The sequence below is a fragment of the Photobacterium sp. 270122K genome (assembly GCF_059941365.1).
The window spans coordinates 115344-230686 of record NZ_JBPOEN010000003.1 but is presented as its reverse complement, the minus strand read 5'-3'; the positions used below and the strand labels follow the sequence as shown (position 1 = coordinate 230686).

At 48.0% G+C, this 115343-nt stretch carries 109 protein-coding genes and 1 riboswitch (1 of these 110 only partly in view); of the genes, 50 read left to right on the top strand and 59 right to left on the bottom strand.

The window, feature by feature from the left end; translation table 11 throughout:
* A protein-coding gene (locus ACSF8W_RS07130) for an RluA family pseudouridine synthase (RefSeq protein ID WP_500846261.1) crosses the window boundary here: on the top strand, positions 1-834 show its 3' end. Its footprint begins 846 nt before the window's first position; only the last 834 of its 1680 coding nucleotides appear in the window; its start codon lies beyond the left edge, outside the window; the stop codon is at positions 832-834.
* A 119-nt stretch (positions 835-953) separates the two neighbouring features.
* On the opposite strand, the gene ACSF8W_RS07125 is transcribed toward ACSF8W_RS07130, so the two are convergent.
* Both ACSF8W_RS07125 and ACSF8W_RS07120 read right to left on the bottom strand, forming a co-directional pair.
* The gene (locus ACSF8W_RS07125) at positions 954-1493 is read right to left on the bottom strand and encodes a hypothetical protein (RefSeq protein ID WP_500846259.1); all 540 of its coding nucleotides are present in this window, start codon (positions 1491-1493) and stop codon (positions 954-956) included.
* A gap of 289 nt (positions 1494-1782) precedes the next feature.
* The gene (locus ACSF8W_RS07120) at positions 1783-2091 is read right to left on the bottom strand and encodes a hypothetical protein (protein WP_500846258.1); all 309 of its coding nucleotides are present in this window, start codon (positions 2089-2091) and stop codon (positions 1783-1785) included.
* Positions 2092-2282: 191 nt separating this feature from the next.
* On the opposite strand from ACSF8W_RS07120, the gene ACSF8W_RS07115 reads away from it, so the two are divergent.
* Positions 2283-3164 (top strand): patatin-like phospholipase family protein, encoded by an 882-nt coding sequence (locus ACSF8W_RS07115; protein ID WP_500846256.1) that lies wholly within the window; start codon positions 2283-2285, stop codon positions 3162-3164.
* A 160-nt stretch (positions 3165-3324) separates the two neighbouring features.
* On the opposite strand, the gene ACSF8W_RS07110 is transcribed toward ACSF8W_RS07115, so the two are convergent.
* Both ACSF8W_RS07110 and ACSF8W_RS07105 read right to left on the bottom strand, forming a co-directional pair.
* Positions 3325-3786 carry a dCMP deaminase family protein gene (locus ACSF8W_RS07110; protein WP_500846254.1) on the bottom strand — a complete coding sequence of 154 codons (462 nt, stop codon included), beginning with the start codon at positions 3784-3786 and terminating at the stop codon, positions 3325-3327.
* A gap of 202 nt (positions 3787-3988) precedes the next feature.
* Positions 3989-5176, bottom strand: a complete 1188-nt coding sequence (locus ACSF8W_RS07105; protein ID WP_500846252.1) for an MFS transporter — start codon at positions 5174-5176, stop codon at positions 3989-3991.
* Between the two features lie 228 nt (positions 5177-5404).
* On the opposite strand from ACSF8W_RS07105, the gene ACSF8W_RS07100 reads away from it, so the two are divergent.
* The 3 genes from ACSF8W_RS07100 to ACSF8W_RS07090 all read left to right on the top strand — a co-directional run bounded on the left by ACSF8W_RS07100 (position 5405) and on the right by ACSF8W_RS07090 (position 8139).
* Positions 5405-5821, top strand: a complete 417-nt coding sequence (locus ACSF8W_RS07100; RefSeq protein ID WP_500846250.1) for a hypothetical protein — start codon at positions 5405-5407, stop codon at positions 5819-5821.
* 126 nt (positions 5822-5947) lie between these two features.
* On the top strand, positions 5948-6184 hold the full coding sequence (locus ACSF8W_RS07095; RefSeq protein ID WP_428479263.1) for an RNA recognition motif domain-containing protein: 237 nt from the start codon (positions 5948-5950) through the stop codon (positions 6182-6184).
* A 170-nt stretch (positions 6185-6354) separates the two neighbouring features.
* Positions 6355-8139 carry a glycoside hydrolase family 36 protein gene (locus ACSF8W_RS07090; RefSeq protein ID WP_500846249.1) on the top strand — a complete coding sequence of 595 codons (1785 nt, stop codon included), beginning with the start codon at positions 6355-6357 and terminating at the stop codon, positions 8137-8139.
* A gap of 121 nt (positions 8140-8260) precedes the next feature.
* On the opposite strand, the gene ACSF8W_RS07085 is transcribed toward ACSF8W_RS07090, so the two are convergent.
* On the bottom strand, positions 8261-8473 hold the full coding sequence (locus ACSF8W_RS07085) for a cold-shock protein (RefSeq protein WP_500846247.1): 213 nt from the start codon (positions 8471-8473) through the stop codon (positions 8261-8263).
* Between the two features lie 596 nt (positions 8474-9069).
* On the opposite strand from ACSF8W_RS07085, the gene ACSF8W_RS07080 reads away from it, so the two are divergent.
* The 4 genes from ACSF8W_RS07080 (at position 9070) to ACSF8W_RS07065 (ending at position 12272) form a co-directional block, all read left to right on the top strand.
* Positions 9070-10374, top strand: a complete 1305-nt coding sequence (locus tag ACSF8W_RS07080) for an AAA family ATPase (RefSeq protein ID WP_500846245.1) — start codon at positions 9070-9072, stop codon at positions 10372-10374.
* Positions 10371-10988 carry an HNH endonuclease gene (locus ACSF8W_RS07075; RefSeq protein WP_500846243.1) on the top strand — a complete coding sequence of 206 codons (618 nt, stop codon included), beginning with the start codon at positions 10371-10373 and terminating at the stop codon, positions 10986-10988. Before ACSF8W_RS07080 ends, ACSF8W_RS07075 begins: the two co-directional genes overlap by 4 nt.
* Before the next feature lie 104 nt (positions 10989-11092).
* Positions 11093-11773 (top strand): type 1 glutamine amidotransferase domain-containing protein, encoded by a 681-nt coding sequence (locus tag ACSF8W_RS07070; protein WP_500846241.1) that lies wholly within the window; start codon positions 11093-11095, stop codon positions 11771-11773.
* Between the two features lie 58 nt (positions 11774-11831).
* A complete protein-coding gene (locus ACSF8W_RS07065) occupies positions 11832-12272 on the top strand; it encodes a VOC family protein (RefSeq protein ID WP_500846240.1) in 441 nt (146 codons plus the stop codon).
* Between the two features lie 198 nt (positions 12273-12470).
* On the opposite strand, the gene ACSF8W_RS07060 is transcribed toward ACSF8W_RS07065, so the two are convergent.
* The 5 genes from ACSF8W_RS07060 to ACSF8W_RS07040 form a co-directional block, all read right to left on the bottom strand.
* Positions 12471-13760 carry a hypothetical protein gene (locus ACSF8W_RS07060; RefSeq protein WP_500846239.1) on the bottom strand — a complete coding sequence of 430 codons (1290 nt, stop codon included), beginning with the start codon at positions 13758-13760 and terminating at the stop codon, positions 12471-12473.
* 10 nt (positions 13761-13770) lie between these two features.
* Complete coding sequence (locus tag ACSF8W_RS07055) at positions 13771-14616, bottom strand: outer membrane lipoprotein-sorting protein (protein ID WP_500846237.1); 846 nt, start codon at positions 14614-14616, stop codon at positions 13771-13773.
* Between the two features lie 28 nt (positions 14617-14644).
* A complete protein-coding gene (locus tag ACSF8W_RS07050) occupies positions 14645-17032 on the bottom strand; it encodes an efflux RND transporter permease subunit (protein ID WP_500846235.1) in 2388 nt (795 codons plus the stop codon).
* A 508-nt stretch (positions 17033-17540) separates the two neighbouring features.
* A complete protein-coding gene (locus ACSF8W_RS07045; protein WP_500846233.1) occupies positions 17541-18332 on the bottom strand; it encodes a TetR/AcrR family transcriptional regulator in 792 nt (263 codons plus the stop codon).
* Between the two features lie 164 nt (positions 18333-18496).
* On the bottom strand, positions 18497-19405 hold the full coding sequence (locus ACSF8W_RS07040) for an aldo/keto reductase (protein ID WP_500846693.1): 909 nt from the start codon (positions 19403-19405) through the stop codon (positions 18497-18499).
* 360 nt (positions 19406-19765) lie between these two features.
* On the opposite strand from ACSF8W_RS07040, the gene ACSF8W_RS07035 reads away from it, so the two are divergent.
* A complete protein-coding gene (locus tag ACSF8W_RS07035; RefSeq protein ID WP_500846231.1) occupies positions 19766-21025 on the top strand; it encodes a hydroxymethylglutaryl-CoA reductase in 1260 nt (419 codons plus the stop codon).
* 514 nt (positions 21026-21539) lie between these two features.
* Here ACSF8W_RS07035 and ACSF8W_RS07030 read toward each other — a convergent pair.
* Positions 21540-23912: a Lon protease family protein gene (locus tag ACSF8W_RS07030; protein ID WP_500846229.1), complete on the bottom strand. Its 2373-nt coding sequence runs from the start codon at positions 23910-23912 to the stop codon at positions 21540-21542.
* A gap of 556 nt (positions 23913-24468) precedes the next feature.
* Between ACSF8W_RS07030 and ACSF8W_RS07025 the strand changes: the two genes are divergently transcribed.
* Complete coding sequence (locus ACSF8W_RS07025) at positions 24469-24996, top strand: hypothetical protein (protein WP_500846227.1); 528 nt, start codon at positions 24469-24471, stop codon at positions 24994-24996.
* Positions 24997-25141: 145 nt separating this feature from the next.
* On the opposite strand, the gene ACSF8W_RS07020 is transcribed toward ACSF8W_RS07025, so the two are convergent.
* Entirely contained in the window at positions 25142-25528 is a 387-nt protein-coding gene (locus ACSF8W_RS07020) for a hypothetical protein (protein ID WP_500846226.1), read from the bottom strand.
* A 324-nt stretch (positions 25529-25852) separates the two neighbouring features.
* Positions 25853-25918, top strand: a riboswitch (Fluoride riboswitch).
* Positions 25919-26057: 139 nt separating this feature from the next.
* Here ACSF8W_RS07020 and ACSF8W_RS07015 point away from each other — a divergent pair.
* Both ACSF8W_RS07015 and ACSF8W_RS07010 read left to right on the top strand, forming a co-directional pair.
* The gene (locus ACSF8W_RS07015; protein WP_500846225.1) at positions 26058-26750 is read left to right on the top strand and encodes an iron-sulfur cluster assembly scaffold protein; all 693 of its coding nucleotides are present in this window, start codon (positions 26058-26060) and stop codon (positions 26748-26750) included.
* A 132-nt stretch (positions 26751-26882) separates the two neighbouring features.
* Positions 26883-27884 (top strand): GGGtGRT protein, encoded by a 1002-nt coding sequence (locus ACSF8W_RS07010; RefSeq protein WP_500846224.1) that lies wholly within the window; start codon positions 26883-26885, stop codon positions 27882-27884.
* A 222-nt stretch (positions 27885-28106) separates the two neighbouring features.
* Here the strand turns inward: ACSF8W_RS07010 and ACSF8W_RS07005 are convergent, their stop codons facing one another.
* From ACSF8W_RS07005 to ACSF8W_RS06955, 11 genes are all read right to left on the bottom strand, one after another.
* Entirely contained in the window at positions 28107-28958 is an 852-nt protein-coding gene (locus tag ACSF8W_RS07005; protein WP_500846222.1) for a GNAT family N-acetyltransferase, read from the bottom strand.
* Positions 28959-29084: 126 nt separating this feature from the next.
* Complete coding sequence (locus tag ACSF8W_RS07000; protein ID WP_500846221.1) at positions 29085-29534, bottom strand: hypothetical protein; 450 nt, start codon at positions 29532-29534, stop codon at positions 29085-29087.
* 187 nt (positions 29535-29721) lie between these two features.
* On the bottom strand, positions 29722-30087 hold the full coding sequence (locus ACSF8W_RS06995) for a hypothetical protein (RefSeq protein ID WP_500846219.1): 366 nt from the start codon (positions 30085-30087) through the stop codon (positions 29722-29724).
* A 26-nt stretch (positions 30088-30113) separates the two neighbouring features.
* Entirely contained in the window at positions 30114-30374 is a 261-nt protein-coding gene (locus ACSF8W_RS06990; RefSeq protein ID WP_500846218.1) for a hypothetical protein, read from the bottom strand.
* Positions 30375-30551: 177 nt separating this feature from the next.
* Positions 30552-31067: a hypothetical protein gene (locus tag ACSF8W_RS06985; protein ID WP_500846216.1), complete on the bottom strand. Its 516-nt coding sequence runs from the start codon at positions 31065-31067 to the stop codon at positions 30552-30554.
* A gap of 218 nt (positions 31068-31285) precedes the next feature.
* A complete protein-coding gene (locus ACSF8W_RS06980; RefSeq protein WP_500846214.1) occupies positions 31286-31645 on the bottom strand; it encodes a hypothetical protein in 360 nt (119 codons plus the stop codon).
* Positions 31646-31770: 125 nt separating this feature from the next.
* Complete coding sequence (locus ACSF8W_RS06975) at positions 31771-32217, bottom strand: hypothetical protein (protein WP_500846213.1); 447 nt, start codon at positions 32215-32217, stop codon at positions 31771-31773.
* Positions 32218-32307: 90 nt separating this feature from the next.
* The gene (locus ACSF8W_RS06970) at positions 32308-32682 is read right to left on the bottom strand and encodes a hypothetical protein (protein WP_500846211.1); all 375 of its coding nucleotides are present in this window, start codon (positions 32680-32682) and stop codon (positions 32308-32310) included.
* A 46-nt stretch (positions 32683-32728) separates the two neighbouring features.
* Positions 32729-33103 (bottom strand): hypothetical protein, encoded by a 375-nt coding sequence (locus ACSF8W_RS06965; RefSeq protein ID WP_500846209.1) that lies wholly within the window; start codon positions 33101-33103, stop codon positions 32729-32731.
* A gap of 9 nt (positions 33104-33112) precedes the next feature.
* Positions 33113-34120 carry a hypothetical protein gene (locus ACSF8W_RS06960; protein WP_500846208.1) on the bottom strand — a complete coding sequence of 336 codons (1008 nt, stop codon included), beginning with the start codon at positions 34118-34120 and terminating at the stop codon, positions 33113-33115.
* A 172-nt stretch (positions 34121-34292) separates the two neighbouring features.
* Positions 34293-34652, bottom strand: a complete 360-nt coding sequence (locus ACSF8W_RS06955; protein ID WP_500846207.1) for a hypothetical protein — start codon at positions 34650-34652, stop codon at positions 34293-34295.
* Between the two features lie 271 nt (positions 34653-34923).
* Here ACSF8W_RS06955 and ACSF8W_RS06950 point away from each other — a divergent pair, with 271 nt between their 5' ends.
* The gene (locus tag ACSF8W_RS06950; RefSeq protein ID WP_500846205.1) at positions 34924-36018 is read left to right on the top strand and encodes an NADH:flavin oxidoreductase; all 1095 of its coding nucleotides are present in this window, start codon (positions 34924-34926) and stop codon (positions 36016-36018) included.
* Between the two features lie 120 nt (positions 36019-36138).
* Here the strand turns inward: ACSF8W_RS06950 and ACSF8W_RS06945 are convergent, their stop codons facing one another.
* Positions 36139-37770, bottom strand: a complete 1632-nt coding sequence (locus tag ACSF8W_RS06945) for a methyl-accepting chemotaxis protein (protein WP_500846692.1) — start codon at positions 37768-37770, stop codon at positions 36139-36141.
* Positions 37771-38287: 517 nt separating this feature from the next.
* Complete coding sequence (locus tag ACSF8W_RS06940) at positions 38288-39418, bottom strand: MCP four helix bundle domain-containing protein (RefSeq protein WP_500846204.1); 1131 nt, start codon at positions 39416-39418, stop codon at positions 38288-38290.
* A gap of 429 nt (positions 39419-39847) precedes the next feature.
* Between ACSF8W_RS06940 and ACSF8W_RS06935 the strand changes: the two genes are divergently transcribed.
* Positions 39848-41395 carry a GNAT family N-acetyltransferase gene (locus tag ACSF8W_RS06935; protein ID WP_500846690.1) on the top strand — a complete coding sequence of 516 codons (1548 nt, stop codon included), beginning with the start codon at positions 39848-39850 and terminating at the stop codon, positions 41393-41395.
* Positions 41396-41472: 77 nt separating this feature from the next.
* On the opposite strand, the gene ACSF8W_RS06930 is transcribed toward ACSF8W_RS06935, so the two are convergent.
* A complete protein-coding gene (locus tag ACSF8W_RS06930; RefSeq protein WP_500846202.1) occupies positions 41473-42060 on the bottom strand; it encodes a GNAT family N-acetyltransferase in 588 nt (195 codons plus the stop codon).
* A 171-nt stretch (positions 42061-42231) separates the two neighbouring features.
* Positions 42232-42447: a TIGR02450 family Trp-rich protein gene (locus tag ACSF8W_RS06925; protein WP_500846201.1), complete on the bottom strand. Its 216-nt coding sequence runs from the start codon at positions 42445-42447 to the stop codon at positions 42232-42234.
* A gap of 244 nt (positions 42448-42691) precedes the next feature.
* Between ACSF8W_RS06925 and ACSF8W_RS06920 the strand changes: the two genes are divergently transcribed.
* From ACSF8W_RS06920 to ACSF8W_RS06905, 4 genes are all read left to right on the top strand, one after another.
* Positions 42692-43375 (top strand): spondin domain-containing protein, encoded by a 684-nt coding sequence (locus ACSF8W_RS06920; RefSeq protein ID WP_500846200.1) that lies wholly within the window; start codon positions 42692-42694, stop codon positions 43373-43375.
* 33 nt (positions 43376-43408) lie between these two features.
* Complete coding sequence (locus ACSF8W_RS06915; RefSeq protein ID WP_500846688.1) at positions 43409-44131, top strand: spondin domain-containing protein; 723 nt, start codon at positions 43409-43411, stop codon at positions 44129-44131.
* A 284-nt stretch (positions 44132-44415) separates the two neighbouring features.
* A complete protein-coding gene (locus ACSF8W_RS06910) occupies positions 44416-45225 on the top strand; it encodes a response regulator transcription factor (protein ID WP_500846686.1) in 810 nt (269 codons plus the stop codon).
* A gap of 103 nt (positions 45226-45328) precedes the next feature.
* Positions 45329-46723 (top strand): sensor histidine kinase, encoded by a 1395-nt coding sequence (locus ACSF8W_RS06905; protein ID WP_500846198.1) that lies wholly within the window; start codon positions 45329-45331, stop codon positions 46721-46723.
* A gap of 110 nt (positions 46724-46833) precedes the next feature.
* On the opposite strand, the gene ACSF8W_RS06900 is transcribed toward ACSF8W_RS06905, so the two are convergent.
* Positions 46834-47124 carry a DUF3303 domain-containing protein gene (locus ACSF8W_RS06900; protein WP_500846197.1) on the bottom strand — a complete coding sequence of 97 codons (291 nt, stop codon included), beginning with the start codon at positions 47122-47124 and terminating at the stop codon, positions 46834-46836.
* A 410-nt stretch (positions 47125-47534) separates the two neighbouring features.
* On the opposite strand from ACSF8W_RS06900, the gene ACSF8W_RS06895 reads away from it, so the two are divergent.
* From ACSF8W_RS06895 to ACSF8W_RS06880, 4 genes are read left to right on the top strand one after another with little or no spacing between them, the layout of a single operon-like run.
* Positions 47535-48467 (top strand): siderophore ABC transporter substrate-binding protein, encoded by a 933-nt coding sequence (locus tag ACSF8W_RS06895; protein ID WP_428479627.1) that lies wholly within the window; start codon positions 47535-47537, stop codon positions 48465-48467.
* Between the two features lie 41 nt (positions 48468-48508).
* Positions 48509-49468: an ABC transporter permease gene (locus tag ACSF8W_RS06890; protein ID WP_500846195.1), complete on the top strand. Its 960-nt coding sequence runs from the start codon at positions 48509-48511 to the stop codon at positions 49466-49468.
* On the top strand, positions 49461-50411 hold the full coding sequence (locus ACSF8W_RS06885; protein ID WP_500846193.1) for an iron chelate uptake ABC transporter family permease subunit: 951 nt from the start codon (positions 49461-49463) through the stop codon (positions 50409-50411). Before ACSF8W_RS06890 ends, ACSF8W_RS06885 begins: the two co-directional genes overlap by 8 nt.
* 2 nt (positions 50412-50413) lie before the next feature.
* On the top strand, positions 50414-51175 hold the full coding sequence (locus ACSF8W_RS06880; RefSeq protein ID WP_500846191.1) for an iron ABC transporter ATP-binding protein: 762 nt from the start codon (positions 50414-50416) through the stop codon (positions 51173-51175).
* A 78-nt stretch (positions 51176-51253) separates the two neighbouring features.
* Here the strand turns inward: ACSF8W_RS06880 and ACSF8W_RS06875 are convergent, their stop codons facing one another.
* Positions 51254-52081 carry a siderophore-interacting protein gene (locus ACSF8W_RS06875; protein WP_500846189.1) on the bottom strand — a complete coding sequence of 276 codons (828 nt, stop codon included), beginning with the start codon at positions 52079-52081 and terminating at the stop codon, positions 51254-51256.
* A gap of 175 nt (positions 52082-52256) precedes the next feature.
* Between ACSF8W_RS06875 and ACSF8W_RS06870 the strand changes: the two genes are divergently transcribed.
* Positions 52257-53078, top strand: coding sequence for a DUF4344 domain-containing metallopeptidase (locus ACSF8W_RS06870; RefSeq protein ID WP_500846187.1), 822 nt, complete (start codon positions 52257-52259; stop codon positions 53076-53078).
* A 59-nt stretch (positions 53079-53137) separates the two neighbouring features.
* On the opposite strand, the gene ACSF8W_RS06865 is transcribed toward ACSF8W_RS06870, so the two are convergent.
* The 3 genes from ACSF8W_RS06865 to ACSF8W_RS06855 are packed head-to-tail and all read right to left on the bottom strand — an operon-like array spanning position 53138 to position 54529.
* Positions 53138-53542, bottom strand: coding sequence for an NUDIX hydrolase (locus ACSF8W_RS06865; protein ID WP_500846185.1), 405 nt, complete (start codon positions 53540-53542; stop codon positions 53138-53140).
* Between the two features lie 49 nt (positions 53543-53591).
* Complete coding sequence (locus ACSF8W_RS06860) at positions 53592-53987, bottom strand: ACT domain-containing protein (protein WP_428479620.1); 396 nt, start codon at positions 53985-53987, stop codon at positions 53592-53594.
* A 47-nt stretch (positions 53988-54034) separates the two neighbouring features.
* Positions 54035-54529 carry a NanQ anomerase/TabA/YiaL family protein gene (locus ACSF8W_RS06855; RefSeq protein WP_428479631.1) on the bottom strand — a complete coding sequence of 165 codons (495 nt, stop codon included), beginning with the start codon at positions 54527-54529 and terminating at the stop codon, positions 54035-54037.
* Positions 54530-54703: 174 nt separating this feature from the next.
* Here ACSF8W_RS06855 and ACSF8W_RS06850 point away from each other — a divergent pair, with 174 nt between their 5' ends.
* A complete protein-coding gene (locus ACSF8W_RS06850; RefSeq protein WP_500846183.1) occupies positions 54704-55240 on the top strand; it encodes a GNAT family N-acetyltransferase in 537 nt (178 codons plus the stop codon).
* Here ACSF8W_RS06850 and ACSF8W_RS06845 read toward each other — a convergent pair.
* From ACSF8W_RS06845 to ACSF8W_RS06830, 4 genes are all read right to left on the bottom strand, one after another.
* Positions 55224-55652 (bottom strand): universal stress protein, encoded by a 429-nt coding sequence (locus tag ACSF8W_RS06845; RefSeq protein ID WP_428479618.1) that lies wholly within the window; start codon positions 55650-55652, stop codon positions 55224-55226. The genes ACSF8W_RS06850 and ACSF8W_RS06845 overlap by 17 nt on opposite strands.
* 227 nt (positions 55653-55879) lie before the next feature.
* Positions 55880-57064: a mannonate dehydratase gene (gene uxuA, locus ACSF8W_RS06840; RefSeq protein WP_500846180.1), complete on the bottom strand. Its 1185-nt coding sequence runs from the start codon at positions 57062-57064 to the stop codon at positions 55880-55882.
* 144 nt (positions 57065-57208) lie between these two features.
* Positions 57209-57997 (bottom strand): FCD domain-containing protein, encoded by a 789-nt coding sequence (locus ACSF8W_RS06835; RefSeq protein ID WP_428479616.1) that lies wholly within the window; start codon positions 57995-57997, stop codon positions 57209-57211.
* 97 nt (positions 57998-58094) lie between these two features.
* Positions 58095-59078, bottom strand: a complete 984-nt coding sequence (locus ACSF8W_RS06830; protein ID WP_428479615.1) for a TRAP transporter substrate-binding protein — start codon at positions 59076-59078, stop codon at positions 58095-58097.
* A gap of 314 nt (positions 59079-59392) precedes the next feature.
* Between ACSF8W_RS06830 and ACSF8W_RS06825 the strand changes: the two genes are divergently transcribed.
* From ACSF8W_RS06825 to ACSF8W_RS06795, 7 genes are all read left to right on the top strand, one after another.
* Entirely contained in the window at positions 59393-59905 is a 513-nt protein-coding gene (locus ACSF8W_RS06825) for a TRAP transporter small permease (RefSeq protein WP_428479614.1), read from the top strand.
* Positions 59906-59923: 18 nt separating this feature from the next.
* Positions 59924-61225, top strand: a complete 1302-nt coding sequence (locus ACSF8W_RS06820) for a TRAP transporter large permease (RefSeq protein WP_500846178.1) — start codon at positions 59924-59926, stop codon at positions 61223-61225.
* Between the two features lie 137 nt (positions 61226-61362).
* A complete protein-coding gene (locus ACSF8W_RS06815; RefSeq protein ID WP_500846176.1) occupies positions 61363-62826 on the top strand; it encodes a fructuronate reductase in 1464 nt (487 codons plus the stop codon).
* A gap of 55 nt (positions 62827-62881) precedes the next feature.
* On the top strand, positions 62882-64306 hold the full coding sequence (gene uxaC / locus ACSF8W_RS06810) for a glucuronate isomerase (protein ID WP_500846174.1): 1425 nt from the start codon (positions 62882-62884) through the stop codon (positions 64304-64306).
* Positions 64303-65262 (top strand): sugar kinase, encoded by a 960-nt coding sequence (locus ACSF8W_RS06805; protein ID WP_500846172.1) that lies wholly within the window; start codon positions 64303-64305, stop codon positions 65260-65262. Before uxaC ends, ACSF8W_RS06805 begins: the two co-directional genes overlap by 4 nt.
* A complete protein-coding gene (locus tag ACSF8W_RS06800; protein WP_500846170.1) occupies positions 65262-65888 on the top strand; it encodes a bifunctional 4-hydroxy-2-oxoglutarate aldolase/2-dehydro-3-deoxy-phosphogluconate aldolase in 627 nt (208 codons plus the stop codon). Before ACSF8W_RS06805 ends, ACSF8W_RS06800 begins: the two co-directional genes overlap by 1 nt.
* Positions 65889-66092: 204 nt before the next feature.
* Positions 66093-66596 (top strand): YgjV family protein, encoded by a 504-nt coding sequence (locus ACSF8W_RS06795; protein WP_500846168.1) that lies wholly within the window; start codon positions 66093-66095, stop codon positions 66594-66596.
* A gap of 119 nt (positions 66597-66715) precedes the next feature.
* Here the strand turns inward: ACSF8W_RS06795 and ACSF8W_RS06790 are convergent, their stop codons facing one another.
* Together ACSF8W_RS06790 and ACSF8W_RS06785 are read right to left on the bottom strand one after the other, a co-directional pair.
* Positions 66716-67096 (bottom strand): hypothetical protein, encoded by a 381-nt coding sequence (locus ACSF8W_RS06790; protein WP_500846166.1) that lies wholly within the window; start codon positions 67094-67096, stop codon positions 66716-66718.
* Between the two features lie 216 nt (positions 67097-67312).
* Positions 67313-69373 (bottom strand): glycoside hydrolase family 3 protein, encoded by a 2061-nt coding sequence (locus ACSF8W_RS06785; protein ID WP_500846164.1) that lies wholly within the window; start codon positions 69371-69373, stop codon positions 67313-67315.
* 441 nt (positions 69374-69814) lie between these two features.
* Between ACSF8W_RS06785 and ACSF8W_RS06780 the strand changes: the two genes are divergently transcribed.
* On the top strand, positions 69815-70651 hold the full coding sequence (locus ACSF8W_RS06780) for a bestrophin-like domain (RefSeq protein WP_500846162.1): 837 nt from the start codon (positions 69815-69817) through the stop codon (positions 70649-70651).
* Here ACSF8W_RS06780 and ACSF8W_RS06775 read toward each other — a convergent pair.
* From ACSF8W_RS06775 to ACSF8W_RS06745, 7 genes are all read right to left on the bottom strand, one after another.
* Positions 70648-71484, bottom strand: coding sequence for a (2Fe-2S)-binding protein (locus ACSF8W_RS06775; RefSeq protein WP_500846160.1), 837 nt, complete (start codon positions 71482-71484; stop codon positions 70648-70650). The two genes, ACSF8W_RS06780 and ACSF8W_RS06775, sit on opposite strands and share 4 nt — an antisense overlap.
* Before the next feature lie 579 nt (positions 71485-72063).
* Positions 72064-73515: a bifunctional 2-methylcitrate dehydratase/aconitate hydratase gene (locus ACSF8W_RS06770; RefSeq protein ID WP_500846159.1), complete on the bottom strand. Its 1452-nt coding sequence runs from the start codon at positions 73513-73515 to the stop codon at positions 72064-72066.
* The gene (prpB, locus tag ACSF8W_RS06765) at positions 73512-74396 is read right to left on the bottom strand and encodes a methylisocitrate lyase (RefSeq protein ID WP_500846157.1); all 885 of its coding nucleotides are present in this window, start codon (positions 74394-74396) and stop codon (positions 73512-73514) included. The genes ACSF8W_RS06770 and prpB overlap by 4 nt, the downstream gene beginning before the upstream one ends.
* Before the next feature lie 179 nt (positions 74397-74575).
* Positions 74576-75529: a DMT family transporter gene (locus tag ACSF8W_RS06760; protein ID WP_500846156.1), complete on the bottom strand. Its 954-nt coding sequence runs from the start codon at positions 75527-75529 to the stop codon at positions 74576-74578.
* 309 nt (positions 75530-75838) lie between these two features.
* Positions 75839-76285, bottom strand: a complete 447-nt coding sequence (locus ACSF8W_RS06755; protein WP_500846154.1) for a hypothetical protein — start codon at positions 76283-76285, stop codon at positions 75839-75841.
* 310 nt (positions 76286-76595) lie between these two features.
* The gene (locus tag ACSF8W_RS06750) at positions 76596-77135 is read right to left on the bottom strand and encodes a 3'-5' exonuclease (protein WP_500846152.1); all 540 of its coding nucleotides are present in this window, start codon (positions 77133-77135) and stop codon (positions 76596-76598) included.
* Positions 77136-77251: 116 nt separating this feature from the next.
* A complete protein-coding gene (locus tag ACSF8W_RS06745) occupies positions 77252-78145 on the bottom strand; it encodes a LysR family transcriptional regulator (protein ID WP_500846150.1) in 894 nt (297 codons plus the stop codon).
* 103 nt (positions 78146-78248) lie between these two features.
* Here ACSF8W_RS06745 and ACSF8W_RS06740 point away from each other — a divergent pair, with 103 nt between their 5' ends.
* The gene (locus ACSF8W_RS06740) at positions 78249-79241 is read left to right on the top strand and encodes a zinc-dependent alcohol dehydrogenase family protein (RefSeq protein ID WP_500846148.1); all 993 of its coding nucleotides are present in this window, start codon (positions 78249-78251) and stop codon (positions 79239-79241) included.
* A 23-nt stretch (positions 79242-79264) separates the two neighbouring features.
* Here the strand turns inward: ACSF8W_RS06740 and ACSF8W_RS06735 are convergent, their stop codons facing one another.
* Positions 79265-79570, bottom strand: a complete 306-nt coding sequence (locus ACSF8W_RS06735; RefSeq protein WP_500846146.1) for a DUF1330 domain-containing protein — start codon at positions 79568-79570, stop codon at positions 79265-79267.
* Positions 79571-79701: 131 nt separating this feature from the next.
* Here ACSF8W_RS06735 and ACSF8W_RS06730 point away from each other — a divergent pair, with 131 nt between their 5' ends.
* The gene (locus ACSF8W_RS06730) at positions 79702-80367 is read left to right on the top strand and encodes a CatA-like O-acetyltransferase (RefSeq protein ID WP_500846144.1); all 666 of its coding nucleotides are present in this window, start codon (positions 79702-79704) and stop codon (positions 80365-80367) included.
* A gap of 60 nt (positions 80368-80427) precedes the next feature.
* Here ACSF8W_RS06730 and ACSF8W_RS06725 read toward each other — a convergent pair whose 3' ends face one another.
* Entirely contained in the window at positions 80428-81291 is an 864-nt protein-coding gene (locus tag ACSF8W_RS06725; protein WP_500846684.1) for a mechanosensitive ion channel family protein, read from the bottom strand.
* A 292-nt stretch (positions 81292-81583) separates the two neighbouring features.
* Between ACSF8W_RS06725 and ACSF8W_RS06720 the strand changes: the two genes are divergently transcribed.
* Complete coding sequence (locus ACSF8W_RS06720; protein ID WP_500846682.1) at positions 81584-82396, top strand: AraC family transcriptional regulator; 813 nt, start codon at positions 81584-81586, stop codon at positions 82394-82396.
* 32 nt (positions 82397-82428) lie between these two features.
* Here ACSF8W_RS06720 and ACSF8W_RS06715 read toward each other — a convergent pair whose 3' ends face one another.
* A complete protein-coding gene (locus ACSF8W_RS06715) occupies positions 82429-83019 on the bottom strand; it encodes a sugar O-acetyltransferase (RefSeq protein ID WP_500846142.1) in 591 nt (196 codons plus the stop codon).
* 543 nt (positions 83020-83562) lie between these two features.
* On the opposite strand from ACSF8W_RS06715, the gene ACSF8W_RS06710 reads away from it, so the two are divergent.
* Together ACSF8W_RS06710 and ACSF8W_RS06705 are read left to right on the top strand one after the other, a co-directional pair.
* Complete coding sequence (locus ACSF8W_RS06710) at positions 83563-84882, top strand: SLC5/6 family protein (protein WP_428477257.1); 1320 nt, start codon at positions 83563-83565, stop codon at positions 84880-84882.
* A gap of 768 nt (positions 84883-85650) precedes the next feature.
* A complete protein-coding gene (locus tag ACSF8W_RS06705) occupies positions 85651-87390 on the top strand; it encodes a chitinase (RefSeq protein WP_500846140.1) in 1740 nt (579 codons plus the stop codon).
* Positions 87391-87443: 53 nt separating this feature from the next.
* Here ACSF8W_RS06705 and ACSF8W_RS06700 read toward each other — a convergent pair whose 3' ends face one another.
* Positions 87444-88379: a LysR family transcriptional regulator gene (locus ACSF8W_RS06700; RefSeq protein ID WP_500846138.1), complete on the bottom strand. Its 936-nt coding sequence runs from the start codon at positions 88377-88379 to the stop codon at positions 87444-87446.
* Positions 88380-88529: 150 nt separating this feature from the next.
* On the opposite strand from ACSF8W_RS06700, the gene ACSF8W_RS06695 reads away from it, so the two are divergent.
* Complete coding sequence (locus ACSF8W_RS06695) at positions 88530-89444, top strand: DMT family transporter (protein WP_500846137.1); 915 nt, start codon at positions 88530-88532, stop codon at positions 89442-89444.
* 127 nt (positions 89445-89571) lie between these two features.
* Here the strand turns inward: ACSF8W_RS06695 and ACSF8W_RS06690 are convergent, their stop codons facing one another.
* On the bottom strand, positions 89572-94497 hold the full coding sequence (locus tag ACSF8W_RS06690; protein ID WP_500846135.1) for an SslE/AcfD family lipoprotein zinc metalloprotease: 4926 nt from the start codon (positions 94495-94497) through the stop codon (positions 89572-89574).
* 543 nt (positions 94498-95040) lie between these two features.
* Here ACSF8W_RS06690 and ACSF8W_RS06685 point away from each other — a divergent pair.
* Entirely contained in the window at positions 95041-95274 is a 234-nt protein-coding gene (locus tag ACSF8W_RS06685) for a glutaredoxin family protein (RefSeq protein WP_047876350.1), read from the top strand.
* A 154-nt stretch (positions 95275-95428) separates the two neighbouring features.
* On the opposite strand, the gene mngB is transcribed toward ACSF8W_RS06685, so the two are convergent.
* Together mngB and mngA are read right to left on the bottom strand one after the other, a co-directional pair.
* Positions 95429-98071, bottom strand: coding sequence for a mannosylglycerate hydrolase (gene mngB, locus ACSF8W_RS06680; protein ID WP_500846133.1), 2643 nt, complete (start codon positions 98069-98071; stop codon positions 95429-95431).
* A gap of 182 nt (positions 98072-98253) precedes the next feature.
* Positions 98254-100188 carry a PTS 2-O-a-mannosyl-D-glycerate transporter subunit IIABC gene (mngA, locus tag ACSF8W_RS06675; protein WP_500846131.1) on the bottom strand — a complete coding sequence of 645 codons (1935 nt, stop codon included), beginning with the start codon at positions 100186-100188 and terminating at the stop codon, positions 98254-98256.
* 270 nt (positions 100189-100458) lie between these two features.
* On the opposite strand from mngA, the gene ACSF8W_RS06670 reads away from it, so the two are divergent.
* The 3 genes from ACSF8W_RS06670 (at position 100459) to ACSF8W_RS06660 (ending at position 103339) form a co-directional block, all read left to right on the top strand.
* Entirely contained in the window at positions 100459-101181 is a 723-nt protein-coding gene (locus ACSF8W_RS06670; RefSeq protein ID WP_500846129.1) for a GntR family transcriptional regulator, read from the top strand.
* Between the two features lie 105 nt (positions 101182-101286).
* Entirely contained in the window at positions 101287-101862 is a 576-nt protein-coding gene (locus tag ACSF8W_RS06665) for a sugar O-acetyltransferase (RefSeq protein WP_500846128.1), read from the top strand.
* A gap of 166 nt (positions 101863-102028) precedes the next feature.
* Positions 102029-103339 (top strand): DASH family cryptochrome, encoded by a 1311-nt coding sequence (locus ACSF8W_RS06660; RefSeq protein WP_500846127.1) that lies wholly within the window; start codon positions 102029-102031, stop codon positions 103337-103339.
* 362 nt (positions 103340-103701) lie between these two features.
* On the opposite strand, the gene ACSF8W_RS06655 is transcribed toward ACSF8W_RS06660, so the two are convergent.
* Positions 103702-104751, bottom strand: a complete 1050-nt coding sequence (locus ACSF8W_RS06655; protein WP_500846125.1) for a GlxA family transcriptional regulator — start codon at positions 104749-104751, stop codon at positions 103702-103704.
* 135 nt (positions 104752-104886) lie between these two features.
* Here ACSF8W_RS06655 and ACSF8W_RS06650 point away from each other — a divergent pair, with 135 nt between their 5' ends.
* Positions 104887-105498 carry a LysE family translocator gene (locus ACSF8W_RS06650; protein ID WP_500846123.1) on the top strand — a complete coding sequence of 204 codons (612 nt, stop codon included), beginning with the start codon at positions 104887-104889 and terminating at the stop codon, positions 105496-105498.
* A gap of 365 nt (positions 105499-105863) precedes the next feature.
* Positions 105864-106721, top strand: a complete 858-nt coding sequence (locus ACSF8W_RS06645; protein WP_500846121.1) for a hypothetical protein — start codon at positions 105864-105866, stop codon at positions 106719-106721.
* Positions 106722-106792: 71 nt separating this feature from the next.
* On the opposite strand, the gene ACSF8W_RS06640 is transcribed toward ACSF8W_RS06645, so the two are convergent.
* Positions 106793-107575: a TerC family protein gene (locus ACSF8W_RS06640; protein WP_500846119.1), complete on the bottom strand. Its 783-nt coding sequence runs from the start codon at positions 107573-107575 to the stop codon at positions 106793-106795.
* A 580-nt stretch (positions 107576-108155) separates the two neighbouring features.
* Here ACSF8W_RS06640 and ACSF8W_RS06635 point away from each other — a divergent pair.
* From ACSF8W_RS06635 to ACSF8W_RS06615, 5 genes are all read left to right on the top strand, one after another.
* Positions 108156-110591 (top strand): DMSO/selenate family reductase complex A subunit, encoded by a 2436-nt coding sequence (locus tag ACSF8W_RS06635; protein ID WP_500846117.1) that lies wholly within the window; start codon positions 108156-108158, stop codon positions 110589-110591.
* 12 nt (positions 110592-110603) lie between these two features.
* The gene (locus ACSF8W_RS06630) at positions 110604-111230 is read left to right on the top strand and encodes a DMSO/selenate family reductase complex B subunit (RefSeq protein ID WP_500846116.1); all 627 of its coding nucleotides are present in this window, start codon (positions 110604-110606) and stop codon (positions 111228-111230) included.
* On the top strand, positions 111227-112072 hold the full coding sequence (locus ACSF8W_RS06625; RefSeq protein WP_500846114.1) for a dimethyl sulfoxide reductase anchor subunit family protein: 846 nt from the start codon (positions 111227-111229) through the stop codon (positions 112070-112072). The genes ACSF8W_RS06630 and ACSF8W_RS06625 overlap by 4 nt, the downstream gene beginning before the upstream one ends.
* A 99-nt stretch (positions 112073-112171) precedes the next feature.
* Positions 112172-112825, top strand: coding sequence for a TorD/DmsD family molecular chaperone (locus tag ACSF8W_RS06620; RefSeq protein WP_500846113.1), 654 nt, complete (start codon positions 112172-112174; stop codon positions 112823-112825).
* Between the two features lie 77 nt (positions 112826-112902).
* The gene (locus ACSF8W_RS06615) at positions 112903-113481 is read left to right on the top strand and encodes a 4Fe-4S binding protein (protein ID WP_500846111.1); all 579 of its coding nucleotides are present in this window, start codon (positions 112903-112905) and stop codon (positions 113479-113481) included.
* Between the two features lie 170 nt (positions 113482-113651).
* Here ACSF8W_RS06615 and ACSF8W_RS06610 read toward each other — a convergent pair whose 3' ends face one another.
* The 5 genes from ACSF8W_RS06610 to ACSF8W_RS06590 are packed head-to-tail and all read right to left on the bottom strand — an operon-like array spanning position 113652 to position 115326.
* Complete coding sequence (locus tag ACSF8W_RS06610) at positions 113652-114062, bottom strand: hypothetical protein (RefSeq protein WP_500846110.1); 411 nt, start codon at positions 114060-114062, stop codon at positions 113652-113654.
* A gap of 38 nt (positions 114063-114100) precedes the next feature.
* On the bottom strand, positions 114101-114460 hold the full coding sequence (locus ACSF8W_RS06605; RefSeq protein ID WP_500846108.1) for a hypothetical protein: 360 nt from the start codon (positions 114458-114460) through the stop codon (positions 114101-114103).
* Between the two features lie 19 nt (positions 114461-114479).
* Complete coding sequence (locus ACSF8W_RS06600; protein WP_500846106.1) at positions 114480-114884, bottom strand: TM2 domain-containing protein; 405 nt, start codon at positions 114882-114884, stop codon at positions 114480-114482.
* On the bottom strand, positions 114884-115108 hold the full coding sequence (yidD, locus tag ACSF8W_RS06595) for a membrane protein insertion efficiency factor YidD (RefSeq protein WP_500846105.1): 225 nt from the start codon (positions 115106-115108) through the stop codon (positions 114884-114886). The genes ACSF8W_RS06600 and yidD overlap by 1 nt, the downstream gene beginning before the upstream one ends.
* 2 nt (positions 115109-115110) lie before the next feature.
* Positions 115111-115326, bottom strand: coding sequence for a DUF4177 domain-containing protein (locus ACSF8W_RS06590; protein WP_500846103.1), 216 nt, complete (start codon positions 115324-115326; stop codon positions 115111-115113).
* Positions 115327-115343 lie beyond the last annotated feature (17 nt).

Here is a 115343-nt window from a genome sequence, read left to right as displayed (position 1 = left end):
GCCGCGCCAAAACTGTTACAGTATGCGTTCAAGTGGGGATTCACCCCATTAGCGATGGCGGAATTTTGGTGGGGCACCTCACCCAAATCCGAAATTCGTCGACACAAGAATTTCTACCCTGCGTGTCAGGGCAAATGCCAGCCAATCTTGACCCACATGCTCTCTGGTATGGATGTGGATGCAAACCCGTTGCAACAAAACCCGGCAGAAGGCAAAACTATTGAGATCCTCTACCAAGATGAGGACATGGCGGTAGTGAATAAGCCGGCTGAGTTTTTATCGGTGCCGGGCAAAATGGTGGAAGACTCGGTGTTCCTGCGCATGAAGCAGCAGTTTCCCGATGCGACAGGCCCTTTGATTGTGCACCGTCTGGACATGTCAACGTCAGGCTTAATGGTGATCGCTATCAGTAAGCGTGCCAATAAGAACCTGCAAAAACAGTTCATTCAACGCACCGTCAAAAAGTGCTACACCGCAATGATCGATGGTGTACTGGCCCAAGACAGCGGCATGATCACCCTGCCGATGCGTGGTGATTTGCATGACCGTCCTCGTCAACTGGTGTGTTATGAACACGGTAAACCGGCAGAAACCACCTATGAAGTACTCAGTCGTACGGATAAGTACACCAAAGTTCGCTTGTACCCAAAAACCGGCCGTACTCACCAACTGCGTGTGCACTGTGCCCACAGCTTGGGTCTGAACATGCCGATTATCGGCGATGACTTGTACGGCGTAAAAGCCGATCGTCTGCATTTGCATGCGGAAACGTTGGAGCTGGTTCATCCGATCACAAACGAGCCGATGTCATTCCACGTGGATGCTGAGTTTTAAGCGCGAGCAGCGAAGGCCAGCCTCCCCCGCTCTGGCCATCCATCCACATTGTGCTCAAACAAAAATACCCCATCACGGTTAACCCGTGATGGGGTATTTTTTTATCGGTATCGTGCGTATTACGCGGCAGCCGCCACGGGCTCGTCTTCTTTCTGTGTGATTAGCTTATAAGACATAATGCCGATCACCATCGCTTTGATGATCATCATCTGCGGGTTACCGTAATAACCAACCATGCCCACCACACCAGAGATCAGCATCAATACGCGGTATTTACGCAGGCTGGTCATGTAAATCGCCGCCAGGATCACCCCCAAATCAGCAAACTGGAATGCCACCGCCAGCGTAGGCTCCGCAATGAACGATGACACGGCAAAATACAGGATAGTCGCAATGCCGACACCCATCACCGCCCCCAATGCCATAATCAACTTATGGGAAACCGTGGTGAAGTCTTTCGCGTAACGGTAGGTGTTGATGCTTGCCACTGACAGGTTAAGGATCACCTTCGCATGCCAACCCATCAAGAAAGCCCAAATAATATCATTGGCCGCAGAGCCAAAAGCCGCAAAGCGGGTCGCTTTCATGCTGTTAAACACGGTTAAAGAGATATAAAAAGCAACACTCGTCCAGCCTAATACGTCAACAACAAAATCCATTACAGTTCCCCGAGGGTCATCAATCTTAGGGCTAGATAGTAATGGGGAAATGCCACGTAAACAAGCAAGTTTTCGCTACAAAACAGGCATAAACACTACTTAATGCTTTATGGGTGGCATTTTTTACTGACGCAACAATTGATTACAAAATAACCAATTTGGTATTTTTGATACCATCTCCTTGCTTGTATCACGTAATATCCCCCACAGAGGTAAGGTTATCCACAATTTCTGGGGATAGACTGTGGTTATTCCTGTCTATAAACTCGGCTTTCACCTACGCATTTACCTACGCATGGGGCAAGAAAGCCAGTACATATAAGCACAATGCATTGGAGCCACAAACCACCGCCAGCCAAAACAGTCCTTTGCTGCCCATACTTTTGTCTTGCCGACGTTGTCGCCAGCGGCGTATCAGTTCGCATACACAAGCCAGCACTAAGGCCGCCCCCCCGGCCATGCCTGCATAAAACGCGCATTGCAGCATCAACTGGGTAAACCCGCTGACGCCCTGAGACATAAAGTGGCTCCAGTAATAGAAGGCCCATCCCAATACAATCAGGCTTGGCCCAGTGCCCCACACCACATGCTGTCGCATCCTCACACTCCTTTGTTTAGATTGCCTTTACGTGCATTTAATCACATTAACGGGTTTCCTCAAGCCCGTTTCAAACGCCTTTTTCGTATGATGCATGTTCGGTATTTCCGATTACAGTGATTGCTGAAATGGAATATCCTTCTCATAAAAAGAGGCGTAGTCTTGTCCGGCAACCAGATCCAGAGGTAAGTATGTATTTTGAAAATGGTCGAGCCTTAATTGTTGAAGGCGGCGCAATGCGAGGGATTTTTGCCAGCGGAGTCCTGGATGCTTTCATGGCAGAACAATTCCAACCTTATGACTTTGCCATTGGTGTTTCAGCCGGTGCCTCCAATTTATTGGGATACCTTTCTCAAGCACCGCAACGCAGTTATCGCGTCATTACCGAACTTGCCACCAGCAAAACGTTCTATAATCCACGCCGCTTTTTGCAAGGGGGCGATTTAGTCGATATCGAGTGGTTATGGGAGGCAGCCGATCTGCATTTCCCTATCGATAAAGCCACCCTGTTAGGTAACATTCCGCTATGGGCGACCGTCACCAATGTGCAAAACGGGCGTGCGGACTACTACCGCATTAACAGCGACAACATGAGAAATGCCATGATCGCCACCGCTGCTCTACCCTTCGCGGTAAAAACACCACCGTGCTTTTCTGGCGGCTGTTATACCGATGGGGGCGTGGCCGATTCTATTCCGGTGAAAGAAGCCTATCGCCGTGGGGCGCGTGACATTACGGTAATTTTATCGCACCCGCTCAGTTACCATATGAACCCGGCGAAACACCCGTGGATGATGAAAAAGATGCTGTTCCGTTATCCCGGTATTGCAGATGCACTCATCCACCGTTCCGAGCATTACAACGCAGCACTCGACTTTATCCGTAACCCGCCTGCGGATACCACAGTAAAAGTGCTGGCGCCGCCGGAAGATTTCGACATTAAGCGCTTAACTATGAACAAAGCGCATTTAGATAAAGGTTACCAAATGGGTGTTGAGGCCGGCCAACACCATATGCGTAATTTGCAAGGTTTACATGGTCTTGATGATGAGAACTGCCATTTCTGTTCCTAGTGCCATCTCTGCTCCTAGTAACACTTCTCTTTAATCGTGCCACTTGCGTTTATAGCGGCGTATGTAAACGCGGATAACACAAACAAAAAAAGGAGGCTTTCTCAGCCTCCTTTTTGTTTTTCTCGTTGAACCGTCGATAACGAAACCGTCACCCGCACGATTACTCTTTGCTGTTACTTGGCACCAATTCATCTAACGGCAACCAATTCACCGCCACGCCAGATTGCGCGAACATCTCTTGGCTAACGCGAATTTTATCGCCCCAACGCGAAAGGAAATCTTCCGACTGTTCTGGACAATGCACGGTTGAAATCCCCGTTTGGATAATTTTCGCCGCACAGTTCGGGCAAGGGAAATGGGTCACCCAAATCTCGCACCCCGCCAAATCACGCTTAGCAAACAGAATCGCATTCTCTTCTGCGTGTAGCGTTTTCAACAATTTCATTTCGCGGTCATCCGTATCCGCGCTGTCTGACACACCGTGTGGGTAGCCATTGAAGCCCACAGAGACAATGCGATTACCCTGTGTGATCACCGCACCGACTTGCGTTGAGGGATCTTTACTCCATGACGCGACCAATTCAGCCATCTGAAAAAAGCGCACAGCCCATTTTGAAATCATGTTCTTTACCTTTTTTATTCATCATTAGCGACGCACTGTCGCCCAATCGCCACCGTCCCCCCATGTCAACGGAAAAGACGCACCGGTTAAGCAACAAGAATGGCTACATTTTGCAAAACTTACGCCACAGGCTCAAGTCTTACCACGGAATCACGCACTGAACCGACCTGTTCGGGCAAAAAGTGCTGACGTTATCGCCAACTTAGCGCCAGATCAGGACACGCACTTCGTTGCCTTCTTCCGGATTAGTCGGAATATTCATCGACAACAAGAACGAAATTACCGCCATGCCGGCACCCGCCAAGAATACCGTCGCAGGCGACGTTAGCCACAACACACCAAACGTTACAGGGATCACCACCGCCGCAATATGGTTAATGGTAAATGACACCCCCGCCGTAGAGGCCATGTCTGCTGGATCCGCGATTTTCTGGAAGTAGGTTTTCATGGCCAATGCCAACGCAAAGAACAAGTGGTCAATCACATACAGCGCAGCACCCATTTCAGCGGTTTCCACAAATGCATAACCCACAAACACAAACACCAGACCTACATATTCAAACATCAATGCATTGCGTTCACCCACACGGCCAATGAAACGGCCGATCTTCTTCGCAAATAACCAGTTAAAGAAGTAGTTGGCCAAGAATAGCAGCGTGATATCGGCAGCAGAATAACCAAACTTTTCGACCATCAAGAAGCCAGCGAAGACCATAAAGATCTGGCGACGCGCACCGCTCATGAACGTCAATGCGTAGTACAACCAGTAACGCTTACGCACAACCAGTTTCTTCGTTTGCGGTGTACCCTCTGGAAAACTTGGGAACGCAATCGCCACGAAAATCAACAACAGGAACGCGATTGAGCCCGTGATCAAGTACACCCACTTGTACTCCATCTGAAACTGTTCCAGCATCACCCACAACGCACCGTAGGTACACAACGACGCGAGCGCCCCAACAGAAATCAGCTTACCCAATACTTCCGGCGCTTCATCCTTGTTCAACCACTGTAATGACAACGACTGTTTCAACGTTTCAAAGTAATGAAAACCGATGGACATAATCATGGTGGTTGCAAGCAGGCCAGTCACCGACGGGAAGAACCCCGTAATCGCGACACCCAACGTCAGCATCGCCAACGACACAATAATAAACCGTTGTTCACGGACAAACAGCAGCACAAAGACCGCCGTAAACGCCAAGAAGCCCGGAATTTCGCGTACACTTTGCAGCAAACCGATATCCGCACCAGTAAACGCGGCTTTTTCAATCACGAAGTTGTTCAACAGTGCTTGCCAGCTTGAAAAGGCAACCGGAACGATAATAGAAATAAGAATGAGAAAGTTTTGAGGCGTTCGCCATCCATCGGAGAAACGGTTTGCTAGCATGAGCTGTCCATCTGAAAAGGGGGTAAAAAAGGATTAGCTCGCCAGATTATCAGCATTACATTTAAAGAAAAGAAAATTTACATTTGCAGACAAACACGACTTCTCGACTCTCTTGCATCACATGCACCGCCTATCGGCGGCTTTAATTTACATCCTAATTAGACAATAATATGCGGCTATACGTTGCCAATTCAGCAAGTACAGCTTGATGAAACAGAGTGATCCTACATGTCTAATATCGTTCAATTTTCTGCGTTTAGTGGCAATAAGCAGGCCAGCAACACCGCCTCTTCAACCTCACACAAGCAATCGCCCAAACAAGCACCCGCACCCAGCCCGAAAGCGTTAAGGGAACAGGCCGCCTTGCAGCAAGACAACCGCTGTTATTTTTGTGGTGAGCAGAAAGCACCGAAAGCACTTAACTGGCTGGATAAGACGGGCTTTAAAGCCAAAACACATGTTGTGTGCGGTACGTGCAGCACCGCCGCAAAGTCACGCCCCATGGATGAACTGCGAATAATCCTCGCGCTGAAAGCAATGGATTTCAGAACGGTTAAACTTCAACAGTACCTTGAACTAAGAGAAAAAGGCGTACAGATAGACGGTGTACGTGGCTACAAGTTCTACTTTGAAACCGTTGAGTAATTGGCCGCCTCACGTGCTACTTTAGGCTAATTTCAAGGCTATCAGGCCTTGGTTTCAGTAATTCCTTGGTTTGGGCAGACTAACCTGAGACAATCGTACGGTAACTTTTATATCAAATGGTTCTCTATGAAACTTTTAGTTCGTAATCTTGCTCGCACAACAACTGAACATGAAATCCGTGATCTGTTTTCTGCCCACGGTGCTGTTGCTGAATGCACCCTTGTTTTAAACCAAGACACGGGGAAATCAAAAGGATTCGCTTTTGTTGAAATGCCGGACGAGGCAGAAGCCCAAGCAGCGATTGCTAGCCTGAACCTAACTGCTGTAGCGAAAAGCAAAATTCGCGTCAAGCAAGCAGACTAACCACGTCATTAAGCATGATGAAAGCCAGCCACTCTGTGCGCTGGCTTTTTTATTGCGTAAAAAACGTGACACAAAGTGAAGAAATAAACGCCGACTCACAGATGGTGTAAACGATTCCATGATTTAATCCAGCCGACGCAACAGGCGTCTGCTTTTGAATGAGTCATGTTATGATCCAAACAGTCATGTTAGAAAATGGCTGCACTGTAGAGTGCCTGCAGCCGAATGTGTCCTATGACATCAACCACAATGAATTAGCCCTGCGTTTTCATGGTAAAGACCACAGTAGCGATAGCCCGTTTCTTCCTGCAGGTTACCTTATTGCTTCCATTCCCTATACGGTAGACCCCAATGCCAAACTGATTGGCGACGGCTTCCAGATGCTGGCTCAGACCGCAGGCACGGTCAGTCAACAGATTGATATCGGTCGCTGCCCCGACAATAACGACAGCTACCGTCTCTATCCACACGATGCCCCAAAGCGCTTCTACAACACCTTGGTGTTTGAACAAGCCAGCGGCTACACCTTGTTTGGTTTCACAACGTGCCATCGCTTTGCGGGGTACTTTGAAATTGCCACCACTGCCGCAGGTACGGCCATTCATGCTTACCTTGATGGTGAAAATAGCCCGATACCATGCTGGGAAACCGATCAGCTTGAAAACGTTTGCATTCTAACCGGTGATTCACTGGCCACGCTTTATGGTCAGTATGCCGCACTGATCCAAGCCCACCACCCTCGCCGTTCTGGCGTCACACAAAACGCACCGGTTGGCTGGTGTTCATGGTATGCCTACTACGCCGATGTGACTGCACAGAACATCCAGCAAAATGTCGCGGAGATGCACGGTGATCTGGATGATATTGAATGGGTGCTGCTCGATGACGGCTATCAAGCCTTCATGGGGGACTGGCTCACCCCGTCAGACAAATTCGCCGGTGGCGTTAAAGCGTTAATTCACGCCATTAAAGCACAAGGCAAAAAGCCTGCTATTTGGATGGCGCCTTTCATCGCTCAACCCGAATCTGAGTTATTTCAAAAGCATCCCGACTGGTTTGTGAAACACCGTGATGGCACCTTACTGAAAGCGGAAGACATCACCTATGGCGGTTGGCGCTGTACCCCGTGGTATATTTTGGATACCTCCCACCCTGAGGTACAGGCGCACCTGACCCATCTGGTAAAAACCATGCGTGAAGACTGGGGCGTCGAACTCTTCAAACTGGATGCCAACTACTGGGGTACCCTTAAAGGCGTGCGTTATCAGTCGGGCGTGACTGGCGTACAGGCCTATCGCATGGGCATGGAAGCCATTGCGGCAGGTGCAGGCGATGCATGGCTGCTGGGCTGTAATGCACCGATGTGGCCGTCACTGGGTTTAGTGGATGCCATGCGAGTCTCAGATGATGTTGAGCGCCACCCACACCGCTTTGAACAAATCGCCAAAGAGACCTTTTATCGCGCCTGGCAACATCGCCAGCTGTGGCAAATTGACCCTGATTGCGTCACGCTGACTTCGCTACCTGATCAAGCGACCGATGCCACCAGCTACCATTTCCACCGTACCGCCATGCTGGCCTGTGGGGGTATGTTGCTATCGGGCGATCCTTTACCTACGATCACCTCGTTTGCCAAAACCAGCTTCACCCAGCTCATTGCTCGACAAAAACTGAGCCAGCAAACCGCGACCTTTAGCTCGCTCGATCTGTCCCATGCCCAGCTGCCCTTGCCGGAAAACCGTGTACTCCACTGCTTGTTTCACTTCAATCGCGATCATCAAACATTCACGCTAACAGCACCGCAGCCTGCACACTGGTATGACTATTGGAGCGGTGAACAACTGAGCCAAAGCCCATGCACGCATTTTGATGTAGTGTTTGAATCTGTTTGCGAGACCGCTTCTGAGATTGACCGAGCGCCAAGCGCTCGTGCGATTCTCTGCCGCGCCGAATAAGCGGCATTAAAAACACAAAGGGCGACCACATTACGGTGGTCGCCCTCTGTCATCGTCAATGTGTCATGGCCTAAAAAAGCAGGCCATCGCCAGCATTTTCTTATTTATCATCTTGGATAAATTATAAAACGACAACATTCACAGCTTGAAGACCTTTTGGTCCTTGCTCTACGTCGTAAGACACTTTTTGGCCTTCAGAAAGAGCCTTAACATCGTCAGAAGCGATGGCACTGACGTGAACGAAGACATTCGCAAAACCGGTGTCTTGCGTTAGAAAGCCAAAGCCTTTCTCTTCGTTAAACCACTTCACTAAACCCGTTGCTTTGTGAGACATAGGTATCCCTTAACGTTAAATTGATGAACATGAGCATTGATACAATGCGATGTGCTAAGAGTTTGAATTATTGAATGTGACGATGAAGCGAAGGGAAACACTGAGGATTACAACAAAAATGCAGCTATTCAAAGAGTTTTACTTTTACTTGATGGTTCATTAATAACCCTGAACAGCAGAGCGGCGGTATTATTCATCTAAAACGAATGGTTGTAAACAAGTGGATTTAACACGCTGAATATAAAGGATTTAACAACAAAAACAGATTCACATCAGAATCACGGGGATGACTATTGGAGCGGAGAGCCGCTGACCCAAAGCCCTATCACACATTTCTATGGGAGTGTGTAAGCCCATTTGCGAAGTCGCTCCTGAGGCAGGCCTTGCCGCCAAGCGTATATGTGATTCTCTGCCGTGCCGAATAAGCGACGTTAAATAGATAAACAGAGAGCAACCATATGTAAAAGGCAAGTGGAGCCAAAAAGACAACGAATATTCGTCCTGATGCCCCCCCCCCATATCAAAAGTATCTTACTGTTAAACCTTACCCTCAGCATGTTAAACTATCGCCAGATCAAACAAATTGGTATCCATCAGTGAAAATAGAGACACTAAAACTAACCAACTACCGCGCCTTTGAAGAGCTTGAACTAATATTCGATCCTAAGCTCACCGTGCTCATTGCTCGTAATGGCCAAGGTAAGTCCAGTGTTCTCGATGCTATAAGTACGAATTTAGCCGCATTTCTTACTCGCTTACCGGGAGTATCTGGTAGCAATTTCAAAGAAGCTGATTTTAGAGTTAACGAAAAGGGCGATAAGCCCCCGTATATGCGTATCTACTGCCGAACAGTAGAGGGCATTGAGTGGGATCGCACAGAAAAAAGAGATAAAACAAAAAAAACTCAATCACAAATCCCTAATAGCATCGGTTTAAAGCACCTAAACGAATTTGTCGATACCTTTATCGATGCTCAGAATGAAGGTGAAAAGTACCAATTACCATTATTTATACACTACGGCACAGGTCGTGGTGTATTTGATATTCCACAACGAAAACGTTCGTTTGGTAAAAGCTTTCCTCGTTTTGAAGCACTTTCAGGCGCGTTGGAAAGCAGGACTAACTTCAAGCGCTTTGTCGAGTATTTCTACTTTCTTGAAGATGAGGAAAATAGACTTCACAAAGAACACCGCTCATTCGATATCGAATTACCAGAGCTAAAAGCGATCCGAAACGCAATCGGACGTATTTTACCTCAATTCAGTAATCCTCGCACAATCGCACCCGCAGGTTTGATGTTCGACTGGTTACAGGGTGATATTGTTAAACCTCTAAAAATTGAACAACTCAGCGATGGTTATCGTACGACTCTTGCCATGGTTATGGATATCGCAGCAAGAATGACAGAAGCCAACCCCGAAATGAATGATCCGCTAAATACAAGTGGAATTATCCTCATCGATGAAGTTGACTTGCATCTTCACCCTGAATGGCAGCGTGACTTTCTACCTAAGTTAGTTAATGCTTTCCCGAATATTCAGTTTATCGTTACAACTCACTCCCCATTTATTATCCAATCCGTTGATGATGGAAAACTTGTGGATCTTGATCACTGTACAACTGAATCACGCTATCAACCCGGTAAACCTCTCAGCGTCGAGGACATCACGGAAGAAGTCATGGGCGTTGAAGGTGTACAGCGCAGCGCCAAATACAATCAACGCATGAAGTTAGCGGAAGAATATTATCGTTTGTTAGATAGTGGTCACAATCCTAATTCTGAAAAAGTAAAACAGATTGAATCCCGCCTAGATGAGATAGAAGAACAATTTGGCGATAACCCTGCTGAAACTGCATTGCTAAAATCCGAGCGTCGAGCCAAAAACAAGGGGGATAAATGAGACCAGTAATACGTCCCCCCTTCAATGGCATCAAATATAAAGAATACAAAAGCTTCCTAACGACACTATTAGAAAGCTTTGGCAACTATTGCTCCTACTGCGAACGACAGGATAAACTCGATGTTGAACACGTAGCGCCAAAATCCAAAAATCCAGATTTAGAAACTGAATGGAGTAACTTGCTGCTCGGTTGCCCGCGTTGTAACCGCGATTTCAAAAAATCTCACAACGACAATCGTAATGGCTATGTATGGCCTGATACGCAAAACACCTTTACTCTTCTCTCCTATTATGAAGATGGAAGAGTAAAAGCAGCTACAGGCTTAGCTCAAAATATCAAGAAAGCGACTGAAAATACTATTAAATTAGTTTGTCTAGATGACGGCGCACAGCCACAACAAACGCTTAATTTGGCAAGAAAACGGAAATTCAAAGTCGCAAAAATGGCTAAGATCAAATATCTTGAAGGTCACCAAAGCCTACAAGAAGTGTTAGATCAAGCAGAAGAAGGCCTCTGGTCTGTTTGGTTTACCGTTTTCTATGATATAGAAGATGTAAAGCAGGCACTATTAGCGATCGATGCCTATCCGAATACATACATTGATCATCGTTAAGCACTAGACTATTGTGGTTTAATGATCTCGCCCCCTCCCTCCTTCTTCTCCCAACTATACTTTCCCTGACTTGCACGTTATGCGCATAAAGAGGAAGGAATACGATGGCAAAAGCACTGATGGTTCTCACCAGCCACGCGGCAATGGGCAATACTGGTACACAAACGGGGTTTTGGCTGTCTGAACTCACCCACCCTTATTATGCGCTTGTCGATCAGGGTATTGAGGTTGATATTGTCTCGGTGGCGGGCGGTGAAACCCCTGTCGACCCAAAAAGTTGGGATGAAGAAGACGAATACAATGCCCGCTTTCTGGCCACACCTGAATTGGTGGAATGCCTCAAGCAAAGCGCATCCATCAACAGCGTGATGCCTTCCCATTACGATGCGGTAATTTATGCAGGTGGTCACGGCACCATGTGGGATTTTCCGGATGACGAACACATTCAACGCGTCACGTTAGCCATTTATGAAAAAGGGGGAATTGTCGCGGCCATTTGTCATGGCCCCGCAGCGTTAGTGAACCTGCGCCATCCCAATGGTGACCACCTAATTGCCAACAAACAGGTGACGGGGTTTACCAATGACGAAGAAGATGCGGTGGGGTTAACAGGCGTGGTGCCCTTTTTATTGGAAGATGCGCTCAAAGCTGCCAATGCGAACTTTTCACAAACTGCCATGTGGGGAGAACATGTGGTGGTGGATGGTCAACTGGTCACGGGACAAAACCCACAGTCGGCCATTGCCGTCGGACATGCGGTCGCCCGTTTACTGGTAAGCAATTGATGGTAATATCTCTACCTAACAGATACTTTGCGATAATCACTCTCTCACAGGATGTATAATGGAATATCTACATACCATGGTACGCGTTAGCGACCTTGATGCCTCTTTAGATTTTTACTGCAACCAACTGGGCTTGGTAGAAACCCACCGTAAAGAGAGCGAGAAAGGCCGCTTTACGCTGGTTTTTCTGGCTGCCCCTGGCGATGAAGCACATGCTCGCACCCACAATGCGCCGTTGATTGAGTTAACGTACAACTGGGATCCTGAAGCATACACCGGCGGCCGTAACTTTGGTCACCTTGCGTTCCGTGTTGATGACATTTATGCCCTGTGCGAAAAAATGCAAGCGGGCGGCGTGACCATTAACCGTCCACCGCGCGACGGCTATATGGCCTTTGTTCGCTCACCCGATGGTATCTCTGTTGAGCTGCTACAAAAAGGCGAAGCCTTAGCACCAGCAGAACCGTGGGCATCCATGGTGAATACCGGCGAATGGTGATACCACAACCACAGTGACACCGCTTTTAGTGACACTGCTTTTAATGACACAGTTTTCAGTGCGCCATCACAGGCGCACTGTTGTTTTTGGACACACTTCAGCCCTGCTTCTTACTTTCCTCGCCTCTGATTTTCTTGCCCTTCCTCGAAACGCGTTCCTAGCCCTCGAAAACTCGCCCTTAGAAACTCGCTGCTATCTTTAAAAATAATACGTTAACCGTGCGGTCACCATATCATCACGGCGGAAAACATACGTTGGGTCGGTGACCTCATCGGCCTCAAAGAACCACGCATTAATGTGCCATTTCCACGCATCATTGAAACGGCTTGATGCTTCAATCCGGCCTGTGCGCGATCCGCTGTCCTCCAAATCCTGACTGATGCCCATCAACACTTCCGTGCCCGCCATGTCATTGAACACCCAGCGCATGCCGACAAACAGATCGTTTTGTCCCACCACAGGCGCCTCACTGCCACGACTGTCATACAAGTATTCCCCTAACACGCCCACGTCCCATGCTGTGTCACCCATCCCGATATCGACGCCAATGAAGGTATATTCAAACCCGCCGGTAAAAGCGGTGTGGTCATCCTCACTCCAGCGCCGCAGGGCTTCGGCTTTCCACAGCCATTCCCCCCACAACACTTGCAAATCCATGCCCACTTGATCCATTTGCGCGTAGAACGGCACTAAGGAATAAATGGGATTATCCCCCTCTGAAGGCGAATCAAGGAAATACGGATCGCGATTGGTGCCATGAAAATAGCTTAATCCCAGATCCCAGATCGATCCGCTTTGGCTGTAACGCAGTGCCGTATCCACATGCTTTTCTTCACGGCTGGACGCATAGCGCGCATGGTCTTGATCAACCCCAGGTACGGTGAGTCGCCCGTCGTTGCCTGCAAAGGTGCGCTCCCGAAAATACGGTAAAACAAAGCCTTCAAACGCGCCCCATTCACTGAAATAGCTGAGTTGTAACAGCGGCTGTCCTAGCTTTTCTTCCCCATCGACAGATTCCACAGCATCGGTTTGGTTGATCACATCCACCAGATGTTGAGATTCTGTCACGCCCCAGAACACCTTGCCGATCCCGGCACGAAACTCCCAGTTACCGTTGTAATACAGGTACAGCGCTTCTCGAATGTCAGCGTGGGTACGTTCGTCATCCATCCCATCCCAGCGAACGAAGGGCGTAAAGGCAAAGCTGGATTCTCCGCCTTGACCGGCCCCTGATTCAGACGCTGCCCATGGCAAAACGCCCTGCCAATCCCAATACCATTGGGGCTCTACCACCAGCGAGGGCTGAGCGGTATCTTGCCCTTCAGTGCCCGTCTGGAAAAATTGCCGATACTCAACCGCCACACTGCCACGCAATTCAGTGGCCTGCACACTCGGTGTACAGGCCAACAGCGTGAGCAGCAGCGACACGTTACTCCGCCACGTTACCCACGGTATTTCGCTACGTTTATCTCTTCTGCTTGTCATCATCGACGCCTGCCTACCTTGCTCGCTTTAAACTCTGCTGGCTAAAATCTCGGTCAGACAGCCCGGTTTGGAACTGTAAGTCTTCGGTCGTCAGCGTGGTTTTCTTGCCCGTCTGATGGTTAGTCATCACCATTTTGTGGGCGCGCCAATATTTGCCCAGATACTGCTGGTATTCAGAGAACGCCAAGGTTTTTAGCAAGGCTTGGCGGCGATCATAAAAGTCCATTTTCAACGGACGTAAATGGGTTTTATCCAACCACACCACTTGACGGGTATAACCGGAGTAATCGTCTGTTGGGATCTGCTCCAGCACGTAACTGGCTTCGCCGTTGATCGTTGCGTCGTTAAGGTAGGTAAACGTGTATTTTTCCAACTCAAACGAACTGAGATCTTCATACGCAAACTCACTGCCCATGAAGGGGCCGGATTTGTTGCGTGAAGCAATGCGCTTCACGCGCTTGAGCGCAGGCAGATAGAGCCATTGATCATCCGGTTTTGCTGTGTGGGAGAAGTTTAAGAACGCGGTACCTTTTACATCACGCGGTTGGTCAAACACGGTTAAACCTTTGTCGCCATCGTCAGCTACTTCCAAGCTTTTGATCCGCAATTTGCGCTCACTGGTTTCGCCGTGGGCGTTTTCTAACACCATACTCAGGGTAGCGACAGAATCCTGCCAACCGGTATCCAGTGCTTTACGTTCTTTGGCGATGGTGAGACCACGGGTGGATGCAGAGGCTGTCGCGGCGATTTCAACAGCCGTTTGGGGCTGCTCGGCATGTGTGATAGCCGGCCATGCCAATACGGTACCGAACAGTCCTAACAGAGCAATGTTTGTCGTTGTTTTGGTTCTTGTTTTCATCCGTACTTTCAATATTGCTTTCATCGGTTCATCCTTGTTTGATGGTGACAGAAGACGCGGCAGCGGCGGCAACAGTCTCTCTGTCATCAGACTCTATTTCAGCAAGCGCTTCGTTCTGGGTGGCATAATGTTTGCGATCAAACATCAAGAGCACAGCAGGCAGCACGATAAAATCCACCACCAACGCAATGCTGATCACCAAGGCACTGAGCAAGCCCAAGTCTGCATTGAGGCGGAAGCTCGACATTGCCAACACCAAGAAGCCGGACACCAATACGGCCGTGGTCACCCACAGCGCTTTGCCGACCGTGCGGAAGGCGTAACGGATCCCCGCTTCTACGTCTTTCCCTTGGCGGCGGGCATGCTGGTATTTGGTCAGGAAGTGCACGCAGTCGTCCACCACAATGCCGAGTGTCAGGGTCACGACCACCGACAAGCCCAAGTTTATTTCCCCTGATATCAACGCCCATGCGCCAAAGCCCAATACCGCTGGCACCAAGTTCGGGATCAAACTGATCGCCCCTAAATGCCATGAACGCAAGGCGCCAATGAGTAGCAGCGAGATAAACACCAAGGTCACGGGCAAGGTCTGCAACATGCTGGTCATGTTCACTTCCCCAATGTGGGAAAACATCAGGTTCGGGCTAGACGCTAACACGGTGTACTGCGGGGCGTGATCATCAAACCACTGATAGATCCGTTGCTCTAACGCCACCATGTCTTTACTGCCGAGGTTTTCGGTGGTGAGCAGGAGCTTGACCGACGACTTATCAATGTTGATTTCGTTATTCAAATCCAAGCCATAAGGCAGGGACATTTCATACAGCAGCAGATATTGGGCTGCGAGGGCTTGGTTTTCCGGTAAACGATAGAAGTTGGGGTCATCACCGTGCATGTTCATGTTCAAACGGGCATACGTATCGGCCAGCGTGGTGACATGATCGGTTTCTGGCTGTAGGCGTAACCAGTCGGTGAATGCGCCCAATGTACGAATAAACGCAGGATCATTGATGCCCTGCGACACACCGGATTTCACCGCAATGCTGATATTGGTCATACCGCTGATGTTGTCTTCCATAAAATCCGCCGCTTGACGGAAGGCATACGACGAATCGAAATATTCAATACTGTCATCGTTCACGCTGTTTTGGGTTAACAGCACGGTACTGATACTCACCAACACCACGGCACACATTAAAATCCCGCGATAACGCACAATCACCCAATCGGCTAACCAGCCAAAACTGCTGAATGCGTTTTGCTCTTCCGCATCCGGCTGGGGCTTCACTCGCAATGGCAGCACTGCTAACATCGCGGGTAGCATGGTAATTGCCAGCACAAACGCAATCACGACCCCGACCGCCGACAAATTCCCCATGTCACGTAAAACGGGGGAATCTGACGCATTCATCATCAAGAACCCAACCGCCGTAGTGAGCGAGGTGATCAACAGCGCCATGCCGTTGGTACGCAAACTGTGTTTAATGGCATCGGTTTTACTCATGCCTCGGCGCATTGACTGCAGCACTAAGGTGATCACATGCACGCAATCAGCCACCGCCAATGTCATGATCAAGGTCGGGACATTGACCGTGCCGTTATTCAAAAACTTACCTGCCCACCCCAGCAAACCCAGTGTGGCCGCCACTGTCGCAATGATCACCACCAAGGTGGCCACCACCCCATTCACCGAGCGCAACATCACGCCCAGTAACACCAGTACCACCAAAAACATCAACGGCACCAAGGTACTGCCATCAGCCATCGCGGCTTCGGCAAACGCATAATTCAACGCAATAATCCCACCAAGGTGAAAGAGTACCTCTGGGTGCGCGTGCTGATAGTCGGCGGTCAGATCTTTCACGAACTGGTGGATCTCTGCGACCAAGACGGTTTGGTCACCGGCTGGCAGTTGCAACGTCACATTGATCACCGCCACATCGCCTTTTTCTGATACCAGCAGGTTTTTCAGCCGCGGTTCATTCGTGGCAATCGCTTTGACTTGTGCGATCCGCAACGGGGTTAATGCCCGCCCTTCAAACAACAAATCTTCCACCAGCAAGTCGTCCCCATCGGCAGAAGTATGCTGATAGTTCGCGATAGAATCGACCCGGCTGGAATACGGCGTTTGCCACGCCGTCTCCGTGATATCGCGGATCATGGCCAAATACGTCGGCGTAAATACCGTGCCGCTTTCTGGGGCAACGACGATAGAAATGGTATCGGTTTTATTGAAGGTTGCTTCAATTTCCTGAAAGGCTTGAAGCTGAGGGTTATCGGCATCAAAGAAAATTTGATAGTCACCGCGAAAGTAGAGGTTTTTCATGCCTAATGTGGCGAGGATGATCGCCAGCAAGGTCAACAACAGCACGGTTTTGGGGTAATCGACGGGAATGTCGGGTATTTTTAACTTCATCACGCTCTCCATTTGTGACGTTTCGTCAAATACCTTGCGATAAAAACCGGATTTCTCCGGCTACAGCTCCTTTGCAAAGCATATTCTCCACGAAAGAGCCCCATCATTGCGGCTCTTCCGTCTTGTATTCATCGTCATCATTGCGAGGTTACCCTTCGGTGCATCGCATTTTATGACGATTTGTCAAAAGTGACAGATCGTCATAATAGAGGATAAAAACGACAGATCAAGCACAATTTCGCTGTCAAAATCATCAATAAGCATGCATGTTGCGCGTTAATGACATTTAGAGGAGGGAGAAAATAAGCGACTGACTGGCACCACCATGCCGAGTCAATACGTGCCAAGGCGCGAGATGCGAGATGCGAGATGCGAGATGCGAGATGCGAGAAAAGCTAAGGCATCAAATAGGAAGGACAAACAAACACGTCAGCCATTACGCAACGTTACCTAATGGCAGAACAAAGCGCTCTCTAAATAAATGGGTAAATAAAGGGCTAGAAAACGGTTACTCCGCGCGATCAAATTGTGCGTTGAGCAACGCCACTTCTGTCGCAAACGCTTCTTCTTCGATCCGCTTCCATGATTGGAAGTAGTCAAAATCTGCCGACATCGGCTGCCAACGTAAGCCATCTAGCAATAAACTGGCATTTTGTAGAATGGAATCATTCTGCGCGATACGTGACACACAGCAGCTTTTGCTGGCGTTATTCATTAAGGCATTTGAGCCAAACGCCATCGACCAGTTGGCGAACACCACACTGTCACGGTTAAACCCTTTCGGGAGGACCAAGGCGCCGGATTCTAATCCGTTCGCTAAAAATTGATCGCTGATCCCCACCAGTTCCTCTTCTAACGCAGCGAACTGTGCCAACCGCTCTTGAGAGCTTTTTTCGATGACAAACGGGGTACGACTGGTTAACACACACAGGGATAAGACGGGCTCTAAGCGAGTAAATAACGAGTAGCCCACATGCATGGCAATCACTTTTTCACGGCTGTTACCGTCAAAGGCTAATGCACGGCGAAAGAGTTGAATTTCTTGCTTAAAGGCCTGCGCAGCCAGTGCGGTCACCAAATCTTCTTTGCTGATAAAGTGATTGTAAATCGTCCCTTTCGAATAGGCACTGGCGGCAGCAACCTTGTCCATCGTGAGGTGGGCAAAGCCTTCTCGAATGACGATGGCTTTCGCTATTTCCAACAACTCGGCTTCCCGATCAATAATCGCTTGCTGCTTTTTGCTCAACGCCTGCACAGCGTGTAATCCGTTATCCGCTGCATTCCCTGCTTGCCTCGCCATGGCGATCACTCCTCGATAGATACCCCCGCGTTATAGCATGAAATGCCGATAAAAACACGCTTGGTCAATAGCATAAAGGGGGTGATGAGACCACCACATCAACGCACAAAAAACAAAAAAGGCCTCATCAGAGGCCCTTCAAAATTGATGGCTATGCGTACCGACTACGGCACACCGTGACCTTTTGAAGCCACCCACACGCGATACCACTGTTCGCGCGTCAGTGTAATATTCAGCGCATCGACTGCAGCTTGTACACGCCCAATCTTACCAGAACCGATAATCGGTAACGGCTGAGCAGGTAAACGGCGTACCCACGCATAAATCACCTGATCAATACTCGCTGCACCGACTTCTTCACGGATAGCTTCCAGTTCATTGCGTACGTGCACGGCTTGTTCACTTTGACCCGAGAAAATCTCCCCACCCGCCAGACATGACCATGCCATCGGCTTAGTGCGTTTCATCTGCAAGTGATCCAAGGTGCCATCGTGTGCGACCTCGATATTCAGCGGATTAATTTCCACTTGGTTGGTCACCAACGGCGCATCAAGGCGTGATTGCAGTAAGTCGAACTGTGACGGTGTGAAATTAGACACACCAAAATGGTTAACCTTACCCTGCTGTTTCAGCTCGGCAAAGGCTTCTGCCACTTCGTCGGCATCCATTAGCGCATCAGGACGGTGGATTAACAACACATCAATATTCTCTACGTGCAGACGAGACAGTGAGTTATTCACCGACTCGATGATGTGCGCTTTGCCCGTATCGTAATGATTAATTTTGCGGTCAGCAAACTGGCTGGAGCACAACTTAATGTCGCATTTGGTGACGATTTCAATCTGATCACGCATGCTTGGCTCTAGCGCCAATGCTTCACCAAACAGTTGCTCGCACGAATAGTCGCCGTAGATATCGGCGTGATCGACCGTGCTGATCCCTAATTCAATATGCTGCTTCAGGAACGTTAATCGCGCTTGCGGGGTCATGTCCCACACACCTAAACGCCAATATCCTTGCACCAGTTCAGAAAACTGCGGCCCATTCGGGGTCAGGGCTACTTTTGCCACCATCGGGATCTTGCTCCATATTCGTATTAACAACAGGCATCCATCCTAGGTATATCCTCCGCAGACTTCAAGGGGCAGTATGTAGAGTGACGATTGGCTCACAATTGATGCACTGTTAACGTCACGCTTCTCCACGTATTCAGACCATCGTTTCCCCTCAAACTGTTACAGTGTGTGACAAAAAAGACGCTTAGAGCCGGTAACAAAACAAACCTTTTCCTTTACTTTCAATCAATTAGAATCAACCCCATCCAGTAAGCCCCATTCAACCGCGGTCAGCCTACAGCAAGGCGGATCTGGCAGGATCAGTGTTTTCCGTCCTGACAGGTAGAATCCCGTCATCGTTGTTAAAGAAAGACTGCTATGCCTAAGCTTAACCAACACCGCAGAAACACCATGACCGCGCTCGTGAGCGATCTCTCCTGTACCGAGTTAGCCCAACGACTGGGCCCCGATCACACCCCGGTCATCAAACGACAGCCGCGCACCCCTTACCTCACGCCAAAAGCGGTAGAAAAACGCTGGCAGATGTTGGATCACCCTGACGCGCAGGCGCAATTGTTAGATCCTCACACCCACGAGCAGATGGCGCAGTACAGCAAAAACATCGAAAACTTCATTGGTACGGTGAAGCTCCCCGTCGGCATCGCCGGCCCTTTACGGGTGAATGGCTTGTTTGCCAGTGATGATTACCATGTGCCGCTTGCCACCACCGAAGCGGCGCTGGTCGCCTCTTACAACCGAGGCTCACAATTGATCACCCAAGCCGGTGGTGCCAGCGTGATGTTGCTTAACGAGGGCGTGACACGCACCCCATGCTTTGCCTTCTACAGCTTGGCGGAAGCCGGCCAATTTGTGGCGTGGGTTGTCACCCAATACGACACTTTCCGCGCCATTGCCGAATCCACGACCCGCTTTGGTAAGCTAACCGACATTAGCGTCAACATTGAAGGCAACCATGTGTATTTGGTGTTTGAATACCTCACCGGTGATGCATCAGGCCAGAACATGGTGACCATTTCCACCAATGCGGTGTTTGAGCACATTCTCCACCACTCGCCCATTCCTCCCCTACAAGCGTTTTTGGATGGCAACTTGTCGGGTGACAAAAAAGCCACGGCACAAACGTTGCGCAGCGTACGTGGGAAAAAAGTGACCGCAGAAGTAAACATTGAGCGGAATTTGATTGAAAAAATGCTGTTCACCACGCCGGAAAAAATGGCGGACTTTACCCGTATGACGACGGTGGGCGGCACGTTAAGTGGCAGTATCGGTATTAACGCCCATTACGCCAATGCGCTCGCGGCGTTCTATATTGCCTGCGGCCAAGATGCAGCCTGCGTGGCGGAATCCGCCGTGGGAATGACTCGCATTGAAGTCAACCAACATGGTGGCCTGTATGCGTCTGTCACCTTGCCCAATTTGATGATCGGCACCGTAGGCGGCGGCACCTCATTGCCGAGCCAAAAAGCCTGCCTGGATTTATTGGGGTTACACGGTCACGGAAAGTCCCAAGCTTTAGCGGAAGTTTGCGCCGCCCTGTGTCTAGCAGGAGAGCTGTCTATCGTTGGCGCCTTCTGTGCGGGGCACTTTTCACGGGCGCATCATAAGTTAGCGCGGTGAGGGAAGGAGCGCTTATTTTAAGCGCGAGGGACTAGTTTTTAGGGACGGGGAACGAGGAAAAGCAAAACCAAGAGCAAATAACGCAAACGGCTTCGCTTACTTATACCCAAACCACCCTCTCACGACCAGCCTGATCCTGTCTATTGGCAGCAAGAAAATGGCAATCACAACCAACCAAAACAACACACCGGGATAAAGGGCTACGGGAAACATACCGTCAAACAATTCACTGGAGGCGGCAATGAGTGTTGTTAGCAAAATAAGAGGGGCAAGTAGTGCCGAATACTCAATATGGGGGTGTATGGTTGCTACATTGGGAAATAACACGAAGAATAACGTAAATATGATCGTCCATAACAGTATATAAATACATTTTTTCTTCATTATCTACGCCTTGTCATTCATGATAACTCACTGAAAGTATTAGTATATCATTTTACAGAGAGGCTAAAATAATGGCAGATAAAAGCCAGCTTACGCTGGCTTATAGTATGACTTCTGGAGTGATATCCCGTTACACCCGCAACGCATTGAGCTTGAGTTGCGCTTGGCCGAGTACCGAATCAACGGGGTATGTGCCTTCGGCTGTGAGAATGCCTGTTGGTTGACGAGTAAGAATTTCAATGGCTTCCGACACATGGCTAATGGCCCAGATGTGGAACTCGCCTTTTTCCACTGCATCGACAATGTCTTTACGCAGCATCAGATTATGCACGTTAGATTGCGGTATGATCACCCCCTGCTGTGACGTGCGGCCTTTAATGGAACACACATCAAAGAAACCTTCGATTTTCTCATTCACACCACCAATGGGTTGGGCTTCTCCGAACTGGTTCATTGAGCCTGTGATCGCCACATCTTGTCGCAATGGCACTAATGCAAAGGCCGAGACGATCGCACACAGTTCTGCCATCGAGGCACTGTCACCATCGACTCCCCCGTATGACTGTTCAAACGTCAGGTGTGTCGTCAGTGGAATGCGCCGTGTTTTTCCAAATAAGGAAGCCAAATACGCCGACAGGATCATCACCCCTTTAGAGTGAATGCGCCCGCCGAGATCCACACTGCGCTCAATGTCGAACACTTCCCCGTTACCGTAAGCGGTGGTGGCAGTAATGCGGTTAGGCGCACCAAATTGATGGCTAGACGTAGAAATCACCGACAGCGCATTAATTTGTCCTATCACCTCACCGTGAGTATCAATCAGGGTGGTGCCATTCACAAAGGTCTGCATGATGTGATCACGCAAGCGGCTAACCCGTTTTTCTTGGCTCTGCAACGCTTGATCAACGTGGTTCGCGCGGATCATAGTCGCATTCGATGATTTCGCCATGTAGTTGGTTTCACGCAGCAAATTAGCGATATCTGCCGAATGCAGTGACAGTTTGTTTTGATCGTCAGCCTGTCGCGAACTGTATTCAATGATCCTTGAGATCGCTTTACGATCACAATGCAACATCCCATTATCATTCACGATGCTGGAAATGAATTGCGCGTACTGCACCTCTGCTTCGTCGGTACGGACCATTTCATCTTCAAAGTCCGCAGTGACACGGAATAATTCACTGAATTCAGGATCATAGTGCTGCAACAACTGATAGGTTTGATAATCACCAAACAAGATGATCTTCACATTCAGCGGGATCGGTTCGGGATCCAGCGAAATCGTGCCTGACAGGGTCACTTCTTTCTCAAGCGAACTGACACTCAGTTTGCGGGCGCGTAACGCCCGTTTTAACCCATCCCACACATACGGGCGCTCTAACACTTTCACCGCATCCATCAGCAATACACCGCCGTTGGCACGGTGCAAACTGCCGGCACGGATCAGCGAGAAGTCCGTAAACACGGTACCTTTGAAGGTCGCATTTTCCACGTAACCAAAAATAGAATGATAGTTAGGGCTCTCTTCCACCACGATCGGGAATTTATGGTCCGGCTGGCTCACCAACAGGTTGATCTGGTAGCGGCGCGGCATTTTCTTATCCAACGCCGCATACGCTAACGCCACTTGCTCTTCGCTTTCTTCCAAGAAAATATCAAGGTTATCCAGAATGTCGGTCTGCATGGCCTTGAGATAGGCTTTCACTTCCGGCAGGTCTTTATAAGCCAATACCAACACTTTGAAGAAGTGTGACACCACATCATTCGCGATTTCTTCATTGAGTTTTTGGATTTTATCGGAAAACTCTTCTTCCAGCTCGGTCAACTGGCGTACGATGCCGCGTAGCTGGCGTTCAAGATCATTGATGGTGTCTTCGAGCGCTTTCTGTTCTTTTTCAGGCAGTGCGGCAAAGGTGTCTTCCGTATGCGCTTCTTCACCGTTCAGAGCCACCAGCTGATATTCGCCAGTCGGAGTCACGGATAAGCTAACGCTGCGCTCTAGCGCTTCCTTGGTTAACGTGACTAACGCATTTTCTTGTTTCTGCGTCAGCTGGTTTTTCAGCTTTTCCGAGCGGCTGTAATACATCTCGTTGTCGAACGCCAAAGGAAAGGCTTTGACCAAGCGGGTCATTAACTTTTCGATGTCTTTACGGAAAGCATGGCCGCGACCGGCTGGCAATTTGAGAATCTTCGGTTTCCGTGGCTCTTCAAAGTTGGCCACATAACACCAGTCGTACAGGGTATTACCGTTACCGTTCGGATCATGCCGATTGAGGTAACGCAGCACCATGGTACGTTTGCCCAGGCCATTACGGCCGATGGCGTAAATGTTATAACCCTTTTCTTTAATGGACATCGCAAACTCGACGGCTTGCTGCGCCCTTTCCTGCCCGACAATTTCATCCAGCGGAGTCAGGTTCTTGGTGGACTTACAATCTTCAGGTAAGCCATATAAGGATGCCGTGCGATACAGTTTATCGCCGCTTAGAGATTGAATAGTCATATGGCTCCCTCCGTGAAACAACTATGATCTTCAGTGTAGTCAGAAAATGATTATCATTTAGTGACTTAACCGAGATTTAACGTGCTTAAATCCCCCAAAACCGGCGTGATTGATGGGATTTTAACCGATAATCACGTATCACCTTAATAACACTTACTCTTTATAGGGTTTATATTCCCCCGTGGGAAAAGGGATTGATCCCGATCTCGATTTCAATAAAACCGCAGACCTCATATTCATTATAACAAGGGGTAGATCGCACTCTCCCACTGATGGTATTCGCACCGCAATTCGAATCATGCATGCTGCTCGCGGCTTGATGCAGACAGATTGAATGCGGGTAGATTGAATGAGGACAAGTTTACGCTGACACCGATTAGCGTTAACGAATCCGTAAATTCCCTAAGAATCAGCCTGCAAGCCACCATAAAAACGATAATAGCAACAAACTGTTACTGACTTTATATACGATGCCTTTCCAATACACGATCTGCCTCCCTTCCCTATTTTGTTACCGCCCAACACACGCTCATATTTTTTATAGAACGGTAGGATCATGTTTACGTTTTCTCAGCACAACACGTTAACCCTTGCTGCCTTGATCGGCACACTGACACTGGCAGGATGCCAAAGCAGCCCCAAAAGCGCGGCACAAAGTCCGTTGCTCACGAATACAAAAAGCCACATCGGCTGGATCGCGGGCCAATGCTTTGCCGTTAACAACGCCACCCTAAGCGCAGGAGATACTATTCATTTCGTCGACATGCGCACGCACCAACCGCAACGCACCACCGTGATCAGTAAAGACAGCCCACAGTGCCAAACGCTAGCAAGCCAGCAACAAGCGGCGTCTAATCAGAAACAGCCTGTGTTTTATCAGTTAGATCGCCAAGCGGATGCATCTACCGCTATTGGCATGATAGGCAACCCGAACGCGCTGGCTAACTATCAGTACCAATCATGCCAATTACGCAACGGGGAGTTTTTCTACATTACCTCGCCACAAGGTTCGCTATTTTGGAATGCGGCTTACTATTCAGGCCAGGACGCGATGCCTACCTGCAGCAGTGACCTGTTCCGGTAAGCCCGAAAACGTCATGCCCATCTTAATCTAATAGCATGGCGACCCAGAGACACAAACAGCCTGTCAGGTCATGACAGGCTGTTTGTGTTTGCGGTAAGTGCGGCGGCATGAACATAAATACGAAAATAGACAGCCACCGCTGTGTTTATCGGTTTGGCTTAGCCACGTATTCATAATTCTCACCACGACGCTTGTAGTAATGATTATCGATAATGGCGTATGTCGCCCCCGCGATGATCGCAAATGTCGCGATTTCCGGTAAACGACTCTTGTGATAATGGTGATGACGCTCTTTCACGACCACGACATGTTTATGTCTTTTTTTATAATGATGATGGTGGTGATGATGTTTATGGTGGTGTTTGTGCTTATGGTGCTTGTGACCGCCATGACGATGTGCCTCTGCTATCGCAGGCGTCATCATCCCCATTAATGCCACAACCAAGACCATCACATGGCTCATCGCACGTTTTTTCCACGTCAAACGCGGTCGTACTGCCGTGACGATATTTTGATTTTTATTCTGCTGCATCGTGTTTCTCCGAACGTTTATGCTAAAAGGTTACGTATTTACTCGAGAAACAATGTTCGATTAATGTCAGTTTTCCATCAGCAAACTGTCAGCCTGTGTGGAAATATGAATAACGGGTGCTAAGTGATTGAATGGCCGATCTGAGCCGTTACATTTCCTTACATCTCACCCGCGCTTTTTTCCGTCATCCTCCGCTATTCATCAAAATTGCAATCAAGGATTGGCAATATTTGAGGGCGCATGACGGATTATTGCGTGTATAGTAAATACCAGAGCACAGTGATTAACACGGTGTTCATAGCTTGGCTGCTTACGACCTGACAGCCCGTGCTGGGAGATGATGTTCCTCCTTTAACCGCCCTCTTTTGGGATGATGACGTCTAACAACAGCGGCATGAATGGCCGAGGATAACGGTTCGCCCCCTACATGGGCGAACGGTTACGCACACCTGTGCGATGTTGTTAGTTTTCATTATCCTCCCCCATTCATTGTTCACTATCCGTTTCCCGTAAACTGTGAGAAAGAGCAATGCAATATTCCAGTGAAGTTCAAAACATGTGCACCCTGCAACGTGGACCGCAACATGCGTCTTCCCCTATTCCCGTTGAAGGCCGTTGGGTTAATCCCAAAGATGTCATTGCTATTTCAGGTGTCAGCCACGGTGTCGGCACATGCGCCCCACAGCAAGGTGCAGCTAAACTCACCTTAAATGTGAAAAACGGCATTATCGAAGAAGCCCTTATTGAAACCATTGGCTGCTCTGGCATGACTCACTCCGCCGCGATGGCGTCTGAACTGATCACCGGTAAAACCATTCTGGAAGCCCTCAACACTGACTTGGTGTGCGATGCCATCAACGTTGCCATGCGTGAAATCTTCTTACAGTATGTATATGGCCGAACCCAAACCGCCTTCTCATTAGATGGCTTGCCGATTGGCGCAGGGTTGGAAGATTTAGGCAAAGGGCTGCGCAGTCAGGTCGGTACACACTATGGCACCCGAGCCAAAGGGCCGCGTTACATGGAAATGGCCGAAGGGTATATCACCCAATTAGCCTTAGATGATCACGATGAAATCATCGGCTATCAATTTGTGAATCTTGGAAAAATGATGGAAGCCATCGGCAAAGGCGTACCTGCCGAACAAGCCATGGCAGAGGCGAAAGGCCAATACGGTCGGTTTGATGAAGCAGTGCGTACGATCGATCCTCGTCACGAGTGACGCTGTCACAACGCCACACACGCAGTATCACCACGCAACCTACGTAGGCCAGTATTCGATATTTAATACTCGGCATTCGGTATTTACACGCATTGCGCGACACCAAGATTAAGATTGATTGAGGATTTCATCATGGCTGCACTATTTGAAAGTTACGACCGCCGTATTGCACAAATTACCCCCGTATTAGACCAGTATGGATTTGCATCACTCGAAGACGCACTCACCTACTGCCAATCATACAACGTTAACCCGTACGACATCGTGAAAGAAACCCAGCCCATCGCCTTTGAAAACGCCGCATGGGCGTATGTCTTGGGCGCGGCAATTGCACTGAAAGAACAAGCCACCACCGCTGCGCAAGCCGCAGAATACCTCGGCCAAGGGCTGCAAGCCTTTTGCATTCCCGGCTCCGTCGCCGATCAACGTCAGGTGGGTTTGGGCCACGGCCGCTTAGGCGCACGTCTGCTCAGTGATGACACCCAGTGTTTTTGTTTTCTTGCGGGTCACGAATCGTACGCGGCAGCGGAAGGCGCCATCAAAATTGCGCTGAATGCCAATAAAGTCCGTCAACAACCACTGCGCGTGATCTTAAATGGCTTGGGCAAAGATGCCGCTTACCTTATCGCCCGCATTAACGGTTTTAACTATGTACAAACGCAGTTTGACTATGACACTGGCGCCTTAAACGTGGTCGAAGAACGCCGTTTCTCTCAAGGCCCACGCGGTGAGATCAATTGCTACGGCGCCGATGACGTGCGCGAAGGTGTGGCCATTATGCACAAAGAAGGGGTGGATATTTCCATTACCGGTAACTCCACCAACCCAACCCGCTTCCAGCACCCAGTGGCCGGTACGTACAAAAAAGAGCGTCTCGAACAAGGGATGGCGTATTTTTCTGTCGCCTCAGGCGGCGGTACGGGCCGTACCTTACACCCTGACAATGTGGCTGCAGGCCCTGCATCTTACGGGATGACCGATACCATGGGACGCATGCACTCTGACGCGCAATTTGCTGGTTCCTCTTCTGTGCCCGCGCACGTAGAAATGATGGGATTAATTGGCATGGGCAACAACCCAATGGTCGGTGCCACGGTGGCCGTTGCTGTCGCCATTGAACAGGCAGCGCGCTAGCCGTCTGTGTTGATTTTGAATGCTGTTTCCTTGCTTCTTGCTTGAAGTTTACACTCCAGTGTGAGTGTGCACCGACCGCCATTGCACTTCTGACGGTCGGTGTTTTTTCTTATATCTCTACGGATAAGCACTGATTTGAGTATCACACTCGCTCACCCATCCCTTGGCCATGAGGCACTCAATAACCCAGTGTCATCACGTATTAGCCCGCATTAACCCGCATTAACCCAATTCAAACGTTGTTACCCCGAAGATACGATCAAGAGCAATCTTCGGTGCATCACCGGTGTACATCCGCGCGGTCGAAAATACCGGTGTCATGCGGTATTTTTCTGCTAACGCCAGCGCAGCCCCATTCACTTCCGACACATCAAGAAACACAGGTCGACTCGCCGGCACATGGGATTTCAACGCCAGAAAGAGCACCTCCGCTTGCAATGCGTCATTGGCAAACAACGGGCCGATCTTAAAGCCGTTACGGCACGGACGTACGACGCCATATCCGGCTAGCTGACCCCGTTGCTGAATACCTAAGGCAATCGACCCCGGTTGCATTAACCATTTACGCAAAAAAGCCGTTCGCGCCACCGGAAAGCACTGTCGGTCGTAACGCTCGATATCATTAAAAGGGACCCTATCCAACGGCACCAGCGCCGAACTGCTTGGTGGTCGACCGCCCCCTAGGCCTTCAAAGCGAATATTGTTGTACGCTAACTGAAAGCCCGATTTCTGGTAATTCGGCTGCTGTTCAACCACCCCATCAAGACCAATGTTGCAGCCTTTCAAGTACGCTAACCCCGCTTGCCATAACGCCAAGCCATATCCCTTGCCGCGATATGCCGGTTTCACAATATAAAAGCCCAGAAAGCCAAAATGTGTGTCGTACTTCACCACCGACAATGACGCAATGGGCTCGTCATCCAGATAGCCCATGAGAAAGCCATTCGGATCAGCAGAATAAAACGTGTTGAGATCACGTATCCCGGGGTTCCAGCCTTCTTCCGCCGCCCAGTCGATAGCCTGCAGCAAGGCGTCACGGGTCATTGTTTCAATATGATAATTATTATTAGACATACTTTCTCCTTATATACGCTAAGGGTAGACAATGAAATGCCATCCCTCTGTATATCGCTGTGAAGTGTGTCCAAACTCTTTTATCGGGCTAGTGTGCAGAACTACCTCGGCTTTATTGCGTTACACTCACGCTGCTACGACGAATATCATGATTGCGATCGTCACCAGCACACAATGCGGAAAAGCAACGGTCGGCCGCAGCGCTTGTAGAACGTATTCTTTGATTAAGCCCATTTGACTCGGACGAGACAGGCTGTATTGGCTATTGAATTGGCAGGGCAACATGGCGTGATCATCTGTTGCTGTCGGCTCAAAGGTTTGCTCGGCACGTATTGCTTGCTCAAGCATGAGTAACCGTGGCGTTATGCGTGATTGAAAGGTTTTCCAAATAGCATCTTGCAGCCACAAAATGAGTAAAATCATAACAGCAAAGGCCGTGACGCTATTGAGCCAATAAAACGCGCACAACACGATGACACTCACTAATTTGATCACCAGTGAAGATTTTTCATACGCGTCAAACTGGTTTTGCAATAACAGCCATTCGGCTTCAAGTCCTTGTGTTTTTGTGGTCATGGTTTAGTCCATTAAAGCGATACACTCACCACTATGTGTAGACAACAGAACCCAAAAAAGCGACTAAACCGCTACATCACACCCCGTTTTCAAGAATAAGTTTCAAGAGTAGATTTCAACGAAAACCGTGAACAAGGTTATTACAAACAACAGAATGAGACAAATAAAGAACGTGACAAGAAACGAATCAATCTAAATAATTGGTAAAAACACTAAGAAAAATCAATAACATTACACCAACAAAAAAATTAATGAACATGATAAATGCCATCACCCTATCATAGGTCGAGGCTAATCTCCTTGTCGCGCTCACTGGCAACAATGGATAGCTAACATCATTGATTCGATGATTATTAAAAAATAAAATCATAGCGTATCCAGGAACACGCATACCTATACCATCCCAATCTGGACGTTCTATACCTTCTTCTCTAAATTTTTTCTCTAATCGCCTTACTGTAGTAAAATAAAAAGCGGTATAGTTAACAAAACCTATAATGAAACAAACGCTACAAATCACAACAGCAAGAAAAGTCACTTCATTACTCAACATAATATACTCTATGGAAATGAAAAACCTTATAGTGAATCGTATGCATTGCCTAAAGTATTCTGGGCAAATTTATCCGCATTTGTTGCCACAAAATATGTAGCAGTTAAACCAATTCCTATAGCAATAACCCAACCAATGGGAGTTGCTGTTAAACCCACAGTTAAAGCTAAGCCTGTAACTGCTTTCGCTGTGATCAATCCGCTCCCTAAGCTTGCACCAAAACCTCCACTTTGCACTACAGCTGTTCTTTTCCAATCTCGTCCTGATTTATAATCATTTACAATCATATTCCCTCGATTATATGCGTCATATGCGACCACAGCACGCCCACCATATTTTAGCCCCGCAGAGAGGTACTTTAAACGGGCTATTTCTTTGCTGTTACTAATAGTTATTGGTGCATCTGTTCGAGATGATTTCGCAAGATGGATTCCTCGCTGTGAATTTGATAAAGCAGTCCCTTTTTATGATTTGACTTTATTTGTTGAGTAATTAAGCTCCTGCTTAAAAACTCTTTGAAGATACTTGTGACGAACTTTAGCCTCAACTTCCAATTTAGAAACATGAAACTTTGGTAATTTGTTTTTTACCGCATCCCTAACGGCAACCAATGATTTTTCATATTCTTTCATTGCAATAATAAATCTTGACTCTTGTGCAGCTAGTAATGTAGCTCCAGCTAGATTTACCTTTTCATTATTCACCCATTGATTTAACTTCTGAGAGGCTGGAAAAAGTTCAGTTTCATAGAACTCAGCCAATCCTGACAACAAATCACTGCCTAGCTGTTGATTCAACTGGGATAAGTTTCTTCTTTGAGCAGGAGGAAGAGTCAGCAATGATTTTACATCTCTCTGCATTTGTAGCGACGGAACATCAGGCAATGCATCACGCACAATATATGGCGTACCCGCATAAACCCTACCTGATGACAAATGTGGATTATCGTCAAGAAAACTTTTTTCATCCACCATGTACATTGCAGGTTTTCATAGGACGATTACATAGGTAAATTTGTGCGGACATATTAGAACCCTAATATTTCAGATAATGCCTTATACCATGAGACGTTTTCACATTGGGCGATAAAAAAGTTATTCTCGATGAGAGTTTTAATAAATTTGCATAACAGAGATAACATACATGGCTTAGCGTGAGAAAGCTCACTGTTATGCAAAGCGAAACGTCAATCTCATTCCTAGTTAGTCAGTAATGAGATAACCACCAACAACCCCATGCACAGCGCAAAATTGGCGGTGAATAGCGTGGCAAGGAACTTATCGGTTGCCGTTGCCAATCGTCGGGTTTCATTAACCGGAATAAACGGATAATCATGACGACTCAGGCGTACAGTATGGAAAGCAAGGGCGATGGCATAATACACCGTGTACAACCCCAACCCATCGGGCACAACTTGCGGAGTACTGTGTTGATGAAAGTACCCTTCCAGTCGCCTTACGGTGACGTAGTCAAATACCAGGTAAATCACGACACCCAGCACAAGGGTGCTCATCCATAAGTGCGACAAAATATGCGCGGTTTCTGAACCCATCATCATGCATCCCTCTTTTGCTATACCGATCCCCTCATTACCCATCACAAGCGCTTTTTCCGGCTATCTGACTTACTGAAAGGCGACATCTTTACGCTATCACAGAAGATAAAAAGCCTTTTCGAGTGTTGTCACGCTTTATCATACAAATTCATTGATATTTCTCTCACTACCTTAATCCAGATTAAGGAATTGCCCGCAGGTTCTCTATACGCTTGCCCGCTGCTCATTTGCCTGTGGCACGAGCGAGACAGGGCGTATTGGTTATTGAATTGGCAGGGCAACATGGCGTGATCATTTGTTGCTGTCGGCTCAAAGGTTTGCTCGGCACGTATTGCTTGCTCAAGCATGAGTAACCGTGGCGTTATGCGTGATTGAAAGGTTTTCCAAATAGCATCTTGCAGCCACAAAATGAGTAAAATCATAACAGCAAAGGCCGTGACGCTATTGAGCCAATAAAACGCGCACAACACGATGACACTCACTAATTTGATCACCAGTGAAGATTTTTCATACTCATCAAACTGGTTTTGCAGTAACAACCATTCGGTTTCAAGTCCTTGTGTTTCTGTGGTCATGGTTTTAGTCCATTAAAGCGATACACTCACCACTATGTGTAGCTAATAGAATAAGAAAAAGCGACTAAACCGCTACATCACACCCCGTTTTCAAGAATAAGTTTCAACGAAATCCGTGAACAGGGTTATTACAAACAAAAGAATAAGACAGATAAAAAAATTGATATAAAAAATCTTCGCCATTAATCGGTCTGTACGCGTAGCGAGTCGTCGGGTCGCACTTACCGGAAGTAACGAATAATTATTGTCATTAATTCTTTTAGGAGAAAGACATAATATCATCGCGTAGCCCGGAATTCGCATCCCAATCCCGTCCCAATCAATACGTTCAATACCTTCTTGCTTGAATTTTTTTTCTAACCGTCTAATGGTTGTAAAATAAAACACAATAGCCTGACTGATTCCAAAAACGACGCCTACGCCCCATATTACAACAAGTAAAATTGCAATATCGTCATTTATCATTAGATATTACCTGTTTTAAAAATAGTCAGACATAAAACTTATCAACTCACTCATACATAAAAAGAACAACCAATATCACAACACACAATACAGCACTAAAATAAAATAAAAACGCAAGTAAGCGATCTATTTTCGTTACTAATCTCCGTGTCTCAGTCACAGGTAGCAATGGATAATTTTTGTCATTCAATCTCTGAGTGTCACATAAAATAATAATTGCATAACCAGGGATTCTTAGACCAATGCCATCCCAATCAGGCCTTGTAATCCCTTCTATTAAAAACTGTTTTTCAATACGCCTCACCGTAATAAAATAAAACAAGACAGCCATGAACATAGAAAAAATCAGACAACCAAACAATATATGATTCATAAGCTCAATGACATTATCACCAACCAAAACAAAATCTCCAACAATCAAAATTAATGCTCAGAGGCCATCATAGAAATTACCAACATATGATTGGGTCTTTTTGTCTATCTGAGTAGCCACAAAATATGTTGCAGTGATCCCAATTCCAATAGCAATTACCCATCCAACAGGTGTCGCAGTCAAACCAATTGTAATTGCAGCTGTAGTCACTGATTTTGCTGCTATCCCACCAAGATATACACTGGCCCCAAAACCAGCTCCTTGTACAGCAGCCGTTCTCTTCCAATCTCGACCGGCCTTATAATCATCAATCACCATATTACTCCGATTATAAGCATCATACGCTACGACAGCTCTACCACCATACTTCAACCCAGAAGAAACCGCTTTAAGGCGACTTATTTCTTTGCTATTACTCACTTGAATTGGTGCAGATGTACGAGAGGATTTCGCAAGACGTATTCCTCTTTCAACATTAGTAATCGCAGTTCCTTTTTTTGATTTATTTTTTAAAGAGAATTTTTCAAGCTCCTGTTTAAAGACAACTTGTAGCTTTCGATATAATTCTCTTGCTTCATTTTCTAATTTTACAAGTTGAAATTTTGGTAATCCATTCTTTGACGCAGTTCTCACTGTCTCCAATGATTTTTCATAACTCTTTAATGCTTCAATAAATCTAGAATCACGAGCACCCAATAATGTCACACCTGCACCAGCTAGATTTACCTTTTCATTATTCACCCATTGATTTAACTTCTGAGAGGCTGGAAAAAGTTCAGTTTCATAGAATTCAGCCAGTCCCAACAATAAATCACTACCTAAATGCTGATTTAACCCTGATAAATTTTTTCTTTGTACCGGTGGAAGATTGAGCAATGATTTGACATCTCTTTGCATTTGCAATGATGGTACATCTGATAATGCGTCACGAACTATGTATGGCGTACCCGCATAAACCCTACCTGATGATAGGTGTGGATTATCTTCAAGAAAACTTTTCTCATCAACCCCATGTACATTGCAGACTTTCATAGGACGATTACATAGGTAAATTTGTGCGGACATATTAGAACCCTAATTTTTCAGATAATGCCTTATATCATGAGACGTTTTTACGTTGGACGATAAAAAAGTCATTCTCGATGAGAGTTTCAATAAAATTGCATAACAGAGATAACATACATGGCTTAGCGTGAGAAAGCTCACTGTTATGCAAAGCGAAACGTCAATCTCATTCCTAGTTAGTCAGTAATGAGATAATCACCAACAACCCCATACACAGCGCAAAATTAGCGGTAAAGAGCGTAGCAAGAAACTTATCGGTTGCCGTTGCCAGTCGGCGGGTTTCATTAACCGGAATAAACGGATAATCATGACGACTCAGGCGTACAGTATGGAAAGCAAGGGCGATGGCATAATACACCGTGTACACCCCCAACCCATCGGGCACAACTTGCGGAGTACTGTGTTGATGAAAGTACCCTTCCAGTCGCCTTACGGTGACGTAGTCAAATACCAGGTAAATCACGACACCCAGCACAAGGGTACTCATCCATAAGTGCGACAAAATATGCGCGGTTTCTGAACCCATCATCATGCATCCCTCTTTTTGATATACCAATCCCATCATTACCCGTTTACAAGCTCTTTTACAGGCTGACTCACTGGCTGAAAAGCGACATCCTTACGCTATCACAGAAGATAAAAAGCCTTTTCGAGTGTTGTCACGCTTTATCATACAAATTCATTGATATTTCTCTCACTACCTTAATCCAGATTAAGGAATTGCCCGCAGGTTCTCTATACGCTTGCCCGCTGCTCATTTGCCTGTGGCACGAGCGAAACACGCGATATTAAGAGGATTGGACTTGAGTACTTTGTTTTCAGAAAGCCGTATCGGCAACATGACGCTAAAAAACCGCTTTATGCGCAGCGCAACGTGGGAAAACATGGCCACCGAAACGGGCCACATGACAGAAAAGCTGTATGACATCTATGAAGAACTGGCACAGGGCGAACTCGGCCTGATCGTGACCGGTTATGCCAACATTGTGGAAGAAGAAAAACCCAATGCAGGCATGATGGGGATGTACAACGATTCTTTCATCGATGAATACAAAATCCTGACTGAGCGTGTACACGCCCATGATGCAAAAATTGTCATGCAGTTGGCCTATGGCGGCACGAAAACAACCTACAATGTGGGTGAGCGCGTGATCTTCGCTCCAAGCGAGGTACCGGAACGCGGTACACAAACGCAAGGTAAAGCCATGACCATCGCCGAGATCGACTACATTGTCGATGCCTTTGCACTAGCAAGTCGCCGTGCGAAAGAATCCGGTTTTGATGGCGTGGAAATTCATGCCGCACACACCTACCTGATCAACCAGTTCCTGAGCCCATACTACAACCGTCGTGATGATCAGTACGGTGGCAGCCTGGAAAACCGCATGCGCTTTTTGGTGGAGATCGTCACCGCGATCCGTGCATTAGTGGGCGATGATTTCCCTATTCTGGTTAAACTCACGGCCTCGGAGTTTTTCGATGGCGGCCTGACGTTTGAAGAAACCCGTGAGATTTGTAAGCACCTTGAAACCTTGGGTGTTGATGGCATCGTGATGTCCGGTAACATTCACGGTAACGCCAGCACCATGGTGGGTGAGCAGTTTGATGGCCACACACTACAGGCGGAAGGTTACTTCCACGAATATGGCGCAGTGATCAGCCAAGATATTCAAATCCCAGTGATCACCGTCGGTGGCCTGAGCGATTTAGCTGCCATTGAGTCACTGGCAAACACCACCAACATTCAATACTTTGCGTTATCTCGCCCACTATTGGCGGAACCGCACCTCATTAAGCGTTGGAAAGAAGGCCAACACGCCCCAGTCGACTGTGAGCGTTGCTCGAAGTGTCGCACCAAGCGCGGCAACTTCTGCGTGGTATATAAAAAGCGTAAATAAGCCCCCGCGTATGCTATCGACGGTTGCTTACAGCACACGAAAAACAACAAGGCCAGTCAATGACTGGCCTTGTTTCTTTGTAGATACGCGTTGTGTTTTAACTCGCTCAAAACGCACACATTACATCAGGCGGAACTGCTGCATCTTCTGCTGCAAACTGTTCGCAAGCTGCGTGAGCTCATGGCACGATTGCGTGGTATGGTTCGCCCCTTGTGCCACCTCTGTTGAAGAGGCATTAATGCGCGTCACGCTGCGTTGCAGATCTTCCGTCACCGAATCTTGCTCGCTACACGCACTGGCAATTTGCACACTCATATCAGCAATTTGGCTCACCGTGGTTTCAATAGAGTGAATTTTCTCGCCCGTACCATGGCTTTGACTCACACAGGCTTGAATCAAAGCACAACTCTCATTTGTTGCCGCACGGGCGTCATTTGCACTTTTCTGCAGCTTCTCAATAATGCTGATGATCTCTCCCGTCGAATGCTGAGTACGCCCTGCTAAGGTACGCACTTCATCCGCTACCACGGCAAACCCTCGTCCTTGCTCGCCGGCGCGCGCCGCTTCAATGGCCGCATTCAAAGCCAGCAAATTGGTCTGCTCTGCAATGTCACGGATCACATCCACCACCATGCTAATATGGTTCGATTCTTTTTCAAGTTCAGCCACCAAATTGCCTGCATTTTCAATTTCTTCTGATGCGCGCTGAATTTGCAAAATGGTTTGGCTAACTTCCACAGCCCCTTGCTGCGCTTCCTGATTTGCATCCGTCGCTGATGCAGACGCATTTTCCGTGTTACTCGCGACTTCCGCGACTGTGGCACGCATTTGATCCATCGCTGTCGCCACTGTCGTGATTTCCGCTTGCTGGCTATCCATACCCGCAGATGTCTGTGCCGCCACCGCACTGACTTCTTCCACAGCGGAACCCAGCTGGGTTACCGCCGCAATGATATCTTCAATCAAACGACGTAAATCCTGCTGCATTTGCATACTGGAATCCGCCAACTGGCCGAGTTCATCATTACCTATTTGCGTACGATCTAGCGCATACGCTAAATTACCCGCCGCAATCGCGCTTGACTGTGCCATGATCAGATTCAACGGACGACAAATTTGACGCGTCAAATACACCGTCATCACAATCATAAAGGCGGTAATGGCGGCAATGGCACCGATGGCCAAAAAACGCATCGTATTCACACTCTCAAGAATGCTACTCTGGTTATTCTTTACAAACCCCAGATTCATCTCGCGCAACGCATTAATGCTGTCATCGATACTGTTATATTCATCCAGCGACTGGGCCAGTACAGCGCGTGCTTGCGCCATATCACCGTCTTGTATTCCCTGACTATAGCCATTGAGAGAACGCTTATACGCTTCCCAATTACGCATCAAGCGATCAAAGACTTGCCTCTCGCTATTTGATGCGACCGTCGCACCGTAGGCGTCGAACATCTTTTCCACATTCTGGATTTGTCGACTCGCCCGTTCGATACGCTGGCGGGCTCTTTCAATATCTTCATACGTTAGGATCGCATACTGCACACGGCGGATATAAGACAATTCATAACGCATATCCTCAACTTGTAGCATACTGGGTACGGTTGAATCTGTTAAATTCACCACTTCCGTTTTAACGGTATCAATTTCAGCTTGAATAAAAAATGCAAACGAAATAAGAAGAAGAGAAATACAACTAAAAATTGACGCTATTTTCTTTCCAATAGAAAGATCTTTAAACATGATAATAAACTTGAAAAATAAAAGAGGTCTATGACCGGAAATTTACACATAACCCCGCATACAAACAATACAAATCATCAATTAATCCTATAAAAATCATTTAGATAGAAACCAGTCACATATCATCACCTCACAATTACCAAAATATTAAAATGGCAACCGATTGCTATGTGTCACTATTGAATCAAAACAATAATAATAAATTATGCTTATATTTAAACACATAAATAAATATAAATTAAAGCCAAGCGTTAATTAACAACTTAATGTTAACGCTGTGATTGACAAATAATAACAGCATTCTGTTTGGGTATATTTATTGATAGCTTGTCACGGTATTGCGTCAAAACACTGTCACTCCTTTGTAGCCATGATAATTATCATACGTTGCGACTTAACGAGCCATGCAGACTTGCAATGTATGCATGGCGTATAAACGCAAGAAGGCCAGCATAATGCTGGCCTTCTTATCTGTCTCGTTTTCTTTTAAGAGGACTTCATCTCACAGACAAAACCGCACTTACAACAAGCGGAATCGTTTCATCTTCTGCTGTAAGCTGTTCGCAACCTGCGTTAACTCATCACACGCTTGCGTAGCAGGGTTCACGCCCTGTGCCACTTCTGTTGAAGAAGCATCCATACGTGTGGCACTGTCCGGCAACGCTTCCGTTATTGCTTCCGTTATTGACCCCTGCTCATCACTCACATTGGCTTTTGGCTCGGGTATATCCGCCGTCGGCTTCATCACTGCGTGAACTAACTCAACGCCTTGCGTATTTGCCCCTTCAGACTGTCCCGGCGAAACAGTATTAACCTTCGCGATAGCTGAAGAAAGCTGAGTGACGGTCATTGAAATATCTTCAATCAATACGCGCAAATCTTTTTGCATTTTAATGCTGGAATCAGCGAGCTGCCCGAGCTCATCATTACCGATTCGCTCGCGGGCAAAATGATAAGTTAAATTCCCCGATGCAATCGCATTAGATTGTGCAATCACCATGTTTAACGGTCTGCAAATACTACGGCTCAACACAATATTCATGACAATCATGAATACCGCGAGAATAAGAATGGAACCAATAGCAAGGCACAACATTGCATCAACACTTTGAATAATGCTGATTCGGTTATTCTGCACAAAGCTCAAGTTCAAATCACGTAAATCGCTCAAACTTTCATCAAGCGCGCGGTGAATATCCAATGACTTAGACAATATCTCGCGTGCTTCACTGCGTTTTCCATTATTCAATAAATGGTTGTAACGTATCAGCACATTTTCATACACTTCCCAGTTTTGCATGAAACGGTCAAACACTTGTTGTTCATGTTTCGTCACAACCGTTGCGTTATAGTCAATCAACATCTGATTCACCATCAGCATTTGTCGATCGATACGCTCAATACGCTCGTACATTTGACGCTCATCTTCATACGTCAAAATGGCGTACTCTCCCGTTCGAATCGTCGCCAACTCATAACGTAACGCCTCAACTTGTGACACACTCGGTAACGTTGAATCGGTTAAGTTAACAATTTCGTTTCTAACCAGGTCAATTTCAGCTTTGATAAGGAAAGCAACCGCAATTAACAAAGCAATAATACAAGCAAAAATCGACGCTATTTTCTTGCCAACCGGGAGATGTTTAAACATGAGAGGAAACAACAAGTTAAAATGAAGTCAGGAATGTACACATAAACATATTTATAAACAATATAAAATGTCGTTTTATACCTTATAGACGAAAAGTTTAACCGTTACCACAGAGCATAAAGCCATCCTGCTTCATCCACCGCCAATAGCAACCGATTGCTATGTGTCATCATGGCATTATAGAACACACCTTTACTTCCCCATAACTATTTGCGTTTTATTCAATCATTCGCAAAAAATTAAAATAATAAGAATAAAGAGAGATAAATACACGCTCTCAGTGTCAAAAACATGGCTCATCCTCTCTTCCCTTCCGCATCCGTATCTCCGCAGAAGATCGCATGTAACCAAAATGTGACAGCCCGATATACTAACTTCAACGTGCTTGTGGCATTCTTTTCCATAGTTTGTAATATGGACAAAGTTAAAATGGACGATAACTCACCGAAACTTTCTTTACGCACCATCGAACCCACCGACTACCAAGAACTCTCTGAACTCATGAATTTGGTCTTTCATGATGTGGGTGGAGCATGGCCTCGCTTGACCATCATGGATTTGATCCACCAGTTTCCCGATGGGCAGGTCTGCATTGAATACAACGGTAAAATCGTCGGGGCAGCGTTAACCATTAAAGTGAACTATAACCGCTTCTCTCTCCCGCATCTTTACACCGATATTATCAATGAAAATAATGTGATTCAGAATGAGGTGACCGGGGATGCCATGTACGGCTTGGACGTCTTTGTACATCCGGATTACCGAGGCTTACGCTTAGGTCGACGCTTGTATGACGCCCGTAAAGAGCTATGTCGAACCCACAACTTTAAGGCCATTTTAGCCGGTGGACGCATTCCTCATTACCACCTGCACGCCGACACCCTTTCGGTGCCCGATTACATCGATAAAGTAAAACGCCGTGAATTGCATGATCCGATCCTGTCGTTCCAGCTCGCCAATGACTTTGACGTGAAACGCATCATGAGGGGGTATCTTCCGGAAGATAACGCGTCGAATGGCTACGCCACGTTATTGGAATGGGATAACTTCTTCTACGAAGAAGACGTGCAGTCTATTCACGATGTCGAGAAAAATTTGGTTCGCATTGGCGTGGTACAATGGCAAATGCGCGCAATGAACGATTTGGAAGACTTCCTCGACCAAGCGGAATTTTTCATCTCTTCACTGTCAAAATACAAAGCTGACTTTGCGCTGTTCCCCGAATTTTTTAATGCGCCGTTAATGGGGCTGAATAACGAACATAACTCCGTGGAAGCGATTCGCTTTCTTGCCAGTTTCAGTGAGGAAATTAAACAACGTTTCTCGCAAATGGCCGTCACGTACAACATCAATATCATTGCAGGCAGTATGCCGGTGATTGAAGACGGAAAACTCTTCAACGTCTCCTATTTGTTGCAGCGTGACGGTGAAATCAACGCCCAATACAAAATCCACATTACTCCGCATGAAGTGAAAGACTGGGTGATTGACGGCGGTAATGAGGTCAAGGTATTTGAAACCGATGCCGGCCGCGTGGGCATTTTGATCTGTTATGACTCTGAATTCCCGGAATTAGGCCGCATCATGGCAGAACAAGGCGTGCAAATTCTGTTTGTGCCATTCTGGACTGACACCAAAAATGGCTACCTGCGTGTGCGGCTCTGCTCGCAAGCCCGTGCCATTGAAAACGAATGTTATGTGGCTATTGGCGGCAGTGTCGGTAATTTACCGCGTGTCGACAATGTGGATATTCAGTATGCCCAGTCGGCCGTCTTCTCTCCGTCAGACATTTACTTCCCGCACGATGCGACACTCACCGAAGCCAGCCCGAATACTGAGATGATTATTTTTGCGGATGTGGATCTCAGCAAGCTAAAAGAGCTCAATACGGAAGGCTCTGTGACGAACTTACGTCATCGTCGCATGGATCTGTATGGCGGTTTCACACAGCCAAAAATAGAACCAGATCAAGCATAAAAAAACAGGGCGAATCATCGATTCGCCCTGTCTCTTTATTATGTCGTGAGTACGGTATTAGCGTCTTGTTGACTGGCTTATTGCTGATTGGAAAATTCAGCCGCTGTCATACCATAGAACAAACGGTCATCAGCACCATCTTCCACTTTGTAGTAACCGGTCAAACGCCCTTCTGCACGGAAACCGCATTTTTCCATCGTCTTGTACGATCCCACATTTTGTCCATAGCAATCTGCTGTCAGTTTGTGCACGCCCAACGTCGTAAAGGCCAACTGTGTGAGCGTACGGCAAATCGCGGTCGCAATGCCTTTACCCCATGCATGCTCCGGCAATTGGTAGCCTACTTCCATGTTACCAGGTAACAGCATGACTTGTGCCAACCCGCCCATGCCCATGTAACGGCCTTGCTGATCACGGATGATGACGGTTGGGTGCTCTGGCCAACGATCTTCGGCAATCGCCTTTTCGGTATCGTCAATGATGGGACCAAAGAAACCGTGGTAAAGCGCTTCTGGTGCAGGGGCAAAGAAAAGATACTTCGCAACGTTTGGATTATCCAGCATCACTAAAATGTCGGCCATATCAGCAGAGCGGATCAACGCCATGTTGTAATTGTCAGTCAGAGAAATCGCATGGCCTTGGCGGAGTGCATCAAAATTATTCATTGTGGATCGTTCTCATCGTTATTGTGGACGAGAGTATATACGCATGCCTCTGCGGTGCATTGAAGATTTACGACAAAATGAAGACAAAGAGAAAATCGCCAAAAGGAAAATCGAGGCAATGATTACGATCTCCCCAGCGCACCAAAGGCTGCTGAGGAGAGCATGACAGGGTTATTTCCAACCCATGATCCAATTTTCTTGGTTTTTCAGTTCACGCCAATCAATGGGGAAAAAACGATGATTGATCACGGCTTGAATCAGACAGCGCGTCACTTTTTGGTGTTCATCAAATTCAACATCAATCACCATAAAATGCCGCTCTTTACCCTCAATCTGCGTTTTGGTCCATTTGCTGCCGTATAAGGCTTTAGGATGGATGCGATTCATCGTGACCTCCTGGTTGTGCTGTTAACAGGTTCCTTGCGATAACACGTCACAAAGACAACGTCTCAACAAAGTACGAAAACAGATTACCATGGGATCACGAGGGTGTATTCATCGTATACCGTATTCCTTCCGGTGATGTGCTCTCGGCTTCGCCGTTGTGAGAAATTTGTGAGACTTTTTGGAGCGTCTTGCAAGATTTGTTCGCCATGATCAATACATCATTCATGACGAGACGGACACCCTTATGAAAAACACCGTTTGCACCTTGGCAGCCGCCACTCTCCTTTCTGGCCTTGCCACCAGCCTGCCCACTCACGCCGCGGAGTTGGATATCACCATCACCAATGCCACCAAACAAATTTTCTTTACGCCATTATTGATCAGCGCCCATGCCTCTTCCGTCTCTTTATTCCGCAGCGGGGAAGCGGCAACGCCTGAGTTGGAGGCCATGGCGGAAGGTGGGGATATTGCAGGCTTGGCCTCTCTCGCCAGCAATGCCGGTGCGATTAACAGCGAAAACCCTGCGGGCGGTATTTTAAACCCTGGCGCATCAACTACCGCCAGCCTATCAACCGGTGATGCCACACATTTATCTATCACGGCCATGTTACTGCCCACCAATGACGGGTTTGTTGGATTAGACAGTTGGCCCATTCCCAACACTGCAGGGACTTACACCGTACGTTTGAACGGCTATGACGCCGGTACCGAAGCCAATGATGAATTGGCCGCCAGCATGCCCAATCCTCCGTTTATTACCTTTGGTGCTGGCGGTACGGGGGTAGAAACGGCGGTGACCAATAATACCGTGCATATTCACCCCGGTAATTTAGGGGATACCGATCCGGCAGGCGGACGCAGTGATATTGACAGTACCCGCTACCGTTGGCTCAACCCTGTGGCGGTTGTGACGATAACAGTGAAATAAGGGAGGGACTCGCACATGAAAAAATTGCATACGATGACATACCGCGCTTGCTTCACCGCCCTGTCCGTCTTGCTGTTGGCCGGTTGCCCGAATGACGACGATGACAACGGTGTTTCCCCTGTTGGCGATGCACCCACACCGACGACTGAGGCCCGCTTTATTGTCGATGTTACCAATGTAACAGCGAACCAACCCTTATCACCGGTTGCGCTGCTTGCCCATCACGCTGAATACCGCTTATTTGATGTGGGGCAGCCCGCTTCGCTTGCACTGGAACAACTGGCAGAGAGCGGCGATAACAGCGACGTCTTGGCAGAAAAAGACGCGAACACCGCCATTCTTGCTAGCTACAGTGGTTCAGGTGTTATTGCCCCGGCGAATCGTGAACAATTCACCGTCACCGTGCCGCTCGACATGCCGACCTACTTCACCGTCGCCAGCATGTTAGTGAATACCAACGATGCTTTCGTCAGTGAGCGATCGCCGGATTTAAGTACCTTACAGATCGGTGACTCCGTCACTGTGTCATTGCCGGTCTGGGATGCCGGAACCGAAGACAACAGTGAGTCCGCCGCCTCCATTCCGGGCCCGGCGGGGGGCGGGGAAGGCTTTAATGCTGCCCGTGAAGCCAATGATCGGGTGAGTTTCCATCCAGGGGTGATCAGCCAAGATGATGGCCTCGCCGACTCTGCGCTGTCAGCCAATCACCGCTTTTTAAACCCCGCTGCCAGCCTGCGTATTATGCGCGTGGAGTAAACCGTTGGGTTGTCCTCGGGAAAGATAAAGGGGGCGTGGGTAGCATGTCTGTCGGGTTAATGGACTGTGCGACTACCGAAGTAATTCTCGAGGTAAACACGCAAAAATGCGCCAGCAGTGAAAGAAAAAACGGCCGTGTCGGTCTGTTGTGAGGAGTACGCTCTGCCACAGCAGGCCCATTCACAACGTTTGGATACGCCGTTATGCCTCAATCATCGCTCACTTCTGCCCCACCGAACTCATCGGTCAGCAAGCACTCGTCCACAACACAGGTAGCCCCCAGTATGATTTTAATGGTGGAAGACGATAGCGATCTCGCGGAGTTGATCAGCATGCACCTCGCCTTTCAAGGACACGATGTGATGCGCGCTGTCGATTTAAAGGAAGCGCAACATTTGCTCGCACAAACCGCATTTGACTTGTTGGTGTTAGATCGCGGTTTAGCAGACGGTGATGGCCTAACGTTGTGCCAGCAATTACGCGCTGAACACTTTACGTTACAGGACCCTTGGCTTCCCGTATTGATCTTAACCGCGCGCGATACGGAACGCGATAAAGTGGATGGGTTAGAATCCGGCGCGGATGATTACCTCACTAAACCGTTCAGTGTCTTGGAGTTTCAGGCTCGTGTACGATCACTCTTGCGTCGCCAGCACGCGACACAACGACCCGCCGCGCCAGACGAGGGAGAGACTCGCTTAAACACTGATGTACCTTCAAGTGCCAACAGGCCGGACATCCGCGAGCAGCAGGCAGGCGCAGAACAAACCAAAAAAGCAGATGCTGCAGAAGAAGACGTGCTGATGTTTGATGGGCTGATCATAACGCCAAATCGCCATCATGTTGCACTCAATGAGCAAACCATCGCCTTAACCGCGACGGAGTTTACCTTGCTGCACTTCATGGCACGCCGCCCAGGTCGGGTATATAGCAAAGATGAATTACTGCAGCAGGTATGGCAAACCGACTTTGCTGGCTACCATCACACAGTATGCAGCACTATCAGCCGCTTGCGCACCAAGCTCGCCCCGACAGGAAACGATCACCCATACATTCACACCGTATGGGGGGTGGGATATAAATTTGAGGCGTAAGGTCGATCACCATTCACTCAATCTCTGCACAAAACAAACACAAACACAAACACAAACACAAACAATACAGTGCCGCACCAGACACGAACAGAGGACGTGAACCATGAATTTCAAGTTACGTTTGGTATTGCTGACATGCGGCTGGTTTATCTTTTCCGTGTTGGTACTGGGATCCTTGTTTTACTATCAACACACCACCATCGAGCAACGCACTCAACAATCGCTGCATCGCGATCTTGCACTGCATATGCGTGATGACAGCCCATTAATGATTGGGCATGATTACAATCCCAAGGCATTAAAAGCGATTTTTCATACGTTGATGTTGCTCGGCCCTGATTTTGAAATTTATTTTCTCGATCACACCGGCCGCGTTCAAAGTCATGCGGCACCCGCGGGACGCAACATCGCCGCGCAGATCGATATCGCCCCTATTCAGCAATTTTTAGCCGGCGCACCGTTTCCTATTTTAGGGGATGATCCGCGACATCCCGATAAAAAAACCGTCTTTTCCGTCGCGCCAATTCTCGACAATCAACACACTGATGGGCCGCAGACACTGGGCTATTTATATGTCGTCATAGGCAGCGAACAACATTCCCTGCTCGCCCAAGATGCGTGGCAAGCCCTGTTTCCCTTTTCTCCCCTGCTGTTATTACTCGCCATCGCCCTCATCGGGGGATTAAGCCTAAGTCTGTATGTGCTGGTCACCACCACATTATTACGCCCGATCGAACACATTACGCAGCAACTGCAACAGCAAGCCGAACACGATTTTCTGTTACCCCGCACGTTCACGGTGCAAGTGCCGGAACTCACCCCCATCACCCAGCAGTTTTATCGCATGGCACAAACCCTTTCTCAGCAGTTTTTGCAACTGCAGCAACAAGAGCAACAACGGCGCGATCTGCTGATGCAATTAAGCCATGATTTAAAAACCCCGCTGTCCAGCATTATGGGGTATTTGGAAACATGGACGCTGCAACACCAACCGGCTGATCCCTTGATCCTGACGGCACAAAAAAATGCGCAGAAACTGGCCGATTTACTGCAACAGCAAATGACACTGGCACGTGCAGCCACCCCAACCCCCACGGTGGCGTTTCATTCCATTAAACTTCGTGACGTCATTGACGATGTACATGCCAGCGTTCGCCCGCAAGCCGCGAAAAAAGCCTTGCAGTTAACCTTCACGTTGCCGCCCGAGGATACCTTGGTGGCTGACCCACAATTGCTCGTGCGCTTGTTTGCCAACTTGTTTGATAACGCCATTCGTCACGCCCCACCACGCAGCCGAATTGAACTGCGCGTACAGCCTCACGCCAATGGCTATGCGGTGCAGTTATTGAATGCCGTTGACCCACACGCCCCCTCAGGCAGCTTAGGCCTTGGTACCAAAATCATTCGTTCTATTCTGATGCTGCATCACAGTCACCTCACCACACGCCAACATGATGCCCAATTTGAACAAGCATTTATTCTGCCGTTGCAGCCTTAATCACCCCCCCTATCAGCCCGTCCTATCAGCCATAAAAATGCCACGATTAACGTGGCATCCTAAAGACTTGGCTACGTTTCGATTAACGCCGCCAATCAACACCACATCAATTACACCAATAACGTATTACCCAGCGCTCTGGCAGCGGCGTCATCAATCACGGGTTGTACCGAAATGTCCATGTCGTTATTCCAACGCAGTGCGTACGCGGTGACGGCCTCAATGCTGTTCGATTCCACCACGCAGACACCCGCACCACTGACCACATCATGCCAACGTCCAATCAGGGTAATGTCATCCCCCATCAGGGCCTTGTCTTGCTCTTGGGTTAACTGTGCAAAGTGTGCCAGCACCTCATGGGTGCGTCCTTGGTAGATCTGCCACGAAATCAAAAATGTCATGATCATTGCCTCACTGTCGATAGATAACTCACATACAGGATACGATGTATCGAAACTGGCTCTCGCCTTACTCTGAGTATAACCTGCTCACTGTCACTCTCTCTTCTTTCCCCTCTCGGTGATCTCTCTCACCTATATATCTCGCCTATCTCTCTTGCCGATATCTCGCCCGTTAGTCGATTATCACTTTTTTGCACCGGTCTTTTACTGTGTCTGCGAGCTAGACCACTCAATAAAAAGGGAAAACGCAAACAATAGTGTTCTGTGCTGTGTATTTCTTAGTCAAAAGAACAAAAAATTATTGATCAAGATCAAATAAATTTTTCAATTATCAAAAAACAATACAAACCATTCTCATTCCTGATGTAATATGCGAATGATTCTTATTTGTTAGCATTCACAGGATAGTTATGCCGCGCGTATCGACTTTGTTCAAAACCGTTCTTTTGCTCAGCAGTTTCATTGGCAGTCCGCTAGTGAGTGCTGAATCCATCACTGTTAACCATGTCATGGGCAAGACGGTGATCCCTGATACGCCAAAACGCGTTATTGTGGTCGGCGGAAACGGCAGCCTCGATGTATTACACCGTTTAGGCGTAAAACCGGTCGGCGCAGTCACTACCTTGCTTCCTGCGTACCTAACTGATTTTGCTAAAAAAGACATCGTACACGTCGGCAGCATGAAAGAAGTCGACTACGAAAAAATCTTCACGCTGCAGCCTGATGTGATCATCGCTGAAGCACGCATGGTGGATGCTTACCCTACCCTTTCAAGCATTGCCCCAACCGTGATGTACACCATCGAATACGGTAATTACTGGAAAGATACCCAGCGCAATTGGCGTATGCTCGGTAAAATCTTCAACAAAGAACAAGCAGTTGAAGACTACATTACCGAGACACAAACGCAGTTTGCGGCTATCCGCGCTGAAGTAGACAAGCACGATTTCAACACACTGGCCGTCATGAACAACGGTAACAATGTGTCGATGTTTGGCCGTGAAGGTCGCTTCTCTGTCATTTTCAATGAATTCGGTTTTGATGAAGCGAAAGGGTCGACCTCAACGAACCCGCACGGTAACCTGATTTCGTTTGAATTTATTGCAGAAGCCGCACCGGACGTTCTGTTCATTCTTGACCGCGAACAAGCTATCGGCACCAGCACCGGTAAAGCCAAAATCCTGTTTGATAACCCATTAATCAAAAGTACACCGGCATATAAAAACAACCGCATTGTGTACCTGAATCCAACCGCTTGGTACTTAACCATCGCCGGTATGGATGCAACACAAATGATGATTGATGACATGAACGCTGTTTTCACCCCGAAAACAGCCCACTAATTTGACTTACTAGCCCGGCCTTGGCCGGGCGTTGTTGTACTATGCAGAACCTAAAATATCTCGCGGCCTTATGCGCCCTTTTGTTGCTGGGCAGCGCCTCCCTGTTTGTGGGTGTCGCCGACATTACTCCCCAAAGTTTCTTGGCCGGTGACAGTCACGCCCAATCGATTCTTTTTTCTAGCCGTTTACCCCGTTTATTGGCCATTTGCTTAGCCGGTGCCGGTTTGAGCATCGCCGGTCTGATCATGCAACAGATCTGCCAAAACCGCTTTGCCTCCCCTGACACCACAGGCACCATTGACTGTGCCATGCTGGGTTACATTGTTAGCTTGCTGCTGTTTTCAGACCTTAGCCGCTGGGCTAACTTGGCGGTCATTTTTGTATTTTCCGTTGCCGGTACGCTGTTGTTCGTGCAATTTTTGCAACGTCTGCAATTTAAAAATGCGGTCTTGGTCCCGCTGATCGGCATCATGTATGGCAACGTTGTTTCTGCGCTCACCACGTTCATTGCTTACCGTTACGATTTGGTACAAACCCTTTCGGCATGGACCGTGGCAAACTTCGCGTCAGTCTTGCAAGGTAACTACGAGTTCCTGTATCTGGCACTGCCTGCCGGTATCATTGCGTACTACTTCGCCAGCCAATTCAGCGCCGCCAGTGTCGGCGAGAGCTTTGCGAAAAACATCGGTATCGACTTCCAGAAAATCGTTTTCATTGGCGTTTTGATTGTCGCGGTACTGTCATCGTCTGTGGTCATGATTGTTGGTGTGATCCCCTTCCTTGGCTTGATCGTGCCGAACTTGGTGGCGATGTACATGGGCGACAACATGCGTCGTAACCTGCCATGGACCGCCTACTGGGGCGTGATGATGGTACTGGCGTGTGATGTGATCGGTCGTATTATTATTTTCCCTTATGAAATGCCTATTTCCATGATCATCAGCATCGTGGGTGGGGTGATCTTTATTGCCTTGGTGCTGCGAGATAAATCAAATGCGTGATGCTCATAAAGCAATGGGGCTGGCAGTGCTCAGCGTATTAATCATCGGTTATTTCATCGGTCATGGCTTGAATGCACAAAACTACGCCTTCTTCCTGTCGCTGCGTTTACCGAAAGTGTTGGCGATTGTGCTGGCGGCTATTGCGATTTCCAGCTCATCGTTGGTGTTTCAGACCATCACCAATAACCGCATCTTAACCCCGTCGATTCTGGGGTTTGATTCACTGTATGTCATGATTCAAGTCATGATCGTAGTGATGTTCGGCAGCATGAGCGTATGGCTGATCGACGCGAAAATTAATTTCATGATCACCACGCTGGCCATGAGCAGCTTCGCTATGGTGCTGTTTGGCTTCTATTTCCGCCGCAAGAACAGCAATGTCTTTACGCTGCTGTTGATCGGTATCGTCTGCGGCAGCTTGTTCGGCAGTGTCACCAACTTCTTCACCATGCTGTTGGATCCTAACGAGTTCCTGAACCTGCAAAGCACTATGTTCGCCAGCTTCAGCAATGTGAACAAAGAATTGGTGTATTGGTCTATTGTGCCGCTCGCACTGTGTTTGGCTTATCTGTACCGTTTATCGAACAAGCTGGATGTGTTCTGGCTGGGCGTGGATAACGCCAAAAGTTTGGGTGTCGATACAAAAAAAGTCACGATGCAAGTGATGATGACCATTACGCTGATGGTTTCTATTTCCACCGCATTGGTCGGTCCGGTCCTGTTCTTTGGCTTGATTGTGGTCAGCTTGACCCGTCAGATCTTCACCGGCTATCAACACCGCTTTCTCCTGACGGCTGGCAGCCTGTTGTCGGTCGTCCTGCTGGTGGGCGGCCAATGGCTGATTGAAAAAGTCTTCGCGTTTGATACCACCATCAGCGTCATCATTAACTTTGTGGGCGGCGGCTACTTCCTCTTCCTCTTAATGCGCAATAAGTTTGATTAATCATGATTAAGTTAACTGGATTATCTAAAAAATATAACGATGCCTTCGTGGTCAAAAATGCCGACGCGTTGTTTCCATTAGGAGAAGTCACCTCAATCATCGGGCCCAATGGCGCAGGGAAAAGTACCCTACTCTCCATGGCCAGTCGCCTGACCGACAGCGATGCAGGTGAAGTGCTGATTGCTGGTAAACCGTTAGCACAATGGGACACGCAATCGCTGTCTAAACAACTGGCGGTATTGCGTCAATCCAATAACATCAACATGCGCTTTACCGTGCGTGAACTGGTGGCGTTTGGCCGTTTCCCGCACAGTCAGGGACGTCTAACGGCTGAAGATAATCAGATTATTGATCAAGCCCTGAGCCATCTGGACATTGAATACATTCAAGATAAATTCTTGGATCAACTCAGTGGTGGTCAACGCCAAATGGCGTTCATTGCCATGGTTGTAGCGCAGGATACGGATTACATTTTCTTGGATGAGCCGCTGAATAACTTGGATATCAAGCACTCAGTGGAAATAATGCAAACGCTACGAAAACTGGCGCATGACATGAAAAAAGCGGTGGTGATTGTGATCCACGATATCAACTTTGCGTCATGCTATTCCGATAACATTATCGCGATGCGCAAAGGGGAAGTGATTGCCAGCGGCAAGACAACAGAGGTCATCCAGAAGCCAATCATGGAAGACATTTATGCGATCCCATTTGATATTCAGGAAGTGAACGGCAAGCGTATCTGTATGTACTACGGTATGTAACGCGTTACCGCGTGATATCGTCGGTGAGACAAATAATAACGCCGTGTGTCATCTGCATGACACACGGCGTTATTGTTATTATGCGTTAGCTTGTGCTTCGTTATCTTCATGCTTCAGCACTTTGTGGCCTTCTTCGGTCACGCCCTGCTTCCAGTAACTGCTGATATAGCAATCTGTACGCGGTACTTCTCGCTCGCCATTTACATAGCCGCGGATCGCTTTCATCGCACTGAATTCACACGCACACCACACTGCAACCTTGCCAGATAACCATGCAAGCTCGGCCACCACCTCGGCCAGTGATTGCGTGCTTTCATCTTGCGCATGCACAATCAATGTCACGCCTTCTGGCAACGCCATCGCTTGCACATCAGCACGTGTCGTGACATTCACGACCACGTAGCCTTTCGCATCCGCAGGCAGTGTGGCCGCTTTCGCCATGACCGCCGTCAACGATGTCATGTCAGCGACCAATAGATACCAATCCGCTTCTGTCATGTAGCTTTGAATCGGCTGTGGGCCTGCAAAGCACAGGGTATCACCGGCTTTTGCATTGACAGCAAAATAGGCCGCATAGCCGCCCTGCGATGGGTCAAATGGGGTTGCCAGCTCCGCATGGCGAACGAAATCTACCGAGAGGGTACCCTGTTCCATATCGCGTTCGCTGATGGTCAAGGTTCGCATTACCGGCTTCGCACTGGCAAGTAACGCGTCTGTGCTTGTTTCACCTTCGGGACTAAACAGCAGTTTCACATAATGACCCGCACAATCGGCAGGAAAGCGGGCAACATCTTCACCACCAAACACCACACGTTGCATGTTAGGGGTAATACAGTCATTTGACAGTACGGTTAAGGTTTTGATCTTGTGTTCTTGCAATGCTGCAGCCAAGTTAAACTTATTCATTATGATTCTCATTTGCATATAGTGTCGGTATTCTACCGCATTTCAGCAAAGGGATGCCGCACTTTTTTAATCGGTATTTCTGATATATATCAAACACTGAGTGGTCAATAACCACAGGTATTATCACTGACATTGAAATACAATTATTACGCATACTCGACCATAAGGATTACCGATGAAACAGGTATCTGCTGCCCTGACGTTATTGCTGTTGATATGGCTGGGTACTGTCCACGCCGCCGCAAACAATAACATCCAGATCCGCTATTTACCCGCCACGTCAGCGGCCGATAAACACGCCGCACAAACCATCAAGCAAAGTGGCGTAAACGACACGCTCATCGCATTATCGGCGGCTCACTTCCCGTTTAACGCCCCCTTGACCGTCACGTATGGCGGAGAGGAAGGCCCGCTTTATGATCCGAATAGCCATACCATCCACATCCCCTACGCGTTTTATGTCGAATCGGTGAATTACTTCGCCAATAACGACTATCAGAAACGCTATGGAAAAAGTGCCCAAGAAGGCGCGCAAGATACCCTTCTGCATACCCTGCTCCACGAAGCCGGGCATGCGTATATTGACGATCAAGACATTCCGGTATTGGGTAAAGAAGAAGATGCGGTAGACAATTTCGCGACACTGTTACTGATTGATCATGTGGAAAATGGCGATGAGATTGCCATTAGTGCGGCAGATATGTTTGCGTTTGAGTCGGATGAACGACCCGATTACTACGATTTTGGGGAATACATTGATGAGCACAGCTTTGATCTTCAGCGGTATTTCTCGACCCTGTGTTTAGTGTACGGCAGCGATCCTGACGCGCACAAAGCATTATTGGATGACGTTGAAGAAGATTACCTGCGTGACAGACAAGACTTTTGCCAATACAACTACGAGACGTTGAAAGCAAACTGGCAACGGTATTTACACTCGCCAGCCATAGAGAATTCAGAGAAGCCAAAACAAAATAAAAATAGCCAGCCCCAGTGAGGCTAGCCATTCAATCTGACAGGTACCGCGTTTTCACGAACGTGTTTATGCGCAGTTTTTTATGCATTAATCAGCGCTTGCTCTTTCAGCCACGCCATCGCGACCAACAAGGCGGCTGAACAACGGGCTTCATCGTGCATGTCCACGTAAGCCAGTTCTTCGATTTCCGCATCAGCCTGTAATTCACCGCTGTAGTCAGCAAAGTAACAGGTCAGTTGGACTGAAATGCCTTCCGCTTTACCGTCCGCTGGTCCCACGAAAGTGCCAGCATACTGTAAGCTACTGGAGACCAAATCCACGGATAGTTCTTCTTTGATCTCACGGATCAACGCTTGCTCATCGGTTTCACCGGCTTCACGTTTACCGCCAGGTAAATAGAACAGGGTTTTACCCACTGAGCGTACGGTAAGCAGCTTGCCGTCACGCAGCGTAAACCACGCCAGTTTATCGATCACTTTTTCCATTGTATCCTCAAACTCACTATTATCGTGTGTGCATATGCTACGCAGCACACTACGATGAAAAACTGTTCAACGCGGCAAGCGCTTGTGCCGCTTTTTCTTTTTGTACAAAAATATGATCGTGGTAATAAGCAGCAATCACATTGGCACTGATGCCATGATCTTTCAGTTTTGTCGCTACCGCAGCGGTTAAGCCCACTGCCTCTAAGCTGGAATGCACCATCAGGCTGATCAAGCTAAACACACCGTCAAACGCTAACCCTGCCGCTTCCGCATTCTCGCGTGTCAACACTAAGGTTAAGCCTTCTTGCTCTTGAAACGTGGCTATCGGTGCGCACTGCACGTAATCAGCCAGTGCGCCATCAACCGTACAGAAAACATAATCACCGTCCATTAATGCCGGTGACATGGATTGTAACAGTGTCTCTAACTCAGTAATTCCTGACATGTGCCCCCCTTTTGCCTTTAATTGAATCACACTGGCATCATAGCACCTTAAGCCTGACGATCTGCCCACGCTTTGGCGATTTTGACCACGACTTTCTTCACCGGCGCAGGTTGCTGCGGCGCAACCAACGGGCGGTGTGGCTGGAAAGTGTCAAAAATAATGAAATCTCCCGGCTGCAGCGTGGCAAATTGTTCATCAATAACCTGCTCACTGAAAGCCAAATCTTTCTCTGCCAGCAAATCTTCATCAATCGCGGTAAAAGGCTTCAGGCTATAACCAAAGCACTCTTCCCCTTCCAGCACGATCTGCACGTCCATGTATTTGGCGTGGCATTCCGATTTGCGCTCGGAAAGCACTTGGGTGTGATCATCGGCAATAAAATAGAACACGTCGTCAGGGGTCACATTCTCCGCCACCACCTCATAACGGCCAGGGGCTTGTTGCGCCGCCAATTGCTCTTTTACCTGACGGATAATCGCCATCACAGCCGCTGGCAACGCGGTGCCTTTCTCTGTTTGTATCGCGGTATCTGCACCGCTCATTACTAATGCCGCTAATTGACCTTGGTACACGCTCGCCTCTGCAAAAAATACTCATAAAACACTATATTACCGTGCTTCCTCATTGATTACCCTTGATAAAATCAAGGGAGCTTGGTGTTTCGTCACGCTAATGATAAATTCATGCTTATCGCTCTGTATTAGAAAGGAATCTCTGTGTTTACTGTTCGCGCTGCCACCCTGCAAGACCAAGACGCTATCGCCCATTTGCATGCGCAAAACTGGCAAGCCATTTATCGAGGGCAACTCACTCAAGCCTATTTAGACAACGATGTATTTGATGAGCGTTTGGCGCTGTGGCAACACCGCTTCAACCAACCAACATCCAATCAACACATTCTTGTGGCATGTGACGGCACACACATTGCGGGGTTTATCTGTCTGTATCTGGACCTACACGCCCAGTGGGGAAGTATTATTGATAACCTGCATATCAGCCAGCACCACAAAGGCCAAGGGTTAGGAGGCATGTTACTGACACACGCTGCGACCCTGATTCAACAACACGCACAATCGACGGGGATGTACCTTGAAGTGCTGGCAGCTAACCATAGAGCGCAAGCTTTTTATCAGCACATGGGGGGCGACAATATTCATGCCCAACAATGGGTCGCGCCAGAGGGCAGTTTGGTCGATGAATATGTGTATCACTGGCCAACACTGACGCGATTTATCGCTAATCCTCCAGTTTGATAAACTGAATATCACAGGGCATCTTACGCAATAGCGGCTCACTGGCTGATAAGGTGAGCTGGCGAAATATCGTCGATTCGTGATGCCCGATAACCAAAAGATCCACCTCGAACGTGTCTATCGCTCGAATGATCTGATCTTCCACATATCCTGCATAGAAGATGTGCTTATGCACGGGATAATCCACCTCTGATAACAACTTCGTCATAGCAATGACACCTTCACTCTGCACCTCGCTGTTATTCAGCCCATCAAATTCTCGCACACCTTCATACAGCGCGGAAAAATCAGGGTCGATGTGAATCACACTAAACAAGGCATGGTGGAGTTTAGCCTCTTGCGCGGCTTTGCTAATAAGGAAGCCCGCATTGCCATCAAAATTCACGGCGAGCATGACATGTTTGTATTTCATCACTCCTCCTCTCTACCTTTTGTTCATTTACAGGCGACTAATGGCAAAGACCAGCCTGCCATTCTGCTGCTTTGACTATAGATGAGTTAGTTCAAGGATGACGCGCAATGCACAACGGGTAATGTATGACGGACAATAGGGGTGATAAGGAGAACAACAGAAAACGGTCTGCCATAGCACGAAAAAAGGCCCGCAAGCGGACCTTTCATTTCAACCGTGACAGTCAATTATTTCTTAAAGAAAGCACGCTTGAGCGCAAGCTCTAACCCGCGCACTTCGGCTAAGCCTTTCAAACGACCGATAGCGGAATAGCCCGGGTTTGTCGTCTTCTTCAGATCATCCAGCATTTGGTGACCATGATCAGGGCGCATTGGAATCAAGCGCGCCTCACCAGCTTGTTCACGACGCTGCTCTTCTTCGAGGATCGCCATCACCACATCGTACATATCCACATCACCTTCAAGGTGTGCAGCTTCATGGAAGCTCATCGGATTGTCTTCACGCTGTGTAGAACGCAGGTGGGTAAAGTAAATACGCTCACCGTGTTGCTTGATCATATTCACCAAGTCATTATCGCCGCGTACACCGTAAGACCCGGTACACATGGTAATGCCGTTATTTTTGCTCGGCACTTCCTTGGTCAACCAATCAATGTCTTCAATGGTTGATACAATACGAGGCAAGCCAAGGATCGGACGCGGTGGATCATCTGGGTGTACCGCCATTTTCAAGCCCGTCGCATCACACACTGGCATCAGCTCAGACAAGAAATGCTTCATATGTTGGCGCAATGCATCTTTATCGATACCCGCATAACGGTCAAGCTGTGCCTGGAACTCTTCCAGCGTGTAGCCTTCTTCCGCACCTGGCAGGCCAGCAATAATATTGCGGGTTAGCTTGGCGACTTCTGCGTCAGACATGTTATTGAAATACACTTGCGCTTGCGCTTGCTCATCCGCAGAGTAATCATTTTCTGCCCCTGGGCGTTTTAAAATATGCAATTCAAACGCGGCAAAAGCAATTTGGTCAAAACGCAGTGCTTTTGACCCATCAGCCATTTCAAATTCCAGATCCGTACGGGTCCAATCCAAAACCGGCATGAAATTATAACAAACAGTATCGATACCGCATTCCGCCAAATTACGTAATGTCTGCTTATAATTATCAATCCAGTGTTGGAAGTTACCGGTTTGTGTTTTTATTTCTTCATGCACAGGCACGCTTTCAACAACAGACCACGTTAGGCCTTTTGCTTCAATAATCGCTTTGCGCTTTAGAATTTCATCTTTTGTCCACACTTCACCATTAGGAATATGGTGCAATGCATTCACAATACCCGTTGCACCAGCCTGACGAATATCATCAAGCGAGACAGAATCATTTGGGCCATACCAACGCCACGTTTGTTCCATGACAATCACCTTTTAACAGACAGACTTAACCCGCTCGATAAGATTCGAATTAAGTATTTTTTGACTTTAAATAAACAATTAAACGGTGTTAATTGCCTTCAAATAAAGGCCAATGGAATAATTGGCCGATATAATAGAATGTAACTAGTTTTCTCCACCAAGGAGAACAACGGGGTTTGAGCTAAATAAATACCCATCAAAATTAGGATCATCGATATCCGAGAGATCTAATAACCGTTGCTTTACATTTTCAAGGTGTTGCCACATGGCGTTTTTGGCCGCAATCGGATCTTTGCGCTGCATTGCAGCCAAAATGCGTGCATGGTCTTCCAGCCATTCTTCACGATAAGCCTGATCAGTGATGCGCGCGTGCAAGGTTTTCCACATAGGGCTTTGCTCTCGGCGTTCCCAAGAATGCTTGAGCATATCCACCAGCACGGAGTTCTGGGTCGCTTCGGCAATACACAGGTGAAATTGTTCGTCACCCACACACTCTTTGGAACCGCTCGCGAGCTCTGTGCGCTCTAGTTTCAGCGCCGCACGCATTTTTACAATGTCCCCAGGTGTCACCTGAATCGCCGCAAATTCAGCAATATTACTTTCTAATAATTGCCTTGCCTGCAACATTTCAAAGGGGCCTGCATCATCGCTGATCACATTTTCACGGCTGTTCGACAGATTCGGAATATTGAGGACATACACACCCGAGCCTTTTTTCACCTCAACCAGATTTTCTAACTCAAGCATGATGATGGCTTCGCGAACAACAGTACGGCTGACATCCAGTCGTTCTGCAATATCGCGCTCTGGCGGTAGGCGATCGCCCACTTTATAGTGCCCATCAATTAATTCTCGTCTGAGTATTAATCCTAACTCTTGATAAGGTCGTTTAGGTTCAAAAGGCATCATGATGATATTGTCACTCTTTTCCATTACACTCATATACGTCATCATAATGACCAAAATAAATTGGTCAACCTCTATATTTATATTGTAGCAACACCTTGCGTGTTCTTTGCTATATTCTTAATTACTGTACAGCTTGGATACGTTCAATAAGCAAATTCAGAGACGGATTTGACTTTTTAACATCGTCATACATTGGCTGAACCGCTTTAACGAATGCCGCTTTATCCGTAGAGACAAATTTCACACCCAACTTTTCAGCTTTCGCACGTTCTTTGGCTTCTGATTCCGCCCACAATGTTTTCATGACTTCCATCGAATTCATGGCCGCTTGCTTGAGTGCCTTACGGTTTTCTTCAGACAAACCATCATATGCTTTGGTTGAAATAACCAAGACATCCGGCACCATTGTGTGCTCATCTAGACTAAAGTATTTCGACACTTCACTGTGACGGCTCAAACTGAATGATGGAATATTATTTTCTGCCGCATCAACAACACCCTGCTGAAGTGCCGTATACAGCTCACCGTAGGCCAGTGGTGTCGGGCTCGCACCTAGCGCTTCTACCATGCTGATAGCAGATGGGCTTGGCTGCACACGCACCTTCATGCCTTTAAGATCGGCCGGTGTCATGATCGGTTTTGATGTATAGAAGCTACGCGCACCCGCATCATAATACGTTACACCAATGAACCCACTCTCACGGGAAGACGCCAGAATTTCTTCGCCCACTTCCCCCTCTTGCACGTTGTAATAGTGGCTCTGATCACGGAACAAGTACGGCATGTTGAACGCAGAATACGCCGGTGCAAAGGCTTCAAGCTCTGCAGCATTGGTTTTTACCATGTCCAACGCACCATTTTGCATCAGTTCCATCGACTCGCGCTGGTTACCTAGCTGCGCATCCGGATAAATACGAATACGCACTTCGCCGTTCGTCAATTTACGCACTTCTTTTGCCATGTGGTCCATCGCTTTATGGACAGCGTGATCACGTGGGTTGTTATGGCTAAGCTTTAACGTGGTTGTCGCATAAGCGGATGCAGAAGCACCGAATGTGAGTGCCGCACCGATCACAGCAGTTAGCAGACTTTTACGCGTCATCATTCTTATGTCTCCGTGAAATTGGTTATCCATTGTGTAGGGTATGTTTGAATACGAAGCAATATTGGCGCGAAAAACCGTCACCGTCAAAGCAATAAATCAAATTGATTGACCAATATCACACATCCACCCCCAAAATTGGTCAACCAATCTAATTGTGAACAAGATCACATGACATTTTATGATTCATTCATATAATCGCCCACCAGAACTTGCATATTTGATAGAAAGTGTCATTAGCATACATTTTCTTTGGTTAACCAAATGGATTAATCAATAGCATCAGCCATGCGACCCATGATGATAAGGAACGTAAAATGAACAAACTGGTTGGTTATATAAACCGAGGGTTGTCGGTTTTTACCGTCTCACTCTCTAGCTTCTTGGTTGTATGTGTCATCTGGCAGGTGCTTTCTCGCTATGTCATTGGTAAACCCAGTACCGTCACGGATGAACTCGCTCGCTACTTGTTTATGTGGGTCGCCCTGATTGGCGCGGCATACACCACCGGCCAAAAACGTCACTTGGCGATTGACCTGCTCACCATGAAACTGACGGGTAAACGCAAACTGATTAATGAAATCGTAATTCAAATCGCCATTGCCGTGTTTGCCTTCATTGTATTGGTTTACGGTGGCACGAATTTAGCACTGAAAACCCTGTCCACCGGACAGCTCACTCCCGCACTGGGCATGCAGATGGGTTACATCTACTTCTGTCTTCCAATCAGTGGCTTATTGATGATTTTCTACTCGACAGTATTTGGTTTAGACAAAGTGAGCCAGCTGACATCGGGGAAACCTCTTCTTACTGAAACCCAGCAAAACTAATTAAAAAGGATGTCTACAATGGAATGGCAACTCATTCTCACACTATTTGGTAGCTTTGCGGTTCTCCTGACTTTCGGGATCCCAGTGTCATTCGCTATTGGTCTTTCATCATTAGCCACCATCATGATGAGCCTGCCGCTTGAGCCCGCGATTGCGGTTGTCGCTCAGCGTATGGCAGCCGGTCTGGATAACTTTGCCCTGTTGGCTATCCCGTTCTTTATTCTGGCGGGTAACATCATGAACCAAGGCGGTATCGCTATCCGTCTGATTAACTTCGCTAAAGTACTGGGTGGACGTCTTCCTGGCTCACTGGCACACGTTAATATCATGGCGAACATGATGTTTGGCTCGATTTCAGGTTCAGCGGTGGCGTCAGCTGCAGCGGTGGGCGGTACCATGTCTCCCTTGCAGAAAAAAGAAGGCTACGATGAGCACTTCTCTGCTGCGGTGAACATTACCTCTTGCCCAACCGGTTTGTTGATCCCGCCAAGTAACACACTGATCGTATTCTCATTGGTGTCGGGGGGTACCTCTGTTGCGGCCTTGTTCCTTGCTGGTTACATCCCTGGCATCTTGATGGGCCTAAGCCTGATGGCAGTGGCCGGTTACATTGCGAAAAAACGTGGCTACCCAGTCGCCGCCAAACCGACACTTGCTCAGGTTTGGGATACATTCATCAAAGCCATGCCATCACTGCTACTGATTGTGGTCATCATGGGCGGCATCATCGGCGGTATTTTTACCGCGACGGAAGCCTCTGCTATTGCGGTTGTCTACACCTTGGTACTTGCCGTTGTGTTCTACCGTGAAGTGAAGATCAAAGATCTGCCTGGCATTATCCTTGAATCAGCGGTTACTACCTCTATCGTGCTTCTCTTGGTTGGTGCCTCAATGGGTATGTCATGGGCGATGGCGAACGCCGATATCCCTTACATGATTGCTGACGCCCTACTGGCGATTTCTGAAGACCCACTGATGATCCTGCTTATCATCAACCTGATCCTTCTGATTGTCGGTATCTTCATGGACATGACACCAGCGGTATTGATCTTTACGCCTATCTTCATGCCTATCGTTCTGGACTTGGGTGTCGACCCTGTTCACTTCGGTATCATGATGACCTTCAACTTGGCCATTGGTATCTGTACACCGCCAGTGGGGAGTGCGCTGTTCATCGGTTGTTCGGTGGCAAAAGTCTCTATCGATAAAATCATCAAGCCATTGCTTCCATTCTACGCCGCCTTGGTTGCCGCGTTGCTGGCTGTCACCTTTATCCCTGAACTGAGTTTGTTCCTACCGCGCTTGGTGCTCGGTTACTAAGTTCCAGGTTCTAGGTTCTAGGTTCTAGGTTCTAGGTACGCATCGCAACAGCATAAAAATAGAACAACGATCTTTCCTCACTCTCCTATTTCGCAACATCCCGCTAGCGTCAACCTAGCGGGATAAAGGACGCCAACATGAAGAACATTGCAAACAGCCCGATTAACCCTCAAGTCATCCGTGCAGCGTACGATCGCAGCGCACTGCAAAGCCGTATCGTTCACTTAGGTTTTGGTGCCTTTCACCGCGCTCACCAAGCCCTATTCACCAATGAGATGCTGGAAAAAACCGGCAGCAATTGGGGGATCTGTGAAATCAACCTGTTCGGTGGTGAAGAACTGATTCAACAACTGCGCGAACAAGACCACTTGTACACCGTGGCCGAAAAAGGCGCTGAGCGCACCGACGTTAAACTGATTGGCTCTGTGACCGAATCCCTGCACCCGGTACTTGACGGTAAGCAAGCCGTACTGGAAAAAATGGCAGAAGAACAAGTCGCTATTGTATCCATGACCATCACGGAAAAAGGTTACTGTGCCGACCCTGCAACGGGCCGCCTAGACAAGAACAACGGCCTGATCAAAGCCGACCTTGCACACCCACGCGAACCCGATTCTGCGATTGGCTATATTGTTGAAGCACTGCGTCTTCGCCGTGAGCGCAATATCACCCCATTCACCGTCATGTCATGCGATAACGTACAAGAAAATGGCCACGTTGCCCGTGCCGCCGTGCTGGATTTTGCCAACGTCGTCGACCAAGAACTGGCTGGCTGGATTGAAGCCAATGTGACCTTCCCTTGCACCATGGTTGACCGCATCGTTCCTGCTGCAACACCAGAAACACTGGCAGAAATCGCACAGCTTTTGGGTGTCGAAGACCCATGCGGTATCGCATGTGAACCGTTCCGTCAGTGGGTGATTGAAGACAACTTTGTGAATGGCCGTCCTGAGTGGAATGTCGCCGGTGCAGAGTTTGTGTCTGACGTGGTGCCGTTTGAAGAAATGAAACTGCGCATGCTTAATGGTAGCCACTCCTTCTTGGCTTACCTTGGCTACTTGGGCGGCTATGCGCACATTTCAGACACCATGACCAACGAAAACTACCGTAAAGCGGCTTTCGATATGATGATGAAAGCACAAGCCCCTACCCTGAATATGCCTGAGGGCACGGATTTAGAAGGGTATGCCGCGCTATTGATCGCTCGCTTCACCAACCCAAGCCTGAAGCACCAGACTTGGCAGATTGCGATGGACGGCAGCCAGAAAATTCCACAGCGTATGGGCGGATCTCTACGTCACCACCTTGCACAAGGGACGGATTACCCATGGCTGGCGATGGGTATTGCAGGCTGGATGCGTTACATCGCCGGTGTCGATGAGAATGAGCAACCGATTGATGTGCGTGATCCAATGGTTGAGCAATTTCAGGCGATCTACGCAGAACATGGCATCAACACGTCTGTGGTGAAAGCCATTCTGGGTATAGAGGCGATCTTCGGTACTGACCTGATCAACAACGACGAGTTTGTGACAGCCGTGACGAAAGCCTACCAGCTGATCATCACCAAAGGCGCACGTGCTGCAGTTGCCTCTCTGTAATTGACTGAATACCGACGCCGGACGGTGACGTCCGGCGTACTGCTTGGAGCAAAACATGAAAACCTTCCTTTGTGACGATTTCCTTCTTTCCAATGACATTGCGCGCCAGTTGTACCACGACCACGCCAAAGACATGCCGATCTACGATTACCACTGTCACCTTAACCCACAGGAAGTGGCACACGACCGCCAATTTGCCAACCTTGGGCAGATCTGGTTGGAAGGTGATCACTATAAATGGCGCGGCATGCGCTCTGCCGGTGTCCCAGAAGCGCTGATCACGGGCAAAGCGAGCAGCGATTTCGATAAATACATGGCATGGGCGAAAACTGTCCCACAAACATTGGGTAACCCGCTTTACCACTGGAGCCACCTTGAGCTTCGCCGCCCGTTCGGTATTACGGGTAAGCTGTTTGGCCCAGAAACCGCAGAAGGGATCTGGCACGAGTGTAACGAGATGCTGGCCTCCCCGGAATTCTCAGCGCGTGGCATCATGAAGCAGATGAATGTGGTGATGGCGGGCACGACAGACGACCCGATCCATTCGCTGGAATACCATAAAGCCATCGCCGAAGATGACAGCTTTGATGTGGAAGTCGCACCAAGCTGGCGTCCTGATCGCGCGTTCAAAATTGAACTGCCGGGTTTTGCCGAATACATGCAACTGCTGGGCGAAGTGGCTGACATTGAAATCACCCGTTTTGCCGATCTACTGACGGCCCTTGACCGCCGACTTGACCACTTCGCCGCTCATGGCTGTCGTGCGGCGGACCACGGCATTGAAATGGTGCGCTACGGTAAGGTACCAGCAGAAACGACCCTTGATGCCATGATCACCCGCCGTCTGCAAGGTGAAACGCTGACGGAAGACGAGGTAGACCAATTCAGCACCGCCGTTCAAGTGTGGCTCGGCAAGCAATATGCGAAACGTGGCTGGGTCATGCAGCTTCACATTGGTGCCCAACGTAATAACAGCACCCGTATGTTCCAATTGCTTGGGGCGGATTGTGGGTTTGACTCGATTGGCGATCGTCCCTTTGCCTTCCAGCTGGCGTCACTGCTTGATCAGATGGATATCACCAATGAGCTACCAAAAACCATCTTGTACTGCCTGAACCCGCGCGATAATGAAATGATGGCAACGATGATCGGTAACTTCCAAGGCGGCGGTATCGCCGGCAAAGTCCAGTTTGGTTCCGGTTGGTGGTTCAACGATCAAAAAGACGGCATGCAACGCCAGATGGAGCAACTGTCTCAGCTGGGTCTGCTCAGCCAGTTTGTCGGTATGCTGACTGATTCGCGTAGCTTCTTGTCTTACACCCGCCACGAATATTTCCGTCGCATTCTCTGTAACATGATCGGTCAGTGGGCGGCTAACGGCGAAGTCCCAAATGACATCAACATGTTAGGCAAGATGGTTCAGGATATCTGCTTCCATAACGCCAAAACCTACTTTCAGCTACCGGGAGAACACGCATGAAGCGTATCGCGCTGATCGGCGAATGCATGATTGAACTCAATGGCGCCCCTTTTGGCGCCATGACGCAAGCTTACGGTGGCGACTCACTCAATACCGCCGTTTACTTGGCGCGAACGGCTGGCCAGTCTGTTGCGATTGATTACGTTTCTGCGCTAGGTTGCGATGCCATCAGCAACGGCATGATCGCGCGCTGGCAAGACGAAGGCATCAACACTGACGTAGTGCTGCGAGATCCTACCCGCCAACCGGGGCTATACCTGATCCAGCTGGATGACCAAGGCGAGCGCACGTTCTTGTACTGGCGTAACCAGTCTGCTGCCCGTTACATGATGCAGCACCCTGATTTCACCACCGTCACTAAACACCTTGAAACCGTTGATATGGTCTACCTGAGCGGGATCAGTCTGGCTATCTTGCCTGCCGATGATCGCTTACGTCTGATTGAATTACTGACCCAACTTAATCATCAAGGCATTGCGATCGTGTTTGACTCCAACTACCGTCCTGCCCTGTGGGAAAGTGCTGATGTCGCGCGTGCATGCTACACCCCGTTGTTAGCGATCACCGATCTCGCACTGGTCACTAACGATGATGAAACCGCGCTTTGGGGCGATGATGACGAAGAAGCCACACTGGCTCGCCTCAAGGTTGCAGGTGTTAGAAAGGCAGTGGTGAAGATGGGGCCAAAAGGCAACGTCTATGAAGATTTCACCACAGAAACGCGCACATTTGTCCCTACAACGCCGGTCAAAACGGTTGTTGATACCACCTCTGCCGGTGATTCCTTCAATGCGGGTTTCCTTGCTGGCGTCCTGACCGGAAAATCACCGGTGCAGTGTTCAGAGCAAGGCCACCAGCTTGCCGGTATCGTGATCCAACATAAAGGCGCGATTATTCCCGCGTCCGCCACAGCGACAATTAATTTTAATGTTCCAACCGAAAAGGAAGCCCAATAATGAGCACGATTGCCCAGCAGCTTGCTGCCATCAAAGTTATCCCTGTTATCGCCATTGATCGCGCCGAAGATATCATTCCTTTGGGTAAAGCACTGGCTGAAAATGGTCTGCCTGCGGCGGAAATCACCTTCCGTTCCGATGCAGCTGTTGAAGCGATTCGCCTATTGCGTGAAGCCCAGCCGGACATGCTGATTGGTGCCGGTACGGTACTGAACCGCGAACAAGCCATTGCGGCAAAAGAAGCCGGCGCAACCTTTGTGGTATCACCGGGCTTTAACCCTAACACCGTCAAAGCCTGCCAAGAGATCGGCATTGATATCGTCCCTGGCGTGAACAACCCGAGTGCCGTTGAAGCGGCGATTGAGATGGGCATCACCACACTGAAGTTTTTCCCCGCGGAAGCATCCGGTGGCATTAACATGGTGAAGTCCCTACTGGGGCCTTACACGCAGATCCAGTTCATGCCTACGGGCGGTATCAACACGAAAAACATCAATGAGTACCTAGCAATTGATCGCGTGTTTGCTTGTGGCGGCACGTGGATGGTCGACAAAGCGATGATCAACGAAGGGCGTTGGGACGACATTGGCCGTTTAGCGCGTGAAGCCGCAGACTTGGTCGCCTAATCATTCCCTGAGTAAGGCACCCTGCGCAACTGACTCAACGCAGCTAGCTCACAACGACTGATTCAGCACAAAGACAAAGGCTTCCTTCGGGAAGCCTTTTGCTCAGTGACTTTCTCTTCGGTATAGTCACCACAGATATGCATCAAAAAGCACAAGATCAACCAAAGTGCCCATTGCTGCTCGCCACCAAGGATGTTGGTATTCATGCCTGAACTTAATTTTGCACAATGTATCGGTCTCGTCGCTTTTGTGGTGGGTGCGAGCTCATTTTTCCATCAAGATGGTAAACGCTTTCGACTGCATCTGGTCTTTTTCCAGATCATATTATTCAGTCACTTCCTATTAATGGATGCCTTAGCCCCCGCCATCGGTTGCGGGGTGAGTGCCCTGCGCAGTTATGCGTCGACTAAAACCCAATCCACGTCGGTATTGGTGTTCTTTATCCTTCTGCTTTGGGTCATGGGCCTCCCTAACGTCCAGCATCACTATGAGTTACTTCCTCTGTTTGGTACCTCCGTCGCAACGTGGGCCCTCTTTAAAGCAGAAGGTATTCAACTGCGCATGTTGATCATGTTTAACTCATTTTGCTGGTTGATAAACAATCTATTATTAGGATCAATTGGCGGGATAATGATGGAAACCACTTTCATCGTGATGAACATTTTTACTATTTCAAAAATGCTCAAAGCAAGAAAAGCCATAATGTAATCTCACTCATTTCGTTCTGCACGTCTTTGATCCGTGCATAAAAACAAACCCGAACAGAATACTATTCGGGTTTGTCTTTTTGTTTATTTGGTTTATTTGGTTTATTTGGTTTATTTGGTTTATTGGGCGATCAGTTTACCGCCAGACAACTTCATTCCCGGAATAAGCGTCAATTTATCCGCTGACATTTTGTTGCCGCAAGGCAATTGAATATGGTTAACCATCCAGACGACACAACCTTGCGGCAGATTCATCAAACAACGCACCTGTGAATACAAATGTGCATCATGGTATTCACTGGAAACCGCCACAGCACATCCTTGCCATGCGCCAATCACTTGCTCTTGGCTGACAGCAAGATCAAGGTAAAGCATTTCCGGCTCGACATCTTTAATGATTTTCATACAAAGTCGCGTATGCGCCGCGTCATGTTTCTCTATCCATAAGCGATGGGGAATATCCTTATTTTCCCACTCAAGCACATTCATGTCTGTGTTCATGCATTACGTCCTTTTATTATTTATTTGAGATCGGCGGTTCAATTGTTATCACTGAAAATGGGTTGGGTGAATGGCTAAACCCGATTCACGTAACAGAGTATAGCGGAAGAGACTTAATTGGTTGACCAATATTTATAAGTATAGAGAGCAGGATCAACAAAAAGTGAACACCCAGATTGACCTCCAAACGTTCACTTTGTTTAGGGTTGTATCGCGTTATTTATAGCTTAAACCGTGACCAAACGGATACAGCGTATCGGCTTCTGGGTAACCCGGTAAATCCGACAACTGATTGATAATCGCTTCCGCACTATTTGCCAGAGCAAACGGCAATTTACCTTGCGGATTAAACTCACCCGACACCACATCAAGCAACGCGGAATCGGACACACCGAATGTCGCAATGATAGCGCCCGCATCCTTTAGCCCGCTCTCTTCATCCAACACAAAAGGCTGACGGAAGTTGATGGCAAGCACGGTTTTTTCCGCACCCACTTCATTCATTACAGCCTTAATGTCCGCTAAGCTTGGACTGATTTTCCAAGATTTCGCTGCCGCCATGTCTGTGAACGCGAGAATATCCAACTCGTCAGGGTTTGCTCCGCCATACACCAAATGGGAATCAGCGCCTTCATTGGTCACAAACACGCGGATCAGCGCAGCGTCTGCCCCATTAGCAACAGGACGCTGGGTGCCTTCGTCATAGTCACCGGCCACAACGTCATACCCTTGCGCTTGGGCTAGTTCTGCATTCACTCCCAGGGTGTACAGCGTCAGTGGATTATCGACCGATGTAGGCAGTGGTAATGTCGCCTTCAGGCTACTGTCTTCTTTGTTCGACAGCAAAACCACCGACTTACGCTGGGCATACTCAGCACGCTCTTGGTATTCTGGCTTACCTAACGTCTTATCAGCAATATCAGGGTCGACATACGCATTTTCAAATAGTCCTAACTGGAACTGTTCTTTCAGCAAACGTACAACCGACTCATCAATGCGATCTTCGGTGACGAGCTTTTTCTCGACCAGTTCGACGATCATAGAACCATCTTTAAAGCCAGATAATACATCGGCGCCCGCATCAATCGTTAACGCAACACGCTCTAGCTCCGTTTTATGCTCCACGCCCCATGGCGTCATAGAAATAATGCCGGTATCCGTATTCACATACCCATCGAACTTCAAATCCTGACGCAACAGTTCTGTGACTACCCCTTTAGAGAATGACATGCCAACATCGTTCGGCTTCACATCCTGATCAACAGGAATGCCGTAATACGGCATGATCGACCCAGCACCCGCCTCTATCGCTGCGATAAATGGCTTGAGGTGATAATCAAAATTGTCCCCTGCATAGTTTTGGTTTTTACCAAAATCATAATGGGGATCACCGCCATTTTCTTGCGGGCCACCGCCTGGGAAGTGCTTGATAGTCAGCGCAATACTGTTCTCGTTAACCGTCTCGCCCTGCAAACCAATCACTAATGCCCGCATGATATCAGACGCCAAGTCAGCATCTTCCGTAAAGGTTTCATGGACACGGTACCAACGCGGCTCTGTCGCTAAGTCCATCATGTAACCATACATACTGCGCAAACCAATGGATGACCACTCATCATTCATGATGTGTGAAAACTCGGTGATCAACGCCATATCGCGAGTAGCTGCCAGCCCCGCTTCTTTCGGCCAGGCAGAGAATGCCCCTGATGCCACATTGATCCCCGCCTTTGCTGTCGGATCTATGTGGTTACGGGCGTTGGATTTAAACAAGACCGGAATACCGTGTGGCGTCAGTTCTGCCATTAACTGCATCGCATTCATGTATTTCGCCGCTTGTGTGGGGGTAATATCAAACCCACTTCGACCCGGTTCGCGATCATTGTTCGGTGTTTCTACAACAGGATTACGGAAAATAAAGCGTGTCATGTGCTGCCGATTCACCAGATCAGCCGCATCATCGGTAGGCATCCCTCCCACGTCTGAATTTAAAGTATCAATCAGCATCATCCCGGCTTTTTGTTCAAGGGTCATGCGCGTCACCAAATCCGCAGCGCGATTTTCGGGTGTTAGCCGCCAATCTTCATAAGGCTCAAGTGTGCCGTTACCGTTTGCATCACGGAACTGGTAATCCTCCACCTTGATAATGGCGTGTACTTTTGATTGTACCTGCGGTTGGACAAGATCATCCTTGCCATCGTTACTGTCAGACGATGAATTACAACCGGCTAAAATCAATGCGACAGCGATAGGCGCTAAAGTAAAATGTTTGCTGTTCATGGCTTCCCTTAGGATCGTTATTAGACGAGGTACACACGCATCCTATCCACCACCAAACAATTGGTTAACCTATTTATGCTAATTTGCAGATCAAGATCAACCAATAAAATAAATTGGTTTACATTGATCACGATTTGATTAAATACGCCAATTGCTCCGATCAAACTACCGACAAGCTCACAGACTGAAACGCATCTTATTGATAGGAATAAAAATAACTGGAAGGAATATCAATACCGCTATGTAACATCGTGTTATCCCGTCTTCTATGACGCGACACTCCCCATCACATTCCCTTCAAACAGGCTCTGCATAACAGGACACAAGCAAACCGCTATACTCTTACCAAGCAATCCCCTCACCCAAAAAGTACATTGCACGATGCAGGTGCCGTATTGATGCACAGGACGACCACACTGAATACGTAACCAAGGCTGTTATATGTATATTGAATCCTTCCTTGATTTGCTTTCCATCTACCTGATTCTTTTGCTGATTTTCAGCACAATTGTTACCATGTTTGAATGTGGCTACCAACTCGCGCAGCGCTTTCCTGCTAAGCAAATGAGTGGCGCTATCAGCCCGATGGCGACCGGTTTAGCCAGCCTGCTGGCCTTTATCTTGGCCATTACGTTCAGCATGGCCGCTGCGAAATCAGGCGATAGAAAACAACTGGTACTGGCAGAAGCCAATGCCTTAGGAACAACGATACTGCGCACCGCCCTGCTGGCAGAACCATACCGCTCGCGTAGCCGCGCGTTATTACGCGAATATGTGACGATTCGCGTGGTGGAAGATCCTGAAAAACCCAAAGAAGCGGTGAATCAGATCATTGTTGACAGTGAGGCCTTGCAGCTCAAACTCTGGAATGAAGCGATTCAAGCGCATGAAACGACCTCGCCAGAATTGCTTTTGTTGTATATCAGCGCGCTCAATGAGGTCATCGATATTCATACCGAACGCGTCAATAAAGGCTTTAGGGGGCGAATTCCTATTAGTATTTGGTTTACGCTCGGCTTGCTGACCTTTCTGACGGTGGCTTTAAATGGGATTCAAGTCGGAGCAGAAAATAAAGGCAGAGCATTGGTCGCCGCGCTGCCTTTTGCATTGGCCTTTTCGTTAGTATTGACCTTGATTGTCGAACTCGACAGACCCGAGCGCAGCATCATTGAAATCAGCCAACAGCCCCTGATTGATTTACGTGATAGCTTGGATAACGTGCTTTCCTCTGACCTCGGACAGCAAGTGCCGATCAAAGGCCAGCAAGCGTCAGATTAAGCGAGAAGTTTCGCTTGATAGCGGCGACGCTGCTCTTCCGGATCCGTAAGCTGACAGGTCGAACAATGCTTCTTGCCATCCAACTTATATTTCAGACAACACGTTTCACGTCGAACGTAGTACACCGCCATCGGCGCTCGCGCAGCCACTTTTAATGCGTTTAATGTTGCGGTCTTAGGTAACAGAGACTGTAACCAGCGATCAGCATCAGGCTGTAATGCTTCAAGCAACACACTGTCTGCACCGTCTTGGGTTAATTTCTGAAACACCAAACCCACCGCATAGCCCCAATGTCCCCAAAATAGCGTACGATTTACTTTCTGTGCTTTGAAATACGGCGCCATGTATTGGCCCAGTGCCACCAGCAAAGAAGAAAACTGCGCATCTAACGCGGCTTCTGATGCCACCACGCGCGCTAAAGGCGATCCCGCTAACGGATCGGTCGCCAAACAATAAAAAGGAGCGTCATCGGCAATCGATACCGCTTTCACTTTGCCTTTTGGTGACAGCAAAATATCTATTGTGTGCACATCGAAGTGCATGACACGCTGAAACTTAAGGCGCAATGCGGCCATACCAGAAAGCAGATGTGCAGTAAAACCTTTCAGCCACAATGATGCCCCCACAGCCTGCTGTGTCTGGGTATCTTGGCAAAACAATGTGATCACTTGTGAACAGCGGTTGTCTAACCACTCCGCCAGTTTTTCCCCTTGTTGACCGGTTTGCAAGCGGAAAAAAGGCTCACGTTGAGTGAGCCAATCAAGCTGCGCATGCAAGGAACACGTGTCAGGTTGTCCCGGCCAAAACGGGCGCATCTCAGTACTTATATTCATTATTTTTTCTTATACCAAAAGTCATTCAAACAACACCAACCCTTCCACAATCCCTTTAAGGCATTAAATAGAATGGATTTTATAAAACAAAGAGCAAAAAACAACCACCTATAAAATAATGCAAGATTTATACGCACCTACAGCCAAGCAATCCAACATGATGCATAATATTTGTGTCAATATTGATAAGAAACACACATCATATATTGATAGAGATCACATAAGTGGTCTTTTCCGCTCATATGCATCACACTAGCCATTTTATATTTTGACATGATTCGTTATATTTCACGCCAAGCTTCGGCGCAAGCTTATATAAATGGCAATATATGCCTATAAAAACATACCCACTGGGTATTCTAGGTTGATTTAGGGACAAAACAATGAGTCAGGACGCGAAGCTAGTCAGAAAACGACTTAAAACACAGACGCAATCTGTATTAAGTAAAGCGAAAGATTCATTTTTGCAAAACTACAAAAAAGCCGCTTAGCGGCTTTTTTAGTTTTCAGCGTGGTAAGATTACGCCCGTTTATCAACGTTTGTCTACATCCCCACTGGGGGCATGCCTCAGATAACCGCTAACTCATCACCCATAAGGTCATAAAAGCCTCCACGGACATCGCTTCAAGTTTATGTTGATCACTGCAGACCATCGAGATAGCCTCACACCGTGCGGCAGGGAACCGCGTTTGCACGTTTTGCTCAAACTTATGAACAAGCAACGGCATACCTTCATCACGGCGACGACGATGACCGATGGGGTACGACACCTCAACCTTATCGCTGGCGGTTCCATTGGTAAAAAACACTTGTACTGCATTGGCGATCGCCCGTTTATCAGGATCCAAATAGTCTGCACTGTACTGTGCGGCTTCGTTAATCACCATCTTATCCCGTAATTGATCGATCCTAGCATCGGCCTGATGACAACAGTCTTCATAATGTTCGGCAGTCAGATCGCCATACAGCAGACCAATCGCAATCATGTACTGCAAGCAATGGTCCCGATCGGCAGGATTCGCTAATGCCCCAACCTTCGAGATGATCCGAATCGCCGACTCATGAGTCGTCACTTCTATCCGGGCGATATCATCCAATCGACCCATAATCGTTGGATGTAAGGCGACGGCACATTCCACCGCCGTTTGAGCATGAAACTCCGCAGGATAGCTGATTTTAAACAGCACATTTTCCATCACGTAGCTACCTAGCGGTTGCGGTAACGTTATCTTTTCACCATGAAAGAGCACATCCTCAAAGCCCCATGTCGGCGCCGTTAACACCGACGGTAATCCCATTTCCCCTTTCATGGTCATCATCGCCAATCGCACGGCACGTGATGTGGCATCCCCTGCTGCCCACGATTTTCGCGACCCCGCATTGGGCGCATGCCGATATGTCCGCAGTGCACCACCGTCAGCCCACGCTTGTGATAACGCCGCGACAACCTGATCGCGATTACCCCCCAACATGTGGGTGATCACCGCCGTTGAAGCCACACGCACCAGCAAGACATGATCCAGCCCCACCCGATTAAAACTGTGGCTCAGTGCCAGTACACCTTGAATTTCATGTGCCTTTATCATGGCGGTGAACACATCCCGCATGCATAAAGGGGGGTTACCTTGTGCCACCGCCGCGCGGCTCAAATAATCTGCCGTTGCAAGGATCGCCCCCAGATTATCTGACGGATGGCCCCATTCTGCGGCGAGCCAGGTATCGTTGAAATCCAACCAGCGGATCAAACAACCGATATTGAAGGCCGCCGCGACCGGATCTAACTCATATGCCGTGCCGGGGACACGCGCACCATGCACCACCGTGGTGCCAGGTACCACCGGCCCAAGGTGCTTGCAGCATTCAGGGAAACGCAGTGCCAACATACCGCAGCCCAAGGTGTCCATCAGGCAATAGCGGGCGGTTTCATAAGCAAGGGGGGAATCAATGTCGGTATTAACAACATAATCCGCGATAGCCACTAATAGGGTATCGGGATCGGGGCGATCATTCCTGTCCACATTCTGGTTCATTCTGACCTTCCTTTTCGCTGTGACGGTACATCCAGTCCCTGCTCATACGCGTGATACCCCAAATGCTGGTATAACGCCTCGCGGGTTTGCATGGTATCCACCACTTGGCGCTGATGACCATCTTGTAATACGTGGGTATACACATTAAGGGCGGCTTGGTTCATGGCGCGAAACGCTGACAAGGGATACAGCACCATGTCGACACCGTGATCGGCAAGCTCGGTGGTGGAAAACAGCGGGGTCTGACCAAACTCGGTAATATTAGCCAGTACAGGCACGTTGACCGCTCGGGCGAACTGTTGGTATTGCGCCAACGTGTAGATCGCTTCAGGAAAAATCATATCAGCGCCAGCATCGACGTACGCACAGGCTCGCGCAATGGCGGCCTCCATCCCTTCGACAGCCAAGGCATCCGTGCGCGCCATAATGACAAAATCCGGATCGGTACGGGCATCAACCGCCGCTTTGATGCGATCAACCATTTCAGAAAGGGGCACAATGGCTTTATTCGGGCGGTGACCACAGCGTTTTTGGTCAATTTGATCTTCAATGTGCACCGCTGCAACGCCACTGCGTTCCATTTCCTTGATGGTGCGGGCAATGTTCAATGCCCCGCCAAAACCGGTATCAATATCGACTAATACGGGCAAGGTTGATGCAGCAGTGATACGCCGTACATCAACCAATACATCGGATAATGCCGTCATGCCGAGATCCGGCAAGCCGTACGACGCATTCGCCACCCCTGCGCCCGATATATATAAAGCGTGATGACCTGCTTGCTCGGCCATCATGGCGCAATAGGCATTGATCGCGCCCACAATTTGTAACGGATGATGGGTGGCGACAGCGTGTTTAAATCGTTGTCCGGGACTGTTCATAACACCTCCCTGTTCGTGGTGTAAAATTAACCACATACAAAGAAAACGTAGTCATCTTCGCGCATATTGACAACTTTATAACAGCGCAATACTTTTATGCCCCACAAAACAAAAACGGCAACCTCTCGGTTGCCGTTATGCATTTTATTCTCTTGTACCGTGAACGAGTTAGACCACCATCACGATGACGCTTTCACTTCTTTTACTACAGGCGAAATACTGTCGACCAAGGTTTCACCTTGCGTCTCCGCGGAAGCTGTTACTGGTGCTGATACTTTCGGTTTTCGCTGCGCCAGTACAACCCCTGTCAGTACCATCATGCCACCGACATAATGATACTGGGCAAGTTGTTCGCCCAGCGCAACACTCGCGATGATCGCCGTAAGCACCGGCATTAAGTTCATGAACATCGCAGTACGATCTGCCCCCAGCACTTCAATGCCTTTCATCCAGCACCACGGTGCAATCACCGATGCCGGGATCGCGGCATACATGATCAAGGGGAACGATTCGCCTGTGATCGCCATGCGTTCACTGCTCAGTAGCATCGGCGTTAACATGGTAACGGCAAGCACACCCTGCACGTACACTGACTGCCAGTTTGTCAGCGGCATTTTCCAGCGCTTCAGCAACACGCAATACAAGGCATAAACAAATGCCGCCAGCAGTACGAGGCCATCACCTTGTGAAATACCCTGCTGGGCCAAATTCAAAATATTGCCTTTGCTGAGCATCAGCACCAACCCAGCCAATGACAGTACCGCCCCCACTACACCGACAATGCGCATACGCTGCCCCAACAACGGTACACTCATGAACATGCTGATCAAAGGCACCAACGACACAATCAATGCCATGTTAGTCGCGGTGGTTGTGGCCGCCGCAAAGTAGCCCAAAGATTGGTTAAGCACCATGCCCAACAATGCCAAGAACGCCAGTTTCGTCAGATACGGTTTAATGATGTCACGGTTACGCCAGACTGACGGCAAAACAAACGGCGTTAATACCACCATGGCGAAAAACCAGCGATAAAAGGAAATGGCGCCAGGATCAATCACGCTAACGGACAACTTATTGACGATGGCATTCCCTGACCAGATGATCACGGTCAGTAAAGGAAATAGATAAAACATGGTGTGCCTTTTATAAAATACTCGTGATGAAGGACTCATCGAGTACCTATTGTTACACGTCAGATTAGAAATAAATATCTCTAAAAAGACATCATAACGCTATGGTCAGACACAGGCAGTTAAGTCGCCCGTTCACGCAGCACTTCTCTGCTTTTTATCAGGCCAGCCCATCCAACTAATACACTGATATTAAAGTAGAAACTTAAGTAACAGAGAGAGATGTGCGTCATTCTTTCCCAACAAGAAAGAGTGATGCACCTCACAGGAAAACGATTGTTTTACACGCGCGACATAGCACAGAGGAACATGCTACACCGTGGCTTCAACACCGAGTGGCTCGGCGGCAGGTAACCAATAAAACAGACTTTCAAACACCTCACTCTGGCTCGGTTTTTTACTGCTTCCTGTCATCCTCGCATAATGGTCAATCAGATGATCCACTTTAGCTAATGGGTAATAAGGTTCATCAATCCGACGCCATACTGGCGAATGATCGATATAAAAATGTACCGCATTCACCGCTTCATCGAACGCGTCATGGGTCGAAATTTGCCTTGGACCATCCCACGAAAAACTGTCGAGCACATACACCCCAATGACACCCGACTCTTCATAACAAAGCTCATCAATAAAAGGGACGTTCCACCAACGTTTCAGCTCCGCTTTATTGCGATACTCATTCAATTTTTCCTCACAAGGAAAGGTATCCTTGCTATCCCGGGTACGTACCGGAATACGACATGTTGTGAAATGCATAGCCAACCAACTGCATAGTAATATTTTTTATCGCGCCATAGTAGTGAGCCATATGCGTATGTCAATGCACGAAACACAGAACTGTGTACATACCTTCCATAATTAAGTAACAATTTGAAACATTTTTCGTGTATGCAAGGGGCGTATTTCGAGAGACAGGAACAAGGTAGAGTAAAAGCAGGTAAATGGGACGAAAAAAGGCAAACTAAATAACGATGGAAATATCACGGAGAGGAGACAAGGCATGAAGGCCGCTTGCCTTTTACAACGAAAACAAAGGCAAGCAGGAACGTGGATTTAAGTAGGTACGTTATTCTGGGATGAACATGGTTTTGGCAAGACGTGCAAGGTTATACGCATCGTCATAGCCCGAATGCTGCCGGCCTTTCCATTCAATACCCGCAATTTCCATCGCAGCACGTTGACCACAGCGGCGGTTCGGCACATGGCGCTGCAAACGGAACAAGGTCGCCATGTTTAAGTATTCATTGAAAGGAACTTGTAGGCCTTTCGCTTTGCATTCTTTGCGTAAGATCAGATCATCACGGCCCCACGCGGCATAAATCTTATGGCGACCGCCAAACTTCTGCTCAATCGACTTAAGGATCACTTCCAACGGCTTGCCATTTTTCTCGATAACTTCCGGCTTAATGCCTGTCAGCTCCGTACAAAATGGCGATATTTCATCATGTTCTGGTTTCACAAAATGCTGTGCACGTCGGACAATTTCACCGTTTGTCAGATCAAGTTCTGCCACACCAATCTCAATGATCTCTCCGGTTCTTGACTCTCGGCCATCATTCCAACAGCACATTTCGAGGTCAAAACAGACAATACGATTAAAATTCATTTCACTTCCAGACATCACACTAAAACTGGCACGAAGGATAGCACTAAGGGGGTGTGGTCAGCAAAAATTGATCGAGACATTCGTGCGACAATTCCCTACATCAGCCCTACTTAGCCCTACTCTTCCCAATAAGCAGGACTGCCGTAGTACGCACTGAAATAGTCAATGAACGCGCGCACTTTTGGCGCCAACAAGCGTGAACTTGGGTACACCGCCCAAATCGCCGATTCCGACGCTAACGGGTAATCTTGCAGGATGTGCACCAATTCGCCACGCTGAAGTTGTTGATACGCACTCCATCGAGAATTGATAGTGATGCCGATGCCATTCACACACGCATCCCGAATCGCATCCCCATTATCAGAACGAAAAGTGCCTTTGGTTTTCACACTCACGCTGCCTTCAGGCGTCGAAAAGACCCAGCTTTCCAACCCCGCCAAATGAATACAATTATGATTGCGCAAATCATGGGGGGTATGAGGCTCTCCCCATTGCGCCAGATAGTCAGGGGATGCGCACACAATGCGCTGATCGGCAGCCAATTTACGAGCAATCAACGTCGAATCTTTCAATTCAGCATTGCGAATCGCCACATCAAAGCCGCCTTCTACCATGTCCACGATGGAATCAGAAAAACGGCAATCAACCGTTAAATCTGGGTAACGGGTCATGAAACCTTTCAACCCCGGGATTAAATGCAAACGGCCGAACGACGCTGGGGCGGTCACACGTAACACCCCGCTTGGCGATGCACTCCCCGCCCCCACAGATGCCCGTGCCGCTTCTACACAACCCAGTACTTCTTCTGCATGGGGTAAAAAGGCTTCCCCTTCTTCGGTCAACGACACTTTGCGGGTAGTACGGTGTACTAAGCGCGTCCCCAAGCTTTCTTCTAGCTTATTAATGTGCGCACTGGCAACGGCAGGCGACAGCCCGAAAGCTTGTCCGGCCAAACTGATATTGTGGGTAGAGGCTAATCTGACAAATAATTTGAGATGTTCTACGTTCATTTCTTATTATCAACAAAAACTAAAAAGTCATTCTATATTGTAACTTCTTATCATTTTTTAATAAGCAAATACAATGAATGCATACCCACAAAAGAGGCAATGCATGATGAAAGCTATGATTATTCGCGAGTTCGGTGGACCAGACGTTTTTGAATTGGCAGAGGTGCCTCAACCCTCCCTACAATCTGGTCAAGTACTTGTTAATGTTGCTGCAACCAGCGTGAATACGGTTGACATGATGATACGCCAGATGGGGACGGACTTACCGTTTTCACCCGCGCTTCCCGCCATTCTCGGTATGGATTTTGCCGGCACTATTGTCGCGATAGCTGAAGATGTGACGCAGTTTGCAGTGGGTGATGAAGTCTATGGCTGCGCGGGGGGACTTGGCGATTTACAAGGTACGCTGGCCGAATACATGCCCGCCGATGTGCGTTTAATTGCCCACAAACCGAAAAACCTGTCGATGCGTGAAGCCGCAGCCATTCCTTTGGTCGGGATCACCGCCTACGAAGGCTTAACCCGCGCAGGGACTTTCGAAGGACAAAAAGTGCTTGTCCATGGCGGGGCGGGCGGTGTAGGCCATATCGCCACACAACTTGCACGCCACTTCGGCGCAGACGTATTTGCCACGGTGGGCCGCGACGAGCATGTACCTTTGGTTGAAGGCTTGGGCGCCACGGTGATCAATTATAAAACAGAATCGATTGCCGACTATGTCGCGAAACACACTGGTGGCGCTGGGTTTGATGTGATTTTTGATTCTGTCGGTGGCGTAAACATTGCGGCTTCTTTTGAAGCGGCGAAGCTCAATGGCCAAGTGGCAACAACGGTTTCATTACTTGAGATGGATCTATCGACGGCACACATGAAAGGCCTCTCACTGCATGTGGTCTTTATGCTGCTTCCTATGATCCACAATGTACGTCGCGAAGAACACGGCGAAATTCTTGCAGAACTCTCGCACATTATAGAAGCTGGCGGATTACGCCCAATCCTTGATGCCCCAGAATTTACACTGACACAAATTGGGGATGCCCATGCTCGCCTTGCCAGCGGTCAAGCAACAGGGAAAGTCGTGGTGTCAGTTTCTTGATCTGGCTTGCCATCATCATAGGGTTAGGACGCATTGTCGTCCTTCCCTTCCACCAAAAAGTGATGGCTGTCGGACCCTTCTGTGCGTGCTTGCAAGTACGGGGAATAATCCGGATCGGCCATAAAATCAAGCGCGGCGGCTTTGGATGGCCATTCAATGATCACCTGCACGGCGGCATTATCCCCTTCTCCTTCCAAGCGTTCAAAGCTTGATGTTCGCGCCAAATACTGGCCGCCATATTTCGCCACCGCTTTATTGGCATTTTCCACATAATCGGTCATCCAATCATGGGAGGTCGGTGTCACACTAATAACGGAATAATATGCCATACCTATACCTTTCATCGGTCATTGAACAAACGTTCTTTCAATAATATGCCGGATAACCAAAATGTGTGAACTACCGTACAGCACCGTTTTTCTAACCACGTATTATCAGCGTGATTTTTCTTTGAAAGGGTATGACAACAACCATGCAACAGCCTGTTTTTATTCCGATTGATTACGATATATGGTCACGAAAAGAGACCTTTGAACTATTTTCCACCGCGCGTAAATGCACCTTTGATATTGCCGCTAACATCACGGTCACAGCACTCAAGGCCTACAGCCATCAGCAACAGGTGCCATTCTCTACATTAATGACATTTTGCATCAGTCAGGTTATTAACAGTCACCCCAATTTTCGTACCGAAGTGAATGCCGAAGGCACATTAGGCTACTGGGATACCTTACATCCGCTGTATACCATCCCTACGCAAGATGAAGAACGCTTTACGCATGTGATGACGCCGTACACGCCAGACTCCGCAGTCTTTACCGCACGCATGCAGCAGGACACGGTGCAATACGCCACCGCGACAACGCTCTATCCGCAAGCCCCTTTACCTGCCAATATTTTTGCGATAACCACCCTGCCTTGGGTCACGTTTACCAGCATCAGCTATAACGTGTACGGTGACGGTAACTACATGATCCCGTTTGTAACGGTAGGGAAATATCAAGATATGAACGGGCAGCTTCAACTGCCCGTGAGTGTGCAATTCCATCACGCGACTTGCGATGGTTTTCATGCGGGGTTGTTCTTTGAACGGCTACAGGCGGCTATCGACCAATTTGCGGTGTAACCTTTCCCATAGAAAATGAAAAAACAATAGAATACGAAAGAACACGCTGTCGTTGGTGCTCTACATATATGGCACTGCCGGCGTGCTGGTGTCGAGTTTATTATCGGTAAAGGTTTCATGGTAAATCTGCATGAAATCTTCCCGAATACGCTGCTCTAAATGGGTCGCCATTTCTGTCGGACAGAACAACATCACATGCACCAATTGCTCGCCTGTCGGTGTCGTTGAAATGTGTACATGCGGCTCAGAGCCCGGTAAATCGACCCCAGCATGCTTTTCAATCACGCTGTTATAGCGTCGCGCCACCTCAATAAACTCCTCACAGTGCCCTTCGATTTGCTCAATCATCTCTGGCACGATCAAAAACAGGTTCACAAAATCCCTAACCGTGATCGAGAAGCTATGGTAGACATACCGCTTCATGAAATTGAGGTTTTTGACCGGATAGGTGAAGAACATGCTGTTAGGTAAGGTCACCGTTTTACCTGTGAAATGGTATTGGCCGTGGTAAAGATCGATTTCTTGGATCACCGTGGCCATCATATTGTGCTCAATCACCTCGCCGCACACCTTGCCCACTTCGATCCAGTCACCGATACGGAACGAACGCGCACTGGCGCGCTGAATAGAACCGGTAAAACACAAAATGATTTCTTTCGATGCCACCACAATCGCGACCGCAATGGCCGTTAATGACAGCGCAAATTCACTGATCTCTGACTGCCAGAGAATAAACAGGGTGATCACGATAAGGCCGAACGTACCGTTTTTGGTGCGTGACATCCATTTACGTTGATGTTCAGAGATAAACGCCACATCGCCGCGTATCTGTGACAACGCCACACGCCGCAGCAGTAGCACGATCGCCATAAACAATAGGCTTAATATCACTTTATGTGCCATCAGAAAGTTGATGACAATCATTACCTCTTTCACACTTTATCCCTTCTTTACCGCTTAACAGTACCGACCGTCGATATCGGCACCGTTAATACATCTCTCAGTATTGAAACGTAACGTTCCCATACATCTGGCGAGAGATCCACCCGACATCCCGAATTAATGCGCTTTTTCATCTAATGGAATGAAAAATCAACACAATAACCTCACAGGTTCCGCATTATTACTTGCTATCACCTACCCTGCCCATTACCGTATTTGTATACCCTACTGAGTGCTGACCGGTGCCATGAAAAGCTGTGATAAAAACGCTGCAATGAACACGCGCTACCAACCGCTGTTTGATAATGATAATCCTCCCAGTGATATTTTTTTTGGCCACGAGGTCTTTTTACCCAATACCACGACGCCGAATCACAGTCATCCGTGGGGGCAGTTACAGGTGATCAATGGCGGGATTTTGGAACTAAAGGCCGAAAAGAAGCTATTTCTGTCACCATCGCAATACGCGGTTTGGGTGCCTGCAGGGGTACGGCACGAAAGCTACATTCGCCGTAGCCTCAATTACTGCTCCATGAATATTATCGATACGCTGGCCAAACCCTTGCCAGATTACACCTGTTTATTGGAAGTCAGCCCGATCATGGAAGCGATCATCAACGACTTCAAAGCCCGTTGCATTGCCGTACCGGAAACCGAGCAAGATAAACGATTAGCCAATGTGTTGTTAGATCAGGTTTACCAAGCCAAAGAACACGAACAATTTTTGCCATCCAGTAATGACAAACTCTTAAAACCGATTTTGAAAGCAATGGACCACAACCCCACCAACGAAAAATCCCTCAAAGAGTGGGCAGAAGAATTGCACACCACAGAGCGCACCTTGGCGCGCCACTGTCAGGATAAATTGGGAATGAGCTTTACCGAATGGCGTCAGCGACGCAAGTTCCTCTACGCTTTGCATTTACTGCGTAAAGGACTCTCAGTTAAAGAAATTGCCTTAACCTTGGGATACCACCAAGCCTCACCGTTTATTGCCTTGTTTAAACGCCATGCGGCGTGTACCCCAGAGCAGTATCGCCAACGATTCTATCCCCGTAGTGATCCTCACGCTGGCGAACCGAGATAAACGCTCCCTACCGATTGGTCATGCAGGGCCAATTACAAGCAGGATGATAGCGCTTCTTTATCTTCATCCATCTCAATGGTGCGAATTGGCGCGGCGGGCGCCCCCACACACACGGTATTCGCAGGCAGGTCTTTAACCACGACGCTGCCCGCCCCAACCACGACATTATCGCCAATCGTCACGCCCGGACACACGGTGACATTGGCACCCAGCCAGACGTTATGACCAATGGTAATGGCGTGGGCAAATTCCATCCCCGTTGCACGCGCAATCGGATCTAACGGATGTCCCGGTGTCGCAATCACCACACTCGGCGCCAACAGGCAGTTATCACCAATCGTCACAGAAGCACAATCAAGAATGGTGCAACCGTGGTTGGCATAAAACCCCTTACCCACTTTCAGGTTATAACCAAAATCGCAATTAAACGGTGACTCAATCCACGCATCGGTGTCTTGTTGCAGTAACTGATTAATAATAGCCTGACGTGCCGGTTTATCTGTCGGGCAGGTCTGGTTTAACGCAAAGCACAACTTCTTCGCTTGTTGGCGGTCATGCGTCAACGCTGCATCCCATGTTTCATACAGTTCGCCCGCCAACATTTTTTCTTTTTCTGTTTTCACTGTCTCAGTCCTAACAACATGCTAATGCCACGTACATTGATTACTTCACCCCATTATCAAGATCAATGCCTTGAAAAGAGATGGCTTTTTTACGTATATCGGCATTAAAACAATAAAAGGTTAACGGGATCACATTCGGTGAGCCCGCTAAATAGCGGGGAAGGCGACGGGCAAAATAGTGCTTATGCTGTTTTCTTCTCTCTGTCTGTTTCTCAGCGCACAAAACGGATGTTTTTACTATTGTGTGATCATTGTCATTACGCCAAGTGACTGATTTTTTATTCTAAGTATGAGCTAGATCTTAGGATTATTATTTCAAAAATGACGAACATCAAAGTGGAGAATTTCATTTCTGCATTCCCCTAAATTAAGCAAAAAGTTCCTCATTATTCCCTGTTTTGCAGGAAACTTAGAAAGCTTTTCCCTTCTTGATCGCACTAATATGCCTGCGAAGAAAATAATGATAAAACGTCTCCAATTCCTTTGTCGTACTACTAAAAAGGCCAATTGGGGAATATAACCCTACATGGAGCAGCTATGAGCATGCATACAGACGCCATTAATGGCTCACCAAAAAACGTACCCCCTCACGTCAAAGCCGGCATGTCTGAGACGGAATGGAAAAAAGCAATTAAGTTCGACAATGTGGATGTGGGCTGGATCGTGATGAGTATTGGTATGGCCATTGGTGCCGGTATCGTATTCCTTCCTGTTCAAGTGGGTATCATGGGTCTGTGGGTATTCTTGCTCTCTTCCGTGATTGGCTACCCGGCAATGTATCTGTTCCAAAAACTCTTTATTAACACCTTGGCGGAATCGAAAGAATGTAAAGACTACCCGGCCATCATTTCGGGTTACTTAGGTAAAAACTGGGGTGTCGCACTGGGTGTGCTGTACTTCATTATGCTGGTTATTTGGGTACTGGTGTACTCATTGGCGGTCACCAACGACAGTTCTTCATACTTGCACTCTTTCGGTGTGACAGAAGGCCACTTAAATGAAAACATGTTCTACGGCCTAGCGTTGATCTGTGTGCTGTCGTTCATTGGTAGTAAAGGCGAGAAACTGCTGTTTAAACTGTCTGGCTTTATGGCGGTAACGGTACTGTCGCTGGTTGCGGTCATGGGCTTGCTGCTTGTCGGCCGTTGGGACATGGCGAACATCCCTGAAGTGGGCAGCTTCCTGCCGATGCTGAAAGACGCCATTATCACACTACCTTTTACGCTGACATCTATTCTGTTTATTCAATCTCTCAGCCCAATGGTGATTTCTTACCGTTCACACGAAACATCGATTGAAGTCGCTCGCTACAAAGCCAACCGTGCAATGAAAGTGGCGTTCTCTATCCTGTTTGTGGTGGTGTTCTTCTTCGCGGTTTCCTTTACGTTCGCGATTAGCCAAGAGCAAGCGGTAGACGCAATGAACCGTAACGTGTCTGCACTGGCTATCATTGCACACTACTACGCAGGCAGTTGGGCGACGGTAACGGGTATCGTGATCAACATCTTCGCTGTAGTAACGTCATTCTTCGGGGTGTTCTTGGCCTTCCGTGAAGCGTGTAAGGGTCTGGCAATGAACCTACTTCAGCGTAAATACAAAGCAGAAGAGATCAATGAAGACTTGGTAAGTAAAGGCGTGGTGGCCTTCATCATCCTACTGGCTTGGTCTGCGATTGCACTGAATGCCCCTATTCTGTCATTCACGTCTATCTGTAGCCCAGTGTTCGGTATGGTGGGTTGTTTGATTCCGGCTTACCTAGTACACAAAGTACCTGAATTGCACCAGTACAAAGGCATGGCGACGAACTTAATCATCGCAACGGGTATCTTGCTATGTATCTCACCGCTGCTTGCTTTCATCTAAGTGTGAATTAAGTGATATCAACGAACAAGGCCCACCCTGTGTGGGCCTTGTTGTTTCTTCGCCGCCTTATCCCTCACAATCATAACCCGTCTCTTTTGAACCATCAGTTAGCGGTTTTCTCCCCTCTTTTTTTATGCGCTGACATGCCAATCACGTAGACCATTTTTACTATAACGCTCGTCCCAGTCTGGAAATTATTGCGCCACTTCACAGTTCCCCGCTGCCATGAATGTGACCCCGTTAACACTGTTATTTTCGGCCATTTTTCACTGCACTTTGCCACTCAATCTTGACTCGTGAGTCTCTTTTCAAATTTTCATGTTCGTTGCTTTCATCGATCAACAACAAAAAGACGTCGCTCGCACTTATCCATTTTGACGTAAAAAATCCGCACACAAACCACCCCACTATCAATAGCCACTTTTTAGTTAATATCACCACCAGGAAGTAAGATCACATAAACAACCAAAACTAAACACCTGATTTATCTTAAAATCCAGACGTTAAAACCAAAACAATCAAGTGCATGGCGAATTAAGCCTTGTTATATATTGAGAGAGTTACGTACTACCTGTGCTATGAAAAAACGGACTCGGACCTTTGTATACATGTTGGTTCACTTCCGCCCCATTCATCCAAGGCGTTATGTTTGACGTTACGCATGATTGGGCAGAAGGCATATAGACCCGCAAGCGATCATACAGGTTGATAACTCGGCCCAAGGGAATAGCACAAAAACGACATGCACTTTTTTAAAGGAATATTTACATGTTGAAAATGAAACATTTAGCTGTACTCGTGGGCTGTACGCTTGCGACAAGCAGCTTTGCGATGAACATTCAACCTGACCCGGAAAATCCAGGCGGTTTCGTGATTCCTCGCGCAGACATTGAAGCGGCAGAAAAAGCCAAAACCAATGACCCAATGTACGCCGTTTGGGCGAAGGCATTGGAAACCCTAGACAATGCTAAGGTAGAAGCGATCCTGCCTGGCCTTGCTTCTAACCCTGTGAACGTTATTCGTGCTGAGAAAGTTTTCCCTGAAACAGAGTGGGATTTCTTAACCGGCATGGCTGCACCAGAATACACCTATACCCGCTTCCTACGTGCGATTGGTAAATTTCCTGCGTTCTGTGGCGATTACACTGACGGCCGAGATTCGGATGCGATTTGTAAAAAATCCATCATCACGGCGTTTGCGCACTTTGCACAAGAAACCGGTGGTCACATTGCTATCGACAATACATGGGACAACCCTGAAGGCCTAGAAGAGTGGCAGCAGGCGTTGGTTCACGTACGTGAAATGGGTTGGGCAGAAGGCCAACCGGGTTACACCACAGGCTGTGGTGGTAACGATTGGCAAAACCGTAAGTGGCCTTGTGCAGACGGTCAGGGATATTTCGGCCGTGGTGCAAAACAACTTTCTTACCACTTTAACTACGGCGCCTTCTCTGAAGCCATGTACGCCGGTGATGCCACCGTCCTACTGAACAATCCTGCTCTTGTTGCGGATTCTTGGTTGAACCTAGCATCTGCAATCTGGTTCTTCCTCACACCACAGGCACCAAAACCGGCGATGCTGCACGTTATCGACCGTACTTGGACACCGTCTCAGCGTGAAAAAGACGCGGGCATTGGTTACGGCTTCGGTACCACGATCAACGTGATCAACGGTGGTATTGAGTGTGGTGAGCAGAATAAAGACAAAGGTCAACCTGTTAACCGTATCCGTTACTGGGAAGGTCTACAGAATCACTACCAAATCCCTGTGGAAGCCGACGAAGTCAACACCTGTTGGCAGCAGTTGCCATACGGTAGCTTGAACCTAAACGGCGCAACCGATGTGCTGTACACCAACTGGGAAGCTGACTACAAATACCATTCTGACCGTCCTGGCGGTGTATCGTTTGAATGTAAGCTAGTGGGCTACCAAACCGCTTACTCTTCGCTGGTGAAAGGTGACTACGAGAAGTGTGTGACGGATGTCTATGATGCACAAATCAGCTGGCCTGACGTACGTGTCATCGATGGTCCTATTGATCCAGGGCCGGGCCCGGGTCCAGGCCCTGATCCAGATCCGGACCCAAGCGACTTCCCTGCCTGGGAAGCCACTAAAGTGTACACCGGTGGCGACAAAGTGAGCCACAAAGGCGCGAACTACGAAGCCAAGTGGTGGACACAAGGTGACGACCCAACAAAAGCGGGTCCTTGGAAGCAGATTGGCGGCACAACCCCACCTGTTGAACCACCGATTGATCCGCCAGTAGAGCCACCCGTAGACCCAATTCCGCCACCGGTTGAGCCACCAATTGATCCACCTGTCGAGCCACCGGTTGACCCTATTCCGCCACCAGCCGGTGTCACTGAATGGGTTGCAGGCCAAACAAAGGTAAGCAACGGTGACATGGTCACTAACGTAGGTAAATGTTTTGTCGCCAAGAACAACCCTGGCGTTTGGGAATCTCCAACCGCGAGTAACTGGTTCTGGGATGAAGTACCTTGTAGCTAATCAGCCGTTATTCTGATTGATAGACAAAGGGACGCGATTGCGCGTCCCTTTTATTACGACTGAAACTGTTCCCGCAACCAATGCCGCACGGTCAGCACCCCTTCATCTTTGAGCTTTTCTTTGGCACAAATCCAATAAAACGCCTGATGCGGGTTAAGCACCGCCTCACCCACCTGTACCAACATGCCATGTTTAATATCATCTTTGACAAATTGCTGATGGGTAATGAGCACACCTAAGCGCCTAATCGCCGCCTGCACAGCATGAATAGAGGCATGAAAAGACAGATTTTTCTGCTGTTCAGGTACCGCTACATCGTGCGCCTGACACCACACTTCCCAGTCTTTTTGCCGTCTTGGGTGCGTCGCAAAAATTGCCGGATATTGGGCTAACAAGGCCGATAACAAATCACCGGTATCTTGCATTGCATCGTATATGCCATTGGAAACGGTATCCTTTAGCCCTTCTAACAAGTGGGGACTGCACACCATGATCAGGGCATCATCGCCTAACTTTTCGCAATAATCGCCCTGCCATTCGTCCGGCAAACCATGCAATAGCGCGACATCGACCCCTTCATGATCCAAATCGAATACACCCAGAATATTGGAAATACGCACATCAATATGCGGCGCGTAAGCCTGAAAATCCGATACATTGGGGATCCACCAATGCAACGCCAAAGAATGCACCATATTGACGGTCAATCGGTGACTATGGGTTTGACGGGCTATCGACTCACTCGCCTCCACAATTTGAGTGAGTGCGGGTGCCACTTTGCGGTAATACTTTCGACCTTGGGCATTGAGTTCAACCCGCCGCCCAACGCGACGAAATAGCACCACACCCAATTGCGTTTCAAGCGACTTGATGGCCTGACTGACTGCCGAATGACTGACACTCAGATGCTGTGCGGCCTCACTCATGCTACCCAACTCGGCTACCGCCACAAATGCATAAATCGACTTTAATGGAACGAGCTTTCTCATGCTTGATCATCTGTCAGTTTTTCTTATGAATTCCGTAAGTATTACTCGCTTTTTTATCAACGGCAATCTCACTACACTGAGCTTAAAACGTGTATCACAGTACGAGGCACAACCACTTCCTCGACGCAAGAACCCTCACAGAGGAACCCCATGCCCAACGATCTACGAGCCGTTATTTTCATGCTTATCTCCACCTTCAGCCTCTCTCTCAATGGCTTGATGGGGAAAGTGCTCAGCCAAAGTTTTAGCACCGATATCCTGGGTTTTCTTCGCTTTTTCCTGCCTGCACTCATCATGTTAGGCATACTGGCCTATCAAGGTTGGGCCTTCCCGACCCGCAACACAGCGCGCCCTATTATTATTCGTGCGTTATGTGTGGTGGGCAGCCAAATGTGTTTCCTCTATGCATTAACCACGTTAACACTGGTCGAGAGTGTGGTGTTGTTTAGCACTGGTCCTCTATTCATCCCTGTTTTAGAAAAACTGTTATATCGCACGCCCCTGAAAGGCATTACTTTGTTCTGCTTAGGAATGACCTTTTGCGGCGTGATCTTACAAGCGGGCGGAACCGGCGACATGGCGATGCGTCCCGAATTATTGACCGGACTCGCGGCCGGATTGTTCAATGCCTTGTCGCAAGTCACCTTGTTCAAAGGGGCTAAATCCGGCTTGCCGTCAGCAGCAGTGAATGGCTGGTGCTTCCTGCTCGCGGCACTTATCATTGCACCGTTCGCCAGTATGACGACCTTTCAGCAAGGTGGCCTCGTGTTACCCGATGCGCCACTCACTACGGCAGCCATTCTCACCGGCGTCACGGTGCTTGCGCTCAGCATTGCCAGCACGCAAATGTTTCGTGTGATGGCCTATAAACTGGCCCATTCTGGCTCGCAATTATCCCCGCTGATCTTCACCAATTTGGTGTTCGCCTTCATCTGGCAAATCAGCTTTTTCAACGATACCCTCAGCCAAAGCAAAATCTTGGGGATCGGATTAATTGTACTGGCGACGCTGATCAATACCCTTGTTCCACGCTGGCAGGCAAAACAAACGCAGCGTATGGCGTAGTTCGCTTTCAGGTCTGAGCCAATTAACAGATATAAAAAAACGGGTTTCCGAAGAAACCCGTTTGATTTGCTCAATTAGCAATAAAAGTGACTCAAATTAAGGCTTTCACTTTTAGCCCCTATCACGATCAATTTCTAACTGGTAAGCTACTAATGCTTTCTGGTCCCTTTTTAGGTTTTTCTAGACCCATTGTTGATAGCATAGACAAGCCTTTTCCGCTTTCAATAATACCGCCCATGTATGACTTAGTTCCATCCGCGTTCGTAGTCGATGACTGCCCTACGTTCCACTGTGTGAAGAAATCAGCAAGATCATAGTTTGACACGTAAGAAGCACACACCATCAGAAGGTCGCTACCAGATAAGCCTGTGTCGCGAGAGCTACAGTAATTCATCTCAGCATCTCCCTGCACATCACCGCGCGCTTTACGATGCATCAGTTTGAACATATTCCAACCTTGATCTTGGTTGTAAATATCAGGTTTCTTTGTATCTTCTTCATACCAATTATTAATCTGAAAGTGCGTTTCAGCCCAGATCTTCAACTGACCAAACATAACCAAACGTAACCCGGCATCACCATGAGCCCATGCTTTTTCCGGATTTGATGCCAACCAAGCAGGCGCTTTCGTGATATCTTTTTTAATACGATCCATTTCTGGATTAGCATTACGTCCTTCTAACTCTTGCATATATAAAGCAAGAATGTTGTTAGTCACTTCCGTAGACCCCGCCACACTGAACGGTGCTGCTGCCAAGTTATGCCCTACTTCATGCCATAATAACCAGTCATCCACCGCATTGGTTGGAATACTACTTGAGTTCGCATTAAATGAGCTGCTCATTACTGGGTAGCCCGAGTGCGCGGCGCCAATCGATATTTGTACATCATTGACAAAGCGATGACGGAAACCTTTCAACGCATCATAAGTAAATTTACGATGAGCACCATCATCAGTCTCAGCATCACGTCCATAGAAAGCACTCGCCGCATTAGCAAATCGATTCATATCATCAATAAACTGATCTACATTACCAGATGTAACATTCGATACTGGTGTTGTATAAATAAAGTGACCTGTATCAATCTCAGCAATAGGTGCAGTCGCTTCAGAAGGGTGATTTACCCACTCCCCATTTTTGTACCATGCCGCTTTTTCAACGCCATTGATGGTAAATGTTGCCTCTGTATTTTCACCCTGTAACTTATCCAATGGCTTGATATAAATCAGACCACCATAAGGTACTTTAAACGTTGTAGTATCACCTTCATGCTTAAATGACTTCTCCATACGCGGAGGGCGATTCAAGCTAAGTTCGTGTTGTGGTTTACCCGTTAGATCATCCGCCAACATCACAGTAATAGTTGCTTTAACGCTACCGGTTACCGTGATATTTTTAAGTTGCGGAGCCCACATACCCGTTGATTGCATGTTGTTGGCTGTGCCAATTACCGCATTGCCTGCAGTTTCGATTTTGACCGAACCCGATGATGCCGCCCCTGTACCACGCATTGGGTAAGTTGAAGTGTCAACCGTTATGTCATAATCCCAGAACGAACGACCGAGCATAATTCGAGTTAGCGGCATTTCCATATAGTTCAGCGGATAATCAAGGTTCAGTTCTCCATCTTCATTGATCATGCGCTTCGCAACTAGTAGTTCACGCATATCAGTCGGGCAAGTTAAACCAGCTCCATGTTTATTATCTGTATAGCAATTTAGGTATGAGACAAGAGTTTTAAATCCTAGTTCATCTTGAGACGCGGTTTCATCATAAGCATATTGGTTATCATTCCATAACCATACAGACAAATTATCGTATGTTTGGTTTAATTCAACGTTACTTAAACGAACGCCCTCTTTCCCCTCAGTGCGATAATAGATCTCATGATCTGCTAGTGACTGAATATTGTCACCAATATTTGCAGCCTTAATCATACCTTTAACATCGACGCCATAACGGTCATAGTCAGCACGACGGAAATTACCTCTAACCCTATCTCCTGTCCCCTCACGGATTTCGATACAGTTGAACTCATACTGATAAGAGCTCGTGCACAGCGGGGTATCTGCGAAATGTTTCTTTAGTGTAGCAATAGCGCTCGCTTCTTCTTCAGGAGTAGAGACAAAAAACTGAGCGTTCTGCGTCTTACCGTCTTTATCAACATAAGTCGGAATATACAACTCTAATCCAAACATATCGACAGGGCTTGCCCAAGAGGTTGTGCCGTCTTCGTTCACCTCAAACGGAGGTTCACCAGATGCCATATCGTCATATCGCTCAAGAACAACCATTTTCAGGCCATCTTTTACGTGTACGTTAGTTTTTTTCGGCTGACCGCCACACCATTGACCTGAATCACAAAGTGTTTGGTTAGTCGGTAGCACGTTCTCCCCCCCCAGCGAAACACCTGCAGCATCCGCTAAGCGACCAATAGGCTCTGGATTTATCTCCGTGAGACCATCCATAAACACAACGTTACCCCCTTCATTTATATACTCAATGAGGTCAGTCACATCTTGTTGCGTAAGCTTCGGTTGGTTTAAATCAGCCACAATCTCATGCTGACCCGTAACAATCTCATACGCTTGTAGCAATAAGATCGGAGTTGTCTTCGGGGACAATCCTCCAAAACTACCAGTGCTTAATTCCTGAACGCTGCTAAAACCGTAATCGTCACTGACAAAAAAATCATACCGCGTACCATCAACGATGTTCGCTACCGTTATTGCTGCTCGATCAATATTAGTTGCAATAGCAATATTCTCATTTACAGACATCCATTTGAACATATTAGAGAAGAAACGCTTCATATCTCCATTGTCATAGCGGGAGTCTGTTGTAGGATCGGTAATGCCACTTGCTACACACTGTTTCGTTGATTTATTTGGTGTCAATTCATTATGAGAGTTAGCCCAATAGTTATCGGGACAACTCAAGATTGCCGGATACATTGAGCTTCCCATGAACACCACTTTACCATCACCAATTTCACCAGCCGTCACAAATGGGAAACCATAAGTAGTGTTATCACTAGAAACAAAAGGTATTGGTTTAACTTCAATGGTTGGATGTGTGGCGATGTAGGGCTTACCTTCACGTGTCCACGCTTGCGGCTCACCTATAGGTACACGGCGATTGATATCATTACGTGGCATCATCACCGGAAATGCACGGTTAGACATGTTCAACGCACGATATCCTCGCGTAAAACCTGTTGCCCCGTAATAACCATAACTATCATTAAATACGTGGAACATCTTCACATTATTAAATATCGCATTTAATGAATCAGTGACGTAGGTTGAATCCGACAACGCTGAATATACATGTATCGTATCAAAAATAGTTGATTCTTTTTTGTTTAACTCAGAGTCAATTAAAGCCGTTAAACCCTTTTCAAATTGCCCCTCAAATTCATTCGGAATCTGGAATTTAGTGCCTTCAATCACACCACCATTAGGTAAATTTAGATTGATCAATTCATTAATCACGTTTGGATACTGAGCAAAAACAAATTTTACGTCATCAGAAATTTTGACTACATCAGCCCCCATTGAAGGCGCATAACGTTCTAACAATGCCTGAATATTATCTTTACGTATCTTGTTTTCTGTAACATCCGTCAGCTTGAATTCAAATTTATTACCCTTCACCGAGCCGAAATCAAACGTATCAATGCCAAATGTAATCGTATCGCCCCACAAGAATTGAAATAGGCCATACTCATCAGTAATACCACGTGCATTATTTGAATAGAAGCTCACACCAGCAATTGGTTTATTATTTGCGTCCAACAGGCGTGAATGAGTAAGCACTTGAGCTTCAACCGAAGGCTTATATGTTAACGTCTCTTCAGCTGTAGACGATACAAAATCACTGTTCAAATCATTACTGCCACCTGAAACAGCAGGAACAATGGAACCATCAACGTGACTTGACGGCGCATTATCAATTTTATCCGTTGCTTCTTCATCCTTTGACACTAAGTATTCAGCAACAGCTTCATCATCAGATAATTGAGCATAAATTTCTTCAATATCAATACTGTCAATTTCTTGCAAGCAGATCTTATTACCTGCAGGATTGCACGTATTAATTGACTGAAGTACCTTAGTGACATTATCACCATGGACTAATTTCAGGTCAAAAGAAGCGGGCAACAAATCTTTATCTGAACTTTCTTTTATCATTTCAGGGAATGGCGCGACAAAATGTCCAAGGTCAAGAGAACCATATAAACAGTCAAATGGCACACCCTGTTTGACTTCAAAGTTCCCAACCGTTAATTCTTCACCATTACAAGTTACGTTACCTATAATTTGCTTACCAGAAGCTAACAGAGAGCCAATATATATTTGCACAGGAACCACTGGCTTTTTATTTGGCAACACTTCAATCGTAATTTCTTGAGCGGCTACCAGTGAACTATCAGAAACAGTGACAGTAGCAAAAAAGCTGCCATATAGATCTGCAGGTGGCGTTATAATTAAGTCAGTATCTTTTAATGCAACCCAAGAGTAGTCACTAAAAACACCGTATTTTAAAATATCATCTTTATTTTTATCTGACGCTTTAATTGGTACGGTTATCCGATCTCCACTCTTCATCATCACTTCAGGGATTACCTCAATCACCGGCGCATGGTTTACTGCATCTGGATCCACAGGGATCATCGATGTAGCAACCTTCACCACAACTTTGGCTTTTGAAGTCGTCGTACCATCAGATACGGTCACCGTAAACGTGTAGTTACCACTATCTTTTGCTGACGGTGTGAAACGCAACAAACCACTTTGGCTAATTGAGACCCAACTTGGTTGACCGATTAAGCCATAACGCAGCGCATCCCCTTCTTTGTCAGAGGCACGCACTTGCACTTCTTTGGTTTCACCAACACGCAGCTTAATTTCAGTAATAGATGAAATGGATGGTGCAGTGTTTGCTTCCGGCACAACTGGCACTTCTGGTCCCATCGGATGATTATGCTCATCCTTACAACCCACGAGGGCTAAGGTGACTAACGTCGTCAGTAATAATTTTTTATGCATATTGAGCGTTTCGTTATATTTATGATGAAATAGGTTTAGAGTGATGAAAAACACATCTCATGCGTTTCAATCTCGCGTCACTTCAAACCCTAAAAACGGGTTATATAATCGCAGTATACATGCGAACAAACGGCATAAAAATCAGGCTAAAACCATCAAAATAGAGCCATTTACACATTAGCCATACCCATAAGGGATTCGTCAGCGCTTTTACTCTGCAATGTCAGTTATTCGACGCCCAAATACATAAAATAACATTTAAAATCATATCTTTAATTTGTAGGAATTATCCTACGCGCATTTGTGACAATATTTCGACACAGGTCGATAAAAATATATTGTTATACTGATTAAAATTAATCATTGATGTGTGCAAATATCGCAATAAAACGCTCTCTAACACATGTGTGATGTGTCCCTGACGTGACACAAAATACACGGCATAGATTGCATTTCTGATCAAAGCCACTCACAGTGTCGTTATGTTGGCCACACGCTGACACTTAACGCTCAACAAAAACGTTCAACAATAGATGATGCCTCATGAAACGAATCACCTTATTCACCCAGAAAAACTGCCCGCACTGTAAAGATGCCGAACGCTACATGACCGAAAAAGGCTACCCATTCCGCCGTGTGGATGTGGCTTCCCCTAGCGGACGCAAAGAATTTAACCAAACCGGCGCGCGTTCAGTGCCGGTTCTCAAGGTCGGTGATCGTGTATTGATTGGCTGGAACATGAAGCAATTTGAAAATCAGCTACGCGCGAAAGACTAAGTCTGCACGGTTCATACACGGCGAATGCATAAACAACGTGTACAAAAATGACGAGAATAAAAAAGCGGCCTCAGGATTACCCCTGAGGCCGCTTTCTGTTTAAGGCGCTCTCTGTTTACAGGCTAACTACTGATTCAGCCTTTACTGCTGACTATCAAAAACGTACGCGAAATGTTTTAGCCTGACACGGACGCAGCGCACCGAAGTGACATGCTGTCGTGTTCTGCTCGTCCAGCGCCACTTCATCCATGCGTGTTTCCACCCACTCAGTAACTGGTTGGCTAAAGGCCATACCATCGGTCAACGTGGTAGTTTCAGATGGGTTGTACACACGTAGAATCAAGGCGTTTTCATCTTCGGCTTTTTTCAGCACACTCAGTACCGCACCGGTCATGTCTTTGTTCAGCAGTGAATACGTTAACGGCAGATCCTGTTTGCCCACGTTCAGCTTCATCGCGTTATACGGGATCTTGTTGTAGCAAACAATTGGCGTCACGTTGTCACGCGCTTCAGCCATGATGTTGGCATCAATGTGGTTGCCCGCAAAACCAAACAGGGTGAAGTGACACACCAACTTGCCACGTACCTGCGAATCTGGCGTTGGGATCTTGATGCCAGAAGGACGCCCCGGACGCAGCAACAGGTTTTCTTTACCCAGTACCCCGATACCACGGAATAGCGTCAGTGCCAGCGAGTCTTTCTTGTCGCCGTCCTGTGACGCAATCACTTCAAACTCACGCAAGCCGTTCGACATGATTGCCATACCCGCTTTACCATTTTCCAGCGCTGCAAAGTTCATCAGCTGATAAACCGGCACGGGCGCTTCTTTCCAGCCCTCGGCTTCCCAGTTAGCCATTTCGCTGTCATCGACTGAACGGGTGATCAAACCAAACTGGTTATCGGCCACCACCGTTTCAGGGGTAAATGGCGTTGGGATCAACACACGTAAGCGGTGATCGTCGGCTTGGTTATCCAGCTCCATGCGTACTTCAATGCGGCGTGTGCCGGCTTTCAGTACCACCTGACACTGCACGTCAACGTAACCATCTTGGTTGCTGCGAGTTTCACGGGCTACCAAGTTGTCTGGCACCGCCATACGCAGTGCAATGTTAGCCACTGACTGGAAGCCTTCTTCGATGATTTCCGTTGTTGCCGCAAATTCATCCGAGTACAGCAACCATTCCTGACGTGATGGCGAGTAGTCGTATTCATCGCCGTCGTCAGAGCCGTCTTCCAAACGCAATACCTGATCAAACGTCTGCTCAGTCTCTTTATCAAAGATGCTCAGCGTGCCGTTTGCATTCACGGTGATACGGTAATATTCGTTTTCCATACACTCTGCAGTGGTGGCTGGCGCTTTCACAACGCCGTCGCGGTTGCCTTCAATGTGCAGAGTGGTGAAGCCCATTGCCGGTACTGGGTGCTTGATCTGAATATCAAACTCCATAAACGGATCGTAGTTACCGTAATGCACGATTTGACGGTCCACTTTACCCGGGTCAATTTCACGCTTGTCCTGAATAAAGTATTCCACTGGGTTGCCGTGCTCATCAAACAACGAGAAGCTCTGCGCACGAATGGTAATGGTGGTGTTGACCACGTCTTCACGGGCATACGGAGACAAATTGAACAGCGCCAATTTATCGCAGCCTTCGCGTGCAGGCATGTGATCAACAATTTTACGCTTGTAGAAGTTGATCAGGTTAGTCGCCATGTCATCCGCCAAAATGTAGCGATTCAAAATCTCAGCATGCACTTTGTCTGAACAACAACAGCCGATAGAATCGTGAGCATGGTTCTTCATGCTCTCTTTCCACATTTTCTCAATCAGACCGTGGTGGTATTCAAAGCCCAGTGTCCACGCAATGGCTGCCAATGGCTCAAGAATATTGACGATCTTGTTTTCCACTTCGGCGTGGATCAGTTTGATGTCCATACGCGTCGAAGAAATGGTACGGTGAACACGCATGTATTTACCGTCATTGAATTCGCCTTTTACCGTGTCTAGCTGATCGCGAACGGCTTCAATGCGCTCAAACACTTCTTCGTAGCGGCTCATCAGGAACTCGCGATCCGGGTAGATCTCGCGCAGCGTATCCATCACCTCAAAGATATTGTTCTGGATCGGCATCTGATCGTGACCATTTGGCAACAGGATATCTTTGGTCACTGACGGTTTTTCTAGTACTGGGAAGTATTTATCCAAACGGTCACGCAGGCCCGCTTCGTCTTCCGGCAGGTATTTACCGATCGCGTAACCCAATGGCAGCACCTGTGCGGTGACTTCACTGCCATCGTTACTTTGCCAGATAAACTCAGTTTTATCGGTACCGTGACGCTCTGAACAACCCCGCCAGAACATAGCGCGATCAATACCAAAGCCGTTATAAATCATTGGCAACTGTGAGCTCATCGAGAAAGAATCTGGCAGGTAACCAATCTTCATTGGCTCACCAAAGTTCAAACAATCGCGCATGCCGTACAGCATGTTGCGCACAATAGATTCACCGGAAACCTGCATGGTGTCAGTTTGTGAGTACCATGGGCCGATGATCAGTTTGCCTGCCTGCACCTGCGCACGCACGCGCTCGGTGTTTTCGGGTTTGATGGCGAAGTAGTCTTCCAGTACGGCGGTTTGGCCATCCAACACATAGAATTTGTAATCCGGATCTGACTCAAGACGAGCCAATATTTCTTCCATGTTATTCACGAGCAGAATGCGTGACTCTTCCGTCGTGAAATACCATTCACGGTCCCAGTGCATGTGTGGAGTAATATGAACGCGAGATGTAGCCATAATCTTTTTACCTGAATTTTGCTTTATGGTCGGACGCACGGCGTGTGCTCCCGACAAGAGTGTGTCGCCGGAGAAGTTATTGCCCTCCGACGGTGTAAATACTGTGACGTAACGTTACGCAGCGTGCTGGTCGTGCGTGCCTAGCGGTGTACTGATGTTGCTAGGCACACTGCACGGTTGGATTACGCGTCAGCGGTCACTTTAAAGGTGCCCTTTTTTGCCGCATGGGCCCGCCAGCCAATCAACATCACGGTAGAAATTGCCGCGCCAATCAACGCTGCGCCCAACCAGATACCGGCTGCCATGAAGCTACCAATGCCTGCATCGTGCAGAAGGAACATAGAGAAGATCCCCGCCCCAGGTGTAGACAGGCCAATACCCGCTGCACCCACGATGGCACCTGTCACGACAGAGCCTGCCAAGAACGAGCCGATAACGCGGATAGGATCTTCAATCGCCATTGGGATGGCACCTTCGGTGATACCCGCTAAGCCCAATAGCCACGTGGATTTACCGGTTTCAATTTCAAAGTCTTTAAACAAACGTGGTGCCAACATGGTGGATGCCGTTACTGTGAAGGCCGATACCATTTTGACTGAGCCGAAAATCGCATACGGACCGTACACACCGTTTGCCATCGCGCCCAAACAGAACGCATACGCAGCCTTGTTCACCGGGCCACCCAAGTCAAATGACACGAACAGACCGATGATGGCGCCCAATAGCAAGGCGTTAGAGCCTGACAAGCCGTTTAGCCAATCCGTCAAACCTTGGTTCAGCATCGCCACTGGCTTACCAATGACAAACAGCATCAAGCTGCCCACCACCAAGGTGCCAATCACCGGGTAGAGGTAGAACGTCAAAAAGCCGTTAAATGCAGGGCTAAGGCGCACGTTCTCTTTCACCCAGCGCATCACGTAACCGGCAATCAAACCGCCCACGACACCGCCAAGGAAACCCGAACCAATCATGTTCGCCGCTAAGCCCGCTGCAAAACCTGGCCCTAACGCCGGTTTATCAGCCAAGGAGTACGCGGTGTAAGCCGCCAGTACCGGTACCATCAAGGTACCCAGCAAGCCGCCACCCAGTTTGCGGTACATGTTCAGCCATGAACCGTCTTGTGCGTACAAGTCTTGCAAATCAAAAATTTGTGCCAACAATACCGCCACAGCCAGTACCGTACCGCCTGCCACAATCAATGGCACCGCAAACGAAATACCGCTCAACAAGGCTTGTTTCAGCTCTGTTTTTAGTGGCATTTTTTTCGGTTTGTCTTCCGTGGCTACGGCGGCTTCACTTCTGCCGCGTTTTGACGCTTCCATTGCATCATTCAAAATACGCTCTGCATGACGAATTGGCTCGGCGACAGGGGTTTCAACACGAGGAATGCCGTTGAAGCGTTCGATTTCTTTAATCGCCACTTCTGCTGCAAATACCACTGCCACTGCATTATTGAGTTGATCCGCCGTTAAACGGCCTTCAATCCCGTTTGCGCCTTGCTTTTCCACATGGACATTAATACCCATTTTCTTACCGGCTTTTTCCAGGTATTCCGCCGCCATATAGGTATGCGCGATCCCCGCCGGACACGCCGTCACACAGACAATCGTCGGTGCATCGGCTAAATTTGTATTACCATTGTCTGGTTTAGCTTCTGACTCCGCATTGCCATCCAGCAGCGCCATCAGCTCCTCTGGTGTTTGTGCATTCAGTACCGCTTCACGCACATCATCGTCCACCAGCGTGGTTGTCAGTTCGGTCAGCAAATGCATGTGGGTGGAACCCGCTTCTGCATTCGGAATGGCGATCAAAAAGACCAGATTGACGTCTTCGTCTTCATCAATCCCTTTCCACTTCAAGTCTTGCTTTAATGTCGCCACGGCAAAACCGGCCTCTTTCACCGCATCCGTTTTACCGTGTGGGACTGCCAGGCCTTCACCTAATGCGGTTGGGCCTTGCTCCTCGCGGGCAAACACGGCGTCTAGGTAGGCTTGCTTATCGTGCAATTTGCCTTGCTGGTCGAGCTTCTCCGCCAGCGCATGGATTGCTGCTTCACGACTGTCAAACGTCGTGTTGATAGCAATCAACGACTTGTGGGTAAGGGTCGTCAGTTTCATCGTCATCCTCTGTACCGTCATCCTGATGGGCGTGGGTCGCCCTTAGTTGTATTAATACAAATATAATACGTATCTAGCATGAGGACTTCTGTGACCTTTTTCACGATTTCTTACAGATAGGTATTATTGTTGTATTATCTTGTTGCCTCGGTTGTATATGACAACTTTGAATTAAGGCGATAAATCGGTAAAATGTTTACCAAATAATGAGTAATTACTAGATAACGACACGCTTGCGCGCAAGATCCTGCGCCGCTTAAGGAGAGAAACATGGCACGCCTGCCTATGTATCGTCAGATCGCAGAAGCCATCAAAGCCAAGATCCAGTCCGGTGAATACTTGCCGGGTGAGGCGCTACCGACCGAAGCACAATTACGCGAAGCGCATTCGGTCAGTCGTGTGACGGTTCGCCAAGCCTTAAAACTGTTGATTGAACAAAACGTACTGGAAAGCATTCAAGGTAGCGGGACCTATGTAAAGGACAACAAGGTCAACTACGACATGTATCAGTACAGCAGTTTTGAAGAAAAACTCAGCCACCTGAATGTCAAAACGCACAGCGACATTTTGGCCTTTGAGATCACCGCGCCTTCGCAAGCCATTTCCGAAGCGTTAGAAATTGCCCCTAATGAGCGTATTTTTTACGTCAAGCGCGTGCGTTTTATTGATGACAACCCCGTCACGCTGGAAGAAACCTGGCTACCCTTGTCCTTGTTCCCGGATCTCAGCTACGAGGTCATGCAGGGCTCAAAATATGAGTACATTGAAGGCACCAAGAAGATGGTGATCGACCGCAGTGAGCAGGAAATCATACCGGTCTTGCCGCCGGAAGAAGTGGTGAAGCAATTGGGAATTCCCGCCGAGCAACCGATCATCGAGAAAATCACCAAAGGTTACTTGGCTGATGGCACGGTGTTTGAGTACAGCCGTAACTACTTTAAATCGTCAGACTACAAATTTACTTTGGTGGCCAAACGTAATCGCCACTACTAAATACGTTCCTGATGTAAGCACCGTGAATACACCGAGTACATAAAGACACCTTGTACATAAAAACACCTATACACGCCTCGTGTTATGCCGTAATGAGAGCTTGTGATGACAGAATTTGAAAAGATGATGAATGGTATGATTTTCGATGGTGAAGACGCCGAAATTCAAGCCGTTCGTGCAAACGCTTACCCGCTAAAAGTCGCGATTAACCAACACCCCGGCGATGCGCCACGTGAACTGGCAGAGCAGCTTCTCGGCTCGTTTGGTGAAGACAGCCATATCCTGCCGCCGTTCCTGTGTGAGTTCGGAAAAACCATCCACATTGGTGCCCATACCTTCATTAATATGGGTGCGACCATGCTGGATAACGCCGAGATCCGTATTGGTGATCACGTGTTAATTGGCCCTAACGTACAATTTTACACGCCAACCCATTCACTGGATTACCAAAGCCGTGAACGTTGGGAAACCTTCTGTAAGCCGATTGTGGTGGAAAACAATGTGTGGATTGGTGGCCATGTGGTGATTTGCCAAGGCGTGACGGTTGGCGCGCGCTCTGTGGTTGCCGCAAACAGCACAGTCACACGAGATGTGCCGCCCGATACACTGGTTGCAGGTTCACCGGCTAAGGTGATCCGCCAACTTACCCATGAAGATCGCGAACACGCAGCCAAGCCATAAACCGTATTGAGCGCTTCGTGTCTCCCTGATCGTGATCGCTCAGACAACTTGATGAAAATTGCTGCGTATTCCCCAGGGTTTCACGGTAATTTTCATCACCTCTACACCTTTCATTGCCAATCTTTCCTATAGTTATACTACAGCGCTCATATAGGAGAGGCACATTATGGCAACGGGTTTGTTTCTGTTTCAACACGATCTTCGCCTGCACGATAACACCGCATTAATGCTGGCCGCCTCTGAGATGGATCACCTGATTTGTGTCTATTGCCTGCCTTGTGAACGCGCGAACAGTTACCCCTACCGCATTCAAACGTACGGCCAACCTCGCATGCAATTCCTCCTGCAATCTTTGCAGGCTTTAAGCGAGCAACTGGCTACGCGAGACCAATATCTGCATGTACTGCTAGAGCATCCACTCAATATTTTGCCTACCCTGATCACCCAGCATAATATTGCCGCCATCTATTGCAGTGAACATCCCGGTGTGTATGAGCAACGTGTTTGGCAAACACTGCAAGGACGCTATCCCTATTTACCCTTCAAACAAGTGGCGACACACACCCTGTTTGACCGCACAGAACTGCCGTTTAACGTGGCAGATCTGCCAGCGACGTTTTCACAATTTCGTAAGCAGGTTGAGCACTTGCCAATCAATCACGCTACGGAGCCATTAAACAAACTACCGCCACGCCCGCACCACAGTCATCAGTTTGATGTGCTGACGCCCATTTTACATTCGGCCACAGATTCCCCTTTCAAGGGGGGAGAATCCGCTGGGTTAACCCACCTTGACGATTATTTTTCGTCTACCCATCCCAGCCATTACAAGGAAACCCGCAATGCGCTGGACGGTTGGTCAGCCTCCACCAAATTCTCACCTTGGCTGGCCGTCGGGTGCGTTTCGCCACGGTTAATTTTGGATCGGCTTGATGTCTACGAGCAGGAGGTTGAGAGCAATGCCTCGACAGGATGGATCAAGTTCGAATTGTTATGGCGAGAATATTTCCAGTGGTATGCCCACCAGCACGGTACCAAACTGTTCGCATTTGGCGGGATAAAGAAAAAGAGCCCTATCACCGCCTTTTATCCCGAGCGTTTTCGTCGTTGGTGCGAAGGAAACACCCCTTATCCGCTCGTGAATGCCCTGATGAATGAACTCAAAGCAACAGGCTACATGTCCAACCGAGGCCGACAAATCGTCGCCAGCTGTCTGGTGAATGAACTCAGTGTCGATTGGCGTTATGGGGCAGGCTATTTTGAGCAACACTTGCTGGATTACGATACCGCATCAAACTGGGGCAATTGGCAATACTTAGCTGGTGTCGGTGCTGATCCGGTTCCGCAGCGTCATTTTGATCTGCAAAAACAAACAGAGCAGTTCGACCCAAATGGGGACTTCATTCGTAAGTGGGGCGGGAATAACCATGATGGTAATTTAGATTCCGTGGATGCAGCAGACTGGCCCATTTGGTAACCCGATGCAACTGTAATGGCTTCATACCACAATAAATGAAGCCATTATTCATATCTAAGTACATACAAATACGCACTGAAAAAGCCGAGATCAATAATACCCAGATTTTAAGGGTGGATAAAAGAACAACACGATAATGAATTTTCAATTTTCAACGCTCATTAAGGAGCCCGCAATGAAGTGCAGCAAGCACATTGAAGCGCACGAATAAAACGTCACTTTATTCAGAAACTGTTTTATTTCTCTATTTATCACTGTCGCATCTGCAAAACAACAATGACGATTCACCGTAGAAAATGATGCATTGCTTCAGCTATTCACAAAATAATAGATCACAAATGCTTTACTATTATTATTCGGCCTTATATACCGCTGGCATGATCCGCCATATATTGCCGAGGGGTAAACCCCACCTGCCGCTTAAACACTTTACAGAAATAACTGACATCCGAAAAACCGACCTCTTCGGCAATGTCACTCAACCGGTGCGAAGAATGGCGTAATCGCCAACGTGCGTGATCCATCCGCATGGTCAGCCAATACTGACTGGCCGTGATCGCAAATTCCGTCATAAACAGCCGATCGAGCTGGCGTCGGCAGACACCTAATTCGGCGGCAAGCTGATCCGTCGTTTGTTTTTGATTCAGGTAATGGTGCATCAGCACAATCGCTCGCTGCACATGCCGACTGCTGTCTGCACGCGCCGTCATCACATCATCAAACGATTGAATCGCGTGCTGTGGCGGGCGCACAGTATCCACCAGCATGTCCGCCAAACCTTTTACCGCTTTATTGTAGCCACAATGCCGAGACACTAACGCGACAGCCAGTTCAATCGCGGCCGCGCCCCCGACACAACTTATCCGCTTGCCATCAATACAAAATAGCTGCTCCGGCTGTACAGTCACACCAGGGAAAGCGTGTTCAAACTCCGGCACATGCCGCCAATGCACCGCCACCTTACGTTGTTCCAATAAACCGATCGCCGCAAACAAAAACGTCGCATTATCGACACTGACTAACGTCAAGCCCTTTGCCGCCGCTCGGCGTAAAAATGCTTTATACGTAGGCGCTTGTGTTATACACGCTTGCGCACTGCGGCCACCAAACACCACCACGTAGTCATAGTGTTCCAAGGTGGTGTCATCCAACCCTGTCGGCACGTCAATGGTCACGCCACTGCTGGAAAGCAACGCTCCCGCTTTCTCACCCGCGATAGTCCACTGGCAATATTTTTGCTGGCTATGATCTTCTTCATCGGCAGAGAAACGTAATTTATCGAGAAACCCACCAAACGGCAGCAAATTAAACTGTGGCATCGGTAGCAACAGAAAACGCACATCCGGCTGAACGCTGGGTTTTGATGTTAGCGCAGAGGCCTGCGTAAAAGGAGAAGTCGAGGAAAAAGGCATAATAGGCAATCACAGCACTGACAGGGAATGTCCAAATTTTACCAGACTTAGTCTAAATCACCTCTCAAAATTGTCGTCTGTGCGCTCTATACTCCCTGCCAATTCAATTTCCTCTTTTTAATTAAGGCTTCTTCAATGTCTCTTGAAGCTTGGTTTCTTTACCTTTTTGCGGTGACTGGCTTAGCATGTGCACCGGGACCCAATGGCATGCTGGCACTCAGCCATGGGGTGATGTATGGACGCAAGAAAGTGCTAGCCACCATTTGTGGCGGTGTCTCTGGATTTATCTTGGTGATTGCTTTGTCGATGTTTGGCATCGGCTCACTGATGATGGCCTCGTCCCATGTATTAACCGTGTTCAAATGGCTCGGTGGCGCATACCTGATTTACTTAGGGATTCAACTTTGGCGCTCACCGGCGATTCAGTTAAATCAAGACACCCGTGTTGACGATAAAGGCAACGTGGCGCGTTACCGCCAAGGCTTACTGGCCGCGATTTCCAATCCCAAAGTACTGCTGTTCTTTGGGGCTTTCCTGCCACAGTTCATGAATACCGAGCAGCCATTATGGCTACAGTTCGTGATTCTGGCTGGCACGTTTGCCGTGGTGGAATTCTGTGTCGAGTTCATGGTGGCGTGCATCGCACACCAACTGCGCCCTTGGCTAGAGAAAAGTGGCCAACGTTTTAACCGTGGTTGTGGCACTGTCTTCGCGCTACTCGGTGCAAGCCTGCCGTTAAGTCAGTGATCGGTTAATCAGTCATAAAGACTGACGCCATATCACGTTTACCCTCTTTGTGCGGGTCCGCAATACGGAACTGACGGAAATGGAACCTGCGGGTCCGCACATCACTCCCCTCTATTTGTTCCAATATCATGAAGCGTGATTAAAACATCAGCATCAAAGCGCGATCTCTCCCCCAATCTGATGATCTCACACGTGCCGTGTCTCATCAGACATACCTGCAGACCAGACGAAACCCGATATACTTATACCCATCTTAATTTTTGAACCCCATCCCCGTCTCAAATACGCATTAAGGAAGATATCACTAGCAACGGCAGCTAGTCGTAGATTGAGTACTATGCAAAGACGTGATAACTAGGTGTAATATGTCTCAGTCTCTCATTGTCAAATACACGTTCTCGGCCCTGTTCACCACCCTGCTCTTTGGCTGTAGCAGCACACCCGATGAACCGCGGCGTGCTGGGGATTACAGCATGCTCGACTCCACCCAAAGCTTCATCGACCTCAACGACACCCGCCGTAATGGGGCGATTGTCGATAAAGGCACGTTTTACCCCAAAGATACTTACGCCTTTGCTTACCGGTATTGCTCAACGGGGGAAGACAGCGCCCAGCGCGACATCGCGGAATACCACACGTTGGCCAAACGGGTGTGTGATGCCAACAACGGTAGCTTAATTCACCAAAAAACGGCCACTTGGTGTGTGGCTAATCCCAACACGGTCAATGAAATGCCGTTGTTCTCAGCGCGGATTTCCAGCACGGATTTATGGGCCGATTTGTGTTTAGACGGCCCCTTTGTCACCCTGCGATTGAATGAAAATGCCTATACGCTCGATGGCGAATGGCGAGAGGCGGCACAAATTCTGGGCTATCAACCGTATGCCGCACACCGACAATTAGTCCCAAACGCAACCGTTGATACGCCGCTGCATAACACCCCACAGCCAACGGCCGCGCCGAAACCGTGGAGCAATGAAAGCCAATATATTTACTCCAACATTGGCACAACAGTGTGTTATTACGACCAGAACAAAACCAGTCCGATGGGGCACACCTACCGCGGACAGGTTTACAGTGTAAAAGAAGGATTAGTCAAAGTGCTGACCCGAGAGAAGATCAAAGGGGACATTCGCACCGCCCCCGTCTGGGAGCAAATCAGTTGGCACGACAAAGCCTTTATTACGGCACCAGCCAGTGCATGGTTTGTCTGCGAAAGCTAAATAGCAGACATAAAAAAGCTAGCGACACCAGCGCTAGCTTTTTTGATCATCCTATGCTGACCCCAATACAGTTATGAGGCGCGGGCAAATACCGCATTATTCGCCGGCAATGGGTACACCTTATGAATAGACAACGTACTCACCGATTTACGCTTGTTATTAAGCATAATGTGGCAACCTTCCATCACAAGGCCAAAGGCCATCGCAAAATAGACATAACCCTTGTTGACATGAATCGCAAAGCCTTCTGCCATTAACAGACCACCCAACAGCACAAGGAACAACAGCGCCAGTGTTTTTAGGCCCGGATAACGGATAACCGCATCATTGATTTTCTCTGCACACAACACCATCACCACGGCAGACGCCAAAATCGCCGCGACCATTATTGGCACTTCATCGGTCAAACCCACCGCCGTGATCACCGAGTCCATTGAGAAGACCGCATCTACCGCGACAATCTGCAACAGTACCAAGGCAATGCCGGTGCGCACTTTGCTCGCGTGGGCTTCTTCATTATGGGTTAACCACAGCCACAGTTCTTTCAGGCTTTTCGCCAACAAGAAGCCGCCACCCGCAATCATGATCAAATCACGGCCGGTAAAGCTGTAATTCATCACACTCAGCAACGGTTGCGTCAGTGACATCACCCAACTGATCGAGAAGACAAGGACAATACGTGCCATCACCGCCAAACCGATACCCAAATTACGGGCCAGTTTACGCTGATGCGCAGGCAAACGTTCACAAAGTACAGAGATGAACACGATGTTATCAACACCTAACACAATTTCTAGGGCAAACAACGTGGCAAAGATAACCCAGGTTTCGGGCTGCATGAAAAGGTCAATCATGATGTGTGCTCCATAAACATAGAGCAAGAAGACGTGAAGCAAGAAGCGCAGACAAATGTCATTCGACTAAAGGGGTCGTCCATTTAACGTTAAAACCTCATATAACTTAGGAGACATGAGTAAATCACCCCCGCTGTTTTCCAGCAATCAGCAGAATGTAAGTAAATGTAACAGGCTGGAATTATGTAAAAATATGAACAAATCACCTGCTGTACATGTATTTCACACCTTCCAGTTATGCACTATCTATTCATTTTTTGTATTGATTTGTATTTTTCCCATTTCGGGGCATCACATCCAGACAAAAAATGACTTTGTTCATTACATCACCACCCCGAAACACCATGAAATATGTATGAGTGAATATTTCATTTTATAAAATATCATGAATAGTGAATTTACAAATAAGGCAAAACACGTGCTAGAAAAATGATTCTAGTCATTTAATTTCGTTTCACCGCCCATTACATTCCCTCTTAGAATAGGTCTGTCGAAAAGTGTCATTTAATGACTTTTTAATCGACCTCTTTGTGAGCATAAATAATCAAAAATATAAATATTCATTCATTATGGGAACCATATGAAGAGCTGGATTAACGAAGCAATCTTGTCGCCAATGAAGCGCCGAACCTTCATGAAATGGGGTGCGGCAGTGGGCGGTACTACCGCTGCCGTTGGCATGGGACTACCTCTAAAAGCTGCAGCGGCAGAGACAGTTGCTACCCAAGACGGTGAGATCAAAACCGTTTGGTCTGCATGTATGGTTAACTGTGGTAGCCGTTGTGCACTGCGTGTACACACTAAAGACGGTGTGATCACGCAAATCGAAACCGACAACCGTGGTGATGACAACGGCGAATTTGGTACGCACCAGATCCGTGCGTGTCTGCGTGGCCGTTCTATCAAGCACCGCGTATACAACCCTGACCGCCTGAAATACCCAATGAAGCGTGTGGGCGAACGTGGCGAAGGCCGCTTCGAGCGCATCAGCTGGGACGAAGCGATGGATCTGATGGCGGACAAGCTAAAGTACACCATCAAAGAATACGGTAACGACTCTATTTTCATTACTTACGGTTCAGGTACCCAAGGCTACCGTACCGATGGTAAAGACTGCTTCAAGCGTCTGTTCAACATGATGGGCGGCTTCCTGGATTACTACGGTAACTACAGCTGGGGCCAGATCATGTTTGCCCTGCCGTTCACGTACGGCGACAAAAAAGCAGCGGCTTACGGTTCTTACACCACTGAAATCGAAAACGCTGAATTGTTGGTGATGTTCGGTTACAACCCGGCTGAAACTCGTATGAGTGGCGGTGGTGAAATCCACGAGCACATTAACGCACAGCGTAAAAACAACGTACGTACCATCATCATCGATCCACGTTACACCGACACTATGTTGGGTAAAGAAGATGAGTGGCTACCGATCCGTCCGGGTACCGATGCGGCACTGGTAGAAGGTATCGCGTACGTACTGATCACTGAAAACTTGGTGGATCAGGCCTTCTTGGACAAATACTGCCAAGGCTATGACGAAAAAACCCTTCCTGCTAGCGCACCAAAGAATGGTCACTACAAGGCACACATTCTAGGTCAAGGCCCTGATGGTATCGCGAAAACCCCTGAGTGGGCGGCGGATATCACCGGTATCCCTGCGAAGAAAATTCAGCAACTTGCACGTGAAATTGGTACGGCTAAACCGTGTTTCATCACTCAAGGTACGGGTATCCAGCGTCAGGCAAACGGCGAGCAGGCTTCGCGTGCCATCGTTATGCTACCTATCCTGACCGGTAACATCGGTCTGCCAGGTACCAACACCGGCGACATGCCAGCGAACTACGGCTACCCAGCACCGCGTATCCCTGTGGGTACTAACCCTGTTCAGGTAAAAGTGCCGTTCTTCAAATGGAGTGATGCAATTTGGCGTCACGAAGAGATGACGAACAAAACGGACGGTATTCAGGGTGACGAGCGTATGCGTACGCCAATCAAGTTCATCCTTGCTTACTCAGGTAACGTACTGATGAACCAGCACGCGGATCTGAACCGTCAGGCTGAAATCATCAAAGATGAGTCACTGGCTGAGTTCATCGTGGTGTGTGATAACCACATGACCGCATCTGCCCGTTACGCTGACCTGCTACTGCCAGATGTCACCACTATCGAAAACAACGAAGTGAGCTCTGACGGTTACTCTTCAGGTTCTATGGCGGGTCTGTGGCCGCTGGTACGTGCTATCGAGCCATTGTACGAAACACGCAGCGCGTACCAAATGTGTGCGGAGCTGTCTAAACGCTTTGATCTGTACGAAGAGTACACCGAAGGCCGTAACCGCGATCAGTGGCTGGAATACTTGTATGCCGAGCGCATGAAGCAAGATCCAAACATTCCTTCGCTGGACGATCTGCGTAAAAACGGTCCTTACACCGTGGTCGCGCCAAAAGAAGGCCGTATCGCGCTGGAAGATTTCCGTAACGATCCTGAAGCGAACCCAGTGGGCACCCCGTCTGGCCGTATCGAGATCTACTCGACCAAGCTAGAAACTATTGCCAAAGAGTGGGATATCAAAGACGGTGATGTGATCACACCGCTGCCACAGTACGTGACCACATGGGAAAGCCACTTGGATCCAAAGACTGAGCAGTTCCCGTTACAACTATTTGGTTACCACACCAAAGGCCGTACTCACTCAACGTACCACAACATTCCGTGGCTACGTGAAGTGGTATTCGACGGTATTTGGATGAACCCGATGGATGCGGCAAAACGCAACCTGAAGAGCGGCGATTTCGTGAAAGTCTTCAATGACCGTGGTGAGATCCGTGTTGCAATCAAAGTCACTCCGCGCATCATGCCGGGCGTAACAGCACTGGGCCAAGGTGCTTGGTATAGCCCAGATAAGAAAGGCGTAGACCAAGGCGGTTGTATCAACTCGCTAACGTCACAACGTGCAACCCCGTTATCGAAAGGTAACGCACAGCACACCATTCTTGTTGAAGTTGCTAAAGCGTAAGGAAAATAACAAATGACTCAATACGGTTTCCACGTTGATACCAGCAAGTGTACTGGTTGCAAAACGTGTCAGGTGTCTTGTAAAGACAAAAGCGATCTCCCTGTTGGCGTAAACTGGCGTCGTGTGTACGAATACGCAGGCGGTGACTGGGTACAGCACGAAGACGGCACCTTCTCGAATGACGTTTTCGCGTACTACATGTCTATCAGCTGTAACCACTGCAGCAACCCGGCGTGTACCAAAGCGTGTCCAACCGGTGCGATGCACAAGCGTGAAGAAGACGGCCTTGTGGTCGTGAACGAAGACGTGTGTGTGGGTTGTCGCTACTGTGAAATGGCGTGTCCTTACGGCGCACCGCAGTACAACCCTGAGAAAAAACACATGACCAAGTGTGACGGCTGTTACGAGCGTATCGGCACCGGTCAAGATCCTGTGTGTGTGGAATCATGTCCACTGCGTGCGATTGATTTCGGTCCAATCGAAGAACTACGTGCAAAATTTGGTGACCGTGCAGATATCGCACCCTTGCCTGATCCACGTTTAACCAGCCCTAACCTTATTATCAGCACTTGTTCTAACAGCAAGCTGACTGGCGATAAGAAAGGATCGATCCAGAACCCAACGGAGGTGGGTGCATGAGCCAGTTATCATTAGTCTTCTTTACCGTACTGGCACAAAGTGCTGTCGGTATGTTCATCGCACTTGGCCTGATTGAGCTGTTCTTCAAGCCAAACAACAAAGCGATGACGCGCAGCTTCATGGCGGTATTTGTACTGCTAGGTGTGGGTGCTATCGCATCGGTTACACACCTGGGTCAGCCGTTCCGTATGTTCAACGTGATGTTTGGTCTGGCACACGGCAGTGCGCTAAGCCTTGAAATCGTTGGCCTGAGCCTGTTCGGCGGCGCGGCTGTGGCGTACACCGGTATGCGTTTGCTGGACATCATGCCAGCCATTCGCAAAGTGCTGCTGCCTGTGTCTATGGCACTGGGTATTGTCTTCATCATGGCAATCGCGAACGTGTACACACTGGTCACTGTACCAACGTGGAACACACCATTCACCGCGTTCCAGTTCCTGATGACTGCTGGTGTGGTTGGTCCAATCGCAGCTGCTATCATGCTACGTGCACAGTCCACCAGCATGGGTGATGTGGCCGCTAACGCCGATCGCGCACTGGCAATGGGTGCGGCGATTTTCGGCACCGCAACCCTAATGGGTTACGCAGCATACTTGGTATGGCTGGGCCAGTTGAACATTCAACTTAACCCATTTGACGTAGTAGATTACTCGTTCCGCCTAGCGATGATGCGTGTAGGTCTGCTGATGTTGGGTCTGTTGGTATGGCTGGTTGGCGCAATGAAAGGCTGTAACAAAGCCATGCACGTGGCAATTGCGAGCTTTGTGCTGGTACTGGTTTCAGAGTTCATGGGCCGCGCGTTCTTCTACGATGTGTACATCAGCGCAAGCGCAGGCATGTAATCATCACTCGTACGGATAAGTACGCGGTTATTTATCCGTACCTGCAGGAAGGCTAAGTGATTAGCCTTCCTTTTTCGCATTACGAATTTCGAGTTTTTTATGACAGAGCAACAATTTCACACCCTAGCCGGTTTATCGCTAGTGAGCCGTTTCTTCTATCAGGCGTTTCACCAAGCCCCTAGCGCGGATTTCATCGACCCAATTTACCAAGAGTCGTTAATTGCGCAGTGGCCGTTGGATGTGGATAACGATTCTCTGGCACAAGGCTTAGCCCTACTGAGCACGCAACCAGACATGGCAGCGATTAAGCAAGACTTTGCCGACCTGTTCATCGGCCCTAATGCACTTAAAGCGGCACCGTGGGCATCCGTGTACCTGACGGAAGAACAAACCTTGTTTGGCGCGCCAACCGCGGCCATTAAACAATTCTATCTACAGTTTGGTGTGGAAATTGATACTGGCGAACACGAGCCAGACGATCACATCGGCCTGATTTTCTGCTTTATTGCACATTTATGTGAAATGGCGCTGCAACAAGACATTGCTGACGACCAGCCCTCTCCGCTATTGTGTGCCCTAGAGAAGTTTTTGAGTGAACACGTATTACCGTGGGCACCGCGCATGCTGCACATCATGCGTGATGAAGCGACGACGGATTTTTACAAAGGCATGAGTCTTGCCGCAGAAGGCACCCTGCGCCAGTTGGCGCAACTGACCAAAGCCGATTACCGTATCGTACGTTTGTACCGATAGCGCACACAGGCAGTACAATGCTTTATTGAAAGGATGTGCTGCCTTCTCCTACTACCGAGCACGCGGAAAAGTACACCATGACGGAAAAAAGCGAAAAGTATTACCAAGCCGTAATGGAGCACAAGCAGATCAGCCGCCGAGGATTATTCCGAGGGTTGCTGTCTGGCGCCAAGAAAACTCAACAGCAAGCGGTCGTTGAACCCTTCACTCGTTTGGTGGCACGCCCACCGACAGCGGTGGATGAAACCTTGCTAGCCAAACTGTGTGACGGTTGTGGTGCGTGTGAAAAAGCCTGCCCGCAACATGTGATCAGCATGATCAATGGCAAACCGGAACTGCATCTCGACTGTAACTTCTGCACCGACTGCGGGGAATGCCAACGCGCTTGCCCGACCTTGGCACTGAGTAACACCTGTCACTCAACGGGCATGATCCCAGTCTTCAGCGGGTCTTGCCGTCGCATGCTCTACGGCTACTGCGACATGTGCGCCGCGGACTGCCCGCAACAGGCGATTGATCTTAATGAAAAACGCCCAGAAGTGATCAAAGACAAATGCAACGGCTGCGGCCAATGCCGAACCGCCTGCCCGATGGGCGCGATCAGTTTTACGCTATCGCCCATCACGCCGAAGGTTCAGGAAGCGCCTGCAGAGTAAGATACAAAAAGGCAGCCCACTACTCATTGGCTGCCTTAAAAAATCACGTTTTCTAATGAACTGCTTTAACGATAAACGTTATGCAAGCCCACCGATAGACATATAAATGAAAAAATGCTCTCGCAAAATAGCATCCTCTCGGTAAGATTTACGACTTTCTATCTCGACATTCATCGTATCGACAGAAACTTTCCCGATAACTCAGCCTTACAGCTCCAAGCTGATTGGAAAAAGTCAGTATCAATATCAGCATTATATTTTTTCTGAATACGGCTAATGAACGAAGCAATACGCCGTTCAACACGTACTGGATCTAATTTTGTAGAAGAATAGTCGATGATATAGTTATTCATCGTGCAGTACTTATTTTCGATGATGAGTTGGTCACCATCATCAAAGATAAAGTAATTTCTTGTAATCAGTTCTTCACTATCGGAATCTATTCCTTGCCAAACATATGAAGCAATATGGCCTTCTACAGCAGGCATCGTCGCGACTTTATCGCATGTTTCCGCTTCATTTGATAACGTCTGAAAGGGCATAGCCAAAACAAACAGGCCAAACAACAAACGTTTTTTCATCCATGAACACCTATATCAAATACTGAAACAACAACGCCCTATTCCGACCACGTTGCAACTTCGGTCAATAAAGGCATCCCTTCAGGACTAAGTACTTGCAATGTGCCAGAGCGACATAATTCATACTTCACCCCATCGGCATCAAACCGGTAGCCCTTCAATACACACGGTGCTTTACCATCCATACATTGTGTATAGAGAGCGCTTCCTGCATAAGTTTTACCTTCATTTTCACCCGTGACTTTTAGCGTAAATTGCACATCATCACAGGTGACATCACCATTCATGCAACTATCTATAATTTCTATCACAAAGTTATCTGAGACGACCGTGGTGGCAAACGCCAAGGGGGACAGTCCTAACAACCATCCCATTGCTATCCATTTCATTACACTCATGCGATCCTTTCATGCCCAGTTAGCGGTTTAACACCGAATGACCTTTCACATCCTGATAGATCTGCATCGACAGGTTGTAGTTATACTGGCGGGCAATTTTCTGCGAATAGAACAACTGCGGCAGTTCATACAGCGAGATCGCAATCAAGATCACCACGGCGTAGATAAAACCCATCACCAAGGCAATAATAGCGATGATCAGCAGCGTAAACTCTACGGCAAAAATCAAATATTTACGCAGATAGAGGTGGTGAAAACCGCCAAGAAACAGCCAATTGAGCGCCGCGTACGTATCAGGATCTTTCAGCTGCTTCGTTTGTTCGATAAAAAAACGTTTTCTCTGCTCAGGCGCTAGGTCAGCAACCAAAGTGCGCAGTTGCTCTTCTTTGGCTTCTAATGCTTCCATTGACTCAGATCGTGACATTACGGCACCTCATCTTGAATTTTTTCGACTAAATCAGGTTGGTTACAGCGCCGGATCCGTGCCAGCCCCAATTGCCATCCTTTGATTGCCCCGTATTTGATGATGCATTGCTTGGTGTATTCTGAACACGAAGGCTCAAAATTGCACTCAATATTAAAGAGGACTTTTGATCCGCCCTTACCTTGGTAATAGCGGATCAATTTTAGCGATGTGGCCTTAAACAAGATTAACGGCCTAGCGTGATGATCACCGCTTCACGCTGCCAAAACAGCATGTAACGCTTGCTTTCAACGGTCTGAAACGCCAACTGCCAACCATCTTGCGCGTACTTGTTCAACTCTGCTTCCATTTTTTGGATAGGCAAACCGCTCGCCCCAAACAACAAGGTACCACAGCCGCCTTCCACAATGTGAACTACTTTATATTCTGAAAAATTTGCCATTCTGACGCTCTCTTATA

What these genes read in the sequence shown, in the direction of transcription:
- ACSF8W_RS06600 (WP_500846106.1), bottom strand. Translation starts at nt 114,884, where the DNA reads ATGTCACGATCTGAGTCAATGGAAGCATTAGAAGCCAAAGAAGAGCAA.
- ACSF8W_RS07085 (WP_500846247.1), bottom strand. Translation starts at nt 8,473, where the DNA reads ATGTCTCACAAAGCAACGGGTTTAGTGAAGTGGTTTAACGAAGAGAAA.
- ACSF8W_RS07070 (WP_500846241.1), top strand. Translation starts at nt 11,093, where the DNA reads ATGGCAAAAGCACTGATGGTTCTCACCAGCCACGCGGCAATGGGCAAT.
- ACSF8W_RS06750 (WP_500846152.1), bottom strand. Translation starts at nt 77,135, where the DNA reads ATGAATTTTAATCGTATTGTCTGTTTTGACCTCGAAATGTGCTGTTGG.
- ACSF8W_RS06880 (WP_500846191.1), top strand. Translation starts at nt 50,414, where the DNA reads ATGATTAAGTTAACTGGATTATCTAAAAAATATAACGATGCCTTCGTG.
- ACSF8W_RS06790 (WP_500846166.1), bottom strand. Translation starts at nt 67,096, where the DNA reads ATGAACACAGACATGAATGTGCTTGAGTGGGAAAATAAGGATATTCCC.
- ACSF8W_RS06870 (WP_500846187.1), top strand. Translation starts at nt 52,257, where the DNA reads ATGAAACAGGTATCTGCTGCCCTGACGTTATTGCTGTTGATATGGCTG.
- ACSF8W_RS06670 (WP_500846129.1), top strand. Translation starts at nt 100,459, where the DNA reads ATGGCACGCCTGCCTATGTATCGTCAGATCGCAGAAGCCATCAAAGCC.
- ACSF8W_RS06900 (WP_500846197.1), bottom strand. Translation starts at nt 47,124, where the DNA reads ATGACATTTTTGATTTCGTGGCAGATCTACCAAGGACGCACCCATGAG.
- ACSF8W_RS07035 (WP_500846231.1), top strand. Translation starts at nt 19,766, where the DNA reads ATGCCTAAGCTTAACCAACACCGCAGAAACACCATGACCGCGCTCGTG.
- ACSF8W_RS07000 (WP_500846221.1), bottom strand. Translation starts at nt 29,534, where the DNA reads ATGACCACAAAAACACAAGGACTTGAAGCCGAATGGCTGTTATTGCAA.
- ACSF8W_RS06875 (WP_500846189.1), bottom strand. Translation starts at nt 52,081, where the DNA reads ATGAATAAGTTTAACTTGGCTGCAGCATTGCAAGAACACAAGATCAAA.
- ACSF8W_RS07020 (WP_500846226.1), bottom strand. Translation starts at nt 25,528, where the DNA reads ATGCAGCAGAATAAAAATCAAAATATCGTCACGGCAGTACGACCGCGT.
- ACSF8W_RS06825 (WP_428479614.1), top strand. Translation starts at nt 59,393, where the DNA reads ATGAACAAACTGGTTGGTTATATAAACCGAGGGTTGTCGGTTTTTACC.
- ACSF8W_RS06630 (WP_500846116.1), top strand. Translation starts at nt 110,604, where the DNA reads ATGACTCAATACGGTTTCCACGTTGATACCAGCAAGTGTACTGGTTGC.
- ACSF8W_RS06915 (WP_500846688.1), top strand. Translation starts at nt 43,409, where the DNA reads ATGACATACCGCGCTTGCTTCACCGCCCTGTCCGTCTTGCTGTTGGCC.
- ACSF8W_RS06895 (WP_428479627.1), top strand. Translation starts at nt 47,535, where the DNA reads ATGCCGCGCGTATCGACTTTGTTCAAAACCGTTCTTTTGCTCAGCAGT.
- ACSF8W_RS06690 (WP_500846135.1), bottom strand. Translation starts at nt 94,497, where the DNA reads ATGCATAAAAAATTATTACTGACGACGTTAGTCACCTTAGCCCTCGTG.
- ACSF8W_RS07060 (WP_500846239.1), bottom strand. Translation starts at nt 13,760, where the DNA reads ATGATGACAAGCAGAAGAGATAAACGTAGCGAAATACCGTGGGTAACG.
- ACSF8W_RS06645 (WP_500846121.1), top strand. Translation starts at nt 105,864, where the DNA reads ATGTCTCAGTCTCTCATTGTCAAATACACGTTCTCGGCCCTGTTCACC.
- ACSF8W_RS06805 (WP_500846172.1), top strand. Translation starts at nt 64,303, where the DNA reads ATGAAGCGTATCGCGCTGATCGGCGAATGCATGATTGAACTCAATGGC.
- ACSF8W_RS06960 (WP_500846208.1), bottom strand. Translation starts at nt 34,120, where the DNA reads ATGTCCGCACAAATTTACCTATGTAATCGTCCTATGAAAGTCTGCAAT.
- ACSF8W_RS06640 (WP_500846119.1), bottom strand. Translation starts at nt 107,575, where the DNA reads ATGATTGACCTTTTCATGCAGCCCGAAACCTGGGTTATCTTTGCCACG.
- ACSF8W_RS06830 (WP_428479615.1), bottom strand. Translation starts at nt 59,078, where the DNA reads ATGATGACGCGTAAAAGTCTGCTAACTGCTGTGATCGGTGCGGCACTC.
- ACSF8W_RS06860 (WP_428479620.1), bottom strand. Translation starts at nt 53,987, where the DNA reads ATGTCAGGAATTACTGAGTTAGAGACACTGTTACAATCCATGTCACCG.
- ACSF8W_RS06710 (WP_428477257.1), top strand. Translation starts at nt 83,563, where the DNA reads ATGCATACAGACGCCATTAATGGCTCACCAAAAAACGTACCCCCTCAC.
- ACSF8W_RS07100 (WP_500846250.1), top strand. Translation starts at nt 5,405, where the DNA reads ATGTCTAATATCGTTCAATTTTCTGCGTTTAGTGGCAATAAGCAGGCC.
- ACSF8W_RS06910 (WP_500846686.1), top strand. Translation starts at nt 44,416, where the DNA reads ATGATTTTAATGGTGGAAGACGATAGCGATCTCGCGGAGTTGATCAGC.
- ACSF8W_RS06660 (WP_500846127.1), top strand. Translation starts at nt 102,029, where the DNA reads ATGGCAACGGGTTTGTTTCTGTTTCAACACGATCTTCGCCTGCACGAT.
- ACSF8W_RS07125 (WP_500846259.1), bottom strand. Translation starts at nt 1,493, where the DNA reads ATGGATTTTGTTGTTGACGTATTAGGCTGGACGAGTGTTGCTTTTTAT.
- ACSF8W_RS07045 (WP_500846233.1), bottom strand. Translation starts at nt 18,332, where the DNA reads ATGGCGAGGCAAGCAGGGAATGCAGCGGATAACGGATTACACGCTGTG.
- ACSF8W_RS06685 (WP_047876350.1), top strand. Translation starts at nt 95,041, where the DNA reads ATGAAACGAATCACCTTATTCACCCAGAAAAACTGCCCGCACTGTAAA.
- ACSF8W_RS06610 (WP_500846110.1), bottom strand. Translation starts at nt 114,062, where the DNA reads ATGAAAAAACGTTTGTTGTTTGGCCTGTTTGTTTTGGCTATGCCCTTT.
- ACSF8W_RS06970 (WP_500846211.1), bottom strand. Translation starts at nt 32,682, where the DNA reads ATGATAAATGACGATATTGCAATTTTACTTGTTGTAATATGGGGCGTA.
- ACSF8W_RS06720 (WP_500846682.1), top strand. Translation starts at nt 81,584, where the DNA reads ATGAACACGCGCTACCAACCGCTGTTTGATAATGATAATCCTCCCAGT.
- ACSF8W_RS06780 (WP_500846162.1), top strand. Translation starts at nt 69,815, where the DNA reads ATGTATATTGAATCCTTCCTTGATTTGCTTTCCATCTACCTGATTCTT.
- ACSF8W_RS06635 (WP_500846117.1), top strand. Translation starts at nt 108,156, where the DNA reads ATGAAGAGCTGGATTAACGAAGCAATCTTGTCGCCAATGAAGCGCCGA.
- ACSF8W_RS06770 (WP_500846159.1), bottom strand. Translation starts at nt 73,515, where the DNA reads ATGAACCAGAATGTGGACAGGAATGATCGCCCCGATCCCGATACCCTA.
- ACSF8W_RS06920 (WP_500846200.1), top strand. Translation starts at nt 42,692, where the DNA reads ATGAAAAACACCGTTTGCACCTTGGCAGCCGCCACTCTCCTTTCTGGC.
- ACSF8W_RS06740 (WP_500846148.1), top strand. Translation starts at nt 78,249, where the DNA reads ATGATGAAAGCTATGATTATTCGCGAGTTCGGTGGACCAGACGTTTTT.
- uxaC (WP_500846174.1), top strand. Translation starts at nt 62,882, where the DNA reads ATGAAAACCTTCCTTTGTGACGATTTCCTTCTTTCCAATGACATTGCG.
- ACSF8W_RS06590 (WP_500846103.1), bottom strand. Translation starts at nt 115,326, where the DNA reads ATGGCAAATTTTTCAGAATATAAAGTAGTTCACATTGTGGAAGGCGGC.
- ACSF8W_RS06760 (WP_500846156.1), bottom strand. Translation starts at nt 75,529, where the DNA reads ATGTTTTATCTATTTCCTTTACTGACCGTGATCATCTGGTCAGGGAAT.
- ACSF8W_RS06755 (WP_500846154.1), bottom strand. Translation starts at nt 76,285, where the DNA reads ATGCATTTCACAACATGTCGTATTCCGGTACGTACCCGGGATAGCAAG.
- ACSF8W_RS06655 (WP_500846125.1), bottom strand. Translation starts at nt 104,751, where the DNA reads ATGCCTTTTTCCTCGACTTCTCCTTTTACGCAGGCCTCTGCGCTAACA.
- ACSF8W_RS07065 (WP_500846240.1), top strand. Translation starts at nt 11,832, where the DNA reads ATGGAATATCTACATACCATGGTACGCGTTAGCGACCTTGATGCCTCT.
- ACSF8W_RS07015 (WP_500846225.1), top strand. Translation starts at nt 26,058, where the DNA reads ATGCAATATTCCAGTGAAGTTCAAAACATGTGCACCCTGCAACGTGGA.
- ACSF8W_RS07115 (WP_500846256.1), top strand. Translation starts at nt 2,283, where the DNA reads ATGTATTTTGAAAATGGTCGAGCCTTAATTGTTGAAGGCGGCGCAATG.
- ACSF8W_RS07050 (WP_500846235.1), bottom strand. Translation starts at nt 17,032, where the DNA reads ATGAAGTTAAAAATACCCGACATTCCCGTCGATTACCCCAAAACCGTG.
- ACSF8W_RS06885 (WP_500846193.1), top strand. Translation starts at nt 49,461, where the DNA reads ATGCGTGATGCTCATAAAGCAATGGGGCTGGCAGTGCTCAGCGTATTA.
- ACSF8W_RS06730 (WP_500846144.1), top strand. Translation starts at nt 79,702, where the DNA reads ATGACAACAACCATGCAACAGCCTGTTTTTATTCCGATTGATTACGAT.
- ACSF8W_RS06615 (WP_500846111.1), top strand. Translation starts at nt 112,903, where the DNA reads ATGACGGAAAAAAGCGAAAAGTATTACCAAGCCGTAATGGAGCACAAG.
- mngA (WP_500846131.1), bottom strand. Translation starts at nt 100,188, where the DNA reads ATGAAACTGACGACCCTTACCCACAAGTCGTTGATTGCTATCAACACG.
- ACSF8W_RS07090 (WP_500846249.1), top strand. Translation starts at nt 6,355, where the DNA reads ATGATCCAAACAGTCATGTTAGAAAATGGCTGCACTGTAGAGTGCCTG.
- ACSF8W_RS06705 (WP_500846140.1), top strand. Translation starts at nt 85,651, where the DNA reads ATGTTGAAAATGAAACATTTAGCTGTACTCGTGGGCTGTACGCTTGCG.
- ACSF8W_RS07040 (WP_500846693.1), bottom strand. Translation starts at nt 19,405, where the DNA reads ATGGTGGCAAAAGTAGCCCTGACCCCGAATGGGCCGCAGTTTTCTGAA.
- ACSF8W_RS06955 (WP_500846207.1), bottom strand. Translation starts at nt 34,652, where the DNA reads ATGATGATGGGTTCAGAAACCGCGCATATTTTGTCGCACTTATGGATG.
- ACSF8W_RS07010 (WP_500846224.1), top strand. Translation starts at nt 26,883, where the DNA reads ATGGCTGCACTATTTGAAAGTTACGACCGCCGTATTGCACAAATTACC.
- ACSF8W_RS06855 (WP_428479631.1), bottom strand. Translation starts at nt 54,529, where the DNA reads ATGAGCGGTGCAGATACCGCGATACAAACAGAGAAAGGCACCGCGTTG.
- ACSF8W_RS06665 (WP_500846128.1), top strand. Translation starts at nt 101,287, where the DNA reads ATGACAGAATTTGAAAAGATGATGAATGGTATGATTTTCGATGGTGAA.
- ACSF8W_RS06725 (WP_500846684.1), bottom strand. Translation starts at nt 81,291, where the DNA reads ATGATTGTCATCAACTTTCTGATGGCACATAAAGTGATATTAAGCCTA.
- ACSF8W_RS07105 (WP_500846252.1), bottom strand. Translation starts at nt 5,176, where the DNA reads ATGCTAGCAAACCGTTTCTCCGATGGATGGCGAACGCCTCAAAACTTT.
- ACSF8W_RS06935 (WP_500846690.1), top strand. Translation starts at nt 39,848, where the DNA reads ATGGACGATAACTCACCGAAACTTTCTTTACGCACCATCGAACCCACC.
- ACSF8W_RS06625 (WP_500846114.1), top strand. Translation starts at nt 111,227, where the DNA reads ATGAGCCAGTTATCATTAGTCTTCTTTACCGTACTGGCACAAAGTGCT.
- ACSF8W_RS07005 (WP_500846222.1), bottom strand. Translation starts at nt 28,958, where the DNA reads ATGTCTAATAATAATTATCATATTGAAACAATGACCCGTGACGCCTTG.
- ACSF8W_RS06995 (WP_500846219.1), bottom strand. Translation starts at nt 30,087, where the DNA reads ATGTTGAGTAATGAAGTGACTTTTCTTGCTGTTGTGATTTGTAGCGTT.
- ACSF8W_RS06605 (WP_500846108.1), bottom strand. Translation starts at nt 114,460, where the DNA reads ATGAGTGTAATGAAATGGATAGCAATGGGATGGTTGTTAGGACTGTCC.
- ACSF8W_RS06980 (WP_500846214.1), bottom strand. Translation starts at nt 31,645, where the DNA reads ATGATGATGGGTTCAGAAACCGCGCATATTTTGTCGCACTTATGGATG.
- ACSF8W_RS07110 (WP_500846254.1), bottom strand. Translation starts at nt 3,786, where the DNA reads ATGATTTCAAAATGGGCTGTGCGCTTTTTTCAGATGGCTGAATTGGTC.
- ACSF8W_RS06775 (WP_500846160.1), bottom strand. Translation starts at nt 71,484, where the DNA reads ATGAATATAAGTACTGAGATGCGCCCGTTTTGGCCGGGACAACCTGAC.
- ACSF8W_RS07120 (WP_500846258.1), bottom strand. Translation starts at nt 2,091, where the DNA reads ATGCGACAGCATGTGGTGTGGGGCACTGGGCCAAGCCTGATTGTATTG.
- ACSF8W_RS06990 (WP_500846218.1), bottom strand. Translation starts at nt 30,374, where the DNA reads ATGATTGTAAATGATTATAAATCAGGACGAGATTGGAAAAGAACAGCT.
- ACSF8W_RS06890 (WP_500846195.1), top strand. Translation starts at nt 48,509, where the DNA reads ATGCAGAACCTAAAATATCTCGCGGCCTTATGCGCCCTTTTGTTGCTG.
- prpB (WP_500846157.1), bottom strand. Translation starts at nt 74,396, where the DNA reads ATGAACAGTCCCGGACAACGATTTAAACACGCTGTCGCCACCCATCAT.
- ACSF8W_RS07025 (WP_500846227.1), top strand. Translation starts at nt 24,469, where the DNA reads ATGTTTACGTTTTCTCAGCACAACACGTTAACCCTTGCTGCCTTGATC.
- ACSF8W_RS06785 (WP_500846164.1), bottom strand. Translation starts at nt 69,373, where the DNA reads ATGAACAGCAAACATTTTACTTTAGCGCCTATCGCTGTCGCATTGATT.
- ACSF8W_RS06815 (WP_500846176.1), top strand. Translation starts at nt 61,363, where the DNA reads ATGAAGAACATTGCAAACAGCCCGATTAACCCTCAAGTCATCCGTGCA.
- ACSF8W_RS06865 (WP_500846185.1), bottom strand. Translation starts at nt 53,542, where the DNA reads ATGGAAAAAGTGATCGATAAACTGGCGTGGTTTACGCTGCGTGACGGC.
- ACSF8W_RS06905 (WP_500846198.1), top strand. Translation starts at nt 45,329, where the DNA reads ATGAATTTCAAGTTACGTTTGGTATTGCTGACATGCGGCTGGTTTATC.
- uxuA (WP_500846180.1), bottom strand. Translation starts at nt 57,064, where the DNA reads ATGGAACAAACGTGGCGTTGGTATGGCCCAAATGATTCTGTCTCGCTT.
- ACSF8W_RS06940 (WP_500846204.1), bottom strand. Translation starts at nt 39,418, where the DNA reads ATGTTTAAACATCTCCCGGTTGGCAAGAAAATAGCGTCGATTTTTGCT.
- ACSF8W_RS06845 (WP_428479618.1), bottom strand. Translation starts at nt 55,652, where the DNA reads ATGAAATACAAACATGTCATGCTCGCCGTGAATTTTGATGGCAATGCG.
- ACSF8W_RS06620 (WP_500846113.1), top strand. Translation starts at nt 112,172, where the DNA reads ATGACAGAGCAACAATTTCACACCCTAGCCGGTTTATCGCTAGTGAGC.
- ACSF8W_RS07075 (WP_500846243.1), top strand. Translation starts at nt 10,371, where the DNA reads ATGAGACCAGTAATACGTCCCCCCTTCAATGGCATCAAATATAAAGAA.
- ACSF8W_RS06700 (WP_500846138.1), bottom strand. Translation starts at nt 88,379, where the DNA reads ATGAGAAAGCTCGTTCCATTAAAGTCGATTTATGCATTTGTGGCGGTA.
- ACSF8W_RS06975 (WP_500846213.1), bottom strand. Translation starts at nt 32,217, where the DNA reads ATGACCACAGAAACACAAGGACTTGAAACCGAATGGTTGTTACTGCAA.
- ACSF8W_RS06820 (WP_500846178.1), top strand. Translation starts at nt 59,924, where the DNA reads ATGGAATGGCAACTCATTCTCACACTATTTGGTAGCTTTGCGGTTCTC.
- ACSF8W_RS07055 (WP_500846237.1), bottom strand. Translation starts at nt 14,616, where the DNA reads ATGAAAACAAGAACCAAAACAACGACAAACATTGCTCTGTTAGGACTG.
- ACSF8W_RS06735 (WP_500846146.1), bottom strand. Translation starts at nt 79,570, where the DNA reads ATGGCATATTATTCCGTTATTAGTGTGACACCGACCTCCCATGATTGG.
- mngB (WP_500846133.1), bottom strand. Translation starts at nt 98,071, where the DNA reads ATGGCTACATCTCGCGTTCATATTACTCCACACATGCACTGGGACCGT.
- ACSF8W_RS06930 (WP_500846202.1), bottom strand. Translation starts at nt 42,060, where the DNA reads ATGAATAATTTTGATGCACTCCGCCAAGGCCATGCGATTTCTCTGACT.
- ACSF8W_RS06650 (WP_500846123.1), top strand. Translation starts at nt 104,887, where the DNA reads ATGTCTCTTGAAGCTTGGTTTCTTTACCTTTTTGCGGTGACTGGCTTA.
- ACSF8W_RS06695 (WP_500846137.1), top strand. Translation starts at nt 88,530, where the DNA reads ATGCCCAACGATCTACGAGCCGTTATTTTCATGCTTATCTCCACCTTC.
- ACSF8W_RS07030 (WP_500846229.1), bottom strand. Translation starts at nt 23,912, where the DNA reads ATGACTATTCAATCTCTAAGCGGCGATAAACTGTATCGCACGGCATCC.
- ACSF8W_RS06985 (WP_500846216.1), bottom strand. Translation starts at nt 31,067, where the DNA reads ATGTACATGGTGGATGAAAAAAGTTTTCTTGACGATAATCCACATTTG.
- ACSF8W_RS07095 (WP_428479263.1), top strand. Translation starts at nt 5,948, where the DNA reads ATGAAACTTTTAGTTCGTAATCTTGCTCGCACAACAACTGAACATGAA.
- ACSF8W_RS06800 (WP_500846170.1), top strand. Translation starts at nt 65,262, where the DNA reads ATGAGCACGATTGCCCAGCAGCTTGCTGCCATCAAAGTTATCCCTGTT.
- ACSF8W_RS06795 (WP_500846168.1), top strand. Translation starts at nt 66,093, where the DNA reads ATGCCTGAACTTAATTTTGCACAATGTATCGGTCTCGTCGCTTTTGTG.
- ACSF8W_RS06925 (WP_500846201.1), bottom strand. Translation starts at nt 42,447, where the DNA reads ATGAATCGCATCCATCCTAAAGCCTTATACGGCAGCAAATGGACCAAA.
- ACSF8W_RS06835 (WP_428479616.1), bottom strand. Translation starts at nt 57,997, where the DNA reads ATGGAAAAGAGTGACAATATCATCATGATGCCTTTTGAACCTAAACGA.
- ACSF8W_RS06745 (WP_500846150.1), bottom strand. Translation starts at nt 78,145, where the DNA reads ATGAACGTAGAACATCTCAAATTATTTGTCAGATTAGCCTCTACCCAC.